This window comes from Rahnella ecdela (genome assembly GCF_019049625.1).
Lineage (GTDB): Bacteria > Pseudomonadota > Gammaproteobacteria > Enterobacterales > Enterobacteriaceae > Rahnella > Rahnella ecdela.
In genome coordinates this window covers 1-102,022 of sequence record NZ_JAFMOY010000116.1, presented here as the reverse complement: position 1 = coordinate 102,022, position 102,022 = coordinate 1, and the positions used below count along the sequence as shown (strand labels likewise).

Here is a 102,022-nt window from a genome sequence, read left to right as displayed (position 1 = left end):
GTTTTAAGGCCTTTAGCCAGTTCAGCCGCAAGGGCTTTAAGTTTCTTTTCATCCATAATTTACCTGTCTCCGTTGCTGGAGTGAACATATCAAAAACAGGCAATTACACAATTTTAATTACAGTCTCTAGCAAATAGAAATGAGTTATCGCCCCTTAATTTCAAAATTAGCTCATTATCTTTGACTAAAATTGGATTATTATTGAACGTTTTCCCCCACTATTTTGTTCATATAACCAGCATTCAAAATGCTCGTTCCTTTCCCTTCAAACCTATTCCCCTCTACCACATTATTATCCGCATAATCGTTAAAGTATTTACCGGAACCGTCCCTCGGTTTATCCCCGCAGTCAAATCCTGATAAGTCCCGGTTCTGCCGGGATGCCAGCCAGATGCCTACGGGCTCATTCACAAACGTATTATTGCGGATGATGTTATGGTCGCTGTGCTGCCACCGGATCACGGATTTGCCTGTGCTGAAATGCTCGCCGCAGTTCTTATACAGAAACACGCCCCCTGCCCCGTTCGATTCAAACCGGTTGCCTTCAATCAGGTTGTACGCCGACGAATCCACCGCTAATCCTTCACGCTTTCCCTTGCCAAAACTCTCATGGCCGTTGTTGATGATCTGGTTATCTACAATTTTGTTATTACGCGATGAATGTTCCAGGTAAATACCTGACATATACGAGTCACGCACAATCGAATGACTCAACGTCGAATGGGTGACGTAATCGTCAAAGTAAATTCCCACGCGTCCGCTGCCGGTGACTTCAACGTTATCGAGGGTTATCCGTGTTGGTGTCCGGCGGTAATTTTCTTCATGGTTCGGGCTGAGTTTATTGGCTGCGATATCGGAAGTGATACGGATGCCGCTGTGGGTAAAGTTACGCACTTTGCAGTTGCGGATGGTGACATCGGATAACGGCTTACCCTTGCTGTTGATCATTATGCCAAAAGGGCGTTCATTATCCCCTTCCAGCACCGCTCCCCGGCAATTTAATGTCGTATTACTGCTGGTGATGATGACCGCTTCTTTATAAACGCAGTGAGGGGATAACGAGGTATTACCGCGTACCTCGGATAATTCGCAATCATGAGAATGCATAGAAGGGACGGCACCAGCGCAGGCGGAAAGCAATAAAGGGAGCAGGATGGGTAATGAGAAATATGCGCAGAGTTCGATCGGTAAACGTTTTTGCATCTGAGCATATTCCTCAAAGGTAATCGTTATGAAGGCTGTTGTTTGATGTAATTCATAATCAGTTTCTGGCTGATAAATACCGGCTGATACTGGTCATCAACAGCGGTCGCGATGTCCGCTTTATTACCACCATAATACACCGCATTAATCTGCGTATTCTTCAGCAAGTATAGACGGAACTGTTTGAAAAGCTTCATATCCGGCTTAAATCCTGAAGTCCAGAACTGGTTCAAATGCCCCTGATAGGTAATGCCTTTGATGTCATACAGCGCCCTGCCCATCACCTTCAGCGGCTTATTATGGATAAGCGCAGAAATACCCGCGGTACTGTTAATTGTCACCACCGCTTTAGCGTGGGTCAGCAGTTCAGGCATCGGCAGGTCGTGGACGTAGATCACCCGGTTATGGATGCCGTATTTCTTACCCAACTGGCGAATAAGCGGTCCGTAAAGGCGGTGCCCTCTGTCCATCGGGTGATGCTTGATCACCAGAAACTCCATTGATGGCCCTTTTTTGGCGAACGAATGCATCACCTCATTAATGTAATCACGCACGTCGTTATACGGGCTGTGATTACGGATCTGGCTGTCGTTATATACCTGCAAAATCGCCAGATAATAACGCTGATCCAGCTCGGTCTGGAGCTGCTGCAACACATTGCGCTGGCGGAAGGCATACAGTTTTTTACGCCAGGCAGCACGTGTCCAGCAACGCGCCTCATACCACGGCGAGAAGGATTTGTGATGGCGATATTTCGGGAAATCATGACGGTAACGCCATCCGGCCAGGTAATAAGTAATGGCGTGACGGACGCGCTGACCGCCTGACGGTTTGAGTTGCTCGATTTCCGGCATGGTCATTTTTGGCAGGCTGCGGTAAAACTCTGCATCACGCGGCAGGCTGGAATAGGCGTTTACGCCGTTCTGTTCCAGCGTGATGTAGTGCGGGCGCAGATAGCCCTCCTCAAACGCGAGGAAGCGAACGCCTTTAGCCTGTGCCCAGCGTTTAGCGGCCTGATGCAGCGGACGACAATCCCCGAAACACACGATGGTGTCGAAGTCGTATTCCTGCCAGGTGGCTTTCAGCCAGGTCGGAAACTCCTCCGGCGTCTGCTGGTACAAGCGGTATTCACGCTTTCGCGAATACAGCCTGTCGCCGCCGTTGAAAACGACGTTCACTGCTTCGCGACCCAGAGACTCAAGCCACTGCGCTAAATCGCTGAAGAAAGGCCCCATCGGCCCCTGCAACAGCAGATATTTTTTTCCAGAAAGTAATGTTGTAAGCGCCTTACTGTCCATTTCTGTCCGATTCCATCAACGACTTTGGCATTTAGTAAGAAGCTGTTCTCAGGTACTTAATGTCACCCGGATCAGCATGAGCAGTTTTCTGTAATAACGGACTATCCTGCCCGCTTTTATTCTTGTGAATTGCATTTCTGCCCTTGGGGTCGCAGCGAGAAGTTCAACCGCCTGCTCCGCCAAAATAGGCTCCCGACTTTGCGGGTCGATATACGACGGGTACGCGATCAGCGCCTGGTAAACCACGTCGTCAACACTGAGGCTGCGCAACCGGCGTGAACAGCTATGCTCATCCTGCGTCAGTCCCCATCCGGCATAAAATGGCATGCCGTAACACGCCACTTTTTTGCCATGTAATAAGGCTTCAAAACCTGACAATGAGGTCAGGGTATGCAGCTCGTCGGCAGCCTGAATGCACTGAATAATGTCAGCATCCAGCGCCTGACTGTCGGCCCAGCGGCTGACATCTTCAGCCGGAATATTGCCCTGCCGGTTGCCCACCAGCACATCCGGGTGCGGCTTATAAATGATGTAAGCGTCGGGATTACGCTCACGCACCGTGCGCAGCAAATCACTGTTGGTGCAAAGCGACAGCGTGCCCGTGAGGATTGACGCATCATCTTCCACCTGTCCCGGCACCAGAATCACCGTTTTACCCGCGGCTTCGTCCGGCAAGGTAAACGCAGCGCCGAGGTTATATTTACTGACTTTACTGGCGACCAGTCTCTGGCGCAGCGCCGCGGCACGTTGTTGCTGAAATGCCGTCAGCTGGCTGTTATTCAGCAACTGCTCAAGGTCACTCGGGCGCGTGGCATCGTAATAAATGCCCGATTTATCCAGTACCAGCGACAGCGGCGGATGCAGGTCAGAACCCAGTCCTGCCGAGCGCAGAAAGCCGTCTTCCATACGCCATTGCGGGATCTGATGTTGCGCTGTCTGAGCCCCCCAGCGCGTCTCGCCTTTGATTCCCCACACCACACAGGCAGTTTCACCGGCATAGCGTTTTCTGAAATTCACTTTGTTGCTTTTGGTACGCAGGAACGGCGCCAGAATGCTGCGCTTCCAGAGCGTCAGACCCGGCGACCATAAGTGCCCCGTGCGCTGCTGGTGATGACGTCGTTGCATCGAAAGCCAGCTAAGCACATCAAATAACGTGCCACTTTTGCCGCTGACCGGATTGATATACCGGCTGTAACGCAAACAGGCAGCGCTGAACAGGTCTTCCAGACGGGCGGTTCCCCGCCGCGCGCGCAGCGGTTCCGACTGCGCATGGCGATCGTCCGTTAATCCCCAGCCCGCATACCACGGCTGTCCGAAAACGCTGACCGGTTTACCGGCAATCAGCGCCTCAAAACCATAGTTGGACGTCACGACATACACGTGCTCAACCAGACGCAGTAAAGACTGCGGGCTGACGTTTTCCGCCAGCAGTTTGATCCGCGGTTCCTGTTGCGCCAGTTTGGCAATCTGCGTCAAGTAACCCGCTTTCTTGCCGTGCAAAACGTCCGGGTGGATCTTTACCCAAATCTCAGACTGTGGGTTTTCAGCAATCGCTGACCGCAGCATGTCGTCAAACTGTTCAGCTCCGGCATTGCCGTAAACTACCGCCATATCACCGAAGGTCTGATCCACCACTAACACCGCGCCCTGCTCAGGACGGGTCAGTGTACACGCCGGTGCCTGGTTATATTTCGACAAGTCACCGCCAACAATCATCTGCATGGCCTGACGCGCGGCATCATGCAGTAACTGGTTCTCTTCCCGCTGCCGGACAAGCCGCTCCAGCGTGCTTGGCTTCGAGGCGTCGTAATACATGCCCTCTGTATCCAGCACCATCGAAAGCGGCGCAGCACCGCTTACGCCCAGTTCCAGAGAACGGATAAACCCGTCCTCCAGACGTAAAACCGGCAGGCCAGATTTTGCGGCCAGCGCGACGGCTTTATCACCGGTTGGCCGGTAACCCCACACGGCAATCTTCGTGATGTCTTCCGGCACCGGCCGCAGCAGAGAAAGCTTGCGGCTCGGCTGGCTCAGAAACTCGTCCAGATGCGGGATGCGCTGAATTCCCGCAGAAAAGATCCCAATCATTAAATTGTCAGAACCACTTTCGCGGCAACCGCCAGCTGATACAGGATCGTCGAGATACCGCGTGTGACTTCGATGTTCTTCGACTCGTATTTCGGCAACACCATCAGCTCATCGCCAGGTTGCAGCGATTTCACGTCTTCTGCGTTAATCGCTTCGCCGTTCTGTTTGATCAGGATGACTTTCGAGTTACCCGCTTTCTGCGTGTAACCGCCGACTTTCTCGATGTAATCATCCGGGCTCAGACCTTTCTGCCAGCTAACCGCATTCGGGAACAGCACTTCGCCGTGGATCATCACCAGCGAGGTCTTCTCAGGAATGTTGATGACGTCGCCGTCTTCGAGGATCACCTGATTCAGATTCGTTTCACTCAGCACCACTTCACCTTTCGGCACTACCTGACGGGCTTTCGCCACAAAACGGCTGACCAGCTGGGCTTCCTGTGCGCGCAGACGCCCTTCTTCCTGCGTTGAAGATTGTGCCGACAGAGAGGCTTCTTCCAGTTTTTGCAACGTCAGATCCAGCATCTCTTTCTGGCGGAGCGCCACGGAGCGGCGGTACAGCTGGATGGAGTTAATCTGCGACATACTGTTGGTGCGGATTTTCGGCAGCAGCTGGCTCATGGTGGCGCCATACGGCAGTACGACCGCGTGTTCACCGGAATGCGCGCCTTCGATACGTACCTGGATGGTGCCCGCGTAACGGTCAGAGCTGACAATCAGCTTGTCGCCATCCTGCAATGAACGGCCCGGCGCGGAACCCAGCGGGTAATATTCGCTGCGTTTCATGCTGCCCTGCTGGCGGATAATGGTCATGTGCGTCGCGCCCGGTTTCGGACGCGCCCAGCTCAGCGCTTCGCTGACCGGGATCGTGCTGTCACGGAATTCAAAGTCGTAGCTGTTAAAGACATCACCTTCCACGCTGAACGTGTGCTGACGCGGCCCGACAACGATGGTATCGCCATCAGAGAACTGCGAAAGACGCAGGTCGCCGTTAAGCAGGAAATCATACAAGTTGATGCGCGAACGCACGCGGTCATTGTGTTTCACCACGATGTCGACGTAGCTGCCGCGTTCGGTGTCCACGCCACCGGCTTTGCTCAGGTAAGAAAGCAGTGAGTCAGATGCCACGCCGCCGTATAAGCCCGGATTGGTGACATAACCGGTGACAAACACTTTGACCGGTTGTGCCTGAAGCAGTGAGGCGTAAACGTTCACGTTAGCCTGATAAACCTGTTTCACCTTGGTGGTGATCACGCTGTTCAGCTGGCTGTTAGACACACCGGCTACTTTCAGCGGGCCGACGTTGGGCAGGAAGATATTGCCTTTCGGGTCGACGGTCAGCGCGCCATCAAAATTGAATGCGCCCCACAGACGGATTTGTACCTGGTCACCCAGGCCAACGATGTAATTCGGGTTAAAACCGATGCTGGCTGCGTTATCAGCCGCCGCGCTGCCGGTAAATAACTGCGCACCGAACATACGGCTCATGACCGCAGGCACCGGAGGAGGCGGCGAATCATCAAAGCCGGTATCAGAACCGGTCTGCTGCGTCTGTCCGGTTAAAAATGTCGGCAGCGGTGCTGCGCCGGTCATGTTCGGATCGGCGTTGATCCCGATGGCATTTGCCTGGGTAAGCTGGCAGGCCAGCAAAATTAAAACGGACTTCAATAATTTCATAACAAGCTCTGTGTGCGATTCTTCAGGCAAAAAGGGATAGCGGTACAAACCACATCAATCTTTATGGTCATCGATAACGGCCAGCAATAATTTAATCGTTCCGAATAACAGGCAGCACACCAGCAGCCAGCTTGCGATCATATAAGGAATATTCGGGAACGTGGTTTCTTGCGGGAGCTGCGGCGAACTGATCACCGAAAGCACTTTCAGTTTCCGTGCCGCTTCAACACGGGTTTTCTCGACCGATGTCAGCGTGAGTTTGTAGAGTTCGGTATCAAACTCGACTTTCGATTTAATGCTTTCGAAATCCACCGCCATGCTGTTCAGCTGATGGCCGTCCGGCGCGGTGATTTTGCTTTTTTCCTGATCGATCTGCTTGCCCAGAGAAGTAATGGCGTTTTGCGCGCTGATCACCTGCGGCGCATCTTCACGCAGATAGGTCAGCAGATTGCGCAGTTCCGCTTCCATCTGAATTTTTTGCCCCATCAGCGTATTGACCAGCGTGGTCGCTGCAATCGCCTGAGCCTGCGGATCGAGAATATTGTTGTGGTTCTGATACGCCAGTAACTGGGTTTTACTTTCGTCCAGACGGGCGCGGGCTTCACGCATTTCATTTTCAGCAAACGCCTGCTGGTCACGGGCAATCTTATGCGTGATCTCATTGATGAAACGTTCGGATTCTTTGAGAACCGCTTTGTTGAACAGCTCGGCGAATTCCGGGGTAAAGCCCTGAGTACCGATGGTCAGCATGCCGGATTTGTCGTCATAAGTGACGGCAATGCGGTCGCGGTAGTAGTTCAGGAACTGCTCGCTGCTGGCATCTTTCGGCAGGTGATACAGAAAATCCAGACCGCTTTTACCGAAAACGGAATGGAAATCGAGCTGCTTATCCAGCACCGCCAGCATGTCCGGTGAGTTGATGTATTCTTTTAAATACATGGCGTCCTGAGCGGTGCTCGGATTCCCGGCACCCAGCAGCAGGCCGACGTTCAGGCTGGATCCGCTGATGTCGTTAGAACTTTTGATAGCGACCGTAGATTCGCTGAGATAACGCGGACGGCTGAAGATCACCAGATAGATGATCAGCAACGCCATTGGCAGGCCGATCACAATTTTGCCCAAATTGCGGTTCAGCGTGGCCATATTAAGATGAGGAGATCGACGAACCCGGGCAATGTGTTCGCCGGGCCATGCGGACTTCAATTTTTCAATAAACATTTATTATCATCATGACAAACAGCACGTTTTTATCGTCGTGCTTTATTAAAAGTACCGTGAAAACCTTATTTCCCTCGCATAAGGGTCACGGTGCGCAAAGAGTTAAATCGTGTTTAATCGTCAGTCGAAGATACGAACCAGCCCTGCGACGTTCTTCTCTTTATCGGTCACCAGCAATACTGAAACGCGGTGCTTTTGCATCAGCATTTCAGCATCGGTAATCATCATGTCCGCCGGTAAGGTCAGCGGCGAGCGGGTCATCATGTCTCTGGCACACGCACTGTCGAGTTGTGCATTCTTTTCCATATAACGGCGCAAATCCCCATCAGTGATGATGCCAGCCAGCTGGTTCTGCGCATCATTGACTGCCACCATGCCCTGACAACCGCAGGTGATCGCCGAGATAACCTGACGGAACGGCGTATCTTCGGTAATGGTCGGCACGTTCACCTGCATCACGTCACAAACGCGGGTCAGCAAACGGCGACCCAGCGAGCCGCCCGGATGGTAACGGGCAAAATCTGTCGGCAGGAATTTACGCTGATGAATAAGTGCCACGGCCAGCGCGTCGCCAATCGCCATCGTCAGCGTGGTCGATGTGGTCGGTGCCAGATTATTCGGGCAGCTTTCGCTTTCCATCATCAGTTCAAGCGTCGCATCAGCATGTTTGGCCAGCGTCGATTCACAGTGATTAGTGATTGCAATAATGCGGTTACCAAACTGGCGTAATGAAGGAATAAGCTTAAGAATTTCGTCGGTTTCCCCGCTGGCCGAAATCAGGATCAGCAAGTCATACGGCGTAATCATCCCCAGATCGCCGTGAAAGGCTTCTGCAGGATGAATAAAGAAACTGGGTGTTCCGGTGGAGGCCAGCGTCGCGGAAATTTTGCGCCCGACATGCCCTGACTTTCCCATTCCGGAGAGGATCACGTGGCCTTTGCACTCCACAATCAGCTTCAGCGCCTTCTGGTACCGAACGCTGTCGAGTTGTGAAGAAAGACGATGTAAGGCATCAGCCTGCTCAGAAAGCGTACTGCGCACCGAGTCAATCAGACCGGGCTGTAAAGGAACAAGACCCGCACTTCCAACTACCTGATTATCTGCCACTTTTATACCCTGAATACCCTGTCCGGGATAAAACTCACTCAGCGACTACACTATAGAGTGGTTATGTATTTGGTTAGCCGATCAAGTAAATGCGCGGAGACGAATTCCATTTCCTGGTCTGGCCGGTCGACGCTGCCTGGCAGCTGGAGGGAATTGAATGAGAAAAGCGAGAACCTGACCGAAGCGAGGCTCGCGAGCAAAATATGCACTTACAAACACGCGAATAAAGAAACAGATTCACATGGGTTATTGATAACTGAAACACATTCATTCAATTCACGCGAATTTTTAACATAGGGCACGAAATAACACAAACGCTATCGGACTTGTCCTAGGAATTTATGACATTTCGTTATTTCGTCGTGTTAAAGAAAAATTATCAACCCCCTGTTTTATAACAATTTGCTCTTAGCTAGCACAATCAATCATAGCGAATTAGCACTATAAGCAGACTATTATTAACCAATAGAAATCTAGTCGTAAATTAATGTTTCAAGGAGGCCACTATGGCAAGCGGATGGGCGCAAGATGGCGCCGTGCAGGACCAGATTGATTCCACCGTCAACGACGCAGTAGAGCGTGCGCGCCAGTCTCTCGGGCATGGCGAAAGCGCACATTATTGTAAGGAATGCGGTGAACCCATTCCTGAGGCACGCCGGGAAGCACTTCAGGGGGTGCAATATTGTGTGAAGTGTCAGGCGGAGATGGACAAAAAGCAGCAGGATCATGCCGGATACAACCGGCGCGGCAGTAAAGACAGCCAGTTGCGCTAGCATTTTTCCTTATGACTGGTTGCACCATTTTGGTTCAATCACAGTCTCATCCGGCCTGAATTTCGCGGTTCACTTCTTAACATCTGCTTCAAAACTGAGCACAGGTTTTACTCAGGTTCTAATAAAGTTAGAGCGAGTTATCATTTGAGCAGCGCAGTTGTTAATTAATGATTGTTTAAAATACAACATCTGGTTAATGATGAAGCCATGCACCATCAGAGAACATTTCAAAATGTAAGAACGCACCATTATAGTGCTTTCGCTCATTAAAATGCCGCTTGATCGGTTCAGCAGCGCGATAACTTATTGAATTTTAATATGCATAAATTTTGGCATAAATTTTGCATCAAAGCGCCGTAACTAAATGCCGTTCCCATAATATGTACAAAGGAAATTCACTGATGAAGTCACTGTTAAAAGTTTCCCTGGCCGCGTTGACTCTGGCCTTTGCCGTTAGCTCCCACGCAGCAGACAAAAAACTGATCGTAGCTACCGACACTGCGTTTGTACCGTTTGAATTCAAACAAGGCGACAAGTACGTCGGCTTCGACATTGACCTCTGGGACGCGGTCGCTAAAGAGATGAAAGTCTCTTATGAACTGAAACCAATGGATTTCGGCGGCATCATTCCTGCCCTGCAAACTCATAACATTGACCTGGCTCTGGCCGGTATCACCATCACCCCTGAGCGCAAAAAAGCGATCGACTTCTCTGACGGTTACTACAACAGCGGCCTGATGGTGATGGTTAAGAGCAATAACGACGCCATCAAAAGCGTCGCTGACCTGAAAGGCAAAACCGTTGCAGTGAAAAGCGGCACCAGCTCCGTTGATTACATGAAAGCTAACGTGCAGACCAAAGACCTGCGTCAGTTCCCGAACATCGACAGTGCTTACATGGAACTGGGCACTGGCCGTGCTGATGCGGTAATGCATGACACGCCAAACATCCTGTACTTCATCAAAACTGCCGGTAAAGGTCAGTTTAAAGCGGTCGGCGATTCACTGGCTGGCCAGCAATACGGTATCGCATTCCCGCAAGGCAGCGACCTGCGCGAGAAAGCCAACGCTGCACTTAAAACCATCAAAGAGAATGGTACTTACGCAGCAATCTACAAAAAATGGTTTGATACCGAACCTAAATAAGCCGTTTTTAATTTAAGTCGTTCCTTTTTTAAGAAAGAGCACTTGATAAGAAGCGCCTGTCGGATGCAAATCTGTACAGGCGCAGTTTGTTGTTTTACCAGGAGATAATCCATGCAGTTTGACTGGAGCGTAATTTGGCCCGCTCTGCCTATCCTGCTCGAAGGCGCTAAAATGACACTGTGGATTTCGGTCCTCGGTCTGGTTGGCGGTCTGATTATTGGTGTGATTGCGGGGTTTGCCCGCGCGTTTGGTGGCTGGTTCAGCAGCAACGTCGCACTGGTATTTATCGAGCTCATTCGCGGTACGCCTATTGTCGTACAGGTAATGTTCATTTATTTCGCACTGCCGATGATGGTTCCCGATCTGCGTATCGACCCGTTCAGCGCGGCGGTGGTGACCATCATCATCAACTCCGGTGCTTATATCGCTGAAATTACGCGTGGTGCGGTGTTGTCGATTCACAACGGATTCCGTGAAGCGGGTCTGGCGCTGGGTCTCTCGCGCCGTGCGACGCTGCGTTACATCATCATGCCGCTGGCGTTACGCCGCATGTTGCCACCGCTGGGTAACCAGTGGATTGTCAGCATCAAAGACACCTCACTGTTTATCGTTATCGGTGTGGCCGAACTGACCCGTCAGGGCCAGGAAATCATCGCCGGCAACTTCCGCGCCATGGAAATCTGGAGCGCGGTTGCTGTTATCTATCTGATCATTACGCTGGCTCTGAGCTTTGTTCTGCGCCGCTTAGAACGCAAACTGAAAATTATATGATTGAATTCAAAAACGTCTCAAAACACTTTGGTAAAACCCAGGTGCTCCACGACATCGATCTGAACATTTCTCAGGGTGAAGTCGTGGTTATTATCGGGCCATCCGGTTCCGGTAAATCGACACTGCTGCGTTGTATCAACAAGCTGGAAGAAATCACGTCCGGCGAACTGATTGTTGATGGCCTGAAAGTGAACGACCCGAAAGTTGACGAACGCCTGATCCGCCAGGAAGCGGGCATGGTGTTTCAGCAGTTTTATCTGTTCCCGCACATGACAGCGCTGGAAAACGTGGCTTTCGGCCCGATCCGTGTTCGTGGTGCATCGAAAGATGAAGCCAATAAACTGGCCAAAGAACTGCTGGCAAAAGTCGGTCTTTCCGAGCGCGCCAATCACTACCCGTCAGAACTTTCCGGCGGACAGCAGCAGCGTGTGGCCATCGCCCGTGCGCTGGCGGTTAAACCTAAACTGATGCTGTTTGATGAGCCAACCTCTGCGCTCGATCCGGAACTGCGTCACGAAGTGCTGACCGTGATGAAACAGCTGGCAGAAGAAGGCATGACGATGGTTATCGTGACCCACGAAGTCGGCTTTGCCGAAAAAGTGGCTTCACGTCTGATCTTCATCGATAAAGGTCGCATCGCAGAAGACGGAAAACCGTCTGATCTGGTGAACAACCCGCCGAGCGAACGTCTGCGCGAGTTCCTGCAACACGTATCTTAAGGCAGAAGCTGCTGGATCTTAGCTCCTCCCCCTGCGAAGGGGGAGGCTGGGAGGGGGTATAGCAAGCAATACATTAGTTAAATTACACTTTAGTTAAAATACACTTTAACTTTTTGGTTTGACCTTAATACCCCACCCCAACCCTCCCCTTCGCAGGGGAGGGAGCACTTCCCCGTCTATGGCACATCACCTCACAAATTTCTGCCACTATTTTTCTGCAATACGGTCACTTATGCTTTACCCTTAGGCGGCCATAAGCCGATTAACCGCTATTTTTGAGAGAGGAACAATGCCGCATAACGACAGGACTCCGTTGGCTCACCGCATCCAGACACACATAAATTCCATCTTGCTGTTTATCACGCTGGCTCTGTTCAGCGCCTTCAGCCACGCGGCAGAACAACCTGCCGGTGCCGATCAACAAAAAGCCTCTTACGCCGCGCTGGCCGATATCCTTCAGGATGATAAAGCCCGTGCACAGCTGGTCGCGCATCTGCGCGAAGCGGCCAAAACCGATGCCGCGACACCCGCTCCGGCTGCGAAAAAAGCAGAACCAAAACCGGAACAACTCTCTCTGATCGACGAGCTGGTCGATACCACGCAAAACACCGTCGCGCAGTTCAAAGAGCGTGTGCAGAAACTGAAAGCCACTATAGATTCCGGCCCGCAGCACAGCTTCCGCGCCGATAGATTTTTCGCGGCGTTGGGATATTTCCTGCTCACTGTTGTCATAACGTTTGCTTTGTTTCATCTGATCCGCAAAGGGGTTGGCCCTCTGTATATCCGCCTCGGACGCTGGGGCAATAACGCGCGGCTGAAGCAGGCGCACTGGTATCAGTTGCCCGCCAGTATTCTGGGCGCATTCGCTATCGATCTGATTATTTTGCTGCTGACCGTCGCCGCCGGAAACCTGTTCACGCAATATATGAACGGTGAAAGTGCGCTGATAGCGCGTCAGCAAGCGCTGTTCCTCAGTGCCTTTGCAGTCATTGAGTTCTTCAAAGCCGTATTGCGGCTGATATTTGCGCCCGGCTTCAGTTTCCTGCGTCCGTTCCCGCTGACAGACATGACCGCCCGTTACTGGAATACGCGTCTGGCGTGGGTCAGCGGCCTGATTGGCTATGCGCTAATGGTAGGCGTGCCGGTCGTGGCAACGCAAATCAACTACACTACCGCCGCCGTGGTCAATTTTGTGGTGATGCTGGGGCTGACGATTTATGCCAGCGGGTTAATCCTGCATAACCGGCGCATTATCCACCGTGAATTCAACCTGCTGGCTGAACGTTCAATGGCGTTTTTCAGCGTGATCCTGCGCGCACTCGGCCATATCTGGCATCTGCTGGCGGTAAGTTATTTCGTGGTGCTGTTTTTCCTGTCACAGTTTGATTTTGCCGGTAGCCTGCAATTTATGATGACGGCAACCGTCAAAAGTCTGGTGGTGATTGCGCTAGGCGCGTTGATTTCCGGGCTGCTTTCCCGCTGGATCAATCGCCGTATTACCCTGCCGGACGACGTGAACCGCCGCTATCCGCTGTTACAAAAACGTATTAATTCGTACATTCCGGCGGGTCTGAAAGTCATCCGTGTGCTGGTGGTACTCAGCGTGACTCTGTTCCTGCTCGATGCCTGGCACATCTTTAATCTCAACAAATGGTTTTTGACCGAATCCGGTGAGAAAGTGATCAGCGGGCTGGGGCATATTCTGTTTATCTTGTGCTTTGCGATTGTCGGCTGGACACTGCTGGCCAGCATGATTGAGCACCGTCTGGGACAGGAACTGTCTAACGGCGCGCGGCCCAGTGCCCGTGAGCGCACGTTGCTGACGCTGTTCCGCAACGTGCTCGCCATCGTTATCTGTACGATCACCGTGATGATCATGCTCTCGCAAATTGGCCTGAATATCGCGCCTCTGCTCGCCGGTGCCGGTGCGCTGGGTCTGGCAGTCAGCTTCGGTGCGCAAACGCTGGTGAAAGATGTCATCACCGGGATATTCATCCAGTTCGAAAACGGCATGAATACCGGCGAATACGTTACCGTAATGGGGATCACCGGCACGGTCGAAAGCATGACTATCCGCTCGATAGGCCTGCGCGATATTTACGGTGTTTTCCACATCGTTCCTTATTCTTCGATAACCACTCTCTCTAACTACGAGCGCGAGTTCGGCGTTTACCGCGCCAGCTATAACGTCAGCCGCGACGAAGACGTAGATAAGGCCAATGACGTGCTGCGTCAGGCAGTGGAAGAGTTGCAGCAGGATGAAAAAATCAAACCGCTGCTGCTCGGTGAGCCGATATTCCAGGGTGTGGTGGGATTAGGCGATCAGTTCTTCACCATCCGCGTCCTGGTGCGTACCCGGGCGCTGGAGCAATGGACGGTGCAGTATGCGCTGGACAGGCTGGTGAAAATCCACTTCGAGAAAGCCGGAATGGTGATGCCGAGACAGGCAGTGCAGATATATAAAGATGAATCAGGTGCTGGTGCCAGCGAGGCCTTGCCTGCGGTGGGACCCGTCAGGTGATCTGCCAGATAAAAAAATCTGTCTTTGAATTTAAGATGGTGCAGGCGATTCAGAAAGCTTGCTGAGTGAGAGGTTGCAGACCTGAGGCTGCAATCCCGAGAGAAGGCACCGCGCAGCGGCAAGATTTCCAGCCTGTCACTGCGGTATCTGAAAGATAGACAGCGAGCGGTAGCGCTTGTTAAAAAGGCGGGGAGAGATCCAAGAGAGGGAACACACTTCCCTCTCTTGGGCGGTTTCGGCACAACACGTTAAGCGATCACCGCACTTGAGAAACCGAAATTTTCACAATTCAGCCCTCACGGCCAGTGATAAACCGAAATATTCCCGGACAAGCTAGCCAGTGTAACCGGCTAAAATCGCCCGATGCCCGGTCTGGCATCAGAAATTAGTGCCTTGTTTGCCCCTGATCCCCCGTGATAACGGAAAACTCCGCCATCATCCGTACCAGATCCTGCATCCCCAGGTTGACCTGATTGATCACCTCGCCCGCATTACGGCTCAGCGCCACGCCACCGCCCGCGCGGTTAACGCAGTTCCCCATGCCGTCAATCGCCGCCATTACGCCATCGCGGATGCTTTGCGTCAGCTGATCAATTTCGACGGCGGCTTTGCGCGACTGATCGGCAAGCGAGCGGACTTCTCCGGCGACCACGGCGAATCCCCTGCCCTGTTCTCCGGCGTGTGCCGCTTCAATCGTCGCGTTAATGGCCAGCAGATTGGTCTGGGAGGAAATTCTGCGAATGGTGTCCACCATTTCGCCAATACGTTCTGAAGTTTGTCCCAGCTGACCGATAATCTCAGACGCACGGCGCGCCAGCGCTTCCACTTCCTGCATATCCTCCACCGCTTTCTGTACGATGGTCACACCTTTCGCCGCGGTTTTATCCGTTGTCAGGGAAAGCTCATGCACATGCGTCATCATGTTTTCCTGCTGGCGTTGCTGGGCCATCTGGCTGGTAATGTCCTGGGCGATTTTGACAATTTTTACCACTTTGCCATCGTCGTCGATAACCGGGTTATAACTCGCCTCCAGCCAGATTGCCTGACCACGACCGTTCATACGCTCGAAGCGTCCGAGAATAAACTCGCCGTTTCGCAAACGCTGCCAGTGATTACGGTAATCATGAGAATCGCGATATTGCGGAAGACAAAACATCGAATGAGGATGGCCTTTAATTTGTTGCAGAGAATAACCCATGACTTTCAGGAAGTTATTGTTTGCAGAAATCACATGGCCGTCGGGCGTAAAGGTAATCAGCGCCATTGAACGTTCCAGCGCCTGAAGAATTCCCTGGTGTTCGTGAGATTCGTTAATTCTTTCGGAGACATCACTGGCAATTTTAATTATTTCAGTGACTTTGCCTTGTTTATTTTTGACAGGTACATAGGTCGCTTCCAGCCAGATTATGTTTCCGTTTTTTTGTACGCGTTTAATATTTCCGCTGACCGACTTTCCCTGCCGCAAACCTTCCCAGTGCAAACGATACGCATCGCTGGCAACAAACTCAGGCGTACAGAAAATCCGGTGAGGCTGACCAATCACCTCATTCCTGTTGTAGCCCATGCTGCTCAGAAACAGATCGTTGACCTCAAGCACCACGCCTTCTGGCGTGAAAGCAATCATCGGAACTGCCTGCTGAATAGCAGCGAATTTATCACGCCATGCCGTACTAAACTGATGAGAAAATAATTGCATAGGACAGACACCCTGTGGCTGATAACGTGAATTAATGCGCAATCGCAATTAATTTAAATAAACACGTGCTAATTCCCGCGGGTTATTAGTCATATCACTAATAAACCACGAAACATTAGTCTGGCCCCTGGGTGGGTGGCAGGATGATTGCTCGGGCAGTCGAAATATTATGCGGTGAAAAATAAAGTCACCAGCAAAATCATTACTCTGTTAATTAATCAACTTTCTTATAGTGAAGTAAGCATAATTTATTCCACTGAAAAAGAAAGGGGGGCGCGGGAGTATTTTTTTCAGCCTGTTCGCCGTCAGATGAACAGGCTGTAATAAGGCAATTCACATCGTGATCAGACTGACCAGCGCTTGATTGCCCAGCTTTTTTGCTGTGAAGGCGTCAGGAATGTCCAGGCGACAAAACGGCTGATCTTGTTACCGTGAACCATTTCGACAGTGCGGACGTCTGTCGCACCCTCTTCACTCAGCGCGTCATACAGTAACGGCAATGTTGTTTTTTTAGAAACCAGCACCGTGTACCAGAAACAGTTCTGTGCTTTACCGGCACTTTCTTCCGCCATGCGAACCACAAACGCTTCTTCGCCGCCTTCACACCACAATTCGTTGTGCTGACCGCCAAAGTTCAGTTCCGCAGTACCGGCACGACGATCCAGACCCAGATTCTGACGTTTACGCTGACTGCCCGACGCCGCATCCGCCGCCGAAGCATGGAATGGCGGATTACACAGCACCGCATCATAACGCTCGTCATGGCGGATAATGGTGTCGAGAATACGCTGCGGTTTGGCCTGTAAACGGAAACGCACCTGATTGGTCAGCAGCGGATTGGTCGCGACAATTTTCTTGGCCGCAGCCATAGAAACCGCATCAATCTCACTGGCGGTGAAACGCCAGCCATATTCACGCAAGCCGATAATCGGATAAATACAGTTAGCGCCCACACCGATATCCAGCACGGAAATGTCTTTGCCCTGCGGGATCTTGCCATTGTTGCTGCCCGCCAGTAAATCGGCCAGATGGTGAATATAATCCGCACGTCCCGGAATTGGCGGACACAGATAATCTGCCGGAATATCCCAGTTTTCAATCTGATAGCAATCGCGCAGCAAGGCACGGTTCAGGGCTTTTACTGCCTGTGCATTAGCGAAATCAACGGACAAATCGCCCCATTTATTTTCGACAACAAACGGTGCCAGTTCCGGGCTGCTGGCAATCAGGGCCGGGAAATCATAGCGGCTGCGATGACGATTTCGCGGATGAAGACCGCTTTTTTCCTGAGGGAAGACTTTCTTTTTTTCCACCTGAGTGACTCTCCGAAAGGTGTGCGCGACGCATAAAATATGCGATGGGGCGTTTGATAATCATGAATGGCGCACAAGATACCACAAAGCGCCGCCGCCTGCCGGATGCATGCCAAATGAAACGGGCACATAAAAACCGTCAACGCCTGATTAAATCGGGTAATGTACAAATCATAGTCTTTATGAATTATTTGCTGAGGAAAATCATGAGTACTGATGATCGCTATTACTACGAACCGGCCAAAGGCCACGGCCTGCCGCACGATCCTTTAAACGCTATCGTCGGCCCGCGTCCGATTGGCTGGATTTCCTCCCGCAATGCCGCCGGTCAGCGTAATCTGGCCCCTTACAGTTTTTTTAACTGTTTCAATTACCGCCCGCCGATCATTGGTTTTGCCAGCAGCGGCTGGAAAGACAGCGTGGCGAATATTGTGGAAACCGGTGAATTTGTCTGGAATCTGACGACCCGACCGCTGGCGGTGAAAATGAACGAAAGCTCGGCGTCGCTCGAACGTGGCGAAGATGAGTTCGGGTTTGCGGGTCTGACAGCGCAGCCGGGAACGCGGGTCGCCGCCGATCGCGTACTGGAAAGCCCGGTGAATTTTGAGTGCAAACTGACGCAGTGTATTCAGCTGAAAACAGCGGCCGGTAGTGATATCGATACCTGGCTGGTGCTGGGCGAAGTGGTCGCCGTGCATATCGCGCCACATCTGCTGATTGACGGCATTTATCAGACGGCACTGGCCGAGCCGGTATTACGCGCCGGTGGCCCTTCCGCGTACTACGGTATTTCAGAAGATCTGCGCTTTGATCTGGTGCGTCCCGACGCCCGCTGAGTTCAGTCCCCACCTTAAAAAAGCCACCGTGCGATTTACACCGCTGGTGGCTTTTTCATTAAGGGGATTATTTTTTAACGTGGCTATTTATTGTTGTAATTCTGCTCAACGAAATCCGCGAAATCCTGACACATCGCGTCATCACCGTCGGCGCTGTCTGCCAGAATCAGAGCGCCATCTACTACACGGATATGCACATTCAGGTCGAAATCGGCTTCGGGCTGCTCACGTTTTGATGCCAGTTCAATGGTCTGCTGCGCATCCTGCCATGCAGAATCAATCGTCTGATTACACGCCTGCGCCAGATAATCCGGATTAAACCCCTCGCCGGTCAGGCTGCGCAACGTGTCGTCGTGACTGACGCTGTTACCCGGCGTCCAGTAATGCTTCGCCAGATCCGGGCCGATAGCCGGATTATCCGTCAGATAGCCATCGCGTTTAAGGAAAAAGGCGCGGGTCTGTTCCACGGCCATCATTGCCAGCAAATAGCCCTGATAAGAACAGGCGGATTCCATAGAAAGTAAATGCGGGATAGCCAGCGTTGGACGCGGGCTGCCGGTCACGCCAAGAATATGGGTTTCGACATCACGCGCCAGCGCGATCATCGCTTCCGGCGTGCGCTTCTCATCCGGCCACTGATAAAGCTGCCACTCGAAATACGGCACCAGCAAAATGTGACGCTCATTGAACGAACGCATTGGCTGGCGGGCTTCGATACTGGCGCGTATCAGTTCGTCCGGCACCGGCTCACCCTCGGGATTTTTCGCGTAACGTTTCAGCCAGTCGGCGTCTTCGAGCAGGCTGTCACAGAACATGGACTGCGTTTCCGCATACGCCATCGACGTCGGCGGGAATTCCTGTGAGAAGCACGGCGCATTCTGGCGGATATTAGCGAAATGCGCCGCATGTCCCCCTTCATGGAACAACGTGTTCAGGCCGGTCGCGCCGCTGCCAATCTGATCCGGTTTTGCCAGACTGGTAAAGTTAATCACTGCAGGCACCCATTTGCCGTTGTCAAAGAACGGAGGCACCGGCCCGTGCATAAAACCGTTCTCGTATTTACCTTCGCGCACCAGCAAATCCAGCTGCATTTCTGCGCCGTTAAAACCGATATTCAGACGCTTGAAACTGTCAATCCAGCGACGCAGGGAATCAGCGAACGGGAAGTAAGGATCGAGCTGACGGGTAACATCACCGGCGCTGGCGAAACGGATATTCCACGGCAGTAAGGCGGCATCACCTTCGCGCGCCACCAGTTCATTAAGGCTGCGCGTGTTACTTTCACGGGTGCGCTCTTCGAAACGGTCGAGAATAGCGAATAATTGTTCCGGCGACATACGCTCGGTTTTATTCACTTTATAGTCGAAATAGTTGCGGTAACCGAGCTGACGGGCAAAGCGGTTACGCAGGCCGATCAGTTCAGGCAAACCGTTGTGCAGCAGCCACTCTTCCAGCTCACGCAACGCATTTTGGGAACTGCGGCGGTAGGATTCATTTTCGTTGTTGGCCTGGTTGGTCAGCAGTTCGCCCAGAGAGGCATTGACGCGCTCGCCTTTGCTGTTGATGTGGGTCATGCGGTACTGCTTGCGCTTACCAAACAGCACCGATTCGGCCTGAATGATTTCATCCATCAGCGCCTGAGCTTTTGGGTCTTCAATCACATTACAGTCGAAGAAATTCAGCCAGCCACGCAGGCCGTGGAGCAGCGCATCACGCTCGTCACTGGCACTGTGTTTTTCCAGACCGGCGATGGCGTCACGAATTTCCTGCGGACGGGAAGGTTCAGCGATAAAACGTTTATAGGCAGTTTCGGCAGCGGAGAAAGCTTCGGAGACATTTTCATCACCGGTGCCCATGTAGTTTTGCCAGAACAAATTTTCTTTGTCCTGATGCACTTTGAGGTAATCGCGATTGAGGGCGTTAAAGTAGTCCTGAGCCTGTTTCATGTAATCTTCTCTGCTGAATGTTAAAGAGATTTTACATTGAGTGTATGTTCGCAAAGCGGTTATGTCGATATGGCAAAACCGCTTTTGAACGTCAGGCAGGATTGTGCGGAGATCAGTTTTTCTTAACGAACTCTGATTTGAGTTTCATCTGACCAAAACCGTCAATTTTGCAGTCGATGTTGTGATCGCCTTCGACCAGACGGATACCCTTCACTTTGGTACCAATTTTCAGCATCGAAGAACTGCCTTTCACTTTCAGGTCTTTGATTACGGTAACGGAATCGCCATCCGCCAGCAGATTACCGTTGGCATCGACCACTTTGAGCACGTCATCTTCTGCGCCTGTTTCACCGCTCATCGACCAGACATGTCCACATTCTGGACAGTTAAGCATTTCACCGTCCTGCCAGGTGAATTCGGACTGACACGTCGGGCAAGCTGGCAACGTTTCCATATTTAAATCTCCCTAAAACTTTATAAAAAAACGAATGAAATCAGTAAATAGACTTCGTAGTTCTTATATTTTAGCCTTTAACCACACTTTTGAACAGGATAATGGGGGTTTTGCTCCCTCCCCTTCGCAGGCGAGGGAGTGGATCGCGTTCGCAAAACGAAATCAGAAAATCTGATCCACAATCATTTTTGCTTCGGCCATATCGCTGCAAACTTCTGCAGCGACCAGACAACACGCCATTTGCGAGAGGATGGCCTGCGGAACAGCGCGTTCACCTTTCAGGCATTCGTGAATGTAGTTGACGGTCGTTTCGACGTCTTTGGCAGCAGGCACGTCCGCAGCAAAAATCTCTTCTTTGTCTGCCAGTACGCTCAGGTCGCCAGCGGCGATAAAGTGCGTCTGCGGGAAACGTGACGGATTCGCGTAAACCTCTCCTTCCGTTCCCTGCGTCAGCAAAGCGCGACCGTCAATCTGGCGGAAGAACGAGGAAACGCGCTGGATATACTCGGGATGGGAAACGCTCGATAAACGCAGCGCATCCTGCCCGATGAAAGGCGTGATGAGCTTCGCCAGCGTGTGGCTGCTGTTACGCACGCCCATCTGCCAGCGCAGCCCCAGTTGTTTTTCTATCGGTGCGCACATCACCGAAATGGGCACAAAGACCGGACCGTTTCCGGCATCCAGCAACTGCTGTGCCTGTTGCGGGTTTTGAGCCGCTTCGATGCCTAATGCGCGGAAAATCTCCGCGCTGGTGATACGGGTCGGATCTTCGTCAACGCCATGCACCACGACCGGCAAACCAAGACGGCTAAGCAGGATCGCCAGCAACGGCGTGAGATTCGCCTGTTTGCGCGCGCCGTTATAGGTGGGGATCACCACCGGCAGCGGACGATTTTCCGGTGCCTTCAAACGCATAACGCGTTCTTCCATCGCGGCATAAAAGCCGAGCATCTCTTCTTCCGCTTCGCCTTTAATACGAAACGCAATCAGCAGCGCACCCAGCTGTAAATCCGGCACTTCGCCGGCCAGAATATCGCGGTATAACGCAAGCGACTGCTCACGGTCCAAATCACGGGCGTGATTTTTTCCACGTCCCACTTCTTTGATGAGTTTGGTGTAATCCATCGTAGCGTGACCTTCTCTGTGTAATGACTTTTCTTCAGGAATAATTATCGTCTGCGGGCGCGACGGCGTACCGGATCTTTCTTTGCCGTTTTCAGGATATCCGGGCGTTTCACCGAACCGGGCGCAGGCATTTCGCGATGTTCAATTGGAAACACCGGTAATGCCGCGAGCAGGCGTGAACCGTAACTTTTGGTCAGCAGCCGCTTGTCATAAATGACGATTTCGCCTGTACATTCATGACTGCGGATCAGACGCCCGACCTGCTGGATCAGATTGAATGACGCGCTCGGTAAACTTTGCACTTCAAACGGATAGCGTTTCAGCGTTTTCAGCCACTCGCCTTCGGTGAGGATCACCGGACTGTCGATCGGCGGGAAAGCAATTTTATGGATATGCACCTGCGTCAGTAATTCACCTTTCAGATCTAGCCCTTCGGCAAATGATTGCAGGCCAATCAGCACGCTGGTGGTGCCTGCGGCAACGCGCTTGCGGTGTTCCTCGACCAACCGGTAACGGGGCTGATCGCCCTGCACCAGCAGCATCAGGCGTAAATCCGGCAGCAAAGAGACAAACTGCTGCAATGCGCGGTTACTGGCGAACAGCACCAGCTGGCCGGTGTGCTGCCCTTTTGCCAGCTCGGCGCGGAAGAAATCGGCCATTTCCTGCAAATGCGCAGCTTCGTTGGCCATCAGCGGCTCAAGCGTCATTTGCGGGATCACCAGTTTCCCCTGCGTAACATGACTGAACGGCGAATCCAGGCTAACGAAAAGGTCACCGGCTTTTTCCGTCAGGCCGGTCATTTCCTGCAAACGGGAAAAACTGTTCAGCGAGCGCAGCGTCGCAGACGTAATCACCACATGCGGCACTTTGCGCCACAGCATTTTTTCCAGCTGTTCGCTCACGCGGATCCCCGCGCAATGGAACACCAGATGCGTCTGATTATCGAAATAAGTGCGCGTCACCCATTTGCCAATCGGCGCGTTGGAGGCTTTATCCAGCGCCGCCAGCCGCCACAGTTTGCTCATGGTTTCGAGATAACCCTGCATCCGGCTCATATGCAAAATCGCCCGGTGCAGACGCATAATGTCGTGTTTGCCGGTCTTTTCGCTGAGATCATTCACCATGTATTCCGCCAGACTGCGCAGACCATCGGTGAGTTTGAACAGGCGGCTGCACTGTTCTGTCAGTTCCGGCGGCAATAACCCCAGCTCGAAACGGTATTCAGCTTCCGGTTCATCAGGGGGTAAATACTGGCCAACGGTTTGTTCAATCGAAAGCAGCAACTCGCGCATTTCTGCACAGTGATTATGCAGACGCTCGGCGTTGGTCAGCGGCGGCGGATTTTTGGGTGTAAACAGCGCCAGACATTGCTCAATCTGACGCACAAAATTGTCGAGTTGCAGGTTGTTCCACATCGCGGTGATTTCAGCATCGACTTCCAGCGCGTCGCGCGCCACTTCCGGCAGATGATGTCCTTCGTCGAGCACCAGCAGCAAATCTTTCGCAGGCGGCAACACGGATTCTGATTCCAGCGCCGCCATCACCAGCGCGTGGTTGGTGACCACCACATCAGCACTTTCAATCTCTTTTCGCGCCACGAAATACGGGCATTCGCGAAAATAATGGCAGTTACGGCTCAGGCAATTGGCTTTGTCTGTGCTGATTTTCATCCACAGCGGATCGTCGATGGTTTTCTGATAGTGATCGCGTAAACCGTCCCACTCGTAGCGTGACAGCGCGGTTTCCAGCGTTTTACACAGTTTCTGTTCTTCGCCGCTGGAAGGCGCCAGTTCGTCACCGAGAAATAATCCCAGATCGCCCTGCGCATTTTCATTGCTCATCGCCGCCAGATTTCGCGGACACACATAACGCCCGCGACCAAAAGCGCCGGTAAATTTCAGGTCAGGAATGATTTTTTTCAGCAGCGGTAAATCTTTGCTGAAAATCTGATCCTGTAACGCCACGTTCGCCGTGCTGACGATGAGTGGTTTTTCTTCCTCGCGGCTGACCGCAATGCCGGGAATGAGATAGGACAGCGTTTTCCCGACGCCGGTGGGCGCTTCGATGGCCAGATGCCGTGCAGAATCTCCCGAGAATGCTTTCGCCACCTCTGCAATCATCTGACGTTGCGGAGCGCGGGAAATGAAATCCGGGATTTGCTGTTGCAGGGCTTTGTACCACTGGCTTATCTGATTTTTTACTGCGGGGGAAAGCGCCATGCATCTCTTTTTTTGTTGTAAGTGAGACAGGAATGTCCCGTCTATTGTCCCACAGACCGGCTTCTGGCGCAGCCCGAAATCGTGGTTAAGGGCATTTCCTGTGGTTTAAATTTATGCAGAAAAAAAGGAGGACGTGTAAAAAAAGAAAAAGTTCATTTCTGACTGTCATAAATTGATCACAAATATACGGTAAAAAACTCTCGCTGAGAAAAATCCGAGTCCATACGGAATGCACAGCAAAAATGATGAACAGCGTCTTTTCAAAAGACTTCATATAAAGCTTTATTGAAAAGCTTTTAATAAAGAATGCAGGGTAAAAATTCATGAAACGTAATATTCTGGCACTTTTAATTCCTGGTTTATTGATTGCATCAGGCGCACACGCAGCGGAAGTTTATAATAAAGACGGCAATAAACTGGACCTGTACGGGAAAGTAAAAGGTCTGCATTATTTCTCTGACTCTGCCAGCAATGATGGCGACCAGAGTTATGTGCGTTTCGGTTTTAAAGGCCAGACCCAAATTAATGACCTGATCACCGGCTACGGCCAGTGGGAATATAACGTCATGGCTAACCATGCTGAATCTGACAGCAAAACGCCAAGCACCACCGGCACCAAAACCCGTCTGGGCTTTGCCGGTCTGAAGTTCGGCCAATACGGTTCATTCGACTATGGCCGTAACTACGGCGCACTGTACGACGTTGAAGCCTGGACCGATATGTTCCCAGAATTCGGCGGCGACGGTTACACCAAAGCTGACCGCTTCATGACGGGTCGCGCAAACGGTGTGGCCACCTACCGTAACCGCGGTTTCTTCGGCCTGGTTGATGGTCTGAACGTTGCCGTTCAGTATCAGGGCAAAAACGAAAACGACGGCCGCGGCAGCAGCACGGCCAACGGCGACGGTTATTCACTGTCTACCACTTACGCTTTGGGTGATACCGGCGTGAGCTTCGGCGGCGCGTATGCGTCATCTGACCGCACCACGGCTCAGAGTAATTCCACTTACGGCAAAGGCGATAAAGCTGACGCATGGACTGGCGGCATGAAATATGACGCAAACGGCGTTTATTTAGCCGCCATGTATGCTGAAACGCGTAATATGCTGGCCATTACCGTTCCTGGCGGAATTGCAGGCGCACCGGCGGGCAGCGGTTTTGCAAATAAAACCCAAACCTTCGAAGCAGTTGCACAATATCAGTTTGAAAATGGCCTGCGCCCTTCACTGGGTTATGTCCAGACTAAAGCAAAAGATATTGAAAATATCGGCGATACTGACCTGGTTAAATATGTTGACGTAGCAGCAACCTATTATTTCAACAAAAACATGTCTGCATATGTTGATTATAAAATCAACCAACTGTCCGACGATAATAAACTGGCTCTGAACAACGACGACATCACTGCCGTTGGTCTGGTCTATCAGTTCTAAAAATCGGTTCTAATAAGAAGCGCTTTACCACCTCATTATTATTCTCTGTCTTGAAATTCTTCGGCCGGACTCACCCTCCGGCCCTTTTTATTGGTACCATTTTTCGATACATCTCGCGTAACCTGCCATTTCCCCTTCCACACCCCGCTGAATCTGCTACAGTTTTAACGATTTTCATGAATGCGAATCTTTCTTAACAAGCATAGGGATGACCAATGAATAAAATTTCGCTTTGCACCACCAGTGCCTTAATCATGCTGGCCCTCAGCGGCTGTGCGCAGCAAAAACCGGATGCCCAACAGAAACTGAACGATCAGTCGGTGATGGCGCTGAACTGGTTCCAGCAATCTGGCGAATATCAGGCGCTGGCCTATCAGGCATTCAACACGGCGAAGATGGCGTTTGATAACGCCCAGCCGCTGGCAGGACAGAAGAAAGCCGTCGTCGTCGATCTTGATGAAACCATGCTTGATAACAGCGCGTACAGTGCGTGGCAGGTGAAAGCGAATAAGCCATTCGACAGCAAAACCTGGTCCCAGTGGACGGCAGCCCGTCAGGCTACAGCCGTGCCCGGCGCGGTTGAATTTGCTAATTACGTCAACACCCACGGCGGCACGATGTTCTACGTGTCTAACCGTAAAACCAGCGAATACGCCGCGACACTCGACAACATGAACCGCCTGGGCTTTACCGGCGCCAATGAAAAAACCATGTTGTTGAGTTCAGATACCTCAAACAAACAGGCCCGTTTCGATTCCATTAAAGCCGCGGGTTATCACGTGGTGATTTACATCGGTGACAACCTGAATGACTTTGGTTCCGCGACTTATCATCAGGGCAACGAACAACGCCGCGCGTTTGTGAATCAGAACCACCAGCACTTCGGCACGCAATATATCGTGCTGCCAAATCCGCTGTATGGCGACTGGGAAAGTGGTCTGGCGAAGGATTACAACAAGCTAACACCTGAGCAAAAACTGAATGCGCGGGATCAGAATCTGAAGGCGTGGAACGGGAAATAGGCTTTTAGAAAGCTGACAAATCTTTCACTTGCAGCGAGGGCTTGATCGAGAATATTTCGGTTTTTTTAAGCGCAGCGATCACTTATCGCGCTGCGCCGAAACCGACCAGAGGGGAAGGCGGCGACAGGCCGCCCCCCAAGTCGGTGTGGGCCGACGCCCACGACCTTGAATTTGAATTTGAATTTAAAGCCCGTGTGGGTGGCAACCCACAAAATTACCCAATATCCCCTACCAGCCCGTCAATCAAAATCTGCGGTGTCCCCTGCGAGCAACGCTCAATCCGCCCCCGTACGCCGTAAACACGTGCCAGACTTTCAGGGGTGATCACGTTTTCCGGTTCTCCATCGGCAATCAGATTGCCGTCTTTGAGCATCAGCACGCGGTCGCCGTGGCGCAGGGCGATATTGATGTCATGCACAACGACTACGGTGACAATATTGCGCTTCTGCGTTTCCTTGCGGACCAGATCCATGACGTGAAACTGGTAGTTAAGATCGAGTGCACTGAGCGGTTCATCGAGCAGCAGTAATGAAGGCTGGCGGATCAGCGATTGCGCCAGGCCGACCAGCTGTTTCTGGCCGCCGGAAAGCTGATCGAGATAACTTAGCGCCAGATGCTCGATACCCAGCTGACGCAGCAGCGTCATCACTTTATCGGTGCCTTGCGAAGCTTTTCCCTTACCGCCGGATGCCCGCTGCGCCACGATAATAGATTCCAGCACATGCAGATGCACACCCGCTGGCAAGGTTTGCGGAAGATAAACGACCTGTTCGGCACGACGGGCAAAAGGCATCGGCATTAAGTCATGGCCGTCGAGCAGCAACTGCCCTTGAGCGCGGTTAAGCCCGGCGAGTGAGCGCAGTAATGTCGATTTACCGCTGCCGTTTGGCCCGAGCAGCACGGTGATTTTACCACGCGGCAACATAGGGACATTAAGATTGCGGATGACATGACGCTTCGGGTAGCCCGCGTTGAAATCGCGGATTTGCAGCCCCTGCGTGGCGGCATTCAATAAATCTTCAGTTTGAGTTTCGAGCATTGCTGACATCAGACGTTCCCGCGGTGACGAAGAATAATACTCAGGAAGAACGGCACGCCGACCAGCGAGGTGACGATCCCCACCGGAATGATGACGCCCGGCACCAGATTTTTAGAGGCCACCGACGCCATTGAAAGCACCAGCGCGCCAATCAGCGCGCTGGCTGGCAGATAAAAACGGTGATCTTCACCGAACATCAGACGGGCGATGTGCGGCGCCACCAGACCGATGAAACCAATCGGGCCGACAAAGGCCACCGCCAGTGCGGAAAGAATACTGATGCGCAGCAAGGTGCCGAGGCGCAAACGGCGCACGTCGATACCAAAGCTTACCGCGCGATCTTCGCCCAGACGCAGCGCCGTCAGCTTCCACGCGCTCATCATCGACCACGGCAACAGAACCAGGAATGCCAGCAGCATTACGCCCAGTTTCACCCACGACGCACGCGCCAGACTGCCCATCGTCCAGAAAACCAGCCCCTGTAAGGTGTCTTCGGTGGCGATAAACTGCATCAGTGAAACCAGTGCATTGAAGGTAAATACCAGCGCAATACCAAACAGCACCACGCCGGAACTGGCGACACGTGTCCAGCGGGTGATGCCATCAAGCATCAGGGCGGCCAGCAAGGCAAAAATAAAGGCGTTAGCAGAGATAAACCACTGATCGGGAATACCCGGAATACCAATACCCAGCACAATCGCCAGCGCTGCACCGAACGCCGCAGCAGAAGATACGCCCAGTGTAAACGGACTGGCCAGCGGGTTATTCAGGATGGTCTGCATTTCCGCACCGGCAAGACCCAGCGACATGCCTACCGCCACCGCCATCAGCGCGTAAGGCAACCGGATATCCCAGACAATCACGCGCGTCCCCGGATCGGCTGCTGCCGCATCAAACAGGGTTTTCCACAGCGTACCGAGCGACAACCCCGAAGGTCCCATAATGAAATCAATCACCAGCGAGACGACGATCGCCAGCACGAGGACCAGCATGATTAACAGACGGCGGCGTACGATATTCTGGTATCGCCCCATCACGCCGTCCGGGGCGTTGCCTTTCACCGCCAGCGCGGGTTCGGTAGTTGCACTCATTTTCGCTTCAATCTCATTAAGTTAAAAACTTACGGCGGGAACAGATATTCTGCTATTCCCAAAGAAAGGGAACAAATGATAATAATTATCAATGTATTTTGCAAAACCTATCAGACGCAGACATTAAACGCAGCGGTAACAAAGCATGATGTTTTCTGCTCTCCTTTACTGAATCGCAGGCATAAAAAAGCGGAGTCTGAGCTCCGCTTTTCAACGATATGAATATCTCCAAAACCCAGCCGGTTACTTATCGACGTGATCCGGGAATTCCATTTCGCTGTATTTCACCACTTTAGTGCCTTTGGTCAGCTTGTAGCCGAACCAGATGGTCAGGAACAACGGCAGGCCGATGTAAGTCGCCGCCACGCCATACCAGTCAATGGTGTCTTTCATAAACGCCTGATAGTTTTGCCCCAGCGTAATGATCAGACACAAAACAAAGGCGAAGATCGGACCGAACGGGAAGAAGCCAGAAAGGTAAGGCAGTCTCTTCAGGTCACGCCCTTGTGAAACATAACCACGACGGAAGCGGTAATGGCTGACAGCAATGCCGAGCCAGGCGATAAAGCCGGTCATACCCGAGGTGTTCAGCAGCCACAGGTAAACGGTCTGATTACCAAACATTGAGCTCAGGAAGCACAACGCCGCCACAATCGTGGTCGCATACAGTGCGTTACGTGGCACCCCGCCTTTCGACAGTTTGGCGAACATGCGTGGCGCTTTGCCTTCGCTTGCCAGCGTAAACAGCATACGGGTAGAGGCGTACATCCCGGAGTTACCGGCTGACAGCACGGCTGTCAGGATAACCGCATTCATCACCGCCGCAGCGGACAGCAGACCGGCATTGCGGAACACCAGCGTGAACGGGCTGACCGAGATATCGCCGACTTCGTTACGCAGCAGATTCGGATCGGTATAAGGAATGATCAGGCTGATCACCAGGATCGCCAGAATATAGAACAGCAGGATACGCCAGAATACCTGACGAACCGCACGCGGGATGTTTTTGCCCGGGTTTTCAGATTCACCGGCTGCAACGCCAATCAGTTCAGTACCCTGGAAGGAGAAGCCGACTATCATCGCCACGCCTATCATCGAGGCAAAACCGCCCGCAAATGGCGCATCGCCGATAGCCCAGTTATGCCAGCCAGCCGTTTCGCCGCCGCGCATAATGCCGGTGATCATCAGCACGCTCACGGCGATAAAGATGATGACGGTGACCACTTTGATCAGCGAGAACCAGTATTCTGCTTCGCCGAAACCGCGAACAGAGATGTAGTTCAGCAGGAAAATCAGGCCAAGGAACAAGGCGCTCCAGATCCAGCCCGGCGTGTCCGGGAACCAGTAGTTCATCACCAGTTGTGAGGCAACCAGGTCAACCGCGATGGTGACTGCCCAGTTGTACCAGTAGTTCCAGCCGAGTGCGAAACCGAAGCCTTCCTCAACATAACGGGAACCGTATGTGGAGAATGAGCCGGATACCGGCATGAACGCCGCCAGTTCACCGAGACTGGTCATCAGGAAGTAAACCATGATGCCAATTAATGCGTAGGAGAGCAGCGCGCCACCCGGCCCTGCCTGTGAAACGGTCGCACCAGATGCGACGAATAAACCCGTACCAATTGAACCGCCGATGGCGATCATCGTTAAGTGACGTGCCTTCAGCTCGCGACGCAGTGTGGGTGCCACCTGCGTATTTTTTGTAGGTTGTTGAGCCATTTTTACCCTATATCCGCTCGTCATGTGGAAATTTAAGCGCGGATTGTAGCAAAACCTGCCGCTCTGAATAGCAGGAACGACCTGTTATAAGACACCTTCATAACAGGCCGTCGATCATTAGCGAAAGACCGTTATAGGGCTTCGCGGCAATAGGTCAGAAAGCGCGATAAGGCACCGGAAATGTGTTTCTGGCGATGATGTATAAGGTAAAGTTTGCGCACCAGCGGCGCGACCGGCAGGCGGATTTCCACCAGCGAACCGCTGGCCAGCTGCTCCGCAATCACCCGTCGTGAAAGACAACTGATACCGATTCCGTGACGCACGGCATGCTTGATGGCTTCAGAATTGCCCAGCTCCATCACCAGATTAAAATCGGGCAACTGCGGCAACAGCAGGTGATCGAGTACTTCGCGTGTACCGGAACCACGCTCACGCAAGATCCACGGTTCACGCGCCAGCGATTCGAGGGAAACAACCTGCCCCGCCAGCGGATTTTCGGGGGCAACGAACACCACCAGTTCATCGTCCAGCCAGGGCTGAGTGATCAGCTCCGGCATCTGACACGGGCCTTCGATAAGCCCCAGATCGACACGAAAATCGGCCACCGCATTGATGACGTCGTTAGTGTTGCCGACATTCAGTTCCAGCGGCGTATCAGGGAAATCCAGCCGGTAACCGGCAATCATCGCCGGAAGCATGTAATTGCCGATGGTGCTGCTGGCCCCAATGCGCAGCGAACCGTTATCCTGATTAAACAGACGCTCTATTTCCCCCGCCTGTTCCAGCAATGCCAGCGCTTTCGGGTACAGCAAACGCCCATGCTCATTAATTACCAGACGCTTTCCGACACGGTCAAATAACTGCACGCCGAGCTGCCCTTCGATATCGGCCAGCGCCGCGCTGACCGCCGATTGTGATAATGAAAGCACAACCGACGCCTGCGTGGTCGAACCGCTTTTCAGCACCTCGGCGAAAACTTCAAGTTGTCGCAATGTTATGTGCATAAATGTCCCGCTGTTCTCATGCGCCTGACTGCACGCTTGTTCTTTTTAGTATAGACCCTCGCCTTGCAGGTCTCTTTTGAATGAATTCTTTATACCAGTTTTTCAGATAGGTTATAAAGTTATAATCTATTTCATTTTTATATAAGCGCAGCGTAGCCTTATGTCATCACTCCTGAACGAGGAACGGACGATGACCCAATTTTCACTGCATAAAAGCGACGCGCTTAAACATGATGTTGACCAGCCTGCGCTGCAAAAACGGGGCGGTTACAGCCGCCTGCTCCCTGGCCTGGCACTGACCGGCGCCATTACCGGACTGGCGGTCTGGTTAAGCAATTTCCCGGCCCTGAGCCATCTCGGTCTGAGCGCGCTCACGCTGGCGATTGTCATCGGCATGGTGGTCGGCAACACGGTTTATCCAGCCGCAAAGCCCTGGTGCGACAGCGGTGTCTCGCTGGCAAAACAGCGTCTGCTGCGCCTGGGGATTATCCTCTACGGTATGCGCCTGACGTTCGCGCAAATCGCTGATGTCGGCGCAACCGGCATTCTGATTGACGCCATGATGTTGTGCTCCACCTTCGCCCTTGCCTGCTGGCTCGGGCAACGGGTGTTTAAATTAGACCGCGATACATCGATGCTGATTGGCGCAGGTAGCAGTATCTGTGGGGCAGCCGCCGTAATGGCGACGGAACCGGTGCTGGATGCCAAAGCGGAAAAAGTCACCGTCGCGGTAGCCACAGTGGTTATCTTCGGGACAACGGCCATCTTCCTCTATCCGTGGTTATGGCATCTGAATGAGCAATATCACTGGCTGAGTTTCACCGCGTCACAGTTTGGGATTTACACCGGTTCGACAGTGCATGAAGTCGCGCAGGTCGTGGCCGCCGGTCAGGGTGTCAGCCCGGATGCTGAAAATGCCGCGGTGATCGCCAAGATGATCCGCGTCATGATGCTGGCGCCGTTCCTGCTGCTGCTCTCTGGCTGGAAATCCCGCCGCGAAGTTCAGCAAGGCGGCCAGAATGCCGGTCTGCGCAATATCACTATTCCGTGGTTTGCCCTGCTGTTTATTCTGGTGGCAGCGTTCAATTCGCTGAATATTCTGCCGCACAGCTGGATACCGCCGCTGATTACGCTTGATACCGTGTTACTGGCGATGGCGATGGCGGCGCTCGGGCTGACAACGCACATGAGCGCGCTGCGTCAGGCGGGGCTGAAACCGATGCTGCTGGCGGCAATCCTGTTCATCTGGCTGATTGTCGGCGGTGCCGGTATCAACCAGCTGGTTCAGCACATTTTTAGCTGATGTTGCGGCTTTTAACACTCCGATGCTGCGCCTCCTGTCCGGAGGCGCTATCATTCGTTGATAAACGCGATGAATAACTGAGGAGCAAAAATGAAGTTTGTGGGAGCACACGTCAGTGCAGCCGGTGGTGTCGATCAGGCGGTATTGCGCGCACATGAGCTGGAAGCCACGGCTTTTGCGCTTTTCACCAAGAATCAGCGTCAGTGGAAAGCCGCGCCATTGCCGGAAGATGTGATTGAAAAATTCAAACTGGCTTGTGAAAAATACGGCTATAAAAGCAACCAGATTTTACCGCATGACAGTTATCTGATTAACCTCGGGCATCCGGTGACTGAAGCGCTGGAAAAATCCCGCGAAGCATTCCTTGATGAATTACAGCGCTGCGAGCAGCTGGGTTTGTCGCTGCTGAACTTCCATCCTGGCAGCCATCTGATGCAAATCGAGGAAGATAAATGCCTCGAACTGATTTCTGAATCACTGAATATTGCTCTGGATAAAACCAAAGGCGTCACTGCCGTTATCGAAAACACTGCCGGTCAGGGCAGCAATCTCGGTTTCCGCTTTGAGCATCTGGCGAAAATTATCGACGGTGTGGAAGATAAAAGCCGCGTCGGTGTCTGCATCGATACCTGCCACGCATTCGCCGCAGGTTATGACCTGCGTACCGTGGAAGAATGCGAGAGAACCTTCAAACATTTCGAAGAGGTAGTCGGTTTTAAATATCTGCGCGGTATGCACCTGAACGACGCGAAAAGCGAATTCAACAGCCGTGTCGACCGCCATCACAGCCTCGGTGAAGGCAATATCGGCAATACCGTGTTCAGCTGGATGATGAAAGATGCGCGTTTCGATGGCATCCCGATGATCCTCGAAACGGTCAATCCGGATATCTGGAAAGATGAAATTGCCTGGCTGAAAGCACAACAGACAGCGGATAACGACGAAGCAGCGGCATAAACCCGCCCGCCCCCTTCGCGCAGGGCGCAGCAATAAAAAAGGCGCGACATTCACATGTCGCGCCTTTTTGTTTTTATCAATTTACTGTTATGCAGCTTTCGCGGCTAACGCAGCATCTGAACGTTTCAGAACCGCGTAAGCACCGCCTGCCAGAACCGTACCGGCGATAATCGCCACCAGATAACCGAGAACCGGTGTGATAGCACCAGGGATCAGCAGAACGAACAGGCCACCGTGTGGTGCCATCAGTTGCGCGTGGAATGCCATCGACAGAGCACCGGTCAGCGCGCCACCCGCGATACAGCATGGCAGAACACGCATCGGGTCACGGGCTGCGAACGGAATCGCACCTTCAGAGATAAAGCACAGTCCCAACACCAGCGCGGCTTTACCACCTTCACGTTCACTTTGCTCAAACTTATGACGCGCCAGCAATGTTGCCAGCCCCATCGCCAGCGGTGGAACCATACCCGCAGCCATGATAGCGGCCATTGGTGCGTAGACGGAGGAACTCAACAGTGCCACGCCGAACGCGTAAGCGGCTTTGTTCACCGGGCCACCCATGTCGGTACACATCATTGCACCCAGGATTGCGCCAAGCAGAACCGCATTCGCTGTACCCAGAGATTGCAACCATGCTGTCAGACCCGCCATGATTTTAGCGACCGGCGTACCAACCACATAAATCATCACCAGACCGGTAATCAGACTCGCAACCAGCGGAATAATCAGGATAGGTTTCAGCGCTTCCATACTTTGCGGTAATTTCAGCTTACCGCTGATGGCTTTCGCCACATAACCCGCCAGGAAACCGGCAATAATACCGCCGAGGAAACCGGCACCCGTGCTCACTGCCAGCATGCCACCGATAAGACCCGGCGTAAGACCCGGACGGTCAGCGATGGAGAAGGCAATAAAACCGGCCAGAACCGGCACCATCAGCGCGAAAGCAGAAGCGCCACCGATTTGCATCAGCGCAGCGGCCAGCGTGCCTTTCACTTCAAAGGCTTTGATACCGAAAACAAATGACAGCGCGATACAAAGCCCCCCCGCAACCACCATTGGCAGCATGTAAGACACGCCGGTCAGGAGGTGACGGTACGGGCCTGCGCCGCCCGCTTCTTTCTTCTTAATGCCAGATGCTGCACCCTGCGCCGCAGGCTGGAAAAGCTCAGCTTCGACCAGTGCTTTGTCCAGTTCCTGTTTGGTCTTTTTCAGTGCCAGACCGGTAGAGGTGCGGTACATCGGCTTACCGGCAAATTTCGCCAGATCCACTTCGATGTCAGCCGCGACGATCACCAGATCGGCCGCTGCAACTTCTTCTGGTGTAATGGCATTGCCTGCGCCCACGGAACCGCGGGTTTCAACCTTGACCCACCAGCCACGTTTTTTCGCTTCGCTTTCAATCGCTTCAGCTGCCATAAAGGTGTGTGCAACACCGGTCGGACAAGCTGTGATAGCAACGATACGTTTCGGACCGCCCGCCGCAGGAGCGGCTGCTGCCGCAACCGGTGCGACATAAGGTTTGGCTTCGGTCAGCGCACGTTGCAGGAAGGACTGCGGATCACGCACGGCATCCGCCACATCGCCGGTGTAAATATTTTTGCCGGTCAGAGCGGCGTCGTTTGGCACAGTTTCACCGGCAACAATGACGATTTCAGCGTCAGCAGCCTGTTCAACGACCTGATGCCCTGCTTTCACAGCAGCGGCAGCAAGCAAATTTTTCGCCAGATGGCTGCGAGCCTGTCCGAGCGAACTGTCTATCATCAGCAGCGTTTTCATTCTGCCTCCTGCGGATTAAAAGGGTTTCAGGTCAACACGGGCCATCATCGCCGCGAGCTGCGGACGATCGGTGACACCGACATTACTCTGGCTCACAGCCAGGGCGGCAACAGCCGTTGCCAGTCGCAGCGTATGTTCACTGGATTCACGCATCAGCAAGCCGTAGATCAGGCCACCGACCATGGAATCACCGGCACCGACCGTGCTGACGACTTCACAAGCTGGCGGTTTGGCAATCCACGCACCGGATGCGTTAACCCACAAGGCACCTTCAGCACCCAGTGAAATCACCACGTGGGCAATGCCCTGATCACGCAAAGCGTGCGCAGCTTCGACCACATCGCTCAGTTCCGGCAGTTTACGACCAGCCCAGATTTCCAGTTCGCGGCGGTTTGGTTTTACCAGCCACGGCGCCGCTTTCAGACCGGCCACCAGTGCTTCACGGCTGCTGTCAAAGATGATGCAGGGACACTGCGCACGCAGGCGTTTCATCCAGTCGGTGAATGCGTCAGGATCAACGCCCGCTGGCAGACTTCCGCTGACAGCAACCATGTCGAACTGGCCCAGCCATGAGAGAGAATCCGTGACGAAACGTTCCCAGTCGGCAGGCGTTACGTTAAAACCGGAGAAGTTGAAGTCGCTGACTTCGCCGTCTTTTTCGGTCAGTTTCACGTTGATACGGGTACGGCCATTCACCACCTGGAAGCGGTTGGCGATGCCGAGATCGCTGAATAACAGCTGGAATCCGTCCTGATTTTCTTTACCGAGGAAACCACCCACGGTGACGTCGATGCCGAGATCTTTCAGCACTTTCGCAACGTTGATGCCTTTACCGGCGGCGTGCAAACCGGTGGTTTGCACCAGATTCACTTCACCTCGTTCGATTTCAGGCACATAGCCCACTAAATCGTACGCAGGGTTTAAGGTAATTGTGGCGACTCTGCGGCTCATGCGCCCTCCCCAAGACCTTCGGCAATGGCTTCACCGATGGTTTTCAGTGCAAGTTCTGCATCTTCACCGCTGGCGGTAAAGCGCAGGTGATGACCTTTTTTCACGCCCAGCGCCACGACTTTCATCAGGCTGCGGCCGTTGGCAGGTTTACCGCTGCCATCAAGATTCGTTACTGTGATTTCGCTGCTGAACTGTTTGATAACGTTGACCAAAGCTGTACCAGGACGTGCATGCAAACCGTGTTCGTTACGGATAACGTATTCCGCAGTCAGCACGTTAGCTTGTTCTTCGACTTCGCTGGTCAGCAGTGCCAGCACACCCACAGGGTCTGCCGTCAGCAAACGTTCAGCTTTGTTGGCAATCAGCAAATCACTGAGGTAATTCAGCACATTGAGCGGCTGGTCATCTGCCACTGAAATCGTCAGCAGCATGGCAACTTTTTCGCCTTCCAGATCAAACCCCTGCTGAGCACGACTTACGGTAGCCGCACTTTTCAGGTTGCCTTCGGTGCTGTCGCTCAGCCAGATACCCTGCCCGAGGTTCAGCGGTTTACGGCTGATTACGTCGCTGACAAAAGCGGTGTCCACGGCGCCAATCTCTTTCAGGCGACCTGCGTTCAGCGCCTGTAAGGTGATCAGGTTTTCGGCGGCCACATCGACGGCGATCAGCTGAGTATCAAACAGGAATTCAGCGGCATTTTTCTCGCCCATCAGCAGGCTGCGTAATTCTTCAGCTGAATCTGTTTTTGCCAGGCGGTCGGCCACGCTGTCGTCACTTAAGACGTGCGTCAGCTGACGCAGTAAACCGAGGTGTTCGTCAGAACGTGCGGCAATACCGATAACCACATATGCGGTCTGGCCTTCGCCCCACGCAATACCCTGCGGGAACTGGAAAACCTGAACGCCGGTATCGAGCACCAGATCACGTGTATCGGTCGTGCCGTGAGGGATAGCGATGCCATTGCCCAGATAAGTAGAAGTTTGCAGCTCGCGCGCTAACATGCCGTCTACATAGCCTTCGCTGACGCGACCCGCTTGCGTCAGTGCTGCTGCAACCTGGCGAATTGCTTCCTGCTTATCGCTAGCAGCCGCACCGAGATGAATATCTTGCTGTGACAGTTGGAACATAATTCTCCTCTCCTGCTGAAATTGAATCGTTTCAGCTTTACTGAGAAAAAAGGAGCGCCATCAAATTTCACGAAAGAAGCTGACGACGCTGAAACGTTTCAGGGAGTCTCAATCCGGCCTGTTTTTAAATCAAGCTTTCCCTTATTTGGCGTGACAATTTTTTGATGCTACGCACAGTTTACTGCTCGGAGACTCCCGGAGTGGATTAACTTAACGCAAATGCTGAAGTCAGGCTGACGCGAAAAGCTGACGCAAGCCGACGCCGGTTTGTAATGACGATCTGGGCGAATAACATAAACCCGAGAGGGTTATTTTTGACACAAAGTGCGCTTTTATTATTCAGTATGGCAAATTCACTCCGGTTTACATTTTTGATGATCAAAACCTGTTTTTGTTTTTTTTAAACTGACGTAACATTCGCGCAAATTTCGTTCCCTTCCCGACTTCTGGTTCACTTATCTAATGCGAATTTCTACAACGTCAGCCCGCCGTTTACCCGACATGACGTCGACCGCTTTTCTGATCATCGCTTTTCTGACCGGTATTGCAGGGGCGTTACAGACACCAACGCTGAGCCTGTTTCTGACATCTCAGGTTCACGTCAGTCCGTTCATGGTGGGTATTTTCTTTACCGGCAGTGCGGTGATTGGCATTTTCGTCAGCCAGTTGCTGGCTAACTGGTCCGACAAACGCGGTGACCGCAAAACGCTGATTTTGTATTGCTGCCTTCTGGGTGCGCTGGCGTGTGTGCTGTTCGCTTTCAACCGAAATTACTTCATTTTGCTGTTTATCGGCGTATTGCTGTCGAGTTTTGGTTCGACGGCGAACCCGCAGATGTTTGCGTTAGCCCGTGAGCACTCCGAAAAAACCGGCCGTGAAGCGGTGATGTTCAGCTCAATTTTGCGGGCACAGGTTTCGCTGGCCTGGGTCGTCGGCCCGCCGCTGGCCTTTGCCCTGTCTATGGGCTTTGGTTTTACCTTCATGTACTGCGCGGCCACGCTGGCGTTCCTGCTTTGCGCCGTGATGGTGTATATGTTCCTGCCGTCCATGCCGAAAGCGCACATCAAAACCACAGTCACGATGGAAGCGCCACGCCGCAACCGCCGCGACACGCTGATGCTTTTCATCGCCTGTTCTCTGATGTGGGCCGCCAACAGTATTTACCTCATCAATATGCCGCTTTACGTGGTGCGTGAATTAGGGTTGCCGGAAAAACTGGCGGGCGTGCTGATGGGCAGCGCAGCGTGTCTGGAAATTCCGACCATGCTGATCGCCGGATACCTGGCGAAGCAGCTCGGCAAGCGCTTCCTGATGCGTTTTTCAGTAGTAGCGGGCGTGATTTTCTATGGCTGCATTCTGTTTACCACCGGCGCGGCCATGCTGATTGCTTTACAGCTGCTGAACGCGATTTTCATCGGCATTCTGGCAGGGATCGGGATGCTGTATTTTCAGGATCTGATGCCGGGTCAGGCCGGTGCGGCGACCACACTGTTTACCAATTCAACGCGTGCTGGCTGGATCCTTGCCGGTTCTCTGGCGGGTGTGATTGCGCAGTTCTGGACATACCATGCGGTATTTTATGCCGCGCTGGCGATGGTGGTAGGTTCGGTGTTGTGTATCTGGAATGTGAAAAATGTCGATAAGCCGGCAGAAGAAGTGCCGGAAGTTGTCGTTTAAGGCGCGGTATCCGCTTCGAGTTTAATCAGATATGTCAGGGCCTGGTCGCGATGGGTAAAACACATTTCGCGACTGGCCTGCAGGCTGGCGCAAACTTTCGGGCGCAGCGGTGAGGTGAAAATCTTGCACAGGAAATTATCAGCCAGTTGCACACATCGGGTATTCGCCGGTTTTCCGTCAGGCATTCCGGGGATCGGGCTGGAAATTGAAGGCGCTATGCAACAGGCTCCGCAATCGGTACGACAGTCCATCAACAGCCTCCTCAGGCCTCATTTTGAGGCGCGACAATAGCAGGCGGCGGTATGCGCCACCAGCTAAATATTTACTATCCTTTAACAGGGTAACCCGAACATTTTTCATGCTGGCAAATGACACATAAAAAATGCGCAATTAAGCAGGTTTTCGCGACTCTTTTTACGCTATCTGCTTGCCTGAAATCAGCGGCGCGGGTAACGTGTCGCAAATTATTTATCTCTCTGCTGACAGGTTATTTATATGGCACGTGCTAACGAAATTAAACGCGGCTTCGTTGTGAACTACGACGGCAAATTGCTGCTGGTAAAAGATATTGATGTTCAGAGCCCAAGCGCCCGTGGTGCCAGCACCTTGTACAAAATGCGTTTCGCTGATGTACGTACTGGCGGCAAAGTAGAAGAACGCTTCAAAGGCGACGATATCCTCGATACCGTCAGCCTGACCCGTCGTAAAGTGAACTTCTCTTACGTCGATGGCGACGAATACATCTTTATGGATGATGAAGACTTCACGCCGTACACCTTTAACAAGGCGCAGATCGAAGACGAACTGCTGTTCATTCCTGAAGAAGGTTTACAGGGCATGCAGGTTCTGACGCTGGACAGCCAGCTGCTGGCGCTGGAAATGCCACAGACGGTGGATCTGGAAATCGTTGAAACGGCACCGGGCATCAAAGGCGCGTCTGCCAGCTCCCGTACCAAACCAGCGGTCATGGCGACCGGTCTGAGCATTCAGGTGCCTGAATACCTGAGCTCTGGCGACAAAATCCGTATTCATATCGCGGAACGCCGTTATATGGGTCGTGCGGATTAATCAGCGCCCCGTCCGATGTAGAAAGGAACGCTCCGGCGTTCCTTTTTTATTGCCCTGATTTTGCCATTAATGCGCAGAGTCTCGATCTGCATCACAAAATCAGTGGCCGTCCGGACTTACCAATTCCCCTTTCTATCATATGACTTTACACTCGAAGCCCTGATTTCGGCTTAAATCGTCGCTTTATCCAGCATAAAATTGAACTGACGCGTAAACAGCCCCAATTTGGCCTGACCAATTATTTATTTCTGACTTGCCTGGAGTATTGCATGAAAACTATTGCCACAGCGTCTCTGCCCGCAGCAGTGTCATTGCCTGCTTATGATCGCGATGCACTGAAAAGCCGTATCGTTCATCTCGGCTTTGGCGCATTCCACCGTGCCCACCAGGCGCTGCTCACTAACCGCGTCTTACATCTTCAGGGCGGAGACTGGGGCATTTGCGAAATCAGCCTGTTCGGCAATGAAACGCTGATAAAAAGTCTGCGTCAGCAAGATCATCTGTTTACTGTGCTGGAGAAAGGCGCGGAAGGCAATCAGGCGATTATCATTGGCTCTGCGCATGAATCCGTCCACGGTGGCATTGACGGGCTTGATGCCGTGCTGGAGAAACTGACCGAACCGCAGGTGGCGATTGTTTCACTGACTATCACTGAAAAAGGGTACTGCATCGAGCCGGGCACCGGCGAACTGGATCTGCAAAACCCGAAAATTCAGCAGGATCTGGCCGGTGGTCAGTTGCCATGTACCGCGCCAGGCGTGTTAGTTGAAGCACTGCGTTTGCGTCATGAACGCGGGCTTCCCGGCTTCACGGTGCTGTGCTGCGACAATATTCCTGAAAACGGTCTGGTGGTCAAAAAAGCCGTGCTGGGTATGGCGAATGCACGCTCCTCAGAACTGGCGAAATGGGTCACCGAAAACGTCTCCTTCCCAAGCACCATGGTTGACCGCATTGTTCCGGCAGCCACTGAAACCACGCTGGAAGAAATCACCGAAGCGCTCGGTGGCGTGACCGACCCTTGCGGTATCGCCTGTGAACCGTTCATTCAATGGGTAGTGGAAGACAACTTTGTGGCAGGTCGCCCTGAATGGGAGAAAGCCGGTGCGCAGATGGTGTCCGACGTTTTGCCGTTTGAGCAGATGAAGTTGCGTATGCTCAACGGCAGCCACTCTTTCCTGGCCTATCTGGGTTATCTGGCCGGTTACCAGCACATCAACGATTGCATGGAAGACGCTAATTACCAGGCCGCCGCGCATCACCTGATGTTGCATGAGCAGGCACCGACGCTGAGCGTTGAAGGTGTGGACCTTAACGCGTACGCCGACAGCCTGATTGCACGTTACTGTAATCCGGCGCTGAAACATCGCACCTGGCAAATCGCTATGGACGGTACGATGAAGCTGCCGCAACGTATGCTCGATTCAATCCGCTGGCATGTCAAAAACGGCGGTTCTTATGAATTGTTAGCGCTGGGCGTGGCGGGCTGGATGCGTTATGTCGGCGGCACCGATGATGCGGGTCAGCCGATTGAAATTAAAGATCCGATGGCGGAGACGCTGGCAGAAATCGTGGCATCTACCGCAGACGGTGAAGAACGCGTGAAAGCACTGCTGGCGCTGAACGGCGTATTCGGCGAGCAACTGCCGCAGGAAGAGAAAGTCGTGCAGGCTGTTCAGGCTGCGTATGCTGACCTGCAAAGGATCGGCGCGAAGAAAACGGTCGCTAAATACGTCGGTTAAGACTGGCTTTAAACGGGAAACGCTAATCGGCTGCTCAGGCAGCCGTTTTTATTGGTGCAACCGGTCAGTCATTTAATTCTGACGGCACTGAAGAAAACAGGAAGCCATCAAAAGACGGATCGTCAGCATCCGAAACCTGTAACAGCATATCTTTGACGTTTTCCAGATGCTGCCACATCGCCTGTTTTGCGGCTTTCGGATCCCGGCGCAAAACCGCCTGCAAGATGGTCTGATGATCCTGCAGCCAGATCTGATGGTAGCTTGTATCGACCACGTGCTGATGAATACCTTCCCACATGGAACTGCGCTGGCGGATCTGCCAGAGATCATCAACCAGTTTTACCAGCACACTGTTTTGAGATGCCTGCGCCAGCAAAGCATGAAACCGCTGATCCTCTGCTTCATCCGTTACACCGCGCGCAATGCAGTCACGCTGGGCATCAATCGCATCACGCATCTGCAAAATGTCCGTTTTTGTTGCCTGCATGGCGGCAAAAGCGGCCACTTGGCTTTCCAGCAACTGACGCGCCTGCAACAATTCGAACGGGCCGTAGCCGCTGTCCAGTTCCGTCGGCGTGTTTTCAGGCTGATTCAGCACATACACACCGGAGCCTTTGCGCACTTCGACGATTTTCTCCAGCTCAAGCATAATCAGCGCTTCGCGTACCACACTGCGGCTGACGGAATAAGATTCTGCAATGTCACGTTCAGGAGGAAGACGATCGCCGGGCATATATTTCCCGGCATGGATATCGCGGCGCAGATGACCGCCAATCTCCTGATAAAGTCGCATATTTTCGCCCTGTCTGTGGCACGTACTCAATTGGTCTGACAACTGATCACATGCTCTGATGCCTGAAATAAGAGAGAAAATTATAACATGTCGGCACAAAGGGAAAGGTCGGGAGAAGAAAACTGACGGCCCGATCAAAATTGGGCCGGCCAGTTGGGGAAGTTGTCTGTCCTCATGAGCCGGTATTACTCAGCATGCACTTAATACCGTTCATAAATCAGTCAGAAAACGTAATGTATTTTGACGCTTTTCAGTTGTAGTTCACGGTCATTATCGCAAGATGCGGATTATTATTGACATGCTCCGTGGTCACCTGCCCCATCGATAACGGCAATGAAAATGCGGAAGACGCACCGGGAGCGATCGTATGCACTTGTGTGAGTTTATTCGCACCACGTTCGCAGTTGCTGGTGACCTTGTTTCCGCCGTTGACGAAGCTGCAACCCTCTTCGACAATCGCACCATAAAAATGGATTGTCCCGCTCGACGCGGCAAAACTATTCGAAGCCATCCCTGAGGCCATCACTCCCAAAAACAGCATCCATTTCACTCTGTTCATGGCAACACCCTCATTTGAAAAACCTGATTGCAATTTTTTAATAACCGCAATTTAACATTAATGCATCTAACCAAATTCGCACTGCCAACGGTGAAATAAACTGTTGATGGCGCATGTCGGACATAAGCAATCCATGTCATTAATCGGCACAAAACTGGATTTTCTTAACGGGTCGCTGCACATTGGCGGGAGAATTTTTTAAAGGATGTGACTCATGACCAAAACCAACCTGATCACCGGCTTTCTGGGAAGCGGTAAAACCACCACGCTGCGCCACCTGCTGGCTCAAAAACCCGAAGGTGAAAAATGGGCCGTATTGGTCAATGAGTTCGGAGAGATTGGAATCGACGGCGCACTGCTGGCGGACAGCGGCGCGGTATTGAAGGAAATCCCCGGCGGATGCATGTGCTGCGTGAACGGCTTACCGATGCAGGTCGGGCTGAACATGTTATTGCAGCAGGCGAAACCTGACCGGTTGCTGATAGAACCTACAGGGCTGGGCCATCCGAAGCAGATCCTTTCTTTACTAACCTCTGATGTTTACAGCAACTGGCTGACGCTGAATGCCACATTGTGTTTGCTCGATCCGCGCCAGCTGAGTGAGCAGCGCGTGGTTGAAAATGAAAACTTCCGCGACCAGCTTGCCGCAGCGGACGTGATCGTCGCGAACAAAGCAGATGTTGCACAGGAAAATGACCGGCAGGCGTTGGAAAAATGGTTTAACGAAAAGGGTCGTGAACGCCACCTGGTAGTGGCTTCTCAGGGGGAGATTGACCCTGGCCTGCTGGATTTGCCGCGTCTTAATCACACCGAATTACCGGAAGGCCGGCATCATCACACCCATGTTTCAAAGCGCGGGCTGGCGGCTCTGAGTCTGCCAGAAAAGCAGCGCTGGAGACGTGCGCTTAATGAAGCGGGCGGTTTTACCAGTTGCGGCTGGATATTTGATGGTGAAACGGTGTTCGATACGGCGGGAATTCTTGACTGGGCGCGCACCGCGCCGGTTGACCGCGTGAAGGGAATAATTCGGATTAAAGAAGGCGCGCTGATGATCAACCGCCAGGGCGACGATCTGAAAATCGAAACCAAGCCAATGGCCCCTTTAGACAGCAGAATTGAGCTCATTACGCAAAAAGAAGTGCCGTGGAATGCCTTACAATCGTCTTTGTTGAAGATTCGTTTAAGTTAAACGGATTAAGTTAACGCCCATTACGTTAATCGTTACCCTGCTAAGAATAGGTCTTCAAATATGTGGCGCCGAAATATTCCTGCAATCCTCCTACTTAATGTTTTAGGTATTGCCCTGTTTTTATCTTTCTATTTACCCGCGAACCACGGCTTCTGGTTCCCGATTGATAAATCGATATTCTTCTTCTTTAACCAGCATCTGGCGACGGACGCGTGGTTCCTGCATCTTGTAGCAGTCACTAACAACCGCGCCTTTGATCTGATCTCTTTGCTGGCAATGGGTGTGCTCTATCTGAGCTATTTCATGAAGCAAGATAGCGCCGGGCGTCGCCGCTACATCATCATTGGCGTCGTGATGCTGCTGACCGCCGTCGTACTTAACCAGCTTGGCCATTTGTTGCCGGTCAGTCACAAAAGCCCTTCGCTGAGCTTCCCGGATGTAAACCGTGTGAGCAAGCTGACCGGCATCCCGACGAAAGATGCGTCCGCTGACAGCTTCCCGGGCGACCACGGCATGATGCTGATTATTTTTTCCTGCTTCATGCTGCGCTATCTGAGTAAATCAGCTTTCGTTGTTGCGGTGCTGATCACCATTATCTTCTCGCTGCCGCGCGTGATGATTGGAGCACACTGGTTTACGGATATTGCCGTGGGTTCTATGTCAGTCGTCCTGGTAGGCGCAAGCTGGTGGCTGATGACTCCGGCCAGCGATATGTTGATTAACTGGCTTGAGCGCAAATTGCCGGGTAAAAAAATTCCTAAAACAGCGGCGTAATTTTGCATTCATATAATTAAGTTATGGTCAGGCAGATGTTTATGATCTGCCTGACGTTTTTTTCAGACAATTCCCGGATATACTTTACTGAAATATGCATGTAGAACCCGCTTGTGATGCGGTTTTAACCCAAATTAGTATAAAAATCACCCATCGTTTTTAACATCATTACTTACATCAGCTTACATCACAATTTCTTATAAAAAATCCCGTAAAACCTCTCGCAATCCCTTATTCATTACGGTACTCTCCAAATCGCCCTCATAGAATTGTGTCAAAAATACCCGTCTTGAAGGAAAAAACGTGCTCTAACGCACATTTTGCCGGTCTGGTGTTTGTCGCAACTAATTGTGGCAGGTAGTCTCGCTTCGTTTGGCAATTTTAATAACGATTTCATCGTTAAGGACAGCAAGGGATAACAACAATAATGGTCAAGTCTCAACCGTTTCTGAGATATATCACGCGGATGATTCCCGCGATTGGCGCAGCAATTCTTCTCTCTGCGTGTAGTGGTATGCATTCTTCGAACACAGAAAGCGCACAAACTGATATGCGTGCAGTAAATGACAAAGACGGTCTTCTACTGCAAGCCTCTCAGGATGAATTCGAAGCAATGGTTCGTAGCGTCAACGTTAAATCCAAAATTATGGATCAGTACGCTGACTGGAAAGGCGTTCGTTATCGGTTAGGCGGCGACAGCAAGCGTGGTATCGATTGCTCAGCGTTCGTTCAGGTAACATTCCGCGAACAATTTGGTATGGATCTCCCTCGTTCTACTTATGAACAGGAAGAAAAGGGCAAGAAAGTTCAGCGCACGAAACTGCGTCCGGGTGATCTGGTTCTGTTCCGTGCTGGCTCAACAGGGCGTCACGTCGGTATTTATTTAGGCAACGATCAGTTTGTTCATGCGTCCACCAGCAACGGTGTGATGATTTCAAATCTGAAAGAGTCCTACTGGAATGCACGTTATCGTGAAGCAAGACGAGTTTTAGCTAACGGTTAATCACGTTAGTTTATGATTTAGTTCTTGTTGTCCTATGCCAAGCGAATAAAAAAACGTCATCTTCGGATGGCGTTTTTTTATGCCTGTAATAAAGTGTATTTAATGTCTGTTGTTTTTTTGACTACGTTATACTTTTATTTCTTCGGCGAGAAAAAGGGCAAAACATATGGGTTTAAAAACGGCGTTAACACACACCGTATTACCCAAGCGCCGGTATTTAAAAAGAAGTATCCTTTTTTCAGCTCTGTTTTTCATTTTGTTTACTGCCGTCACACTGACCGTCATTAAAACCAATACTCTTCGCGAGCAAGATCAAATCGCTCAGCGCACTGCCCGTTATGCCGCCAACTATTTACATCAGCTCTCCGACACAATGGGCAAAATTGCTCTGCTCACTGATGATCCCTGCAATTCCATTGCCGGTGAATTAAATCGGGATGCTGCATTCAGTGTCGGTGTCCGTGATTTTCAGCTGGTGCGCAACGGAATGGTTTTTTGTTCTTCTGCTTCAGGTAACCAAAATATCCCCGCTAACAGTTCCCTGCATGACATCGATTTCGACAAGACGATGAGCATTAATCTGCAAATGGGTACACCCGCTGTTCCTAACCGCGCGGTGATCATCGTCTGGCAGCGCAATCCTGGGGCCAGCAATGATGGCGTGATCGCCACGCTTGAGCTGACGCTGTCGCCTTATATGCTCTTTGCCCAATCAGGGTCCGGATATCGGGGATTTGCTTTGCTGGTGGGGGATTCAGCCCTGATTTCGGCGCAGGATCAGCTGATCCCGGTCAGCAAGTTACCGCACAGCCATTTTACGGAGGCCAAAATTGAGGGCTATCCGTTCACCGTCCGCCTTTACTCCCCTACCTTGACCGGCGACAGCGTTCTCTTTACCCTCTCAGGCGGGATACTGCTGAGCCTGATGGTCTGCGCCCTCATCTATCACAGCCTGCTTAACCGCCATAACGTTGAACGCGAGATCCTGCGCGGTCTGAAAAACAAAGAATTCTTTGTCGAGTATCAGCCGGTGATTGATTCAAAAACCCTGAAGGTCGCAGGTGTGGAAGCGTTGCTGCGCTGGCAACATCCTGTTGAAGGGCGGATCCCGCCGGATGTCTTTATCACCTATGCGGAAAATCAGGGGCTTATCGTCGAACTGACGCAACACATGATGGTTCTGGTCGCTCAGGATGCTCATAAAATGCAGCATGTTTTTTCAGCGCCGGGAAAACTCAGCATAAATATCTCTCCGCACCATATGGAGAACGTCAGCTTTCATGACGACGTGATGAATTTTATCGAAGCTTTACCGGAGAACGCATTTCAGGTCGTATTTGAAATAACAGAACGCGGAATGATCGATACCGAAGGCGCGCTGCGTGAATTTAACTGGCTGCGTCGCCACAAAATCGAAATCGCTATCGACGATTTTGGAACCGGCCACAGCGCCCTGATTTATCTTGAGAAATTCACCCTGGATTATCTGAAAATAGACCGTGGTTTTGTCATGTCCATCGACCAAAAAACGTTGATTGCTCCCGTTCTGGATACCGTGCTTAAACTCACGGAAGAGCTAAAGCTGAAAACGGTGGCCGAAGGGGTCGAAACGCAGCTGCAGGCAGAATATCTGCGTAATCATGGCGTCACTTATTTGCAGGGCTATTTGTACAGCAAACCGTTGGGCGTTCCGGCACTTCTGGACTTCATCCGTGATTTCAATGAGAAAGAATCCACTTACCACATTTAGTCTCAGGAACGTCCGACTGTTTTTTTCATCTTTTTTTGCATCTTTTGTTCCATTTTTCTTTTAGGTGTCTGCATCCGGTTGTGATAAAAAGGCCGGAATCAGGGATGAAATTTAAGGCCGGTGCGTTACAAGGTCTTAACTATCAATTGATTAAACCCGAACAATAATCTGCGGCCATGTCCGCACGATGCTCTCACCCTTACAGGAGTGCTGATTCAGGATGTTTTATCGCGTGTTTGCCGGTGTGCTGTGCCTGCTGAGCCTCAGCGCACAAGCCGAAGTCATACAGGACAGCTATGCGTTTGCCATTTTAGGCGAACCCAAATATGTCTCTAACTTCACCAGTTTTGACTACGTCAATCCCGCCGCGCCGAAGGGAGGACAGATTACGCTGGCCGCTATCGGCACCTATGACAACTTCAACCGCTTCGCCTCACGGGGCAATCCGGCGGCACGCAGTGGCTCGCTTTACGACAGCCTTTTCACCACTTCCAGCGACGAAATCGGCAGCTATTATCCGCTGATTGCAGATTCTGCCCGTTATGACAGCCAGTACCGCTGGGTCGAAGTGGACATCAACCCGCGCGCCCGTTTTAACGACAACACCCCGATCACCGCCAGCGACGTGGCATTCAGCTTCAAAAAGTTCATGACCGAAGGCGTACCGCAATTTCGCGTGGTTTATAAAGGTGTGGAAGTAAAAGCCATATCGCGTCTGACGGTGCGCATGGTCTTGCCCAAACCTGATAAAGACATGATGCTCGGACTACTGGGCCTGCCGGTTCTGCCCCAGGTGTTTTGGGAAAACCATAAATTCAACGAGCCTTTGAGCACGCCGCCACCGGGCAGCGGGCCTTACCGTATCAGCGATTATAAGCTCGGCCAGTACATCACGTATTCCCGCGTTCCCGACTACTGGGCAGCGAATTTGCCGGTTAACCGTGGGCGTTATAACTTCGACACCATCCGCTACGATTATTATCTGGATGACAATGTCGCACTGGAAGCCTTTAAATCTGGTGCCTTTGATTTCCGCATGGAATCTTCGCCGAAGAACTGGTCAACACAGTATCAGGGCGGCAATTTCAGTAAAAACTTCATCGTAAAAGCGGATGAAGAAAATCAGGCCGCACAGGACACGCGCTGGCTGGCTTTCAATCTTCACCGTCCGCAATTCAGCGACCGGAAAGTGCGCGAGGCTATTACTCTCGCGTTCGATTTTGACTGGATGAATAAGGCGCTCTATTTCGGCGCTTACCAGCGGGTGAACAGTTATTTTCAAAATACCGACTATGCAGCCAAAGATTATCCGAACTCTGCTGAACTGGCCTGGCTCGGGCCGCTGAAAGGTCAGGTTCCTGCGGAAGTCTTCACCTCGTTGTATCAGCCGCCACGTTCTGATGGCAGCGGCAACGACCGCGCGAATCTGCTGAAAGCCACGGCACTGCTGAAAGAAGCAGGCTGGGAAGTGAAAGATCAGGTGCTGGTGAACAGCAAAACCGGCAAACCGTTTACCTTCGAACTGCTGCTGCCGGGCGGCGGAAACTCGCAGTACGTGCTGCCGTTTCAGCATAATCTGCAACGTCTCGGCATCAAAATGTCGATCCGCGAAGTGGATAATTCACAGTTCGTGCGCCGTATGCGCCAGCGCGATTACGATATGATCCCGACGGTTTATCCTGCCACTTCATATCCGAGCAGCGATTTGCGGATTTACTGGAACACCCAATATCTCGATTCCACGTATAACAAATCAGGTATCAGTGATCCGGCTATCGATAAACTGACCGATGAAATTGCCGCCAATCAGGGCAAACCCGACGCACTGCTGGCACTCGGACATGCGCTGGATCGCGTTCTGACCTGGAATAGGGTGATGATCCCGATGTGGTACACCAACCATGAACGCTATGCGTACTGGGATAAATTCTCGATGCCGGCTGTCGCCCCGTCCAACGGAATGGAACTTGATACGTGGTGGTACGACGTGAACCGCGCAGCCCGTTTACCTGCGCAACGCCGCTGAGGAGCCGATTGTGGCCGCCTATCTGTTAAGACGACTCCTGCTGGTGATCCCGACGCTGTGGGCGATCATCACGATTAACTTTTTCATTGTACAAATTGCGCCTGGTGGACCGGTCGATCAGGCCATCGCCGCCATCGAAATGGGGCAATCCAGCGGTTTGCCCGGTGCCAGTTCCGGCAGCGGAAATGGCAAAGCGTCACCGGGTCTGGCGCAGTTTGGCGAAGGTCAGTATCGCGGCGCACGCGGCCTTGACCCGGAAGTGATCGCCGAGATCACCCATCGTTTTGGTTTCGATAAACCTCTGCACGTGCGTTATTTCGAGATGCTCTCGGATTATGTCCGGTTTGATTTTGGCGACAGCCTGTTTCGCGGTTCTTCAGTGATGGGGCTGGTGAAAAATGCGTTGCCGGTTTCAGTCACCATTGGCCTGTGGAGCACACTGATTATCTATCTGGTGTCGATTCCGCTGGGGATCCGCAAAGCGGTACGCAACGGCTCGCGGTTCGATACCTGGAGCAGTTCGGTGATTATCGTCGGCTACGCCGTTCCTTCCTTTTTGTTCGCTATCTTATTGATTGTGCTGTTCACCGGCGGCAGTTACCTCGACTGGTTCCCGTTGCGCGGCCTGACATCCCCGAATTTCGATACCCTGCCGTGGTACGGCAAAGTGACCGATTATCTCTGGCACATCACCTTACCGGTGCTGGCGACGGTAATTGGCGGATTTGCGACGTTAACCATGCTGACCAAAAACTCGTTTATGGATGAGGTGGGCAAGCAATATGTGGTAACCGCGCGCGCCAAAGGGCTAAACGAGAAACAGATTTTGTACCGGCATGTCTTTCGCAACGCAATGCTGCTGGTGATCGCCGGTTTCCCTGCCACCTTTATCAGCATGTTTTTCACCGGATCCTTGCTGATAGAAGTGATGTTCTCCTTACAGGGACTGGGATTGCTGGGCTACGATGCCATCGTGCAGCGCGATTTCCCGGTGATTTTCGGCACGCTGTATGTTTTCACGCTGATTGGTTTGCTGCTTAATATTGTCAGTGACATCACTTACACGCTGGTTGACCCGCGTATCGATTTTGAGGGCCGCCAGTAATGAGCCTTTTTAAACTGAACTCCGTCAGTCAGGCGCGCTGGGCGCGTTTCTGCCAGAACCGTCGCGGCTTCTGGTCACTGTGGATTTTCATAGTGATGCTGATTCTGGTGCTGTTATCTAACGTCATCGCCAATGACAAACCGCTGCTGGCCCGCTATCAGGGGCATCTCTACGCTCCGTTTCTGGTCGACTACAGTGAAACTACGTTTGGCGGCGAGCTGGAAACGCCTGCTGATTATCAGGATCCGTTCGTTGTACGCCAGATTGAGGACCACGGCTGGGCTGTCTGGGCACCGATCCGCAGCAGCTATAACTCCATCAACTTTTCCACCGCGCAGCCCTTCCCTTCCCCGCCCTCGGCGCAAAACTGGCTGGGCACTGACAGCAACGGTCACGATGTACTGGCGCAAATCCTCTACGGACTGCGTATTTCTCTGTTCTTCGGCATTATGCTGACCGTGCTGACCTCGGTGATTGGCATTATGGCCGGTGCCACACAGGGCTATTACGGCGGGCTGATTGATCTGCTCGGACAGCGCTTTATTGAAGTGTGGTCCAGCATTCCGACGCTGTTCCTGATTATCATTCTGGCAAGCGTGGTACAGCCGAATTTCTGGTGGTTGTTGCTGATCACGGTGCTTTCCGGCTGGATGACGCTGGTCAGCGTGGTTCGCGCCGAATTCCTGCGTACCCGCAACTTTGATTACATCCGCGCCGCCCAGGCGATGGGCGTCAGTGACAGCGCCATTATGCGCCGCCATATGCTGCCCAATGCGATGGTGGCGACACTGACTTATCTGCCGTTTATCCTGTGTGGTTCAATTACCACTCTGACGTCACTGGATTTCCTCGGTTTCGGCCTGCCGCTGGGTTCGCCTTCGCTCGGCACATTGCTGATGGAAGGGAAAAACAATTTGCAGGCACCATGGCTGGGCATCAGCGCATTCGTGGTGCTGGCCGCCTTGCTGTCACTGCTGATTTTCATTGGTGAAGCCGTTCGCGACGCCTTTAATCCGTCCGCACATCATCATGAGGCGCTCTGAGATGACAGACTCTCCTCTTTTACAAATCAAAAATCTGAGCGTCGCTTTCCGTCAGGGAAATCTGCAGCAGGAAGTGGTCAGCGATGTATCGCTCGATATCCATGCCGGGGAAACCTTAGCGCTGGTCGGTGAATCCGGTTCGGGCAAAAGTGTTACTGCGTTGTCGGTATTACGCCTGCTGCCCACGTCAGTCATTTACCCGCAGGGCGATATTGTGTTTGCCGGACAATCGCTGCTCCACGCCGACAACAATGCCCTGCGCCAGATCCGCGGCAATGAAATTTCGATGATCTTTCAGGAGCCGATGGTTTCGCTCAATCCGCTGCATACGCTCGAAAAACAGCTGGCAGAAGTGCTGATGCTGCACCGTAATCTTCGCGGTGATGCGGCCCGCAGCGAAATCCTGCGTTGCCTGGATCGCGTGGGTATCCGTCAGGCAGAGTCGCGTCTGAAAGATTTCCCGCATCAGCTTTCCGGCGGTGAACGCCAGCGCGTGATGATTGCCATGGCGGTACTGACCCGTCCGAAACTGCTGATTGCTGACGAACCCACCACCGCGCTGGATGTTTCCGTGCAGGCCCAGATTTTATCGCTGCTCGATGAACTCAAACAGGAAATGGGCATGGCGATGCTGTTCATCACGCATAACCTGCGCATTGTGCGCCGTCTGGCGGACACCGTGGCGGTGATGCAGCAGGGTCGCAAGGTGGAACAACAACCCCGCGCCACCCTGTTCAGCCAGCCACAACACCCGTATACGCGCCAGTTATTGCAGGCAGAACCTCAGGGTCGCCCGCAACCGCTGAAAGGCGAATCTTCCGTACTGCTGGATGTTAAAAATCTGGATGTCGGTTTCCCGGTAAAACGCGGGTTGTTACGCCGCACCGTCGGTATAAAACATGCGGTAAATCAGGTGAGTTTTCAGCTGCGTCGCGGTGAGAGCCTTGGCGTGGTGGGCGAATCTGGTTCAGGAAAAAGCACCACCGGTCTGGCGTTGCTGCGCCTGATGAAGTCGCAGGGCGAAATCTGGTTTGACGGCCAGCCGCTGCACACGTTTTCGCGCAAGAAAATGCTGCCTTTCCGCAGCCGGATACAGGTGGTGTTTCAGGATCCGTTTTCGGCGCTGAATCCGCGTTTCACGGTCGGCCAGATTATCGCCGAGGGTTTGCTGGTTCACCGTAAAGTCAGCGAACAGGAACGGGAAAAAGAAGTGATACGCGCCATGCAGGAAGTGGGGTTAGATCCGGCGTCACGCCATCGTTACCCGACCGAGTTTTCCGGTGGGCAGCGCCAGCGTATTGCGATTGCCCGTGCACTGATTTTACAGCCGGAAATGCTGATCCTCGATGAACCGACGTCGTCGCTGGATAAATCGGTGCAGGCGCAAATTCTGACTATCCTCAGCGAGCTGCAACAGCGCCACGACCTGACTTATCTGTTTATCAGTCATGATTTGCACGTGGTGCGGTCTTTGTGTCATCAGCTGATTGTGTTGCGAAACGGGGAAGTGGTCGAACAGGGGGATTGTGAGCAGATTTTTACAGCGCCCCAGCAGGCTTATACCCGCGAGTTGCTGGCTGACTCAGACGCGTTCGACACAATCGGATAAGTGCCGCCTGAAAGCGTGACATTTCAGGCGGTTCAGAAAGGATAAAGTGCGGTGACGGATTCAGCGATAGCCGCACCGATATTCTTCAGGCAGCAAAGTGTGGCACTTTCATCTTCACGATGAACAAACAGGCAGGGTTCGCCGTCGATTTCAACGATAGCGGCTTTTACCTGAATATCTTCTAACGCATTCGTCAGCTGATGCATCACCTGCCAGGCGAATTCACCCTCATGGCTGAGCAGTTTCAGGCCGATCAGATTGTTATCTTCATCGTTACCAGGCAGCGGAATCGGTTCAACTTTGATACCGGCAAAACCCGACAACCAGCGATAACTTTGCGGCAAACGATGTACTACCGAAAGTTGGATATTATTCACGTAGTTCCCCAGACAGTGATTCAGACATCTATACCAGATGTTTTTACAAAATCGCTACAACCGTACTGCTTAAGTTATAGCCGACAGTCTTCGCTTTGCCCAACTCCCGCTCAAATAATTAACATTAAATTAACGTTGCCAGATACAAACCCGCAGACTGAGGTCATTTTTATGCCTGCTCCCAAATAATCTGAGAGGCAGATCTCATTTTGGCTTATTTGTAACCTTTTCCGACTTGATCTACAACCATTTTAATCAATTAACGTTACTTTTAATTGCTTATTCGTTTACAATTAATATACAAATGGAGGAGCCAGTGAAAACCTTATTCCTATGTTATTCTTTGTTTATCATATAAATAGAAGATAATCACTTCCTGTGACAATCAAAGTCATTTGTTAATTTCACACCGAAATGAACCAGTTGGTTACACTTTTGGCCGCGCCGCATCATACGTTAAAATCTGGATCTAATGTTAATAAATCCGCACAATTTGTTTGCACAAATCCCTCTTCTTTGGCTTATCATCCGCACCGTTATAAGTGGTATACCCTATCGGGACAGACATCGGCAGAAACTAACCCGCTGATAAATCTCGCATTACGCAAATTATAATAAAAATCAGATAAGCGAATTCACTGCCGTTTGGCAAAACAACCCATTCCCAGCGAGAAAGAGATGGAAAACGATCCTTCAATCATTGGAAGCAACACACCCGAAAATGGAACCGGTTTCAGTCGTCGTGAACTGCTGAAAGGCCTCACCTCTGCGATGGTGGCAACCACCCTGCTCGGCTTCCCGTTCCTGAGCCATGCGGAAAAAGAAACCGCCACGCAGGATCCGGTTATCTTCGGTCAGTTCTATCTGGTTTCCCAGGCCATCACTGAGCATAAAAATATCAGCGAAGGTTCTTCGGCGCAGATTTTCAACGCCTTTTACCGTTCACAGCCCGACTTCCCTGCACAGGTCAGCAGGTTGCATGCGCTGGTGAAACCGGGTCAGGCAGCGAAAGACTTGCAGGAAGTGGCAAAGCAAAATGGTCTGGGTGAACTGGTCACCAGTATCGTCACTGCGTGGTATACCGGCACGGTTGGACATGGAACCGATTCCATACTGATTGCTTATAAAGATGCGCTGATGTATCGCCCGGTCAGTGACGGTCTGATTGTGCCGACTTACTGCGGTAACGGTCCGCTGTATTTCACTGCTGCGCCGCCCGCTGCCGAGATGCCGGAATCCATGAACGCCGATCGTTTTACCCATCCTTCTGAAACAAATGTTGTGAGCAAAGTCTGATGAAAAAACCAGAGTTTACCGCAGACGGCGATGCGTCTGCTGATGTGATTGTTGTCGGTTCCGGCATTGTTGGCGGCATGATTGCCGATCAGCTGGTCAGCCAGGGACATTCCGTGCTGGTGCTGGAAGCAGGTTTACGTATTGAACGTGCGCAGGCCGTAGAGAACTGGCGCAATATGCCGTTCGAAAACCGTGCCGGTTCTGATTTCCAGGGTTTATATCCGCAGTCAGAAAAAGCCCCAGCTCCGCTGTATTTCCCGGAAAATAACTACGTCCACCTGACCGGACCGAGCGCGGGCAGCTTCAAACAGGGTTATCTGCGCACCGTCGGCGGCACCACCTGGCACTGGGCAGCGTCCTGCTGGCGTCACGTTCCTAACGATTTCAAAATGAAAACGTTATACGGCGTGGGCCGCGACTGGCCGATCTCCTATGATGAACTCGAACCTTATTACTGCCGCGCTGAAGAAGAAATTGGCGTAGCGGGGCCGAACGATCCTGAACTGCAATCGCCTTCCGAGCGCAGCAAACCGTATCCGATGGAACAGGTGCCTTACGGTTATGGCGATACGCGTTTTGCTGAAATCGTTAACCCGCACGGTTACCGTTCGGTGCCGATCCCGCAGGGCCGCAGCACGCGTCCGTGGAACGGTCGCCCGACCTGTTGCGGCAACAACAACTGTCAGCCAATCTGCCCGATTGGTGCAATGTACAACGGCATTGCGCACGTTGAACGCGCCGAGAACAAAGGCGCCGTGGTGCTGGCCGAAGCGGTGGTCTACAAAATCGACACCGATGAAAACAACAACGTGACCGCCGTTCACTGGCTGGACAGCGATAAAAAATCGCATAAAGCCACCGGTAAAGTTTTCGCACTGGCCTGTAACGGCATCGAAACCCCGCGTCTGCTGCTGATGGCGGCGAACGAAAAGAACCCGAACGGTATTGCCAACTCGTCTGATCACGTTGGCCGCAACATGATGGATCACTCCGGTTTCCACTGTACCTTCATCGCCAAAGAGCCGCTGTGGATTGGTCGTGGTCCGGCGCAGAGCAGCTGTCTGGTGGGGCCGCGCGACGGCGATTTCCGCAAAGATTATTCTGCCAACAAGATGATCCTCAACAACATCAGCCGCGTGATCCCGGCGACGTCGAAAGCGTTGCAGATGGGTCTGGTCGGTAAAGAACTGGATGAGGAAATCCGCCGCCGTTCTATCTTTGGTGTGGATCTTTCCATCAGTCTGGAACCTTTGCCGGATCCGAATAACCGTCTGACGCTCAGCACCACCCGTAAAGATCCGCACGGTCTGCCGTGCCCGGACATTCATTACGATGTCGGCGATTACGTGCGTAAAGGCGCGGAAGCCGCGCACAAACAGCTGGAACACATCGGTTCCCTGTTTATGGCCGAAGAATTCAACATCACCACCAGCCTGAACGCCAACAACCACATTATGGGCGGCACCATCATGGGCAGTGATCCGAAAGATTCCGTGGTGAACGGTGAATGCCGTGCGCATGACCACGCTAACCTGTGGTTACCGGGCGGCGGGGCTATTCCGTCTTCCAGTGTGGTGAACAGTACGCTGACCATGGCCGCACTCGGCCTGAAAGCGGCAGATGACATGGCCAAAAAACTGGCAGGTGCTGCATGAAAAAACTTCTCACCGCTTGCCTGCTGAGCGCCGCGTTCGGGGGCTTTGCCGCCAGCGCCACGGCAGATGACACTCAGGCTGCACTTATTCATCAGGGTCAGGAAGTCGCGACCGCTGCTGACTGTCAGGCTTGTCATACCGCACCGGAAGGCGGTAAGCCGTTTGCCGGGGGTTATGAAATCCACTCGCCGATGGGCACGATTTATACCACCAATATCACGCCATCGAAGCAGTTTGGTATCGGTAACTACACCGAAGAACAGTTCACCCGCGCGGTGCGTGAAGGTGTTCGTCCGGATGGTGCCAATCTGTATCCGGCCATGCCTTACACCTCTTACAGCCATATGAGCGATGCCGACATGCACGCGCTGTATGTCTATTTCCAGCAAGGTGTGAAGCCGGTTGAGCAACCGAATCCTGAAACCGCCCTGCCGTTCCCGTTCAACATGCGTATTGCGATGGCGGGCTGGAACATGATGTATCTCGACAGCACGCCGTTTAAGCCGGATCCGTCGAAGAGCGAGCAATGGAACCGCGGTGCCTATGTGGTCAACGGTGCCGGTCACTGTGATACCTGCCACACGCCACGTAACCTGATGATGGGTTCAGTGACGGATAAACCTCTGGCGGGCGGCATGGTCGGCCCGTGGTATGCGCCGAACATCAGCTCTGATCCGGTCAGCGGTGTCGGTAACTGGTCGCAGGCTCAGCTGGTGGAATACCTGAAAACTGGCCGTACTGCCGGGAAAAACCAGGCAGCCGGCGGGATGGCGGAAGCAGTGCAAAACAGCCTGCAATACATGTCTGACACGGATCTGAACGCCATTGCCTTCTACCTGAAAAACAGCACGCCGGTACGTGACCCGCGTGATACTCAGGCGGCGGATACCTTCGGTAAGCCGGTTAATGTGGAAGAAGGTCTGCGCGGTGCGCATCCTTATAATGCGAACAAAACTATCGAGAATGGTGCGGCGTTGTTCAGTGGCTATTGTGCCAGCTGTCACCAGCCGGACGGCTCCGGCAGTCAGAATCAGGCGTACCCGTCACTGTTCAACAACACCGCGACCGGTCTGGGCAACGCGTCTAACCTGATTTCCGCCATTCTGTACGGCGTGGATCGTCAGGTCGGCGACCATCACGTGCTGATGCCGAAATTTGGCGTGGGTTCGTATGTCGGCCAGCTGGATGACCAGCAGATTGCTGACATCTCCAACTATGTGCTGAAGAATTACGGCAACGCAGGTGTTCAGGTCAGCGCGCAGGATGTCGCGGTGTTACGCGCCGGTGGCCCGGTCACATTGCTGGCGAAATTGCAGCCGTTCATGGCTCCGGCGATGGTGGCCGGGGTGATTATTCTGCTGGTGCTTATTTTCTGGCTTGGCCGGAAACGCAAAACAAAAGCGGCGTAATCCGTCATCAGAAATGCTAAACGGCCCGTAACGGGCCGTTTTTTTATGGCTGAAACTCAGCTCAACCGCGTCCCACCAGCGGCATCGCGCTCGCCATCACGGTCATGGTCAGCACGTTGGTATCGAGCGGCAAACCGGCCATAAACGCCACAGCCTCGCCGACGCGTTCCACCGGTATCACCGGTTCTTCGGCAATATGCCCGTCAGCCTGCATTCTGCCCGCCAGCGCTTTATTGCCCATATCCGTCGCCGCATTGCCGACATCTATTTGTCCGCAGGCGATATTGAACGCGCGCCCGTCAAGCGCAGTGGATTTGGTCAGGCCAGTGATCGCATGCTTGCTGGCCGTATAAGGCGCGGAATTCGGGCGCGGCGACTGCGCCGAAATCGAACCGTTATTGATGATGCGTCCGCCCTGTGGCGATTGCTGTTTCATCAGCTTCACCGCCGCCTGAGTACATAAAAATGCGCCAGTCAGATTGGTATTGATCACCGACAGCCAGTCTTCCACCGGCAGTTCGTCGATGGGCACATCTTTCACGTTGTTACCGGCGTTGTTGAACAGCACATCCAGCCGCCCGAAGGTTTCCTGAATATCCTGAAACAGCGCTGCGACAGACTGAGGGCTGGTGACATCCAACTGACGCGCCACCGCCTGTCCCGGCGCAAACAGCGTCACCGCATGAGCCAGTTTTTCTTTGTTTCGCCCGGTCAGGATCACTTTAAAACCAATCGCTTCCAGCGCTTTAGCGGCGCTCAGACCGATCCCGCTCCCGCCGCCGGTAATGAGTGCAATTTTGCTCATCGTGTCTCCTAAACTGCGGCGAGCATGCCGCCATCAATGAATAACAGGTGCCCATTCACGAAATCTGAGGCTCTGGATGACAGATAAACTGCGCCGCCGACCAGCTCTTCCGGGTTACCCCAGCGTGCGGCAGGAGTGCGTTTGCACAGCCATTCGGAAAACTCTTTGTTGTCCACCAGCGCCTGCGTCATATCGGTTTTGAAATAGCCCGGCGCGATGCCGTTCACCTGAATATTGTAGCGTGCCAGCTCGACACACATGCCGCGGGTCAGCATTTTTACCGCGCCCTTTGAGGCCGCATACGGCGTGATAGTGTCGCGGCCCAGCTCGCTTTGCATGGAACCGATATTGATGATTTTGCCACGCTCACGCTGGATCATGTAACGCGCCACGGCCTGAGAAACCAGGAATACGGATTTCTGGTTCACGGCGATCACGTCATCCCAGTCTTTCTCCGGAAACTCGGTGAATTTATGGCGGCGCTGAATTCCGGCGTTGTTGACCAGCACATCAATCGCCCCGATGGTGCTTTCAATGTGGTCGATAGCCTGATTTACCGCCTGACTGCTGGTGACATCAAAAGACACCGCATGGGCGATAAAACCTTCCGCACGCAGGGCTTCAGCGGCTTTTTGCGTGGATCCCGGCTGCGTGCCGTTAACGATAATTTCTGCGCCATGCTGCGCCAGTCCTTTCGCCAGCAGGAAACCCAGACCGCGCGTCGAGCCGGTGATCAGAATTTTTTTATTATCCAGTGAGAACAAATTTGTCATGACGTTGGCCCTGTTGAATGCTTATTTAAAAAGTTAGCTTCACTACACCGGTTTACTTCGCGCCAAACTGTGATGCAGATCACCTCGCGGGATGTTAAAAAACCCTGTTACTCCCGGTGTGATCCTCATCATTTTGATAACAATTCCCGGCGCTTTCTGTTTCAATAACAAGGTATCTTTGCAGGCCCAACCAGGAACATTTCGCATGAGAAACCAGCGCGTGACACTACAGGACATCGCCCAACTGGCGGACGTCACGAAGATGACGGTGAGCCGTTTTCTGCGCACGCCGGAAAAAGTGTCTCCTGAAACCCGCGAACGCATTACCAAGGTGATGGAAGAAGTCGGATATCCGCTGGAAGAAGCCCGCGGGCCCGCCAAAACGCCGCGCATCGGTATTTTAGTCCCCTCGTTCAACAACCAGATTTTCTCCGATTTACTGGCGGGTATTGAGTCAGTCACTTCTGCACAGGGCTTTCAGACGCTGGTGGTCAATTACGATTACAGCAAAGAGCGGGAAGAAGAACATATTATCAATCTGCTGGGCTATCAGCTGGCAGGGCTGATCCTCACCGATTCGGTTCATACGCTGAAAGCGGATAAGTATCTGAATGCGTCTGAAATCCCGGTCGCGCAGGTGATGGATCTCGATAATCCGCACGGTCGCATTGCGGTGGGTTTTGATAATCAGCAGGCCGGTTACGATATGGCTAATACCCTGCTCTCCAGCGGCAAAGAACATGTGGTGTATTTCGGTTCGATGTCTGATGCCCGCGACCAGAAACGTTATCAGGGATACAGCCACGCCATGAATGAACGTGGTCTGACGCCGGTACATATCACGCCCAATAAAATCTCATCGGTTTCCATCGGTGCCGGAATGTTAGCCATGGCGCGTCAGTTATATCCGCAAACCAACGGGATTTTATGTACCAATGACGATATTGCGGTCGGCGTGTTACAGGAATGTATCAAACTGGGTATCCGCGTTCCGCAGGATATGGCGATTTCCGGCTTCCACGGATTAGATATCGGGCTGGCTACCACGCCATTACTGGCCAGCGTGATCACCCCGCGCTTTGAAATGGGCAAAGTGGTGGCGGAAATATTGCTCAAAAAAATCAGAAACCTGCCGACGATTGAGCGCGTGGATCTGCACTACCGGATTTCCCTCGGCGGCACGATTTAATTCTCCCTTCTGCGTCCATATTGCCTTTCCATCCTGCACGCGAACTCCGGTGCAGGATCACGTATGTGGTAACACCTTTTCTTAACATAATTCAACGTGACCCTTGTCACGAAATACTTTCCTCAAAATGCTTTTATTAAGCCATCACCGGTTACAAGCACACAGAGGAAAGAACATGGATAATAAGATTCCTAAGGCTCGCTGGCTCCGCGTAATTGCCCCAATACTTATCGCCTGCATTATTTCCTTCATGGACAGGGTTAATATTAGTTTCGCCATGCCCGGCGGAATGGATGCAGAATTAGGTATTACCGCGTCAATGGCCGGTCTGGCCGCCGGTATATTCTTTATCGGTTATTTATTTTTGCAGGTTCCGGGCGGCAGCCTGGCGGTTCATGGCAGCGGACGGAAATTTATCGCCTGCTCGCTGATTGCCTGGGCGGTGATTTCCATCCTGACCGGCTTTATCACCAATCAGTATCAGCTGCTGTTCCTGCGCTTTGCGCTGGGTGTGGCGGAAGGCGGGATGCTGCCGGTGGTGCTGACCATGGTCAGTAACTGGTTCCCGGATAAAGAACGTGGTCGTGCCAATGCTTACGTACTGATGTTTGCGCCGCTTGGCGGGATGATCACTGCGCCGTTGTCAGGTCTGATTCTGGATACGCTGGACTGGCGCTGGTTGTTCATCATCGAAGGGGCATTGTCTTTCGTGGTGATGATTTTCTGGTGGTTCACCATCAGCGACCGTCCGGAAGAAGCAAAATGGCTGTCAGAGCGTGAACGCGACTATCTGGTCACCGAACTAAACCGTGAACGCGAAGCGCTGAAAGCTCTGGCACCGGTGAATAACGCGCCGCTGAAAGAAGTGTTCCGTAACAAGTCTATCGTCAAACTGATCATCATTAACTTTTTCTATCAGACCGGGATTTACGGTTACACCTTGTGGTTGCCGACCATCCTGAAAAACCTGACCGGCGGTGACATGAGTTCGGTGGGTATGCTGGCGATTATCCCTTATGTCGGCACTATGCTGGGGATTTTGGCGATGTCGGTGCTGTCGGATAAAACCGGTAAACGCCGCATGTTTATCGCCCTGCCGCTGTGTGGATTTGCAGCCTGTCTGGCGGCGTCCGTGGCGTTTGGTCATAACATCATGGCGGCCTACGGTTTCCTGGTCGGTGCCGGTTTCTTCCTGCAAGCCGCGACAAGCGCCTTCTGGACCATTCCGGGCAAAGTCACTACGCCGGAAGTGGCAGGCAGCGCTCGCGGTGTGATTAACGGTCTGGGGAATCTGGGCGGTTTCTGCGGGCCTTATCTGGTCGGCGTACTGGTCAGCCTGTACGGTCAGAGCACTGCGATTTACGCACTGGTGGCATCATTACTGATTGCTGCTGCGGTCACAACGTTACTGCCGAAAGAATGCGATATGGCGCTGGTACCGGGCGCAAAAGCCAAAGCGATGGCCGACGAATATGCCCGCGCCAAAGCCGCGCGACGTGTTCAGGGAGTGAAAGCGGAAGTGGTGTAACCTGAACTCCCTCCCCTTCGCCGGGGAGGGAGCTGTCTGAGTTATGCCGTTTCCACAGCGACTTTCGCCGGACGGCTGGCATACAGATACAACAACGTCGCGGCCAGAATGCAGAACGCCATTGAACCGACCATCGGCCAGGCACTTTTCGCGGTAAACAGTGAAAGCACAGAACCAATCGCCGCACCGGTGCCGAAACGAATCGTCCCCGCCAGTGAAGCTGCCGTACCGGCCATGTGCGGGAAGTCGTCCATAATCACCGCCATCGCGTTTGATGTGACCATCGCAATCACGCCGACATACCCCGCCACGCCAATCACCATCGCCCAGAACGGCAGCCCGAAGGTGCAGACAATCACCAGCCACATGCCCATCGTCAGTTGTACAAACAGACCGAAGCGGAACATCTTCACCGCACCCACACGGCGCACGTTACGGCTGTTGATAAGAGTGAGGATCACCAGCGCCACAATGTTCAGCGCAAAGTAAAAACCAAAGTGCTGGGGTGAAACGCCATTGAGTTCGATATACACAAACGGACCGGCGCTGAGGAACGAGAACATACCTGCGAACGAGAAACCACTCGCCAGCATATAGCTCAGCACACGTTTATGACGGAACAGGGATGCAAAGTTGCCGACGCTGGTACGCAGATGAAACTTCTGCCGTCGCTCTTTGGGCAGTGTCTCTTTGATATACACGCCCACCAGCGTGGCGGCGATCAGTGCAGCAATCGCCATCGCCCAGAAAATCGCGTGCCAGCTGAAAATCGCCATCAGCAGGCCCCCGAGCATCGGCGCCAGCAGCGGCGCGACGGTCATGACCAGCACCACAAAAGACATCATTCGCGAGAATTCGTCTTTAGTGAACATATCGCGCATCAGCGCGTTAATCACCACACTCGCAGCAGCAGCAGCCAGACCGTGCAGGAAACGCATCCAGACCAGCTGTTCGACCGATTGCGCCAGCGCACAGGCACCGGCGGCGACGGCAAAAATCAGCACGCCCCAGAAGATAACCGGCTTACGCCCGAGGCTGTCCGCCATCGGTCCGTAAAACAACTGCCCTATCGCAAAACCCAGCACATAGGCGCTGAGCGTCATTTGCACACTGCCCGCCGGAACACCATATTCCTGCGCAATGACGGGCATGCTTGGCAGATACATATCGATCGCCAGAGGCATCAGCATCGATATCAATCCCAGGATGAAAATCAGTCCGATGTGGGATACCGGTTTTTCTTGCACTTTCAGCTGCTCCAGTTAGAGGAAAAACTATCGCGAGGGAACGCCAACGCTGGCAATTTCCTGCTCAGTTAAAGGCCGGTACTGACCCGGTTCTAAGTCTTCATCCATTACAATTTCGCCGATGCGCTCACGATGCAGGCCCACCACGCGGTTACCCACGGCGGCAAACATACGTTTCACCTGATGATAACGGCCTTCACTGATGGTCAGGCGCACCAGGCAATCTTCGATTTTCTCGAGTTGCGCAGGTTTGGTCAGGGAATCTTCGTTATGCAGCTGAACGCCCGCTTCAAACTGCGCAGCGGTATCGTCAGCCAGCGGATGTTCGAGGTTGACCAGATAGGTTTTTTCGCAGTGGTGGCGTGGTGAGGTAATGCGGTGCGACCACTGCCCGTCGTCGGTCATCAGTACCAGACCGGTGGTGTCGATATCCAGACGCCCTGCCGCATGCAGCTTGTAGGCCACCGGCTCTTCGAGGAAATACAGCACGGTCGGATGATCCGGATCGTCCGTAGAACACACATAACCCTGCGGTTTGTTAAGCATGAAATAACGCGGGCCGGTGATTTGATCCAGCACATTGCCGTCAAATTCGACGCGCTGTTCAGGGCTGATTTTCATCGCGCCGGTTTTGACGATTTCACCGTCCACGGTCACACGTTTGTTGCGCAGTTCGCGCAACACCAGCGCGCGGCTGACGCCTAATTGCTGAGAGAGAAACTTGTCCAGACGCATTGAGTAGACTTGCCTTCATGGCGATCTGAGTGATCGCGTTACTGATAAAACACAAGACCCCGCCGTCGCAATACAGCAACTGACAGGGTTCAGGGTTGTTCGGTTCGTAATAATTGCAAAGTGTGATTATTACTTCGGGGGGGCAGAAACACTGCCGCATTGAGAGCATTAGTATAGCCGCGCAACCGGTCAGGAAGAAGGAAAATAAGCAGGCTAAACATTCACGGCGGGTGATTTTTTTGCTCATCGCTATAGGCCTGATTTCTTGGCATACTTCACTACTGTCTTTATTAACAGTAAAACTACAGGTGATTGTTGCCGTGACCGCTTTTACGCTTCGCCCCTATCAGCAGGACGCCGTGGATGCCACGCTGCGTCATTTCCGCCAGCATGACGAACCAGCCGTGATCGTGCTGCCGACCGGCGCCGGAAAAAGTCTGGTGATTGCCGAGCTGGCAAGAGTGGCGCGCGGGCGCGTTCTGGTGCTGGCCCACGTTAAAGAACTGGTGGCGCAAAACCACAGCAAATACCTTTCTTACGGGCTGGAGGCGGATATTTTCGCCGCGGGACTGAATCTCAAACAAAGCAGCGGCAAAGTGGTGTTCGGCAGCGTGCAGTCCGTTGCACCAAATCTGGCAGAATTCAGCGGCGAGTTTTCGCTGCTGATTGTCGATGAATGTCACCGGATTTCAGACGACGACAACAGTCAGTATCAGCAGATTATCGGCCATCTTAAGGCACAAAATCCGCGTCTTCGCCTGCTCGGGCTGACCGCCACGCCCTATCGTTTAGGCAAAGGCTGGATTTATCAGTATCACCATCAGGGCATTGTACGCGGCGATGCGAACAGTCTGTTTCGTGACTGCATTTATGAACTGCCGCTGCGTTACATGATTAAAAATGGTTTTCTGGTGCCGCCCGAGCGGCTCGATATGCCGGTGGTCAGCTACGATTTCAGCCGGTTGCAGGCCAACAGTAACGGGCTTTTCAGCGAAGCGGATCTGAATGACGAACTGCGCCAGCAAAAACGCATCACGCCGCACATTATCAGCCAGATTATTGAATTCGCACAGGATCGCAAAGGCGTGATGATTTTCGCCTCGACGGTGGAACACGCGGGTGAAATTTTCGGTCTGCTGCCAAAAGGTGAAGCGGCGCTGATCAGCGCACAAACCCACGCTGTCGAACGCGACCGGCTGATCACGGCCTTCAAAGCGCAGCAGCTGCGCTATCTGGTGAATGTGTCGGTGCTGACCACCGGTTTCGATGCGCCGCATGTGGACCTGATCGCCATTCTGCGCCCCACCGAATCCGTCAGCCTGTACCAGCAGATTGTCGGACGCGGGCTGCGACTCGCACCGGGCAAAACCGACTGTCTGATCCTCGATTACGCCGGTAACCCGCACGACCTGTTTACGCCGGAAGTCGGCAGCCACAAGCCCGCTGGCGATAACAAACCGGTGCAGGTGTTTTGCCCCGCCTGCGGTTTCGCCAATATTTTCTGGGGAAAAACCACTGAAGACGGCACGATCATTGAGCATTTTGGCCGCCGCTGTCAGGGCGTGCTGGAAGATGACGAAGGCAACCGCGAGCAGTGCGATTTCCGCTTCCGCTTTAAAAGCTGCCCGCACTGCGGCGCAGAAAACGATATCGCCGCGCGGCGCTGCCATCAGTGTCAGGAAATTCTGGTGGATCCCGACGATATGCTCAAAGCCGCACTGCGCCTGAAAGATGCGCTGGTACTACGCTGCGGCGGTATGAATCTGGAAAACGGTCGTGATGATAAAGGCGAATGGCTGAAAATCACCTATTACGATGAGGACGGCGCTGATGTTTCCGAGCGTTTTCGCCTGACGACGCCCGCCCAGCGCATGGCGTTTTTGCATAACTTTCTGCGCCCGCATCAGCGCGCACCTGGCGTGCCGCTGGAATGGAAAACCGCCGCGGATATCGTCGCGCAGCAGGTTTTACTGCGTCATCCGGATTTTGTGGTGGCGCGCATGAAAGGCCAGTTCTGGCAGGTGCGCGAAAAGATGTTCGATTATGAAGGCCGGTACCGCCGGGCCAATGAGCTGCGCGGGTGAGAAAACCGGCGATTTGTATTGCTGCCGCTACCCTGCTCCGGTATCATACCGCCCGCTTTCGCCTTGTGTGAAAGCCGCAGTACTCAACTCGTCACTCGGTCGCAGGTGGCGGGGCACATTTTAGAAGTAGTTCTAATCGAGAAACATACAATGATCACTATCAATGTAGAAGTACGTCCACAGGACGAGCAGGGCAAAGGTGCGAGCCGCCGCCTGCGTACAGCTAACAAATTCCCAGCTATCGTTTACGGTGGCTCAGCTGATCCGGTTTCTATCAAACTGGACCACGATTCTGTTAAGAACCTGGAAGCTAAAGCGGAGTTCTACTCTGAAGCAATTACTCTGGTTATCGACGGTAAAGAAACCAAAGTTAAAGTTCAGGCTGTACAGCGTCACCCGTTCAAGCCAAAACTGGCTCACATCGACTTCGTTCGCGTTTAATCGCTGACTGAGTTGTTGCGCATCGGGACGCCGTGCGAGAACAAATAAAAAACGCCGCTTATGCGGCGTTTTTTATTGGGCGCTATTCTGATTTGCTCCTCCCCCTGCGCAGCGGAGGGAGCGATTATTTATTACCGGCCTTACGCTGTAGCTGATCCCGCAGATTGGGCGGTGTGCCTTTGATGGTCAGCGTATCGGTGGCCGGATCCCAGAAAATGCGTTCGCCCATCAGCATGGCATCGAAGTTAATGCTCAGCCCGCCGCCGCTGCCGGCGAATTTGGTCAGCTGACGCAAGGTGCTGCGATCTGCAGGGAAGGTTTCTTCCAGCTGATAGCCCTGCTCCTGCGTGAATTCTTTGAATTTCTTATCATTCCACGGCGGCAGTTCTTCGGACAAATCATCCAGTGCGATTTCTTCGCCCGCCTGCAACTGCTCGTTGCAGTAGGTATAAACCTGCTGACGGTAATTCTGACGCTCATTTTTATCGAGCTGCGCTTCGGTACAGAAATCATCAACCGCCTGCAACAGGCCACGGTTCTGCGCTTTGGTATCCAGACCTTCAGACGCGCCGAGAAAATCCATGAAAAAGTCTGAGACTTTGCGCCCTACCCGGCCTTTGAGGAAGGTCAGATAACGGGTCGATTCCGGGTTAGTTTCCCATTCGGTCAGATCAATACGCGCCACGATATCGGCATGATTGATATCGAGATAATGGATGCTGCTGACGTCCAGCTGCTCGTTGACGCGCATACTGCTGCGGCTGTTAAGCACCGCCACCAGTAAATACTCAACCGCCAGGAAGCGGTAATGACAGAACAACACCACGCCGCCTTCGGCAAACGGGTATTTCGCCAGTTCATCACGCAGACGACCGGTTGCAGCGCGGCTGAATGACAGAAAATCGTCGTCCCCTTTGCGGCAACTGCGCAACGTCACAGCCAGTTCGCTGTCTTCATTGAACAGACCATACGCTTTGCTTTTAGCGCTGTAGACGCGGTGCAGCTCAGCCATCATTTCATCAACGGCCGCATTCGGCGTCAGAAGCGTATCGCGCAGCACAACATCCAGCGTTTGCTCGTCACGTTTGTTCAACTGGTGCAGAGCAATCTGCTCAATATCCAGACTCATGGGGACTTTCTCCTGTAAGAATTGCAGCCGTGTAAGAAGGGTTTGCCTGCGGGGCGTATTCAAACACCGAAGCGTCAAAGCCGCAACCGCAACGAAAGCTGAAACAAGGATTAATAGATGCGATCACTCTTCCAACATGAACTCAGTTATAAAAATGCGGAAAGTAGGTCTGTGATCGGCTAAGATATTGGACTTTGTCAGATCAAGAAGCACAATACTCTATGGCACAATCATCCCGTTACAGTGACGAACACGTTGAACAGATCCTTTCCGAGCTGGCGACTGTTCTCGAAAAGCACCGCGCCCCGACAGACCTTTCTTTGATGGTTCTGGGCAATATGGTGACTAACCTTATTAATACCAGCGTCGCTCCTGCACAACGCAAAGCCTTGTCCCAGTCTTTTGCGAAAGCGTTGCAAGCGTCGATAAGAGAAGATAAAGCCCATTAATCTACAAACTGCCCAATACCTCTCATGGTGACAAATCGTCAGCGCTATCGCGAAAAAGTATCCCAGATGATCAGCTGGGGGCACTGGTTCGCCCTGTTTAATATCCTGCTCATTCTTGGGCTCGGCAGCCGCTACCTGTTTGTTTCTGACTGGCCTTCTTCATTGCAGGGGCGTATCTACGCGCTGGTCAGCTGGCTTGGGCATTTCAGCTTTATCGGATTCTCCGCTTATTTGCTGATTATCTTCCCGCTGACCTTTGTGGTGATGTCGCAACGGCTGCTGCGGTTCCTGTCTGCCATTCTGGCGACTGCCGGGCTGACGCTGCTGCTGGTGGATACCGAGGTGTTTACCCGTTTCCACCTGCATATCAATCCGGTGGTATGGGAACTGGTGGTGAACCCCGGACAGGGTGAAATGGCGCGCGACTGGCAGCTGATGTTCATTGCTGTGCCGGTCATTTTCCTGCTGGAAATGCTGTTTGGCACCTGGGCGTGGCAGAAACTGCGCAGCCTGAACCGGCGTAATTTCGCCAAGCCGATTGTCGTGCTGTTCATTGCCAGTTTCTTTGCGTCGCACCTGATGTATATCTGGGCGGATGCTAACTTCTATCGTCCGATCACCATGCAGCGCGCGAATCTTCCGCTCTCGTATCCGATGACGGCTCGTAAATTCCTTGAAAAGCATGGTCTGCTCAATGCTGAGGAATACCAGAAGCGGCTTATCGAACAAGGCAATCCTGAAGCGCTGGCGGTGGAATATCCGCTCAACACCATCAGCTTTGCGAAAACCGGTTCGAAGTATAATTTGCTGATGGTCGTGGTTGATGGCGTACATACCGCCACGCTGGATAAAGAGATGCCAGCGCTGAGCGATTTCGCCAACCACAACATTCGTTTTGACCAGCATTTCAGTTCCGGCAACCGTAATGATACCGGCCAGTTCGGGCTGTTCTACGGGATTTCGCCAAGCTATATGCAGGGCATTCTGGCAGCACGTAAACCTTCTGCACTGGTCACCTCGCTGGAACAGCAGGGTTACGAATTTGGCCTGTTTGCTTCTGACGGCTTTAACAGCCCGCTGTACCGTCAGGCGTTGCTGACCGACTTCACCTTGCCACCGCCGGTTAAACAGTCCGATGAACAAACCGTGAATCAGTGGCAGCAATGGCTGAACGTGCGCGGCAATGGCCCGTGGTTCTCATATGTCAGTCTGAACGGGATCAGCGCGGCGTTGCGTCAGGACGGTGACAGCGTGCCGACAGGCAACACCTTTATTCACCGTTATCAGGCCGGTGCTCAAAGCGTTGATGACCAGATCCAGGCCATCCTGCAATCGCTGAAAGACCGCGGTGAGCTTGATAAAACCGTGGTGGTGATCACCGCGTCTCACGGCATTGAATTTAACGAAAACGGGACCTGGGGTTCAGGCAATTCCATGAACCGCCGCCAGTTGCAGGTTCCGCTGATTATTCACTGGCCGGGCACGCCTGCGCAAAATATTAATAAGCTGACGGATCATGCGGATGTGATGACCACGCTGATGCAGCGTCTGTTGCACGTCACGACATCACCGGCGGATTATTCGCAGGGTGAAGATTTGTTTGCTGCCAAACGCCGCCATAACTGGGTGACGACCAGCGATGACGGTACGCTGATTATCACGACACCGGAACAAACGCTGGAACTGGAAAGCGATGGCGATTTCCGTGCCTTTGATACCGATGGCAAACGGATTAAAGATCAGAAACCGGAGCTGGGTTTACTGCTTCAGGTGCTGACCGATGAGAAACGTTTCCTGGCGAACTGATTTCTGGTCATAGCTCAATATGAAAAAAGGCCTTCACCACAGTGAAGGCCTTTTATTTTGGCAGGATCAAAACAGCAACTCAGGCGCGGATTTGCGCCCACCACATCCGCGCTTTCATTCCCCAGTAAGATGTCCAGCCCGTGGTCGTGGCGATGACCTGCCCTTTATCAATGATGACAAACGTCGGTGTGACGCCGATATCCCATTGAGCCGACAAATCGCCGCGGGCGTCGTTAACCACCGGCATCTGAATGTCCTTGCCTTGCAGATAACGTTCCAGCGTGGCGTTATCACCGGAACGCAATGCTACGGTCAGCACGTTCTCCCCTTCTTCTGCCAGCCGGGCAACTGAAGGCGTGGTCATTTTGCACACGCCACACCATGTAGCCCAGAAGTAGACCAGCAATGGGCCCTGCTGGCTTTGTTGGTTAAGCGTCAGTGACTGATTGCTGATGGTCTGCAACGGCTGGCTGCCAAAACTGGCCGGAGCCTGCGGTGCGCGCAGAAAATCCATCCCCAGCATCACCACCAAAATCAATACGACAAGAATGGCACCTTCGCGGGCCCAGCGCTTAAGCCTGATCATTTTTTGCCTTCGCCAGCTGTTCCTTCACGACCTTCTGCAAATCCTCATAAGAAATGGCGCCCGCAATCAGCTGATCGCCAATAATCGTCGCCGGTGTTCCCTGAATACCCAGCACTTCAGCAATTTCCACATTGGTTTTCAGTTCAAGGTAACTGGCGGGCGTCACGCGGATGGGTTCCAGTCCGGCATATTTCACTGCCTCAAGCGCACTGGCTTCATCATGCTGGCCTTTTTTAGACATCAGCCGCTGATGCACGATCAGAAACTTTTCCGGATGTTGTTCCCAGACCGTCATCGCCGCACGACCGGCAATAATGGAACTCGCGCCGCGGAAAGGCAGCAGCTTAATCACCACTTTTATATCGGGATTTTCCTTCGCTACCTTTTCCAGCATCGGGTCAAACTGCTTGCAGTAAGGACAGTTGTAATCGGTGAAGGACACAATCGTCAGACGCGGATTTTTCGCGCCAAACCACGGCGAGGCCGGATTATTAAACAGCGTGTCTTCCGGCGTCATCGCCAGAACAGCCGGAGAAATAACCATCATCATAATCAGCATTAACGTTTTCATTATCGGGCTCCGCGGGCTTGTTGCAGCCCCTGTAATACGGCATCACGCGTCAGCAGCGGCGATAAAATTTCACCGGCAGGACTGTGCGGACCATAAATTTGATTAAACGGCACGGCGACGCTGCCGCGTTTTTGCAGGAATTCATTGATTGGTTTTGACGGCAACGTCCAGTCACCTCGCAGGGCGACGACATCGTGCTCTGTCAGCGCTTTCTGCACGTCTTTGCTCATCAGAACGTTGTATTTATTGGCTTTACAGGTCACACACCAGTCGGCGGTGACATCCACAAAGACCACTTTTTTGTCCGCCAGCGCAGTCTGAATCGCTTCCTCTGATAAGGGTTGCCAGGCAATATCATCGCGCAGTGGCTTCCCGCCAGCGCCGGAAAACTGCGTAGCAATCACAATGACTGCGCCCGCCAGAACGGCGCAAGCACCGGCGGTTAACGCCGAGTTGCGCATTCCATAGCGCTGCACAGATAAGACAAACAACATCACCAGCAGTACGCACGCCAGCATGGCCACAAACAGCAAAGAGAAGTGGTTTTGCATCAGGCTCAGCAACCACAGACACGCCGACAACATCAGCACGCCGAGGAAAAGCCGCAGCCGTAACATCCAGCGGCCAGGGCGCGGCAGACACATCGCCAGCCCCGGCCACAAGGCAATCATCAGCCACGGCAGACTCATGCCAATGCCCAGCATCAGGAACAGTCCCCACAGAACCGGCAGCGGTGCGGCCAGCGCAAACGCCACCGCAGTACCGAGAAACGGCGCGGAACAGGGCGTCGCCAGCAGCGTGGCAAACGCGCCTTCGGCAAAGTGTCCGCTGAGACCGGAACCCTGATGTGTCGCCAGACGGGTCGTCATCCGTGAAGGCAGATTGATTTCAAATAACCCCAGCAGATTGGCGGTAAACACCGCCGTGACCAGCACCATCAGGCCGATAAACCACGGGTTCTGAAACTGGATCCCCCAGCCCAGCGTCTGGTTGGTGTAACGCAGCAGCGTCATCAGCAATGCCAGCGCCAGAAACGAGGTGATGATCCCGGCAGACGACGCCAGAAACTGCACGCGAATACTTTTCCGATTGCGTTGTTCAACCTGCAAAATGCTGCCGAGTTTCATGCCCAGCACCGGCAGAACACAAGGCATCAGATTGAGGATAAACCCGCCGGCCAGCGCCATCAGGGCCACCTGCCAGAGTGCAATACTGCCCGGAACTTCAGCGGGAAGCGGACTCACGTTCAGGCTTACCTGCTGCGCAAGCCCGTTGTCCGACAACACGATACTCAGCGTTTTGCCGCTGATATCCGAAGCTTTTTCGCCCCACTCGTCCGTCACCGGCAGCGTGAACCGCGCCTGTTGCCCGTCCACTTTCACTACCGGTTTGCCCAGCGAACTGCCTTCCAGCGTATCGGTAAAGAGCTCCGGATTTTGCCAGCCCTGCCCGCGATGGGCGGTAATCTGCAATACACCGGCGCGATAACCCGCCGTTACGCTGTCTGCCAGCCCTTCTGCAATCGGCACTTTGCCCATCGCTGCGGCAAATTCGCGGGCAAATTCTGCGTTATCTCCGTTGGGACTGAGATCCAGACTGAAAGGATAGTCGGTGAGAATGCACACGTTGCTGCACACCGGCAGCGTCAGCGTTCCGGCTATTGTGCCGGGCACTGTGCCGGTAAGCATTATTGGCAGCGTGACCTCATCGTGATAGCCCTGAGTCGTGATACCCGCGACATCAAAACGTGCGGGCGTCGGCCAGGACCATTTAACCTTCTCCGCCGTGACCGGTTTTTGCCATTCTACCGACGGCGCGATGCCGCCCTCTCCCGGCGACCGCCAGTAGGTTTTCCAGCCTTTCTCGAGACTGACAGAAAGCAGCAGCCGGGTTTCTTTCTCAGAAGAATCGGCAGGCTGCGCCTGTAAACGCACTTTCGCGTGGGTATTTTGCGGGCTTTGCAGCCAGCCGGTGTCGGCAGCATATCCGGTATGTAGCCAGAACATCAGCAGACAGCCAGCGGCCGCCCTGAATAAACTTCGCATAGATTTTCTCCAAAAATAAAAAGTCACATCCTGATGAAAAACAGGCGTGTTTTTATTCCCGGAAAACGCAGTGCCGCAGATGCACTCTCAGGCGCGGCACGGGGACCGCTTGCGGCACAAGCAGGCGGATCGCCGCCATATTGCCGCGTGACAGAAAGGCCAGCAGCAGGCTCAGCGCCAGAAATGCAAATTCTAAAAGGAGAGGAGGAACAGAAAGCAGGGATTTGCTGCTGAGCTCGCAGGGAGCCGGGATTTTAGCGATTTCAGAGGTCGTGGATGATGCCTGCGCAGTCGCGGTTTCCTGATGCAGGATAGCGGACAACGCATTCAGCCCGGCGATGCGCTGCGTCATACACGTCAGTATGACCAGACAGGCCAGGCAAAAAAATACCAGTGCTGTACGCCGTTGTTTATCCACATTTCCCTCTCAGACAGGCCGCTATTCTAGCGGTCAACCAGACATTCACAAGATGTATGAATCATGAATTACATGAATTTACGCTCAGTAATCTGCGCTGCGTTCCAATGTTCAGGCGAAAAATCACTAGAGCGCACGCCTTGCATACTGTATATTTAGCCAGTTAATAAAATTTTATAATAACGAGGAAAACCATGCGGGTTGAACTGATTTTTGACAAACGGAATGTCTCCGGCATCCCTGATGCCAGTGCAAAAATTGAAGCAGAACTGGTAAAACGCGTACACCGGATGTTCCCGGATGCGGAAGTTAAGGTAAAACCGATGCAGGCCAACGGGCTGAATACGCAAGGGGCCAGCAAGCAGGAACGTTCGCAATTAAACCAAATGTTGGAAGAAATGTTTGAAGAAGCGGACGAATGGCTGTCCGTCGAGTAAAAAACGGCTTCACCGTTGCACTTGCTTACAAAGGGCAATTGAAATAAACAATCCATCGCTATGGCTTAATATAAGATGTGCATGTATACGAAATTCATTATCTTTCAGAGCGATGAGCTGTATTTTTATCGGGCACTGACCGGCATCATTTTGATACGGTGAAAGGGTTCCCCGGCGCCATCGCTTTTCGCTTCAAACGCGTCAATGACTTTGCGAAACTGCCATGCCACCGAGCTCAAAAAAATCCAGCGCCCAACCGCATTTTTACACCAAGCGCTTTGCGCTGATTTGTCTCGGCATCGTCTTTTGTCTGGCGCTTCTGCTCGGCCGCGTAGGCTATCTGCAACTTCTCAATCAGCCGATGCTGGAAAAAGAAGCCGATTCCCGCTCGCTTCGCTCAAGCGTTATCCCTGCCGGACGCGGAACCATTGTTGACCGCAACGGACACCCGCTGGCCCTGAGCGTGGCATCTAAAGATATTATCGCCGACCCGTTCCGCGTGCTGGAATTGCACAGCGATCTGAACAGTCCAAAATGGCAATATCTGGCCTCTGCGCTGAATATGCCGCTTTCCCAGTTACAGCAAACCATCACCAGCGATCCGAAGCGCCGCTTTGTGTATCTTGGCCGTAAAATCGAAGAAGGCATTGCCGCCGATATCAGCCAGCTGCATCTTGGTGGCATCAGCACTCAGCTTGATGACAGCCGTTATTATCCCATGAGTGAAGCCGCGGCCAACCTGGTCGGTGTCGTCGGGACAGATAACGAAGGCCTGAACGGTGTGGAAAAAGGCTTTAATGCGTTATTGCAGGGCAAACCGGGGATGCGCGAATACCGTCAGGATCGCCACGGCAACGTGATCGGTATCCTCAAAGAAGTTGCGCCACAACAGCCACCGACCATTAATCTCAGCATCGACAGCTTTATGCAGTACGTTCTGTATTCCCGCCTGCGCGATGGCGTGACGCTAAACCAGGCAGAGTCCGGCGCGGCAGTGCTGGTGGATGTGAATACCGGCGAAATTCTGGGGATGGCCTCCTACCCTTCTTACAACCCAAACAATTACGCGGGCGTGCAGCCAAGAAATATGCGTAATGTGGCGATCAGCGACAGCTTTGAGCCCGGTTCGACGGTGAAACCGCTGGTGGTGATGGCCGGTCTGAACCGCCATATGATCCGCCCTGATTCGGTTCTCGATACGCATCCATACACTGTTAACGGACACCTGATCCGCGACGTCGGCCACTGGCCGGCGCTGACCATCACCGGTATCTTGCAGAAATCGAGTGATATCGCAGTTTCGCATATCGCACTGGCGATGCCTGCGAACGTGCTGGTTCAGCTTTATCAGTCATTCGGTCTGGGCAGACCGACAGATTTAGGCATCGGCGGCGAGAGCAGCGGTTATTTCCCCGCGCACCGTGACCGCTGGGCAGATATTGAACGCGCAACCTTCTCATTCGGTTATGGCCTGCGCGTAACGCCGCTGCAAATTGCCCGCGAATACGCCACGATTGGCGCAGAAGGCATTTACCGCCCGCTGTCGATTACCAAAGTCACACCGCCGGTGTTAGGCACCCGCGTAATGTCGGCTGACGTGGTCAGAACCGTGATTCATATGATGGAAAGTGACGCCCTGCCGGGAGGTTCCGGTCTCAGCGCGGCGGTGCCGGGTTATCGTCTGGCAATTAAAACCGGTACGGCGGAAAAAATGGGTTCCAGCGGTAAATACGATGGCGGTTATATCAACTACACCGCCGGTGTGGCACCGGCCAGTAATCCGCGCGTGGCGCTGGTGGTAATGGTCAACAATCCTCAGGCCGGTAAACACTTCGGTGGTTCGGTAGCCGGCCCCATCTTCGGGCAAATCATGGGCGAAATTCTCAACCATATGAACATTGCTCCGGATGCGCTGGTGCCTGAAACACCGCCGACGACCATCATTAATGGTGGTCAGAAAACCGATCTGGTGCGACGCCCTGCCACTGACGGTTAAACGATTATTGTGAATAGTTAAACGAACAGCATAAAAATTCCTTACAGACTGGATCTCCCTTCAAGAAGCGGTTAACGTTCGCAGGCATTGTTGGCTAAAGATCCACGCTGGAGGAAGAGCGCAAGCTCTTTAAAAAGAATGAAACGGCTTCTTATCGTCTTTCTGATATTTGTTGCGGTTTGTGTGAGTGTTATTGCACTGAATATGCGGGGCAGCGGCCCGTGGTAATCGAATTTTGTGCCCGGAACGGGGATGAAGGGAGAAACCACTTTGCCAACCGGTAAGAACTTTTACATCATCATTGTTCTTATCCTCGTCGGGATCGTTCTGGTGGACGATGGTATCGCCCGCTTCATTCACTGGCTCCTGTTACGCTAAATCATGGCCCGTCAGAGTGCCTTAGCACTCCTTTTCAGCGGGCCATTCTTGTCACTTCTGTTGTCATACACCTCAGAGCAACACCTGCCACGCCATCACGGCGAAGTCGTGTATAATAGCGATATTCAACCTTAAAACAGACTGGTTATGGCTCAGGATATTCATATCGCTATCGTCTGCGCACTCAGCAAATGGATTGAAGGCCATCTTGGTCGCGTGATCCACCTTGAAGAACTGGCTGAGTATTCAGGCTATTCGCTTTGGCACATGCAAAAACTGTTCAAAGAATCGACAGGCATTTCTCTGGGAAAGTACATCAGGGAACGTCGTCTGGCGAGCGCTGTTTATCAGCTGAGCAGCAGTGAAACACCGATTTTCGATATCGCGATGGATTTCGGCTTCGGCTCGCAGTCACACTTTACCTACATGTTCCGCAAGCGTTTCAATATCACGCCGCATGAATTCCGCCAGAATCCGGAAATCGAACTCGATGTTTCTCCCCCGCTGCATCTGATCCACCAGAAATCAGCCTGAAACAGTCAGAATCCAAACTCACTCAGGCCAGGATGATCGTCCGGCCTGCGTCCGAGTGGCCAGTGGAATTTCCGCTCACTTTCCTGAATCGGCAAATCGTTAATGCAGGCATGGCGTGCGAACATCAGCCCCTGTTCGTTAAATTCCCAGTTCTCATTGCCAAAACTGCGGAACCAGTTGCCTGAATCATCATGCCATTCGTAGGCAAAACGTACGGCAATCCTCGCTCCGTCAAATACCCAAATCTCTTTGATCAGACGATAATCCAGCTCCTTTGCCCATTTACGCTGCAAAAAAGTCACCACGCCTTCCTGACCGTGAACAAATTCACTGCGGTTACGCCAGACCGTATCGGCAGAATAAACCTGACTGACCCGCTGCGGATCGCGGCTGTTCCAGGCATCTTCAGCCAGGCGGACTTTTTCGATGGCGCTTTCACGGGTAAATGGCGGTAACGGCGGTTTAACGGACATATTGACCTCGGCTATGGAAGAAATTCACTCCAACACAATAGCGGCGTTTTGCGGGGTTCTCACATCAAATTGTGCCCATAAAAAACGCGGCCATCAGAGACCGCGTTCTTTTACTGCTTATTCTTTATAACTCAAATCTAAACGCTATTCTGTGTCTGAGAAAGGCACGCTTAGAACTGATACACCAGACCGACAGCGGTAACGTCATCGGTGTTGATACCGGCGTTATCGGTGAAGGTGCTGCTGTCGATCAGGTTGATTTTGTAGTCAACATAGGCCGACATATTTTTGTTGAAGTAGTAAGTCGCACCCAGGTCGACAAATTTCACCAGATCCTGATCCTGGTAGTTGTTGCCCAGACGGTCGGATCCTAAATCTTTACCGCGAGTTTGGTTATACGCCACGAACGGACGCAGACCGAAGTCGAACTGATAGCTTGCGTAAGCTTCGAACGCCTGCGACTGGTTAGCATAACCGTAAGCTTCTGAATCGGTAGAACCGAAGCGGGAAGCGTTATAAGCCTGAGTGAACATGGCTGCAAGGTAAACGTTGTTGGCGTCATATTTCAGACCACCGGTGTAACCTTCTGCTTTTTTACCGTCGCCCATGATGCCCGGTGCGGAATTTTGCTCATCAGTACGGTCAGAGTTGAAGAACGCACCTGCCACACTGACGCCCGCGCCAATGTCATAGCTCAGGGACATGCCGTAACCGTCTCCATTCTGAGTCAGCACATCACGTGTACCCGGTTCGCCGCCGCCGCTGTCGTTCTTGCCCTGATATTGCAGAGCGAAGTGCAGGCCATCCACCAGCCCGAAGAAGTTGTTGTTACGATACGTTGCAACGCCGTTGGTACGCTGATAAAGGAACTGGTCAGCGCCGTAGGTTGAACCATCGAACTCTGGCTGCATGTCGGTCCAGGCGGCCACATCATACATGACGCCGTTGTTACGACCGTAGTCGAAAGAACCCATATCGCCGAATTTCAGACCTGCGAAACCGTAACGGGTAAATGCGCGGTCGCCGTCATCAGAGCTTTCAGCCTGGTTGGCCTGAACCTGATATTCCCACTGGCCGTAACCGGTCAGTTGGTCGGTTATCTGCGTTTCGCCTTTGAAGCCAAGGCGGATGTAGCTCTGATCGCCATCGCTGCCGGCATCATTAGAGAAGTAGTGTAAGCCATCAACCAGACCGTAAAGGTCGAGTTTATTACCATCTTTATTATAAACTTCTGCCGCACTTGCTGATCCTGCAACCACTAATGCAGGGATCATGAGTGAAAGAACACGGAGTTTCATTTTTCTGTCCTCGATAGGTGTCGGACCGTGCCACTGAATGTAAAGTACACGTTTTTACTGATTTAAATCTGCTTAACGCTTGTTGGTATCTGTATAAATGTTGGCCCGACATGGCAATTCCATTCTCTTGATATAAATACTATTAATCCAGAAAGAAAATGATACGAAATTAGTTAATATATTTCCGAAGTATTTAAAGGTGTAACAATTTATTAATTTTGGGTATATTTACACCTATGTTTATTTGTTAAAATAAAGCACGCAAAGCTAAATTACATGAATACACTTTAAAATCAATGCGTTGCGTACATTAGTTACCGCACTAAGTGATAAAGCATCTATTCATCGATAATATATACTCTCTCTCGCTATCATCATTATTTGTTATTTATTACCCTCATTCCCCGTTTTGTGGAAACAACAGCCGACCCTTTGTGGTCGGTTTTTTTTTGTTTTCCAAAGAGATGATTACCTGATGTGACATTTATCACTCATTATATTTTCGCGCTGAAATGTCTTTTCTCCATAATTACTTCACACTTTCTCCATCTTTCAAATTCCGATTTTATTAATAGTTGATATCTAATCTCTTCAATTAATAAGGGATTTAGGACAATTATTAATCTTTATTATGCAGAGGCTTTGTTGGTCAGTGACGGTGCGGATCCGTTACTATAGCCAAAGTCAGACCAATCCCGCTGATCGCGCAGGGGAAGAAAGTTAGACTTCGGGTGCCGCGCAAAACACCGTTTTTACTCAACAGCTCAGGGAACCTCATGCCACATCAGGACCAGCAAGACAACATTTCCAAAGCCAGAATGCTTCTGGTGACCCGCCGTTTTCTTAAACTGGACGAGTGGCTGTTGTCACAGATGCGTGGCTGGCAGAACCAGGGCGAAGGCCAGAGCGATTACGGACTGCTGATGCATCCGGCGACGTTGTTTACCGGCACAGAATCTCCCCCGCTCAATCCGCTGGAAATCCTCAATGACTGGGTGCAGCAGTGCCCGCAGAGTTATCACGCTCATGCTTTACTGGGCATGGTCTGGCATGAAAACGCCTGGATTATCCGCCAGCCGCAGGAAGGTGAAGAAGTCGCAGACCACCAGTGGCTGGGCGCACAGTTATGTTGCGACTATGCGGTGCTGTCATTTTTACGCGCCATTGAACTACACCCGCGCCCGACACATGCCCTGCGCCACATGATGAACCTGAGTGGCGGTTTCGGTGAACCCTACTGGCTGAAAGCGTTATTTGCCGGTGAAATTCCCAAACCTCTGCATGAAAAGTTTTCGATTCAGGGCAGTGAAATCTGGCAGGCTGGTGTAACGCACATCCATGCACTGGGTTTCGAACCCGCTACGCACTGGCCGCAAATACTCCCTGCTGCGTTACAACACACCCGCAAAAATGACGAAGAAGCGCTGGATTACTGGCTGCGCATGGCAATGTCAGTCCGCCATGCGGATGTTGGCACCATGGAATCCTACCTTTTATTCCATTCCGCTTTCTGGGGCGGTAGCGACGCGCAGCAGATGCAAATCATCGACAGTCCGCTGTGCGCAGAATTTAGCGAAGAAGAACGCAATCAGTTCCGCGCCAACGCGTTGTGCGATGCGCTTTCCGGCGATATCGCCGACAGGGAATCGCCGGAGTCGCAAGAATTACAATCACGCTTAGCCGGATTACTGGCACAGCCTCTGACGCCTGAAACACGCATCCGTCTGTTGAGTCTGGCCGGAATTTGTATCGCCTACTGGCAGGACGACGATCAGGCCGGGCTGGCCGTATATAATGATTTATTTGCTGTCTCACCGCAGGCAATGCCCGGCCACGCCGCGCAGATGTTTATCTCCCGTGCCGTGCTGGCCAATGGTCATCAGGAAGGTTTACCGGTACTGACCCAGTTGCTGACCCGCGGCCTGAGTCAGGCAAATGATCCGGTGCTGGTGGCGTTTGCCGCGACGGCTCTGCAATCCGGCCTTTACGGATTACCGGCGCGTCCTGAATTGTGTGCAGGGCTGATGGAACACGCATGGTCGCTTATTCAGCAGGCGGGCGACGAGCAACCGGTTAAGGATCTGGTCACGCTGGCGCACGACATGGCAATTAATGATGATCTGGGCGCCGCACATTTCCTGATGACCGAAATGGCCCGTCACGGCAGCGCGATCCACTGCTACGAGTTGTATTTTTTCTACCGCAACGGCTGGCATCAGGATGTTCCTGAGCAGTATCACAACGACAGCAATGCGATGGACTGCTTACTGAGCGCCGCCCGTTCGGGCATGGTGCCCGCCATGTTTACCTGCGCCAACGCGCTGCGTGAAGGGCTCGGCGGGGAACCCGATTACGAACAGGCCATGCACTGGTATCAGCGGGCCATGGACGCCGGGCATTTATCCGCCGCCTATTTTCGGGCGAGTTGCGCGCTGGACAACGGTTCAGACGCCGAAAAGCGTCAGGCCATCGAAGTCTGGCTGCCTGAAATTCTGCATAACGCACAACATCCCGATCGCGCTGAAGCCGCTTACACGCTGGGCATGGCATGGCTGACCGGTACCGGCGTGAAGAAAAACCGTTATACCGCCGATAAATATATGGAATTCGTCCTCGAACTCAATCCTGAATCCGAAGCCGCGAAGCAGGTTCATGACGATCTCAACGGTTCCCTGCGTTCGCGGATGAATTTGTGGCAGGACAAGCGGAAAGCCGGGGTGGAAGATCCGGTAGCCGCCTTCCGCAGTGTTCAGCCAGCTGAACCAGAAACTTCTCTGGAAGATGTGCCGCAATCTGACAACAAGTAAAGTTCTCCCGCTCCTGCAAAAGGTTATTGTGGTTTACAGCTTGTAAACCACAACGTTAACCTTTATATTGTTCACAGGATGTGAACTCAGCAGTGCTATGCATGTGATAGCCAAGGAAGCATTCGACCGGGCGATGCGGCAGTATCCCAATGATAAAACCGCATTACTGGCAACCTATCGCGGGCTTAAAGAAGGCGATTACCCGATGCCAGATTCCCTTAAACCCGTCTTTTCCAGCCTCGACAATTTCCGCTACCGGCCAAAATGGTGGGTTATTAACGTCGGCGGCAATAATCTTCGCCTCATTGCCTATATCAATTTCGTCAATAAGCGGGTGTATGTAAAACACATCGTCACCCATGCGCTTTATGACCAATTGAACAAACATTACAGGACTTACGCACAATGATTGCTGAAGCTATCGAAGCCAGTAAAGCGCTGGTCAAAGCGGTTCCCTTGCTGGGAGGAAGTACCAGCACTGCCGACTATAAAAGTGCGCTTGAGCTGATTGATTATCTGTTTGAGCACGACGAAGAAAACCCGCTTATCGAGTTTCTGAGTGCAAAAATCGAAAGTTATGAGCGCCAGCATGCAGATTTCGTCCCCTTTAATCAGGCGGTGGAAAATCTGCCACGGGGCGTTGAGGCACTTCGTCAGCTGATGAAGGATTACGGATTAAAGCAGAGTGACTTGCGAGAGGAAATCGGCGGAAAATCGCTGGTCAGTCAGATCCTGAGCGGAAAGCGTTCGCTGACGGTAGAACACATCCGGGCGCTGGCGGTGAGGTTTAATGTACCAACGAGTTTGTTTATTGACTGAAGGTTTTGCAGAGGCCGCTGCAATATCGGGCTGATATCCTCGGGCTCGCCACCCAAACTGGCCTTAAGGTCAACACCGTGGGCTCGCCGCCCACACGGGCCCAAAGGGTTTTAAACGAAACCCTTTGGAATCCTGCGTTTTTTTAACTGCGCGCTATCGCTCGCTGGCTATGTTTCAGGGACCAATGCGACAGGCTGGAAATCTTGCCGCTGCGCGGTACCTTCATTTCGGGATTGCAGCCTTTGGTCTGCAACCTCTCATTCAGCAAGTTTTCTGAAACGCCCGCACGATCTTAAATTCAATGGCAGACTGTTTTTCATCTTTTAAAAAGGTTGATTGGCGTGCTCAAAAATGGCACCGAATGAATGGTTCGAGACCTATGGCTCGAAACCTGAAATTCGGGGATCGCGAAGCGATGACATTTTGCGCCACTCACAAATGCGTCAGAACATGTCCGTCGTGCCCGCGATAGCGCGCAGTGAAAGAGCCCGGGGGGCTTGGGGGGCGGCGGCGATAAGCCGTCCCCCAAGTCGGTGTGGGCCGACGCCCACGACCTTGAACTTGAAGTTGAAGTTGAAGTTGAAGTTGAAGTTGAAGTTGATCTTAAAACCGCACAAGCAGCGGCCTGCTACTCACCGCTCCCTCAGCGACTCCTTCACCTTATTCAGCGGCTTAATCAGATAATCCAGTACGCTTTTCTGGCCGGTTTTGATGTCTACGTTCGCCACCATGCCAGGCACTATCGGGAACTGGCGGCCAGCTTTGTTGGTCAGGAAGGCTTTGTCGGTACGCACGTATACACGGTAATAATATTGATCGCGCTTCACCTCATCCTGCAAGGTATCCGGCGAAACGCCTTCGACTTTGCCGTCCAGATCGCCGTAAATAGACGAATCGTAGGCCGAGATTTTTACCGTTGCCGGTAACCCCGGACGGATATAGGCGATGTCGCGGGGGTTGATGCGGGTTTCAATCAGCAGCTGATCTTCAATCGGTACGATTTCCATCAGTTTGCCGCCCGGTTGCAATACGCCGCCGACGGTGGAAACCTGGATATCTTTTACGATACCGTGAACCGGCGAATAGAGTTCGGAACGCGTCACCTGATCCTCTTTCCCTGCCATGACCTGCAATTCGGCGTCCAGATCGGCGTTGTTCTTCACCTGCTCCTCACGGGCACGCACGGCGTACTGATTAATGGCATCGTCGATTTTCCCACGCAGTTCACTGGCCTGACGTTTCAGGCGGATTACTTCCACCTGCCCCGCCGCACCTTTCGCCACCAGCGGCTGGGTCATGTTAATTTCATCATTCACCAGTTTGAGCGACTGTTGCAGGTTGCTGACGGTTTCGTCGCGGTTCTGTTTACGCGATAAATACAGCTGGCGTTCACGCGCTACCAGTTCCGGCGATTTCATGGTTTCCGGGCTGAATTTCAGCGGCGCGCCGGTCAGTTCAGCACTCAGCCGTTCAGACGAGGCACGCAAAGTGCGCACGCGGGAAGCGGCTTCGCCGTAATTCGATTGCGAACGTGTCGGGTCAAGTTGCGCCAGCAACTGACCGCGATTGACCACTGAACCTTCCTGCACCATCAGTTTTAAAATCACGCCGCCGTCGAGAGAATCGATTTGCTGCGCTTTACTCGATGGTGTGACTTTGCCGGTTCCGACGGTGACTTCATCGAGCTGAGCAAACCGCGCCCAGACGAAGAAAATCAGCAGGCAGGCCAGCGAAATCCAGATGATCCACGAAACTTTGCGGCCTTCGGCTTCCAGTTCATCATGCAACGTAAGATGTGCCATGCGATGTCCTCAGCAGCTCAGGCTGCGCCTTGTTTGTTGTCCGCCACCACGGCCGCAGCCGGAGCGGGCGTATTGCTGGCCGCTTTCGCGAGGATTTGATCCCGCGGTCCGTCGGCTACCACCCGTCCGTTGTCCATCACCACAATCCGGTCCACCAGTTTAAGCAGCGCCGGGCGGTGCGTGACCACAATCAGCGTGCGCCCGACCAGCCACGCGTGAAGCTGGCGGATCACATATTCTTCCAGCTGTTCATCCATCGACGCCGTCGGTTCATCCATCAGCACCACCTGCGGATTACGCAGGATCATGCGGCTCAGCATCACCATCTGCCGCTGTCCGCCGGAAAGTCCCCGCCCGCCTTCGTTGATGATTTTATCCAGACTCGAGGCATCGGCCTGCACCATACTCAGCGCGCCGCTGATGCGCAGCGCCTGTAGCATTTCCTGGTCCGAGGCATGGGGATAACCAAGCATCAGGTTCTGGCGCAACGTCCCGAAAAACAGCCGCGAATCCTGCGATAAATATCCCAGCTGACGGCGGATATCGGCCGGTTCGACTTGGGTCATGTCCACGCCGTCGATCAGGATTTTGCCCTGCGACGGACTGGCCTGACCGGAGAGCAATTTCAGCAGCGTGGATTTTCCCGCGCCAACTTTACCGAGGATTGCCACCCGTTCACCGGGCTTGATTTCCAGCTGGCCGATCCCCAGCACATTCGGTGAATTTTCTTTGTCGTAGGTGTATTGCAGATTACGCACATTGAAATGACCGCTGAGCGACGGACAATGCGACAGCTGTGCATCCGCAGGCCGGTCGACCGGTTTTTTCAGTAATTCATCCAGCCCGTGCATGGCACTTTTGGCGTGCTGCCAGCGGGAAAACACCATCGTCAGCTGCATCAGCGGCGCAATGGTACGTGACGACAACATGCTGGCGGCGACCAGCGTACCGGTGGTGATCTCGCCGTTCAGCACCAGATACACCCCGAACACCAGCATCCCGCCATACGTCAGTTGCTGGACGGTGGATGCCCAGCCGGTCAGGCGTGCGCCCCACAGACGCTGTTTCATGCCGACCGCCGCGCTGACTTCATGCGTCTGTTCCCACTGACGCTGGAAATAGGCTTCGGCCTGCAGGGCTTTAATGTCTTCGATGCCTTCGATAGTTTCCACCAGCACCGCGTTTCGCAGCGCGCTCTCACGCATGCCCTCTTTCGCCAGTTTGGCCATCGGCCACTGGATCAGAATGCCGGGAATAACAATCAGCGGGATCGCCAGCAGCGGGATGATCACCAGCGGACCGCCAATGAAAAACATGATGCCGAGAAACAGCAGCACGAAAGGCATGTCGGCGGCGGCGCTGACGGTGGTGGAGGTCAGCAGTTCGCGCACCTGATCGATTTCGCGTAACTGAGAGATAAACGAACCGGTGGATTTTGGCCGGTCATCATTTTTGATGTTCATCGCCCGCACGAAAAACAGCGATGACACTTTGAGGTCGATTTTCTTCCCCATCAGATCGGACACCAGCGTGCGCATCAGGCGGATAACGTATTCCATGCCTGCCGCCAGCACCACGCCGAAGAACAGCACCCATAACGTTGGGAAAGATTGTGCCGGAATAACGCGGTCATAAACCTGCATTGAGAACAAAATACCGGCCAGTGCCAGCACGTTACCGAGAATGGATGCCAGTGAGATTTCCGCGATTTTGCGACCGCTTCCGCGAAAATTTTCCCAGAACCAGTGCTTTTTATGCGGCTGAACAAACTGATCGATACGCTCATCGCGCCCGCGCGCCGCCACACCGACCAGAAATACCGGACCAGCGCTTTCTTCCAGCAGTGTGACCAGCTCCGCCGAACGCAGCAGGTCACCGCCGTCGCTCAGCCAGTAATCCACTTTGCCGTCATCATGTAACTGCTCAAGCACCGCAATGCCGCCCTGCTCCAGGGTTATCACGGCGGGCAACACTTCCTGACGCCAGCGCACCTGATTCCAGCTGACCATGCCGACCTGTAATCCCATCAGACCGCTCAGACGGTCGAGCTGACGGCGCAGCGGCTGATGTTCAAACCAGCGCATTTGCTGGCGAAGAAATAGCGGATCTGCTGGCTTACCGAATGTTTCGGCCACGCGCCCCATGGCGCTTATCCAGACGTCGATCGACAAAGGTGTTGTTGTTTCGTTGCTCATTTCAACCTCGGTATCGAATGCTTCTGGGTTCCCACGGCCTGTTTCGCCTTACAGCGCCGGGATGGTGTCACCTGATTGTTTCTGCCGGTCGATGCCTAACATATCGACCAGATTGTCCACCGCTGCGGCGTAACGCACGGTGGCATCCCACCCGTCGTAGAGCGCGCCAATGCGCGACGTGTCTGCCTGAAATACGTCCTGCTCGACGCTGAGCAAATCGTTCAGGCTGCGTTTACTGAGTTTGTATTCGTCCTGATACACGCTGCGGGTGTGTGTGGCGCTGGAATATTGCTCTTCGCCCGCGACCTGCCGCTGCTGGCCGCCGATCATGTCGGCGTAAGCGGTTGAGGCTTTCTGATTGATATCCAGCTTGGCTTTTTCGACATCGGCCTGCGCCGCCTGCCGTTGCCCTTCTGCCGCCCGGACTTTGGCACTGACCGCACCGCCCTGATACACCGGCGCGTCTACCGCCAGCTGGAGCTGGTCGTCCCAGTAAGAACCGGTGGTGCCGTTATTGTCATAACGGGTGCGACCGGCCTGAACTTTGACCGTCGGCCAGTGTTGCGCTTCCGCCTGATTGACCTGCTCAATCGCCGCCTGTTGCTTGGCCTGCGCGGCGCGCACCAGCGTGCTGTTTTCGTAAGGGATTTTGTCGAGAGTGACTTTCTGATTGAGGAGACTTTCCGGCAGATCCGGCAAGTTGTTCGAAACAACGCCCGTCAGCACGGTCAGTTGCGCCTGCGCGGATCGTTCCTGCGCGCGGTATTGTTCTACCGTGGCGCGCATACCGGCAATGCGGGTTTCTGCCTGCAACACGTCAGACTGAGAACTCAGCCCGGCGTCAGAACGCAGTTTCGCGGTATCTTTCACGCGGGTGAGCGATTCGATATTGTCCTTCGCCGCAACGCTTAACGCCTGAAAGCGTTTCACCGAGAGGTACGCCTGCATGGTGCTCAGCGCCACGTCGGTCATGGTGCTGTAAAGAGAAAAGCGATAGGAATCCGAGAGATATTCCTGCTCACCGATACTGCCGTTGGTTTTGCCAAAGTCCCACAACAGCTGGCTGAGCTGAATACCCGCCGAACCGTTGCTGCTCTGATCGCCTGAAGAATAGGTCTGCCGGGATTGTCCCGCCGATCCTTGTAATGAAACCTGCGGATACCACGCACTTTTCGCTGCATCCAGATTCCCGCCGCCCACGCGGATTTGCGCCGCCGCTTCCGCAATTTGCGGATTACGCGCAAACGCCCGCAGAATGGCATCCCGTAACGTCAGGCTGGCGCGCATTTCCTCCGTGGGTGCCGCCTGCCAGTTAAATTCCGGCTGTTTTTCCGCCGCCATCACACCCGTATTCCCTGTTAATCCCGTCAGACACAAGGTGCCCAACACAACGGCGATTTGCCGTATTACTCTCTTTTTTTTCATTACCGACACCACTTAATTACGCCGATTTTTTTGTTTTTTTTTAAAGCTTGCGTGTTACGCCTCCCCCTTCGCAGAGGGAGGCGTACAGCATTAACTCTGTTGTACGTGCAGACCGTGTTGCACCAGAACGTCTCCCAGAGTGTTCGAGGCATCCATTGATGCGTTGTGATAAACGTCGAAGGTCAGGCCATCCACCGTGCGTTGCCCGGTTTCGTTCCATGCACCGTCGGTGCCCATTTGCAGGTTCACCAGACTGCCCTCGCCCCCTTTGATGATCACTTCATCTGTCGGATTGTCCTTCACGTTTAGCGCCTCATGCAGATTCAGAGAGATGCTGTTGGTGCCGGAAGTGCCCAGGTCGAAGATGTCGATATGCTCGACTTTCAGCCCGAGTACGGTCAGATCCAGATGCTGATTGGTGCCCGCCAGCAGTAAGGTATCGACACCGGTTCCGCCGTCGATTTGCGAGAAATCGAGCGTATGAACCGAGATGGTGTCGTCACCCGCACCACCGATGGCCACGCCGTCAGTTGCCGTGAGGTCGATGGTCACACCGCCAATGGAGAACGCCGTGTCCGCGTGCGCGGTGGTGTCAGCTGTGGCGGCGTCGTGCGTGGTGGTCGTTGAAGCAGTGGTATCCGCAGTGACCAGCGGATCCGTCAGCGTGCTCGCAGCATGCGTCACAGAAGTATCAGTGGTTGTGCTGGTATCGGTGGTGTGAACCGCCGCCAGCGTATGGGTATCGTCCACTGCCTGCGACGTTGCCATCAGCGTTGCTGGTTCAGCCGGTAATGAAGAACCGACCGTCAGCCCGACGTGCGCATCGAATCCGTTACCGGCCGCATCGACCGCTTTCAGTTCAACAATTGCACCGAGCAGTGCGTTCAGTAATCCCACCAGCCCGTAACTGCTCAGCAGCGCACTGGACAGTTTTACTGTCCACGAACCATCCCCCTGCACGGTCCCTGCCAGCGTATTGCCCAGCAGCGTGACGCTGACCTGGCCACCTTGTGCGATGTTGCGGCTGGTCCCGCTCAGGGTCAGACCCTGACCGCCGAGAATGCCGCCGACCACACCGAGCGTCAGCCCGAGCAATGGATTCAGCGCCACCAGCGGCAGTGCGTGCGTCAGTACGCTCAGCGGGTTAGAGATAATTGCGGTGTTACCCACAAGATCCGCCACAGAAACAGAAACCTGCGTCGAACCATCCGCCAGCCCTTTCAGTTCTGCTGAGGTAAACGGCACACTCCACGCACCGTTGGTGATGGTGCCGGTGTGCGTCACACCACCGATACTGACCGACACCGTGCCGTTGAGCAGGTTTGAAGTCCCGGTAATGTTGGTGTTAGCGCCCGCTTCGGCAGCATTCAGGTAACCGTCGCCGCCAAACAGTGAGCCGAGTGACAACGTTGGCAGAACGTGAATACCGACCGTTGCCGTTGCGCTACCGCTGGTCGAGTGACCGGCGGCGTTGGTGATGGACGCGCCGACATTCAGCGTGCCGTCGAGCAGACTCGCCAGCGTCAGTTGCGGAACCGCGACGCTGAAGGTGCCATCTGCTTTCACCAGCGCGGTAAGGGTATTACCGCCGACGTTCAGGGTCACAGTTGAGCCCTGCGCGTTGGTGGTGGTACCGCTGATGGTTTGCGTCAGCAGCGCATCCGCCGCGTTCAGCAGGCCATCGCCAAACAGCGGGTTGATCGTAATGGTTGGCAGAGACTGCGATACCACGTTCAGCAGATTGGTGACCGACGCCGTATTACCGGAGCCATCCACCAGGCTGGCGATGACCGACTGCGAACCATTGAGAATGGCGCCCAGATCGGTCACCGGCACCGTCACGCTGAACACGCCGCCGACACCCACATTGGCAAGGTAGTTTTTGCCGTTCAGGGAAATCTGCACCTGCGTACCCTGCGCGACGTTGGTCGCGATACCGCTGATGGTCTGGCCGGTCAGCAGGTCAACAACGTTCAGCACGCCATCGCCAAAGACCGGATTAAGAATAATCGACGGCAGATTGTGGATACCGACATTCAGCCCCACGGTATTCGACGCCGTGTTGCCCACCGCATCGGTCACGGTGGTGACGATGGTCAGATTGCCGTCCAGCAATCCGGCCAGCTGAAGCGGTGTCAGAGAAGCGGAGAACTTGCCGTCACTGCCCACGGCTGCCGTCAGGTTAATCAGGCCGCCGCCGACATTAATGTTGACTGTTTCGCCAACATGCCCGTTCGTGACCGTACCGCTGATGGTTTGCGTCAGCAGCGCTTCCGCCGCGTTCAGAATGCCGTCTGCACCGAAAACAGGATCCAGCACAATTTTCGGTACTGCGTTGATGATGGAAGTCAGCGTGCTGCTGCTGGTGCTGGTATTACCGCCAGCATCGGTAACAGAAACCACGACCGGGAAGGTGCCGTCACCCAGCGCTTTCAGGTCACCCGGTTGCAGGGTGATGCTGAATGCGCCGGTACCGTCGGTAGCGCCGAGGAAGGTTTTCCCGACCAGCGAAACCTGAACCTGTGTGCCCGCCGCGACGCCGCCGACGGTGCCGCCAATCACCTGAGTCGTCAGGGCATCGGCAGCACTGAGCAAGCCATCGCCCAGAACCGAGGTCAGGTTAATGACCGGTTTCACCAGATCCAGCACCGCATTGGCCACTGCCGATCCGACGTTTCCGGCGGCATCGGCCACCGTAACGCTGACTGCCGCGGTTGTGCCACTCAGCAAACCGAGCACGGACGGCGGAACGGTCACCAGGAAATGCCCGGTCGCATCCACCACGCCGTTAATGGTTTGCGTACCGACCTGCACCGCGATTGCTGTACCCGCTGCCACATTCGACACGGTACCGCTGATCGTCTGATTGACCAGCAGATCGGCGATGCTGAGCACGCCGTCGCCAAACACGGTGTTGAGCACCACTTGTGGCAGATTGTGGATGGCTATCCCCACCGGAATATTGGTGGAAGAGGTGTTGCCTGCCGGGTCTGTCAGGGTGATACCCAGATTCAGGTTGCCATCCAGCAGTGCGCCCAGATCGCCCGGCTGGATCTGAATATTCCAGGTCCCCGCCGTCACGGTGGTGTTGTAAGTTTTGCCGCCGAGCGTCACGGTAACCTGAGTACCGTCAACCGCTGTCGCGACGCCGCCAATGGTTTGTGCCAGCAGAGATTCCGCCGCATTCAGCAGACCGTTACCCCCGAAGAGAGGATCCAGATTGCCGAGCACCGGCAGCGATTTAATGACATCCAGATTCAGCACGGAGGCTGTCACGTTGCCTGCCGCATCGGTCAGGTTAAGATTCAGCACCTGCTGACCGTCACCCAGTGCGCCGAGCACCGCCGCCGGAATGTTCAGCGACCACACACCGTTAGCCCCGACAATTGCCGAGAGCGGCGTGCCGTTGATGACGGTCGAGACCACAGAACCCACGCCTGCACCAATCGCCGTCCCGCTGATGGTTTGCGCCACCTGCGATTCCGCCAGATTGAGGAAGCCATCCGTCAGCCCCAGACCGCTGGTCACATTCAGTGCGAGCAGTTTGTTGAAGAAGATGTCCAGACCGGTACTGACGCTGGTGGTGTTACCCGCCTGATCCGTTACCGTCGCCGCCAGTGTCAGCGTGCCGTCGTTAAGCAACAGCAACTGCGCTGGCGTCAGGTTGAGCGACCACGCCCCGCCCGGCTGAATAAGTGCCGTACCGATGGACGCACCGCCGAGAGTGACGTTCACCGTCTGACCGTCTGCTCCGCTGGATGTCCCGCCGACCAGTACGTTGAGCAGCGATTCCGCCAGATTAATGACGTTATTTCCGGCGACCACATCCAGCGCAAGCAACGGCGCAGTGGTATCGACAGTGATCGGATGCGGTGTCGCACTCCCTGTATTCCCTGCGGCATCTGTCAGCGTTGCGGTAATAGTGTTGTTACCGACGCCTTGTGGCAATGCCTGCAAATCGGCTGCCGGAACGCTGACTGACCAGGTGCCGCCCGTCTGCACGGTACCGCTGTAGGTTTTGCCATTCAGCGTGACAACAACCACACGCCCCACGTCACCGGTATCCGCCGTACCCGTAATCACCTGCGCAGATTTCGACTCGGTATTGTTGAGAACATCGTCGCCGGTAAAGGCATTGATGGTCACCGTAGGCGCAGTGGTATCCACCAGCACGGTTTGCGTGGCGCTGGTAATAACAGGGAGCAGCGTATTGGCACTGACGACCGTCTGTGAACCATTCACAAACTCACTGGCCGCCACATCGACTGACCAGATATTCCCTGCCACAGTTGCGGTATGGGGAACCGCACCCACGTTTATGAAGACCTGTGTGCCGTCCGGCACGTTGATGGTTTTACCGGAAATGGTGATAGTCGCCGGATTGCCATCCGCCACGTTAATAATGTTATCACCGGTGACCGGATCGATGGTCAGTGTTGGGGTCACTGGCGGTGTCAGGTTAACCGTGATGCCCTGAGGCGCCAGCAGATTTGCCGTGTTACCTGCCAGATCATTAACAGTCGCCGTGATCGTATCCGCACTGTTGAGCGTAGTCAGTTCAGCAGGGGTAAAGGTCGCACTCCAGGTGCCATCCCCCAGCACCGTTGCCTGATGGCTGATGCCGCCGACTGAAACCGTCACCTGCTGACCGGCCTGCACGTTCGTCGTGGTACCGGTAATGGTCTGCGTGTTCTGGCTTTCGGCATAGGTCAGGTCGAAACCGGCACCCGCAAAGGACGTGACGGCGACAGCGGGAAGCAGCGTGACAGCAATGCCGACATCTGTCGCCGCTGAACCGGTATTGCCACCACCGTCAGTGACAGTCACGGTAATTTGCTGTGGTCCCTGCGGCAGATCGCTGATTTCACTGGTTGACAGAGGCGCCGTCCAGTTGCCGTTCGCATCCACCGTCACGCCAGGAATTGTCTGACCGCCTATGGTGACCACCACCGTTTGTCCCGCGCCTGTCAGCCCGGTCGTTCCGGTAATGGTCTGTGCTGTCGCAGCTTCGGCGGCACTCAGATAACCATCGCCAAACGGCGTGTTGATAGTGACATCCGGTACGGTGAGGTAGCTGGTGAATGGCTGCGTCGCTGGCGTGCTGTTGCCTGCCGCATCCGTCACCGTCACGTTGATATCATGCGTACCACTGCCCAGAGAATTCAGCACGCCCGCAGGCAGACTAACCGCCCAGTCACCCGTCGTCGGATCGACGGTGGCGGTATAGGTGGTGCCGCCTACGTCGATGGTCAGTTTCACGTTCTGGTTGTCGCCGGTAATACCGGTATTCCCGGTGATGACGTTCACACCCGCGGCTTCGACAATATTCAGACTACCGTCAAGGAAAGGCTCATTGATAACAGGTACCGGCCCGGACAAATGCGACGTAAAGCTGATGGTGGCTTCGTTATGGTTGCCGATTGCATCGGTCGCCGTCACGGTAATGTCATGCGACGCCGTCAATGGCCCGAGCGATGCCAGCTGAACTGGTGTGAGGTTCAGACTCCAGTTTCCGGTTACCGGATCGACGGCTGCCGTAAACGGACTGCCGGTCATGCCCGCGATTGCCACGCTGACCGTTTGTCCTGCCCCCGTTTCACCGGTGGTACCGGTGAGTGTCTGGCCGCCAATAGCGGCTGATTCCGCAATATTCAGCGTGCCGTCACCAAATGGCAGATCGATAGTCGGTTGAGGAAGGCTATGGATCTGCACATCAACCGAAGCCGGCAGTACAGAAGAGTTACCCGCACTGTCGGTCACCGTCACCACAACCGGCCAGGTACCGTCCTGCAAGGCCAGCAGTTCAGGCGACGTCAGTGAAACGCTCCAGGTTCCCGCAGCGGAATCGACGATAACCGGTACCGCATTGCCGTTGATGACCACGGTGACGGTCTGCCCCGGACTGGTGATCCCGGTAGTACCGGTAATGGTTTGCCCCGCCGGATCTGACGCTTCATCGAAATTCAGAGTGCCGTCACCGAATGGCACGTTAATGCCAGCCACTGGCAGAACATGCGTCAGCGCAGTGAAATCAAGGGTTCCCGGCGCACTGGTATTCCCGGCGCTGTCGGTTGCCGTCACGCTGATGGTGTGCTGTGCGTCAGTCAGCCCCAGCAACACGGCGGAAGGCACAGTTGCCGTCCAGGTGCCGTCATTGGCGACAGTGGCCAGTACCGGTGTGCCATCGACAGTCACCAGAACAGTCTGACCCGCGCCGGTAATGCCGGTGGTACCGGTAATCAGCTGATTACCCGCCGCTTCGGCGGCATTAAGAATGCCATCCACAAACGGCGTATTGATGGTCGGTAATGGCAGCGCAGACAGTTCGATATCCAGACTGCCGGTAGAAGACGCCGGATTACCGGCCACATCTTCTGCCGTCACGGTCACCTGCACAATACCGGTAGTCAGCCCGCTGAGCAGACCCGGTGCCACAGTGGCCGTCCAGCCAAGCCCGTCGGGATTCACCGTACCCGAAATAGGATCCAACAGCCCCGGAACCGTAACCTGTACAGCCGTTCCCGGTGCCAGACCAGAACTGCTTCCACTCAGGTTGAAACCGCCAGCCGCTTCACTGATATTCAAAATACCGTCACCGGCAATCACGCCAATCGTCAGCGTTGGTAACGCATGCGAGGAGAGCGTGAAATCAGCCGAAGTGGTGAGGTTATTCCCGGCAGGATCAGTGACGCTGACACCGATGGTTTTAGTGCCATCGGTGGTGATGGCCTGCACATCCACGCCCGGAATGGTCAGGCTCCAGATACCCGTACCGTCTGCGGTGGTGGTGTACTCTTTTCCGTTGAGGGTGACGGTCACGGTCAGGTTTGGATCCGTGGTGCCGCTGACCGGAATGCCCAGCGCCGCTTCCGCCAGATTGATGATGTCATCACCGCCGGTATCCACAGTCACCGTCAGTAACGGTGCAACGGTGTCAACGGCCACATCATGCGTTGCCGTAGCGACATTTTGCGCCACGTCATCTGCGGTAGCGGTGAAGGTGTTATTACCCGCAGGTAACGCCTGAACCTGAGCCGCCGTCATCGGGAAGCTCCAGCTGCCGTCGGCCTGCACGGTGGCGGTATACGTCGCGGTAAAGGCTTCACCGGTGATAACCACGGTAACGGTGCCGCCCACAGGAACGTGGGTGGAGGTGCCGCTGACGGTCATCCCCTGATTGTGCTCAATGATATTGATGTAATCATCGCCGGAAATCGCGTTGATGGTCAGCGTCGGCAGGTCGCCCGGCTGAGCAATCACAGTGGCGTTGTGAGTGGCGGATGCCGGGTTACCGCTCAAATCGGTACTTGTCGCCGTCACGGTAACCGGTCCGTCAGACAAGGCGGCCAGATCCGCGAACGGTACGGTAGCCGTCCAGGTGCCATCCGCACCCACGAGAGCGTTGTAGTCATTACCGTTAAAGGTCACGACCACCGTCTGCCCTTCTTCAAGATTCGTGGATGTCCCAGTGATCGGAATATCCGCACCTTTTTCTACCGCATTAATATAATCATCGCCCGACACAGACGTGATGGTCAGCGTTGGCAAATCAGCCGCCGCCGCATCGACGGTAAAGCTATGATCGCCCGTGGTGATGTTCCCCGCCGCATCGGTGATAGATGCTGACAGCGTGTAAGTGGTGTCGGCCAGCGCCTGCACCACAGAACTTGGCAGCGTGAAGCTCCAGGTCCCGTCTGGCTGAACGACTGCGGTATACGTCACATTGTTGAAGTTCAGCACCACAGAAACGGTTTGTCCGGCATCAGGAATATCTGAAGTACCGCTGATCACCACCGGCTGCAAGGTTTCCGCAGCATTAATGATGTTGTCGATTGCTACCGGATCGAAGGTCAGCACAGGCGGCGTGTAGTCCACGGTAATCGCGCTGTTGGCGGTGCCCTCGTTACCCGCGCTGTCGGTGGCCGTGACCACGATGTTTTGCGGGCCTTCCGTTATCGCCTGCAAATCAGCCGCACTGATGCTAACCGTCCAGATACCTGTCGCATCGACAGTCGCCGCATGATCCACACCGCCGATATTGACGACCACAGTCTGACCAGCGCCCGTCACGCCGGTAGTGCCGGTGAGGATTTGATCGGTGCCCGCTTCAAGTTGATTGAGGAAGGTATTGCCGAATGGCGTTTCAATGGTAGGTACCGGTGGATTCGCGGCGACCACGGTGAACGTTTCCGGAACGGTTGTGGTATTGCCCGCCAGGTCAGACAGAGACGCGGTCAGCGTATAACTGCCGTCTGCCAGACCGGCCAGCGCGCCCGCCGGAACGTTAGTTGACCAGGAACCATCGCCCTGTACGGTCGCCTGATAGGTCTGACCGTTAAATTGCAGGGTGACAATCCGACCGGCATCCGCCACATCGGCAGTACCCGACAGTTCGATGATGCCCGCCACTTCCTGCGAGTTGATCACGTTGTCTGTTGCGACCGGATTAAGCGTCAGCGTTGGTGGTGTGAAATCGACATTCACAGAACCAGTGATGGTGCCAGGGTTACCCGCGGCGTCCGTAACATTAACCACAACTGGCGTCGGGCCTTCCGTTGCGCCCGTTAACGTGCCCGCCGGAACGGTGACAGTCCAGGTGCCGTCGGTCGCAACGCTACCGGTCAGGGTATTGCCGCCAATCACCACAGTCACCGTCTGACCGTCGCCGGTCAGCCCGGTAGAACCGGTCAGAGTCTGTGCGGCAGCCGCTTCATCGGTGCCTAACTGACCATCGCCGAACGGCGGGTTCAGGGTCGGTACCGGCGGTTGGGTATAAATACCAATATCCTGCTGCGTGGTCACCGCGCCAAGGTCGGTTGAAATCGTGGTGGCAATCACATGGCTGGTGCCATCGGCCAGACTACTGAGATCATTCGCCGGGATCGGCACAGTCCAGTTACCTTGCGCGTCGGTCGTAGTGGTGTAGATTTTCCCACCCAGACTGACTGTCACGGTCGTGCCCTGTGGAACATTGGATGTCGAACCACTGATGTTTACACCCGCCGCTGCTTCCGCCACGTTGATATTGTTGTCACCGGCGATGGTATCGATAGAAATACCACCAAGCGTTGAGTTGACGGTAATCGCATCGCTGCCCTGCGCCGGGTTACCGGCAACATCCGTCACGGTGGCGTTGATCGTCGCCGGACCGTCGCCGAGTGTTTGCAAATCGACAGCCGGAACAGAAACACTCCATGCGCCGCTGGCCTGCACGGTCGCGGTGTACTGAAGTGTGCCGAGTGTGATGAGGACGGTTTGTCCCGCTTCCACATTCGTGGTGGTGCCGCTTATCACCTGCGCGGTCTGCTGCTCTGCGCCATCGAGCGTGTTGTCACCTGCAAATGCGGAGACAGTCAGCGTTGGCAGTAAGGCCGGATCCGCTTTTACAGTGACCGGTGCGGTCGCCGTGCCTGCGTTGCCTGCGGCATCGGTGACTGTCGCGATCAGGGTGTACGTTCCGTTCGCCACGTTTGCCAGTGCATCGGCCGGAATGTTGACCGTCCAGCCGCCACCTGCCGCGACCGTGCCGGTATAAGTGTGCCCGCCAAGCGCGATGGTGACGGTATCGCCCGCCTCACCCGCGCCCGCCGTACCGCTGACCGGAATGATCGCCCCGGCTTCGGCCGCATTGATGGTACCGTCGCCCGCGATCGGCGTTGTGATGGTGACAACCGGCGCAACGGTATCGACTGATACCGGCACAGATATGTTGCTGGTGTTGCCTGCTGCATCCGTTACCGCAACCAGCACGGCTGTCGGGCCTTGTCCGACGGCAGTCAGTACCGATGACGGCACGGACACCGAGAACGAACCGTCGGCGGCGACAACGGCGGTGTAATCCTGGCCGCCAAAGGTCACAACAGCCGTCTGGCCGCTGCCGGAAACGCCGGTATTCCCGGTCAGTGTCTGGCTGACGCCCGCTTCAGCGGCATTGAGAATACTGTCGCCGAAAGGCGTATCGAGTGTGGCATTTGGCAGATTGTGAATGATGACGTTCAGCACATCGCTGCCGGTGACCGGTTGCCCGACGGCATCGGTGGCACTGACGGTGATGGTGTGTTTGCCGTCACTCAATGTGGCGAGATCTGCCGCAGAGACCTGCGCGCTCCAGCCGCCACCCACGCCGACAGTTGCGGTGTAGGTTTTGCCATTGAGCGTTATCGTCACCACGCCGTTAACCGGCACATTAACTGAGGTCCCGCTGATGGTAACGCCCGCCGCCGCTTCCTGGGCATTGAGCTGGTTATCGCCGGTGACCGGATTTACAGACAGGCCGCTTTGCGTGTTATCCACGGTGAACGATTCGCTGCCGGTAGCCTGATTTCCGGCCTTATCCAGTACCGCGACGTCAATTTGTAATGAGCCGTTGGTCAGCGCGCCGAGCGCCGAAGACGGAATGCTGACGCTCCAGCTGCCATCGGCCTGCACGGTCGCGTTGTAGACCACGCTGTTAAGAGTAATGTTAACAATTTGCCCGGCTTCGACATGCGTCGTGGTCCCGCTGATAGACTGAGCCGTTTGCTGCTCTGCACCGTCGAGAATATTGTCGCCCGCAAAGGCGTTCAGGGTGATGGTCGGCGCTGAAGCCGGATCGGCTGCCAGCTGAACATTAGAAGTGATAGTGGTGCTGTTACCCGCGGCATCCGCGAGTTGTACGGTCACCGGATATTGTCCGTCTGCCACGCCTGCCAGGGCGCCTGCCGGAATAGTCACCGTCCACTGCCCGTTAGCCGCCACGATGCCGGTGTATGGCTGGCCGTTTACCGTGACAGTCACGGTATTACCGGCTTCAGAAATCGACGCTGTACCCGTCACGGCAATATCTGCGGCCGCTTCGGCGCTGTTGACGTAACCATCACCGGAAACCGGATTGACGGTCAGGGTTGGCGCAGTTAAATCGACCGTGACGGTACCGCTGAGCGTTGCGGAATTCCCTGCACTGTCTGTCACATTCACCACAATCGCATTATTGCCTGCCGGTAAAGCCTGCAAATCAGCAGAAGGCAGACTGACCGACCAGACACCGGCGCCATCCACCGTGGCGTTATAGGTATGCCCGCCAAGGGTGACGGTGACAATCTGGCCGTCACCGGTTTTGCCAGTGGTACCGCTCAGCGTTTCCGCCGTGGCTGCTTCGACAATATTCAGATAACCGTCGCCAAATGGCGTGTTAATGGTTGGCACAGGAGCCTGATTATCCAGGCCGACAGAAATGCTGTTATTCAGCGTGGTACCGTCCAGCGCCTGCACGCTGGCGGAAAGCGGCAGACCAGCCGGATCAGCACCCAGAGATTGCAAATCTGCTGATGACAACGCCAGAGACCATTTGCCGTCTGGCTGAACCAGCGCCAGGCGGATCAGAGAACCGAAAGTCACCGTCACGAGCGCAAACGGCGCGACGCCCAGCGTGGTCCCGGTGATCAAAATGCCGTCATTGGTTTCGGTGACGTTGATGACGTTATCGCCGGTCACCGGATCAATGGCGATGCCTTCCTGCGCAGTATCCACGTTAAAGGTGTCAGTGCCCGGAGTGGCTTCGTTACCGGCTTTATCAGAAACAGTCGCGGTAATGGTTTGCTGGCCGTTGCCCAGCACAATCATATCCGCCGCCGGAACAATCACGCTCCAGTTTCCGCTGGCACCGACGGTCGCCGTATAGGTGTGGCCGTTCAGGGTAATAGTGACAATTTGCCCGGCTTCAACGCGCGTGGTGGTACCGCTTAAGGTTTGCGCAGTCTGGCGCTCGGCACCATCGACTACATTATCTGACGCGAACGTATTCACGCTGATCAGCGGCGGAAGGGCCGGATCAGAAGCAACGTGAATAGTGCTGGTATTGGTGGTGGCGTTCCCTGCGGCATCCGTCAGCGTTGCGGTGACCGTCACATCCTGACTGAGATTGCTCAGCGAACCGGCCGGAATGTTCACACTCCAGGTGCCATCCGGCTGAACAATCGCGCCCGTAAAATCAACGCCATTAATGGTCACGACAACCGGACGACCGGCTTCGGATACCGACGCCGTACCGGTCAGGGTCATTTCAGCGGCGGCTTCCGCCACGCTGATGTAACCGTCGCCTTCCAGCGGATTGACCGTCAGGGTCGGTGCAACCGTATCCACAGTCACCGGAGTGGTGATGGTGTTGTGGTTGCCCGCCGGATCCGTCACGGTGACCACGATATTATTGCTGCCCTGCGGCAGGGTGCCGAGCACCGATGGCGGAACTGTAACCGTAAACGTGCCGTCAGTCCCGACGGTGCCGGTAATTTGCTGACCGCCAATGGTGACGGTCACAGTCTGACCGTCGCCGGTCAGACCGGTGTGGCCGGTCAGCGTCTGGCTGGTAGCAGACTCGCTGGCATCCAGCGTATTGTCACCGCCGAATGCCGGATCCAGAGTCGGCGGAACGCCGTGAATGGCGACATTCAGATCGGTGCTCTGGCTGATGGTATTACCCTGCGAATCCACCATGCTGACGGTCACGGTCGTCGAACCGTCGGCCAGCGCCTGTAAATCAGCCGGGGAAATACTCAGACTCCAGCCGCCACCCGCGGTAGTGGTGGTTTGATACACCGTGCTGCCTACCGTGACGGTAATTTGTGTACCGGCCGGCACATTGGACGTCGTGCCGGTGATCACCAGCGCGCTTTGTGCTTCGCTGGCATTGAGCTGCCCGTCACCGGAAATCGGATTAACGGTCAGCACGCCCGCGCTGTCGCTGATGACAAAACTTTCCGGCGTGGAGGTCGAGTTACCCGCCGCATCCGTCAGGGATGCTGTCAGCTGGTAATTACCTTCCGCCAGGGCAGAAACGACATCCGCCGGAATGGTCACAGACCAGACGCCATCCGCGCCGACGGTCGCGCTGTAATGCACGCCGTTGAGCACCACATCCACAGAACGGCCCGCTTCCGAAACGGAGGCGGTACCTGTCAGGGTCAGAGGTTGCTGATGTTCGCTGGCATCAATCACATTGTCGCCATCAATCGGGTCAACAGTCAGCGTTGGCGGCGTGGTATCCACCACCACGGTGACGCTTTTGGTCACGGTTTCGCCAGAGGTGTTGGTCAGGGTAACGGAAATAACATAAGTCCCGTCCGCCAGCGTTTGCAGTTCACCGGCAGACAGCGGAACGTTCCAGTTCCCGTTGCCGTCGACGGTGGTGGTGAAAGTTTTTCCATTGATGGTCAGCACGATGGTGCTGCCTGCGGCGGCGTTGGTCGAAGTACCGCTGAAGGTTTGCGTGCTTTGAGCAGCTGACTGGTTGACGGTATTTTCATTGGCGAACGCCGCCAGCGTCAGGGTTGGAGCACCACTGGTATTGCCGCCGCCGGTATTCCCGCCACCGGTATTGCCACCGCCAGTGTTTCCACCGCCGGTATTACCCCCGCCAGTATTACCGCCGCCTGTGTTTCCACCGCCGTCGCTGCCGCCATTGTTACTG

75 protein-coding genes are annotated in these 102,022 nt (G+C 53.8%); 37 read left to right on the top strand and 38 right to left on the bottom strand.

The window, feature by feature from the left end; all coding sequences use genetic code 11:
- Positions 1-198: 198 nt before the first annotated feature.
- The 6 genes from J1784_RS06970 to J1784_RS06945 all read right to left on the bottom strand — a co-directional run bounded on the left by J1784_RS06970 (position 199) and on the right by J1784_RS06945 (position 8,590).
- A complete protein-coding gene (locus tag J1784_RS06970; RefSeq protein WP_238485422.1) occupies positions 199-1,203 on the bottom strand; it encodes a right-handed parallel beta-helix repeat-containing protein in 1,005 nt (334 codons plus the stop codon).
- A 26-nt stretch (positions 1,204-1,229) separates the two neighbouring features.
- On the bottom strand, positions 1,230-2,501 hold the full coding sequence (locus J1784_RS06965) for a capsule biosynthesis protein (RefSeq protein WP_217148571.1): 1,272 nt from the start codon (positions 2,499-2,501) through the stop codon (positions 1,230-1,232).
- Positions 2,502-2,549: 48 nt separating this feature from the next.
- A complete protein-coding gene (locus J1784_RS06960; protein ID WP_217148570.1) occupies positions 2,550-4,589 on the bottom strand; it encodes a capsular polysaccharide biosynthesis protein in 2,040 nt (679 codons plus the stop codon).
- Positions 4,589-6,265, bottom strand: coding sequence for a polysaccharide biosynthesis/export family protein (locus J1784_RS06955; RefSeq protein ID WP_217148569.1), 1,677 nt, complete (start codon positions 6,263-6,265; stop codon positions 4,589-4,591). Before J1784_RS06955 ends, J1784_RS06960 begins: the two co-directional genes overlap by 1 nt.
- Before the next feature lie 54 nt (positions 6,266-6,319).
- Complete coding sequence (locus J1784_RS06950) at positions 6,320-7,408, bottom strand: capsule biosynthesis protein (protein WP_217148574.1); 1,089 nt, start codon at positions 7,406-7,408, stop codon at positions 6,320-6,322.
- A gap of 195 nt (positions 7,409-7,603) precedes the next feature.
- Complete coding sequence (locus J1784_RS06945) at positions 7,604-8,590, bottom strand: KpsF/GutQ family sugar-phosphate isomerase (RefSeq protein WP_217148568.1); 987 nt, start codon at positions 8,588-8,590, stop codon at positions 7,604-7,606.
- 506 nt (positions 8,591-9,096) lie between these two features.
- On the opposite strand from J1784_RS06945, the gene J1784_RS06940 reads away from it, so the two are divergent.
- The 5 genes from J1784_RS06940 to ybiO all read left to right on the top strand — a co-directional run bounded on the left by J1784_RS06940 (position 9,097) and on the right by ybiO (position 14,519).
- Positions 9,097-9,363: a DksA/TraR family C4-type zinc finger protein gene (locus tag J1784_RS06940; RefSeq protein WP_217148567.1), complete on the top strand. Its 267-nt coding sequence runs from the start codon at positions 9,097-9,099 to the stop codon at positions 9,361-9,363.
- Between the two features lie 401 nt (positions 9,364-9,764).
- Entirely contained in the window at positions 9,765-10,508 is a 744-nt protein-coding gene (glnH, locus tag J1784_RS06935; RefSeq protein ID WP_013574683.1) for a glutamine ABC transporter substrate-binding protein GlnH, read from the top strand.
- A gap of 111 nt (positions 10,509-10,619) precedes the next feature.
- Entirely contained in the window at positions 10,620-11,279 is a 660-nt protein-coding gene (glnP, locus tag J1784_RS06930; protein ID WP_013574682.1) for a glutamine ABC transporter permease GlnP, read from the top strand.
- Positions 11,276-11,998, top strand: a complete 723-nt coding sequence (glnQ, locus tag J1784_RS06925) for a glutamine ABC transporter ATP-binding protein GlnQ (protein ID WP_095922760.1) — start codon at positions 11,276-11,278, stop codon at positions 11,996-11,998. The genes glnP and glnQ overlap by 4 nt, the downstream gene beginning before the upstream one ends.
- A 313-nt stretch (positions 11,999-12,311) precedes the next feature.
- Entirely contained in the window at positions 12,312-14,519 is a 2,208-nt protein-coding gene (gene ybiO, locus J1784_RS06920; protein WP_238485421.1) for a mechanosensitive channel protein, read from the top strand.
- 385 nt (positions 14,520-14,904) lie between these two features.
- On the opposite strand, the gene J1784_RS06915 is transcribed toward ybiO, so the two are convergent.
- Together J1784_RS06915 and rlmF are read right to left on the bottom strand one after the other, a co-directional pair.
- Positions 14,905-16,215 (bottom strand): methyl-accepting chemotaxis protein, encoded by a 1,311-nt coding sequence (locus J1784_RS06915; RefSeq protein ID WP_217148565.1) that lies wholly within the window; start codon positions 16,213-16,215, stop codon positions 14,905-14,907.
- Positions 16,216-16,559: 344 nt separating this feature from the next.
- Positions 16,560-17,528, bottom strand: coding sequence for a 23S rRNA (adenine(1618)-N(6))-methyltransferase RlmF (gene rlmF, locus J1784_RS06910; protein ID WP_112287765.1), 969 nt, complete (start codon positions 17,526-17,528; stop codon positions 16,560-16,562).
- A 206-nt stretch (positions 17,529-17,734) separates the two neighbouring features.
- Between rlmF and J1784_RS06905 the strand changes: the two genes are divergently transcribed.
- Positions 17,735-18,364, top strand: coding sequence for a flavin reductase family protein (locus tag J1784_RS06905; protein WP_217148564.1), 630 nt, complete (start codon positions 17,735-17,737; stop codon positions 18,362-18,364).
- A gap of 83 nt (positions 18,365-18,447) precedes the next feature.
- Here J1784_RS06905 and J1784_RS06900 read toward each other — a convergent pair whose 3' ends face one another.
- The 4 genes from J1784_RS06900 to dinG form a co-directional block, all read right to left on the bottom strand.
- Positions 18,448-20,310 carry a M3 family metallopeptidase gene (locus tag J1784_RS06900; protein ID WP_217148563.1) on the bottom strand — a complete coding sequence of 621 codons (1,863 nt, stop codon included), beginning with the start codon at positions 20,308-20,310 and terminating at the stop codon, positions 18,448-18,450.
- Positions 20,311-20,422: 112 nt separating this feature from the next.
- A complete protein-coding gene (locus J1784_RS06895; RefSeq protein ID WP_217148562.1) occupies positions 20,423-20,764 on the bottom strand; it encodes a zinc ribbon domain-containing protein YjdM in 342 nt (113 codons plus the stop codon).
- Positions 20,765-20,926: 162 nt separating this feature from the next.
- Positions 20,927-21,889, bottom strand: a complete 963-nt coding sequence (gene ybiB / locus J1784_RS06890) for a DNA-binding protein YbiB (protein WP_217148561.1) — start codon at positions 21,887-21,889, stop codon at positions 20,927-20,929.
- Positions 21,890-21,933: 44 nt separating this feature from the next.
- Positions 21,934-24,108 carry an ATP-dependent DNA helicase DinG gene (gene dinG / locus J1784_RS06885; protein WP_217148560.1) on the bottom strand — a complete coding sequence of 725 codons (2,175 nt, stop codon included), beginning with the start codon at positions 24,106-24,108 and terminating at the stop codon, positions 21,934-21,936.
- A gap of 323 nt (positions 24,109-24,431) precedes the next feature.
- On the opposite strand from dinG, the gene ompC (J1784_RS06880) reads away from it, so the two are divergent.
- Together ompC (J1784_RS06880) and J1784_RS06875 are read left to right on the top strand one after the other, a co-directional pair.
- Positions 24,432-25,541: a porin OmpC gene (ompC, locus tag J1784_RS06880; protein WP_217148559.1), complete on the top strand. Its 1,110-nt coding sequence runs from the start codon at positions 24,432-24,434 to the stop codon at positions 25,539-25,541.
- A 215-nt stretch (positions 25,542-25,756) separates the two neighbouring features.
- On the top strand, positions 25,757-26,563 hold the full coding sequence (locus tag J1784_RS06875) for a 5'-nucleotidase, lipoprotein e(P4) family (RefSeq protein WP_120131330.1): 807 nt from the start codon (positions 25,757-25,759) through the stop codon (positions 26,561-26,563).
- A 214-nt stretch (positions 26,564-26,777) separates the two neighbouring features.
- On the opposite strand, the gene J1784_RS06870 is transcribed toward J1784_RS06875, so the two are convergent.
- The 4 genes from J1784_RS06870 to yieE form a co-directional block, all read right to left on the bottom strand.
- A complete protein-coding gene (locus J1784_RS06870; protein ID WP_217148558.1) occupies positions 26,778-27,611 on the bottom strand; it encodes an ABC transporter ATP-binding protein in 834 nt (277 codons plus the stop codon).
- Positions 27,611-28,693 carry a FecCD family ABC transporter permease gene (locus tag J1784_RS06865; protein WP_112287858.1) on the bottom strand — a complete coding sequence of 361 codons (1,083 nt, stop codon included), beginning with the start codon at positions 28,691-28,693 and terminating at the stop codon, positions 27,611-27,613. Before J1784_RS06865 ends, J1784_RS06870 begins: the two co-directional genes overlap by 1 nt.
- 243 nt (positions 28,694-28,936) lie before the next feature.
- Positions 28,937-30,412: an amino acid permease gene (locus J1784_RS06860; RefSeq protein ID WP_217148557.1), complete on the bottom strand. Its 1,476-nt coding sequence runs from the start codon at positions 30,410-30,412 to the stop codon at positions 28,937-28,939.
- 131 nt (positions 30,413-30,543) lie between these two features.
- Positions 30,544-31,416, bottom strand: a complete 873-nt coding sequence (gene yieE / locus J1784_RS06855) for a DNA-binding transcriptional regulator YeiE (protein ID WP_217148556.1) — start codon at positions 31,414-31,416, stop codon at positions 30,544-30,546.
- 190 nt (positions 31,417-31,606) lie between these two features.
- Here yieE and J1784_RS06850 point away from each other — a divergent pair, with 190 nt between their 5' ends.
- Entirely contained in the window at positions 31,607-32,719 is a 1,113-nt protein-coding gene (locus J1784_RS06850; RefSeq protein ID WP_238485420.1) for a YeiH family protein, read from the top strand.
- Positions 32,720-32,809: 90 nt separating this feature from the next.
- Positions 32,810-33,676 carry a deoxyribonuclease IV gene (nfo, locus tag J1784_RS06845; RefSeq protein ID WP_217148555.1) on the top strand — a complete coding sequence of 289 codons (867 nt, stop codon included), beginning with the start codon at positions 32,810-32,812 and terminating at the stop codon, positions 33,674-33,676.
- Between the two features lie 87 nt (positions 33,677-33,763).
- On the opposite strand, the gene fruA is transcribed toward nfo, so the two are convergent.
- From fruA to fruB, 3 genes are read right to left on the bottom strand one after another with little or no spacing between them, the layout of a single operon-like run.
- Positions 33,764-35,458, bottom strand: coding sequence for a PTS fructose transporter subunit IIBC (fruA, locus tag J1784_RS06840; protein ID WP_217148554.1), 1,695 nt, complete (start codon positions 35,456-35,458; stop codon positions 33,764-33,766).
- Between the two features lie 15 nt (positions 35,459-35,473).
- Complete coding sequence (fruK, locus tag J1784_RS06835) at positions 35,474-36,409, bottom strand: 1-phosphofructokinase (RefSeq protein WP_056778537.1); 936 nt, start codon at positions 36,407-36,409, stop codon at positions 35,474-35,476.
- Positions 36,406-37,536: a fused PTS fructose transporter subunit IIA/HPr protein gene (gene fruB, locus J1784_RS06830; RefSeq protein WP_217148553.1), complete on the bottom strand. Its 1,131-nt coding sequence runs from the start codon at positions 37,534-37,536 to the stop codon at positions 36,406-36,408. The genes fruK and fruB overlap by 4 nt, the downstream gene beginning before the upstream one ends.
- Before the next feature lie 462 nt (positions 37,537-37,998).
- Between fruB and J1784_RS06825 the strand changes: the two genes are divergently transcribed.
- Positions 37,999-39,213, top strand: coding sequence for a sugar efflux transporter (locus tag J1784_RS06825; RefSeq protein ID WP_217148552.1), 1,215 nt, complete (start codon positions 37,999-38,001; stop codon positions 39,211-39,213).
- Here J1784_RS06825 and J1784_RS06820 read toward each other — a convergent pair.
- Positions 39,210-39,464 (bottom strand): YkgJ family cysteine cluster protein, encoded by a 255-nt coding sequence (locus tag J1784_RS06820; protein WP_095922780.1) that lies wholly within the window; start codon positions 39,462-39,464, stop codon positions 39,210-39,212. The two genes, J1784_RS06825 and J1784_RS06820, sit on opposite strands and share 4 nt — an antisense overlap.
- A gap of 244 nt (positions 39,465-39,708) precedes the next feature.
- Here J1784_RS06820 and yeiP point away from each other — a divergent pair, with 244 nt between their 5' ends.
- Together yeiP and J1784_RS06810 are read left to right on the top strand one after the other, a co-directional pair.
- Positions 39,709-40,281, top strand: a complete 573-nt coding sequence (gene yeiP, locus J1784_RS06815) for an elongation factor P-like protein YeiP (protein WP_095922781.1) — start codon at positions 39,709-39,711, stop codon at positions 40,279-40,281.
- Positions 40,282-40,550: 269 nt separating this feature from the next.
- Positions 40,551-42,020: a mannitol dehydrogenase family protein gene (locus tag J1784_RS06810; RefSeq protein ID WP_217148551.1), complete on the top strand. Its 1,470-nt coding sequence runs from the start codon at positions 40,551-40,553 to the stop codon at positions 42,018-42,020.
- A 64-nt stretch (positions 42,021-42,084) separates the two neighbouring features.
- On the opposite strand, the gene J1784_RS06805 is transcribed toward J1784_RS06810, so the two are convergent.
- Positions 42,085-42,813, bottom strand: a complete 729-nt coding sequence (locus J1784_RS06805) for an FCD domain-containing protein (protein ID WP_217148550.1) — start codon at positions 42,811-42,813, stop codon at positions 42,085-42,087.
- A 250-nt stretch (positions 42,814-43,063) separates the two neighbouring features.
- Positions 43,064-43,372, bottom strand: a complete 309-nt coding sequence (locus J1784_RS06800; RefSeq protein ID WP_217148549.1) for a hypothetical protein — start codon at positions 43,370-43,372, stop codon at positions 43,064-43,066.
- 214 nt (positions 43,373-43,586) lie between these two features.
- Between J1784_RS06800 and J1784_RS06795 the strand changes: the two genes are divergently transcribed.
- From J1784_RS06795 to yejF, 8 genes are all read left to right on the top strand, one after another.
- Positions 43,587-44,561 carry a CobW family GTP-binding protein gene (locus J1784_RS06795; protein ID WP_217148548.1) on the top strand — a complete coding sequence of 325 codons (975 nt, stop codon included), beginning with the start codon at positions 43,587-43,589 and terminating at the stop codon, positions 44,559-44,561.
- Between the two features lie 60 nt (positions 44,562-44,621).
- Positions 44,622-45,335 (top strand): phosphatase PAP2 family protein, encoded by a 714-nt coding sequence (locus J1784_RS06790; protein WP_217148547.1) that lies wholly within the window; start codon positions 44,622-44,624, stop codon positions 45,333-45,335.
- Positions 45,336-45,762: 427 nt separating this feature from the next.
- The gene (gene mepS, locus J1784_RS06785) at positions 45,763-46,338 is read left to right on the top strand and encodes a bifunctional murein DD-endopeptidase/murein LD-carboxypeptidase (RefSeq protein WP_120131317.1); all 576 of its coding nucleotides are present in this window, start codon (positions 45,763-45,765) and stop codon (positions 46,336-46,338) included.
- 166 nt (positions 46,339-46,504) lie between these two features.
- Positions 46,505-48,088, top strand: a complete 1,584-nt coding sequence (locus tag J1784_RS06780; protein WP_238485419.1) for a cyclic di-GMP phosphodiesterase — start codon at positions 46,505-46,507, stop codon at positions 48,086-48,088.
- Positions 48,089-48,308: 220 nt separating this feature from the next.
- Positions 48,309-50,114 (top strand): extracellular solute-binding protein, encoded by a 1,806-nt coding sequence (locus J1784_RS06775; RefSeq protein WP_217148546.1) that lies wholly within the window; start codon positions 48,309-48,311, stop codon positions 50,112-50,114.
- Positions 50,115-50,124: 10 nt separating this feature from the next.
- On the top strand, positions 50,125-51,219 hold the full coding sequence (locus tag J1784_RS06770) for a microcin C ABC transporter permease YejB (protein WP_217148545.1): 1,095 nt from the start codon (positions 50,125-50,127) through the stop codon (positions 51,217-51,219).
- Positions 51,219-52,262 carry an ABC transporter permease gene (locus tag J1784_RS06765; protein ID WP_217148544.1) on the top strand — a complete coding sequence of 348 codons (1,044 nt, stop codon included), beginning with the start codon at positions 51,219-51,221 and terminating at the stop codon, positions 52,260-52,262. Before J1784_RS06770 ends, J1784_RS06765 begins: the two co-directional genes overlap by 1 nt.
- Before the next feature lies 1 nt (position 52,263).
- Positions 52,264-53,871, top strand: a complete 1,608-nt coding sequence (gene yejF, locus J1784_RS06760) for a microcin C ABC transporter ATP-binding protein YejF (RefSeq protein ID WP_217148543.1) — start codon at positions 52,264-52,266, stop codon at positions 53,869-53,871.
- 32 nt (positions 53,872-53,903) lie between these two features.
- On the opposite strand, the gene J1784_RS06755 is transcribed toward yejF, so the two are convergent.
- Positions 53,904-54,248, bottom strand: coding sequence for a YejG family protein (locus J1784_RS06755; protein ID WP_120131312.1), 345 nt, complete (start codon positions 54,246-54,248; stop codon positions 53,904-53,906).
- A 678-nt stretch (positions 54,249-54,926) separates the two neighbouring features.
- Between J1784_RS06755 and J1784_RS06750 the strand changes: the two genes are divergently transcribed.
- From J1784_RS06750 to J1784_RS06740, 3 genes are read left to right on the top strand one after another with little or no spacing between them, the layout of a single operon-like run.
- Positions 54,927-55,544, top strand: a complete 618-nt coding sequence (locus J1784_RS06750; RefSeq protein WP_217148572.1) for a sorbitol dehydrogenase family protein — start codon at positions 54,927-54,929, stop codon at positions 55,542-55,544.
- Positions 55,544-57,199: a GMC family oxidoreductase gene (locus J1784_RS06745; RefSeq protein ID WP_217148542.1), complete on the top strand. Its 1,656-nt coding sequence runs from the start codon at positions 55,544-55,546 to the stop codon at positions 57,197-57,199. Before J1784_RS06750 ends, J1784_RS06745 begins: the two co-directional genes overlap by 1 nt.
- The gene (locus J1784_RS06740; RefSeq protein ID WP_217148541.1) at positions 57,196-58,608 is read left to right on the top strand and encodes a cytochrome c; all 1,413 of its coding nucleotides are present in this window, start codon (positions 57,196-57,198) and stop codon (positions 58,606-58,608) included. Before J1784_RS06745 ends, J1784_RS06740 begins: the two co-directional genes overlap by 4 nt.
- Before the next feature lie 61 nt (positions 58,609-58,669).
- On the opposite strand, the gene J1784_RS06735 is transcribed toward J1784_RS06740, so the two are convergent.
- Positions 58,670-59,413 carry an SDR family oxidoreductase gene (locus J1784_RS06735; RefSeq protein ID WP_217148540.1) on the bottom strand — a complete coding sequence of 248 codons (744 nt, stop codon included), beginning with the start codon at positions 59,411-59,413 and terminating at the stop codon, positions 58,670-58,672.
- 8 nt (positions 59,414-59,421) lie between these two features.
- Positions 59,422-60,186, bottom strand: coding sequence for a gluconate 5-dehydrogenase (idnO, locus tag J1784_RS06730; protein WP_217148539.1), 765 nt, complete (start codon positions 60,184-60,186; stop codon positions 59,422-59,424).
- Between the two features lie 205 nt (positions 60,187-60,391).
- Here idnO and J1784_RS06725 point away from each other — a divergent pair, with 205 nt between their 5' ends.
- Together J1784_RS06725 and J1784_RS06720 are read left to right on the top strand one after the other, a co-directional pair.
- Positions 60,392-61,375, top strand: a complete 984-nt coding sequence (locus J1784_RS06725; protein ID WP_217148538.1) for a LacI family DNA-binding transcriptional regulator — start codon at positions 60,392-60,394, stop codon at positions 61,373-61,375.
- A gap of 175 nt (positions 61,376-61,550) precedes the next feature.
- A complete protein-coding gene (locus J1784_RS06720; protein WP_217148537.1) occupies positions 61,551-62,903 on the top strand; it encodes an MFS transporter in 1,353 nt (450 codons plus the stop codon).
- 41 nt (positions 62,904-62,944) lie between these two features.
- On the opposite strand, the gene J1784_RS06715 is transcribed toward J1784_RS06720, so the two are convergent.
- Together J1784_RS06715 and rsuA are read right to left on the bottom strand one after the other, a co-directional pair.
- A complete protein-coding gene (locus J1784_RS06715) occupies positions 62,945-64,150 on the bottom strand; it encodes a Bcr/CflA family multidrug efflux MFS transporter (RefSeq protein ID WP_217148536.1) in 1,206 nt (401 codons plus the stop codon).
- 27 nt (positions 64,151-64,177) lie between these two features.
- A complete protein-coding gene (rsuA, locus tag J1784_RS06710; RefSeq protein ID WP_217148535.1) occupies positions 64,178-64,885 on the bottom strand; it encodes a 16S rRNA pseudouridine(516) synthase RsuA in 708 nt (235 codons plus the stop codon).
- Positions 64,886-65,205: 320 nt separating this feature from the next.
- Here rsuA and radD point away from each other — a divergent pair, with 320 nt between their 5' ends.
- Positions 65,206-66,969: a DNA repair helicase RadD gene (gene radD / locus J1784_RS06705; RefSeq protein ID WP_217148534.1), complete on the top strand. Its 1,764-nt coding sequence runs from the start codon at positions 65,206-65,208 to the stop codon at positions 66,967-66,969.
- A gap of 150 nt (positions 66,970-67,119) precedes the next feature.
- Positions 67,120-67,410 (top strand): 50S ribosomal protein L25, encoded by a 291-nt coding sequence (gene rplY / locus J1784_RS06700; RefSeq protein WP_217148533.1) that lies wholly within the window; start codon positions 67,120-67,122, stop codon positions 67,408-67,410.
- 124 nt (positions 67,411-67,534) lie between these two features.
- On the opposite strand, the gene yejK is transcribed toward rplY, so the two are convergent.
- Positions 67,535-68,539 (bottom strand): nucleoid-associated protein YejK, encoded by a 1,005-nt coding sequence (gene yejK, locus J1784_RS06695; protein ID WP_217148532.1) that lies wholly within the window; start codon positions 68,537-68,539, stop codon positions 67,535-67,537.
- 221 nt (positions 68,540-68,760) lie between these two features.
- Between yejK and J1784_RS06690 the strand changes: the two genes are divergently transcribed.
- Both J1784_RS06690 and yejM read left to right on the top strand, forming a co-directional pair.
- Positions 68,761-68,988 (top strand): YejL family protein, encoded by a 228-nt coding sequence (locus tag J1784_RS06690; protein ID WP_104921319.1) that lies wholly within the window; start codon positions 68,761-68,763, stop codon positions 68,986-68,988.
- Positions 68,989-69,012: 24 nt separating this feature from the next.
- Complete coding sequence (yejM, locus tag J1784_RS06685) at positions 69,013-70,794, top strand: LPS biosynthesis-modulating metalloenzyme YejM (RefSeq protein ID WP_217148531.1); 1,782 nt, start codon at positions 69,013-69,015, stop codon at positions 70,792-70,794.
- 79 nt (positions 70,795-70,873) lie between these two features.
- Here yejM and J1784_RS06680 read toward each other — a convergent pair whose 3' ends face one another.
- The 4 genes from J1784_RS06680 to J1784_RS06665 are packed head-to-tail and all read right to left on the bottom strand — an operon-like array spanning position 70,874 to position 74,414.
- Entirely contained in the window at positions 70,874-71,380 is a 507-nt protein-coding gene (locus J1784_RS06680) for a protein disulfide oxidoreductase (protein WP_217148530.1), read from the bottom strand.
- Positions 71,367-71,951 carry a DsbA family protein gene (locus J1784_RS06675; RefSeq protein WP_217148529.1) on the bottom strand — a complete coding sequence of 195 codons (585 nt, stop codon included), beginning with the start codon at positions 71,949-71,951 and terminating at the stop codon, positions 71,367-71,369. The genes J1784_RS06680 and J1784_RS06675 overlap by 14 nt, the downstream gene beginning before the upstream one ends.
- Positions 71,951-73,996 (bottom strand): protein-disulfide reductase DsbD family protein, encoded by a 2,046-nt coding sequence (locus J1784_RS06670; RefSeq protein ID WP_217148528.1) that lies wholly within the window; start codon positions 73,994-73,996, stop codon positions 71,951-71,953. The genes J1784_RS06675 and J1784_RS06670 overlap by 1 nt, the downstream gene beginning before the upstream one ends.
- A 52-nt stretch (positions 73,997-74,048) precedes the next feature.
- Complete coding sequence (locus J1784_RS06665; protein WP_217148527.1) at positions 74,049-74,414, bottom strand: copper resistance protein; 366 nt, start codon at positions 74,412-74,414, stop codon at positions 74,049-74,051.
- 194 nt (positions 74,415-74,608) lie between these two features.
- Between J1784_RS06665 and J1784_RS06660 the strand changes: the two genes are divergently transcribed.
- The 4 genes from J1784_RS06660 (at position 74,609) to J1784_RS06650 (ending at position 77,759) form a co-directional block, all read left to right on the top strand.
- On the top strand, positions 74,609-74,851 hold the full coding sequence (locus J1784_RS06660) for a DinI family protein (protein ID WP_217148526.1): 243 nt from the start codon (positions 74,609-74,611) through the stop codon (positions 74,849-74,851).
- Positions 74,852-75,074: 223 nt separating this feature from the next.
- Positions 75,075-76,847 (top strand): penicillin-binding transpeptidase domain-containing protein, encoded by a 1,773-nt coding sequence (locus tag J1784_RS06655; RefSeq protein ID WP_217148525.1) that lies wholly within the window; start codon positions 75,075-75,077, stop codon positions 76,845-76,847.
- A 252-nt stretch (positions 76,848-77,099) separates the two neighbouring features.
- Positions 77,100-77,225, top strand: coding sequence for a hypothetical protein (locus J1784_RS26630; RefSeq protein ID WP_274387312.1), 126 nt, complete (start codon positions 77,100-77,102; stop codon positions 77,223-77,225).
- Positions 77,226-77,372: 147 nt separating this feature from the next.
- The gene (locus J1784_RS06650; RefSeq protein WP_217148524.1) at positions 77,373-77,759 is read left to right on the top strand and encodes a helix-turn-helix domain-containing protein; all 387 of its coding nucleotides are present in this window, start codon (positions 77,373-77,375) and stop codon (positions 77,757-77,759) included.
- 5 nt (positions 77,760-77,764) lie between these two features.
- Here the strand turns inward: J1784_RS06650 and J1784_RS06645 are convergent, their stop codons facing one another.
- Both J1784_RS06645 and ompC (J1784_RS06640) read right to left on the bottom strand, forming a co-directional pair.
- Entirely contained in the window at positions 77,765-78,232 is a 468-nt protein-coding gene (locus tag J1784_RS06645) for a nuclear transport factor 2 family protein (protein ID WP_217148523.1), read from the bottom strand.
- Between the two features lie 170 nt (positions 78,233-78,402).
- Positions 78,403-79,530: a porin OmpC gene (gene ompC, locus J1784_RS06640; RefSeq protein ID WP_217148522.1), complete on the bottom strand. Its 1,128-nt coding sequence runs from the start codon at positions 79,528-79,530 to the stop codon at positions 78,403-78,405.
- 776 nt (positions 79,531-80,306) lie between these two features.
- On the opposite strand from ompC (J1784_RS06640), the gene J1784_RS06635 reads away from it, so the two are divergent.
- The 3 genes from J1784_RS06635 to J1784_RS06625 all read left to right on the top strand — a co-directional run bounded on the left by J1784_RS06635 (position 80,307) and on the right by J1784_RS06625 (position 83,156).
- Entirely contained in the window at positions 80,307-82,337 is a 2,031-nt protein-coding gene (locus J1784_RS06635) for a DUF4034 domain-containing protein (protein ID WP_217148521.1), read from the top strand.
- A gap of 97 nt (positions 82,338-82,434) precedes the next feature.
- Positions 82,435-82,746: a type II toxin-antitoxin system HigB family toxin gene (locus tag J1784_RS06630; RefSeq protein ID WP_217148520.1), complete on the top strand. Its 312-nt coding sequence runs from the start codon at positions 82,435-82,437 to the stop codon at positions 82,744-82,746.
- Positions 82,743-83,156 carry a helix-turn-helix domain-containing protein gene (locus tag J1784_RS06625; RefSeq protein ID WP_217148519.1) on the top strand — a complete coding sequence of 138 codons (414 nt, stop codon included), beginning with the start codon at positions 82,743-82,745 and terminating at the stop codon, positions 83,154-83,156. Before J1784_RS06630 ends, J1784_RS06625 begins: the two co-directional genes overlap by 4 nt.
- Positions 83,157-83,788: 632 nt before the next feature.
- Here J1784_RS06625 and J1784_RS06620 read toward each other — a convergent pair.
- From J1784_RS06620 to J1784_RS06605, 4 genes are all read right to left on the bottom strand, one after another.
- Positions 83,789-84,958 carry a beta-barrel domain-containing protein gene (locus J1784_RS06620; protein ID WP_217148518.1) on the bottom strand — a complete coding sequence of 390 codons (1,170 nt, stop codon included), beginning with the start codon at positions 84,956-84,958 and terminating at the stop codon, positions 83,789-83,791.
- Positions 84,959-84,975: 17 nt separating this feature from the next.
- A complete protein-coding gene (locus J1784_RS06615; protein ID WP_217148517.1) occupies positions 84,976-87,153 on the bottom strand; it encodes a type I secretion system permease/ATPase in 2,178 nt (725 codons plus the stop codon).
- Positions 87,154-87,201: 48 nt separating this feature from the next.
- The gene (locus J1784_RS06610) at positions 87,202-88,578 is read right to left on the bottom strand and encodes a TolC family outer membrane protein (RefSeq protein WP_217148516.1); all 1,377 of its coding nucleotides are present in this window, start codon (positions 88,576-88,578) and stop codon (positions 87,202-87,204) included.
- A gap of 90 nt (positions 88,579-88,668) precedes the next feature.
- Positions 88,669-101,874, bottom strand: a complete 13,206-nt coding sequence (locus J1784_RS06605) for an Ig-like domain-containing protein (RefSeq protein ID WP_238485423.1) — start codon at positions 101,872-101,874, stop codon at positions 88,669-88,671.
- Between the last annotated feature and the right edge of the window lie 148 nt (positions 101,875-102,022).

Excerpts from the sequence above, each read along its gene's own strand:
- J1784_RS06610 (WP_217148516.1), bottom strand. The coding sequence starts at position 88,578 with ATGAAAAAAAAGAGAGTAATACGGCAAATCGCCGTTGTGTTGGGCACC.
- J1784_RS06680 (WP_217148530.1), bottom strand. The coding sequence starts at position 71,380 with ATGATCAGGCTTAAGCGCTGGGCCCGCGAAGGTGCCATTCTTGTCGTA.
- J1784_RS06875 (WP_120131330.1), top strand. The coding sequence starts at position 25,757 with ATGAATAAAATTTCGCTTTGCACCACCAGTGCCTTAATCATGCTGGCC.
- J1784_RS06820 (WP_095922780.1), bottom strand. The coding sequence starts at position 39,464 with ATGGACTGTCGTACCGATTGCGGAGCCTGTTGCATAGCGCCTTCAATT.
- J1784_RS06895 (WP_217148562.1), bottom strand. The coding sequence starts at position 20,764 with ATGGAAACGTTGCCAGCTTGCCCGACGTGTCAGTCCGAATTCACCTGG.
- J1784_RS06940 (WP_217148567.1), top strand. The coding sequence starts at position 9,097 with ATGGCAAGCGGATGGGCGCAAGATGGCGCCGTGCAGGACCAGATTGAT.
- J1784_RS06630 (WP_217148520.1), top strand. The coding sequence starts at position 82,435 with ATGCATGTGATAGCCAAGGAAGCATTCGACCGGGCGATGCGGCAGTAT.
- glnQ (WP_095922760.1), top strand. The coding sequence starts at position 11,276 with ATGATTGAATTCAAAAACGTCTCAAAACACTTTGGTAAAACCCAGGTG.
- rsuA (WP_217148535.1), bottom strand. The coding sequence starts at position 64,885 with ATGCGTCTGGACAAGTTTCTCTCTCAGCAATTAGGCGTCAGCCGCGCG.
- J1784_RS06850 (WP_238485420.1), top strand. The coding sequence starts at position 31,607 with ATGACCCAATTTTCACTGCATAAAAGCGACGCGCTTAAACATGATGTT.
- J1784_RS06825 (WP_217148552.1), top strand. The coding sequence starts at position 37,999 with ATGCGAATTTCTACAACGTCAGCCCGCCGTTTACCCGACATGACGTCG.
- J1784_RS06965 (WP_217148571.1), bottom strand. The coding sequence starts at position 2,501 with ATGGACAGTAAGGCGCTTACAACATTACTTTCTGGAAAAAAATATCTG.
- mepS (WP_120131317.1), top strand. The coding sequence starts at position 45,763 with ATGGTCAAGTCTCAACCGTTTCTGAGATATATCACGCGGATGATTCCC.
- J1784_RS06865 (WP_112287858.1), bottom strand. The coding sequence starts at position 28,693 with ATGAGTGCAACTACCGAACCCGCGCTGGCGGTGAAAGGCAACGCCCCG.
- J1784_RS06725 (WP_217148538.1), top strand. The coding sequence starts at position 60,392 with ATGAGAAACCAGCGCGTGACACTACAGGACATCGCCCAACTGGCGGAC.
- J1784_RS26630 (WP_274387312.1), top strand. The coding sequence starts at position 77,100 with ATGAAGGGAGAAACCACTTTGCCAACCGGTAAGAACTTTTACATCATC.
- J1784_RS06620 (WP_217148518.1), bottom strand. The coding sequence starts at position 84,958 with ATGGCACATCTTACGTTGCATGATGAACTGGAAGCCGAAGGCCGCAAA.
- J1784_RS06660 (WP_217148526.1), top strand. The coding sequence starts at position 74,609 with ATGCGGGTTGAACTGATTTTTGACAAACGGAATGTCTCCGGCATCCCT.
- J1784_RS06690 (WP_104921319.1), top strand. The coding sequence starts at position 68,761 with ATGGCACAATCATCCCGTTACAGTGACGAACACGTTGAACAGATCCTT.
- fruK (WP_056778537.1), bottom strand. The coding sequence starts at position 36,409 with ATGAGCCGCAGAGTCGCCACAATTACCTTAAACCCTGCGTACGATTTA.
- glnH (WP_013574683.1), top strand. The coding sequence starts at position 9,765 with ATGAAGTCACTGTTAAAAGTTTCCCTGGCCGCGTTGACTCTGGCCTTT.
- nfo (WP_217148555.1), top strand. The coding sequence starts at position 32,810 with ATGAAGTTTGTGGGAGCACACGTCAGTGCAGCCGGTGGTGTCGATCAG.
- J1784_RS06650 (WP_217148524.1), top strand. The coding sequence starts at position 77,373 with ATGGCTCAGGATATTCATATCGCTATCGTCTGCGCACTCAGCAAATGG.
- J1784_RS06970 (WP_238485422.1), bottom strand. The coding sequence starts at position 1,203 with ATGCAAAAACGTTTACCGATCGAACTCTGCGCATATTTCTCATTACCC.
- J1784_RS06900 (WP_217148563.1), bottom strand. The coding sequence starts at position 20,310 with ATGAAACAGGCTCAGGACTACTTTAACGCCCTCAATCGCGATTACCTC.
- yejM (WP_217148531.1), top strand. The coding sequence starts at position 69,013 with ATGGTGACAAATCGTCAGCGCTATCGCGAAAAAGTATCCCAGATGATC.
- J1784_RS06750 (WP_217148572.1), top strand. The coding sequence starts at position 54,927 with ATGGAAAACGATCCTTCAATCATTGGAAGCAACACACCCGAAAATGGA.
- J1784_RS06780 (WP_238485419.1), top strand. The coding sequence starts at position 46,505 with ATGGGTTTAAAAACGGCGTTAACACACACCGTATTACCCAAGCGCCGG.
- J1784_RS06675 (WP_217148529.1), bottom strand. The coding sequence starts at position 71,951 with ATGAAAACGTTAATGCTGATTATGATGATGGTTATTTCTCCGGCTGTT.
- glnP (WP_013574682.1), top strand. The coding sequence starts at position 10,620 with ATGCAGTTTGACTGGAGCGTAATTTGGCCCGCTCTGCCTATCCTGCTC.
- J1784_RS06860 (WP_217148557.1), bottom strand. The coding sequence starts at position 30,412 with ATGGCTCAACAACCTACAAAAAATACGCAGGTGGCACCCACACTGCGT.
- fruA (WP_217148554.1), bottom strand. The coding sequence starts at position 35,458 with ATGAAAACGCTGCTGATGATAGACAGTTCGCTCGGACAGGCTCGCAGC.
- J1784_RS06625 (WP_217148519.1), top strand. The coding sequence starts at position 82,743 with ATGATTGCTGAAGCTATCGAAGCCAGTAAAGCGCTGGTCAAAGCGGTT.
- J1784_RS06790 (WP_217148547.1), top strand. The coding sequence starts at position 44,622 with ATGTGGCGCCGAAATATTCCTGCAATCCTCCTACTTAATGTTTTAGGT.
- ompC (WP_217148559.1), top strand. The coding sequence starts at position 24,432 with ATGAAACGTAATATTCTGGCACTTTTAATTCCTGGTTTATTGATTGCA.
- J1784_RS06905 (WP_217148564.1), top strand. The coding sequence starts at position 17,735 with ATGAGTACTGATGATCGCTATTACTACGAACCGGCCAAAGGCCACGGC.
- yeiP (WP_095922781.1), top strand. The coding sequence starts at position 39,709 with ATGGCACGTGCTAACGAAATTAAACGCGGCTTCGTTGTGAACTACGAC.
- J1784_RS06915 (WP_217148565.1), bottom strand. The coding sequence starts at position 16,215 with ATGCAATTATTTTCTCATCAGTTTAGTACGGCATGGCGTGATAAATTC.
- J1784_RS06955 (WP_217148569.1), bottom strand. The coding sequence starts at position 6,265 with ATGAAATTATTGAAGTCCGTTTTAATTTTGCTGGCCTGCCAGCTTACC.
- J1784_RS06635 (WP_217148521.1), top strand. The coding sequence starts at position 80,307 with ATGCCACATCAGGACCAGCAAGACAACATTTCCAAAGCCAGAATGCTT.
- ybiB (WP_217148561.1), bottom strand. The coding sequence starts at position 21,889 with ATGGATTACACCAAACTCATCAAAGAAGTGGGACGTGGAAAAAATCAC.
- yieE (WP_217148556.1), bottom strand. The coding sequence starts at position 31,416 with ATGCACATAACATTGCGACAACTTGAAGTTTTCGCCGAGGTGCTGAAA.
- J1784_RS06805 (WP_217148550.1), bottom strand. The coding sequence starts at position 42,813 with ATGCGACTTTATCAGGAGATTGGCGGTCATCTGCGCCGCGATATCCAT.
- J1784_RS06795 (WP_217148548.1), top strand. The coding sequence starts at position 43,587 with ATGACCAAAACCAACCTGATCACCGGCTTTCTGGGAAGCGGTAAAACC.
- rplY (WP_217148533.1), top strand. The coding sequence starts at position 67,120 with ATGATCACTATCAATGTAGAAGTACGTCCACAGGACGAGCAGGGCAAA.
- J1784_RS06960 (WP_217148570.1), bottom strand. The coding sequence starts at position 4,589 with ATGATTGGGATCTTTTCTGCGGGAATTCAGCGCATCCCGCATCTGGAC.
- ompC (WP_217148522.1), bottom strand. The coding sequence starts at position 79,530 with ATGAAACTCCGTGTTCTTTCACTCATGATCCCTGCATTAGTGGTTGCA.
- J1784_RS06745 (WP_217148542.1), top strand. The coding sequence starts at position 55,544 with ATGAAAAAACCAGAGTTTACCGCAGACGGCGATGCGTCTGCTGATGTG.
- J1784_RS06655 (WP_217148525.1), top strand. The coding sequence starts at position 75,075 with ATGCCACCGAGCTCAAAAAAATCCAGCGCCCAACCGCATTTTTACACC.
- J1784_RS06810 (WP_217148551.1), top strand. The coding sequence starts at position 40,551 with ATGAAAACTATTGCCACAGCGTCTCTGCCCGCAGCAGTGTCATTGCCT.
- J1784_RS06740 (WP_217148541.1), top strand. The coding sequence starts at position 57,196 with ATGAAAAAACTTCTCACCGCTTGCCTGCTGAGCGCCGCGTTCGGGGGC.
- dinG (WP_217148560.1), bottom strand. The coding sequence starts at position 24,108 with ATGGCGCTTTCCCCCGCAGTAAAAAATCAGATAAGCCAGTGGTACAAA.
- J1784_RS06870 (WP_217148558.1), bottom strand. The coding sequence starts at position 27,611 with ATGTCAGCAATGCTCGAAACTCAAACTGAAGATTTATTGAATGCCGCC.
- fruB (WP_217148553.1), bottom strand. The coding sequence starts at position 37,536 with ATGTTCCAACTGTCACAGCAAGATATTCATCTCGGTGCGGCTGCTAGC.
- J1784_RS06765 (WP_217148544.1), top strand. The coding sequence starts at position 51,219 with ATGAGCCTTTTTAAACTGAACTCCGTCAGTCAGGCGCGCTGGGCGCGT.
- J1784_RS06670 (WP_217148528.1), bottom strand. The coding sequence starts at position 73,996 with ATGCGAAGTTTATTCAGGGCGGCCGCTGGCTGTCTGCTGATGTTCTGG.
- J1784_RS06950 (WP_217148574.1), bottom strand. The coding sequence starts at position 7,408 with ATGGCCACGCTGAACCGCAATTTGGGCAAAATTGTGATCGGCCTGCCA.
- yejF (WP_217148543.1), top strand. The coding sequence starts at position 52,264 with ATGACAGACTCTCCTCTTTTACAAATCAAAAATCTGAGCGTCGCTTTC.
- J1784_RS06720 (WP_217148537.1), top strand. The coding sequence starts at position 61,551 with ATGGATAATAAGATTCCTAAGGCTCGCTGGCTCCGCGTAATTGCCCCA.
- J1784_RS06645 (WP_217148523.1), bottom strand. The coding sequence starts at position 78,232 with ATGTCCGTTAAACCGCCGTTACCGCCATTTACCCGTGAAAGCGCCATC.
- J1784_RS06800 (WP_217148549.1), bottom strand. The coding sequence starts at position 43,372 with ATGAACAGAGTGAAATGGATGCTGTTTTTGGGAGTGATGGCCTCAGGG.
- yejK (WP_217148532.1), bottom strand. The coding sequence starts at position 68,539 with ATGAGTCTGGATATTGAGCAGATTGCTCTGCACCAGTTGAACAAACGT.
- J1784_RS06615 (WP_217148517.1), bottom strand. The coding sequence starts at position 87,153 with ATGAGCAACGAAACAACAACACCTTTGTCGATCGACGTCTGGATAAGC.
- idnO (WP_217148539.1), bottom strand. The coding sequence starts at position 60,186 with ATGACAAATTTGTTCTCACTGGATAATAAAAAAATTCTGATCACCGGC.
- J1784_RS06775 (WP_217148546.1), top strand. The coding sequence starts at position 48,309 with ATGTTTTATCGCGTGTTTGCCGGTGTGCTGTGCCTGCTGAGCCTCAGC.
- J1784_RS06735 (WP_217148540.1), bottom strand. The coding sequence starts at position 59,413 with ATGAGCAAAATTGCACTCATTACCGGCGGCGGGAGCGGGATCGGTCTG.